Source organism: Enterococcus lactis, from assembly GCF_015751045.1.
GTDB classification, from domain to species: domain Bacteria; phylum Bacillota; class Bacilli; order Lactobacillales; family Enterococcaceae; genus Enterococcus_B; species Enterococcus_B lactis.
In genome coordinates, this window is sequence record NZ_BNJW01000001.1 from 1 (window position 1) to 115,343 (window position 115,343).

Below are 115,343 nucleotides of genomic sequence, written 5' to 3' on the forward strand. Positions count from 1 at the left end.
TTGGGACTGTCATAATATACACATTATTAGGAAGCAACGCTGAGCAATTTGGCACGTATATATTTCTGTTTATGTTGACTGCCGAAGGATCGCTACTGTCTAGTTCTAAATATGTTTCGTGATCTTTGAAACAAGCTAATGGTTTTGTTATTGTTGTTCCATTACTACTAAACTTGCTAAAATCTAGGTTAGGTGCTAAGTTAGCTCTTCCCGAATAATCATAGCCCCCGAAGTCGATGCTGTTACTGTACATCTTTTTCAGCTTGCCGAGATCGCCGATTTTCTGATTGGTTTGATCAATACGATCATTGGCTTTATCAATATTCGTATTGATAGTTGCGACATCTTGATTGGCTTTCGTGATTTTGTCGTTTGTGTCTTTCAGTTTCCCATCAATCTGCGTTTCAGATTCCGCAATTTTTTGTTCAATCTCTTGCTTTCCATCAGCTAGAATTTTTTCGATTTTATCGATTGTCTGGCTAAACCCATTGAAATAATAATCTTCTAGTTCTGGCGTACTATCATCGATTGGACTGCGTTTGATGTCAAAAGTAAAACGACCAGCTGTATCTAACGAGCGGTCGTTTGGAAAATCAATATATACGCTACCTTCTACGGTGCCTACGTATCCCAGTATATTATCCTCTAACACAATAGAAACAATACCATTCACAGGATCTTCTACCGTAGCTAGATAGTCATGTTTACCATAACCACCTTCTGCCGTTGCAGATTTGAACATCAAGCGAATCGGAACAGTTGTCCCTTCTGGCAGACTTTGAGGAATGCCGTTTTTCCGAACTAACTTCATTCGAAGCTTAGCTGTTCCCCGATCATGCGACCAAAAAACAACATTCGTCCTGTTTGGACTAGTGGCTTCTGCTTGAATCACAATAATCGATTCATTAATTTTAAACGCCATCAGGACAACACCGTCCCTTTAGTAATGATTAAGCCAAGATCTTTAACATCTTCATTTATATCAGCAAAACCCACTGGGAATTTCCCACGAATGATTGCATCCTTACTCCTAGCACCTGTTGTGTTTTCTTTGCCGCTTGTTTGTTGTGATATAAGAACTTGTGACATTAAATTGGCATAAACTACAATATTTTGTCTATAAAAATAGCAAGTATTGTAGACGTTAGAAGCAGACAACCCTTCTGTATAAATCGCTGCGCTGATTAAATTTCTGTTATCCTCAGCAAATTTACACTTATCGACAGAAAGATATCCTCCTTGTAGCAACATCAGACTATATATTAATCCACTATTTTTGGGCGCATTTATAGTATCTACAAATTGAAGACCTGTGACCTTGAAAAAACCTTTACATTGATAAAATGTAAGACTGCGAAGTTTTACTGGCATATCTGATTTTGATGGATCAATTACAGATGTATCATTTTTAGGGCCAATATGAATAGTAGTAGCACTAACATTTCTTATGAAAACATCTTCCAAATAAACACCATCATCTACCCAAATGCTAATTCCAGGAATAGAAACTAACGGGATCTGATTTACAGCCATCTGAATTGTCGCAAATGGTTTTTCTTCTGATCCATCTCCAATTTGGTCGCTTCCCAAATCAGCTGAAACATAAAGATTTATCCAGTCAGCACTACCACCAATAATTGTTTCTACACTATTGTTTAATTGAGCGACTTGTGCTTTTATATCAGCTTGATTTTTTTCTAGGGTAGAGACGCTTTCAGAAACTTTTTTTTCGGTGTCTGTCAGTCTTCCTTGTAACGTAGCGAATGTTTCGCCTATGTGATTCACCCGAGCATCCACTACTTCGTTAGGAGAATCACCACCTGAATGAAGCACGAGATTATCAACACGAGTATTTAACTGGTCATCTCTTTCTTTTAAAGTAGTTTCTAGTTTATTTAGATAATCAACATTTTGGTTAAATGTTTCTTTCCACTTCAAAGCAATATTGTTTGATAATAATTTAATTAACCCCATTTACATCAGTCCTTTCTTAGCAAGATTCGCCAGTATTGAAGTGATTGTTTTCTTGGTATTTGATAATACAATCTCTGGCGCTTTATTAGGGATAGCTGGATGATTAGTAATTCCCACAACTTGAATGTAGGTACTTATATTCAAAGGTTCATAAACAAAAAGGACCTTATCCCCTTTGTTAAGAGATACAGCCCATTTTAGTGTTACGGATCCTGAAACATCTGGATAGTCGTGTAACTGCTGTTTTAGATATTCAATCATATTATTTTGAATAGTGTAACGTTCGTCTTCTATTGGGTCTTGTATCCTGATTCCCCATTTCTTTGATTCGGGACTAGTATAAGTAACTGGATTAAAATAATATGAGTCATCTTCTTTTTTCTTACCAAATCCTTTAATTTGTGTTTTCAAAGCATAAGTATCAATATCAAACGACACTTCATCCGTATTATATTTATATCGGATTTGTTGCTCAGTTATATTTCCATATTCTGAAATGGGATAAAATACTAAGTGCTTATTGTTTGGTATCACAACGGCACCGTAATCTTCCAAAATTTCATTAATAAGATTTAAATAATTATCATTTCCAAAGTTCTCCTGTTCCTTTTTTAAAAATACATTGTTGGGATCTACAACTTCCCAACTGAATCCACGATTTCCTGCTTTAAAAATATGAGTCAGAAGATCATTGATTGATTTTGTTCCAGATATGGTGTCATATTGCCATCCATCTTGAATAGTGTAATAGACATGAGTTGCTACTACATCTTTATAGATTTGGCTACCAGAAGCATATGGTCTCATCTGCTTGATTGAATACTGCTGACCATCAAAAACAACATAGTTTTCATAGTCAATTAAATCAAAGGTTATTTGATTCCGTTTTGTTTCTGGTACAGTCACAGATAACTCCCACGTTTCATTTTGTTGCCACGAGACAGAAAAAGAATCCTTATCGTAGTTAATAAGGATTTCCTCTTTCGTTTCTTCATAATTACGTATTAATATGTTTTTCAAAGTATCACCTACTTATACAAAAAACGGAAATCCCAAGAAGATTTCACTCTAGTAATATTTTGAATTTCGATTTCATTGACCCCTTCAGCTAAAGTGATTAGTCCATGGTTTGTATCAATACCACAACTTACACCATTCAATTTTGGGTATACGCCATCCAAAACTAACGTCTGCCCTAAATTAGTTGAGAGAGAAGGATAATAAATGAAACGATCGCCTGTGGTCTTATTGAAAATAGTCACATTTCCTTCTGATTCTCCTTCGAGGGTAATACGTAAATCTGACTCTCTCGGATCAATTTCAAAACTGCCAGCATTAAAAATCTTAAAGAAACTAGTATTGTGTGTATAACTAAAATCTTCAGAAACTAGACCTTGAGAAAACTGCCAATCCTCATCTAAACTGAAATCAGATAAAGTCGTTGCCATCGATTCAGAATATCCTTTATAGGCGGAAAATGATACAACACAATTTCCTTTAAAATATGCCTTTTTGGTTATAGTCATACTCTCAACGATCACTGGAAATCTTTTACCAGGTTCTTTCGTATAGATAAAGTAGTATTCAGCTTCTTTATTAAATAGTTCTCTCAATTCTGTTTCAGTCAAAATAAGATCATTTAGATTGTCTGCAAAATAATCAAATTCAAGAGTAATAGGAAAAGAATCAAATGAGTGTGTCAGCAGCTTTTTTCCTACTGAACCTGCATAAGAAGAAAATTCATTTTTAGGTACTGGCATCCCAATTTTTATATCAATAATTTTTATTCGGTAATTTGCTAGTAAGTCAAATTTACCTGTACTAAATTGGAGAAATACTGATGTTTTATCATCCATTGAAATTCTTTCCTCTCGTATATAGTTTTCTTGCTAATGATGAACCAGTATATTCATCTACACTTTTGCTGACTTTCTTACCGTCTAGAATACTTTCGACACGCACTGGTCTTTCATTTAACGCTTGAACGATTGTTTCAATATCTTTTTTACTCATCGTTTTGTGCTCATTTCCGCCACTTGGATGTTGATTTGAATAAACCACTTGATTTGTTTGTACGGCTGGTTTGTATCTCTCTCTTGCAACAATCGCTTTTTGAATCAGCATATCTGCACTTGGTTTTGCAGGATTGATGTTGATTTCATATGGATAAGCAGGGTCTTCACCAAACATAGCTAACTCTGGTCCAAATACTTCTCCCCCATTTGAGTAACCATGACCATGACCAATGACTGCGAGCATATCAGGACCATATCTTTTCAGTGCATATCTAATACCAGCAAGCATGCTATCAAAACCATTAAAAATATTTCCGTGGCTAGGAAACGCATTTGCTAAAAATGTTCCTTTCTTAGCTTGTATTAGTCCCATTGCTGGACCAGAGCCATCACCATCTGGGTCTATTCCAGGCTGAACAGCACGCTCATTGCCTCCTGATTCAGTTTCGATTTGCCTTAACCAAGCATTGACATACGAAGCAGTGGTTGGTAATCCATTCATTCGCAAGGCTTCTTTTAATTGGCTAGTCCACCTTGCAACGCCAGAACCTGTAGGCGAACCTTTTCCGCCACCTTCGCCTGCTTTATAAATATCACCAGAGCCAAGCTTACCTGTAATATGCAAATGGTCGTAGTGATCGTTATCTGGCCATGTCTCCCAATTTCCTGTAGCAGGTTGCCCTGATTGACCTGTCCTATCTCGAACTTTACCTTGAGTAATAACATAGCCAACCTTATCAGCAAAATGTTCAAACACCCAGTTCGCAGGATCGAAATACTTACTTGAACCATTCATTCCAGCAGGATAAGCAATATCAATCGCTTGGTGTTTTCCGTGGTAATAAGGGTCTCCTGGTCGATAACCCGAAGTGATACCACTCATGCCAAATTTACTTACTGTTTGATTTGCAATATCTACTAAATATTTATAGACATTGTCAGCCATCGCCCCGTCAAAACTTCCGCCAATAGAACCAAAACTTGCTATTTTATCTTTGATCCAATCCATAACGCCATTTGTTACTTTCTTGACACCGCCTGTAGCAATATCAAATACTGGATGAGTAGCATCGAAATTCACATGTTCTGAAATAGCTTTTTTGACAAACTCCACTGGATGTTGAACTGCATCTAAAATATCAGAACCAATGTCTTTTATTCCGTTCCATGCAGACTTGAAGAAATCACCTAGATTGCTTACGTTTCCTTTTGCGTACATTGGAATACCAAAAGCTTCAGCAAACGATTTTGTTTGGCTATGATTCAATACTTGAGTACCAGCTTCCGCATGCATCAAAACATTTTTCCCTTTTGGAATTTCCATTCTTCCATCAGGATGTCGAACCAATTCCTCTCCTTCGCCATCGTTAACAAGCATCAATCCACCTTGGTGAATACCACCTGTAGCAAATTTAGGAACATCCCATTTATCAACTCGAACAGAATCTGGTGCATCAACTTTTTCCAGTACCCAGTTGATACCTTTAATTACGCCATTGACTCCATTACCTAAAATATCAACCATGTATTGCGCTGCAGCTTTAATACCATCGCCGATTGCTTCTTTTCCATCTTTAAAAGCATCACCAATTCGACCAGGAACTTTTTTAACATAATCAACGATTTCATCGAATTTTTCTTTGGTTTTGTCCTTTAGATCATTCCAATATTTTGTTACACCAGAGTAAATCTCTCCAACTTTTTTTACTACCTTTTCATAGGCATCCTCTATCGGTTCAATTGTATAGCGTTTAATTGTATTCCACGCACTCTTAGTTACTGATTGGATACGTTCAAATATTTCCGCTATTTTTTCTTTTAATCTACTGATAGTCTTAGATACGTTTTCTTTAGCATCATCAACCGGTTTCTCCATCGAGGATTTTATTTCTCTCCATTTGTGCTTTGTAATATTGACTAAATCAACAAAGAAATCGACCACTTTATCTACTAAGTTACTAATTGTTTTAACGACTTTTTTTCGAACTGAATCCACAGGCTCAATAACATATTCAGTAAATAATTCCATTGATTTTTTTACTGATTTTGATAAAGAATTAAAGATTTTTTTTATTGTTGAAGAGATTTTATCGACAACCTTCCCAACTGCTTTCCCTGCTTTTTCAAGTTTATCTTCTATCCATTCAGCAACTTCATCGAAACCTTTTTTTATTTTTCTACCTAATAACCGTATTGGCCCATAGATAAGCCAAAAAATTACCTCTGTAGCTTTCCCAAGTTTCTTACCCGCTTTTTCAAGAGCTTTTTCTATTTTGCCCATCCATTTTGAAAAAGTTTTAGCTATTTTATCAATCAAATCTGTAATTGCATCGTATGGTGGATCAAGAACTTTCTTTTTAAAAGCTTTCAATCCATCTTTAATAGTATCAAGTAGATCATCTACCCACTTTTTAAACTTCTTATTGTGTTTGTACAATAGAGCAACTACACCAGCAATTGGATTTAGAATGAATGTTAATACTTCTTTCCAATCCTCTTTAAAAAAATCAATAACGGAGTTAAAAACTTTCTTGATGCTTTTTTTGATACTAGTCACTTTATCCGTAACTGAATCCTTAAATTCAACAAATCCTTCTGTAACATTTTTAAAAAATGATTTGATTTTCTTTAATGATACCTCTACAAAGTTTTTTACTGCATCGACAATCCCATCTATAAACTCACGAAATGGCTTGCTTGTCTTATATGCTTTATAAAACGCAAATCCAATTCCTGCAATTGCTGCAGGTATAAGAAAAATTGGACTAGAAAGTAATGCTTTTCCGCCGAACATATCAAGCAGTTTCCCAAAAGCCGAGACCACACCAACGATTTTTTTAGCAATAAATAAAGTAGCTAATGCTTTACCTAGAAGTGCTATTCCCTTTTCATGTTTTGACAAAGCACTTAAGACATCATCAAATCGTTGTAAGGGGTCTTTCGTTTTGCCAGTTTCTTCTGAAAGTAAACTAAAATTACCAGTGAGTTTTTTAATAATATCAAGAACCGCATCCCATGCAGCACCGAAAAATATTTTAGAAATCTTTTTCAAATTATCAAAGATACTCGATAATTTATCCTGATTATCGTTTAAATAATCTATGCCTTTCAAAATAGAATCAAATAGTTTAGTAGTATTGTCTGATATGAAGCTGATAATATCTGTAAGCTTATCTTTACCGATGTCATCAACGATCTCATTCAATTTATTAACGATATTCGCTTGGAGGTTACCCATTGCGCCCTCAAAAGTCTTAGTAGACTTTGCAGCTTCTTCAGCTACATCAGTCATACCTAAGTCAACAATCGCTTTACTAAATTCTTCAGCTGATATTTGACCTTCTTCCATCGCATCACGAAAGTTTCCAGTGAAAGCACCGTTGTTTTTCATCGCTTCTTGCATTTTACCTGATGCACCGGGAATGGCATCAGCCAATTGATTCCAGTTTTCTGTAGTTAGTTTCCCTGCACCAGCCGTTTGGGTAAGCATCATTGCTACTGATTTAAATGTTTCAGAATTACCACCTGCTACAGCGTTTAAGTTCCCTGCTGCTTCTGTTAACTCTTGATAATTCCCAATACCATTTGCTGCTAGTTGTGCTGTAGTATTCGAGATATCGGACAATTCATATACTGTGTCATCTGCATATTTTTTTACAAATTTAGCAGCTTCTTTTGTTTCTTTTTCTGTAAAGCCAGCAAACTGCATCGTAGATTTGAATTTATCCATTGCGTCAGATGATTGAGTAGTTTCACCGATTAAATCTGAAAAACTACCTGTTAAAATCTGCAGTGCTTGTGAAGAAGCACCAGCAATCGCACCAATAGATAGTTTATCTTTCAAGCTGATAAACTTAGATTTGGTTTTTTCAGCAGTATCACCGAGGTCTTTTGTTTCTGTTTTTGCTTGTGAAGCATCTGCGTTAAGTATTGTTTCTTTCCTGTTAGGTATCTTGCTTATACCCTCTTTTGTAGCTTTTATTTTCAGTGATGCTCCGTCATTATCCGCCTTCAGTTCAGTTATTTTGCTTTTCGGTATGCCTTTTAAAAAAGCCTTTGTCTCTTTGACATCTTTTTCAGCATCCGAATTATCAGCCTTGATTGCGAACTTAACTGGTTTATCAAAAGTTTGATCGACATCTTTTTTTGTTGATTTGGCAATTTTTGTAACTTTTGCTGTCTCGGCTTTAAATGAATCATCAATTTTTGATCCTGTATTCATTCCCAATTTTGTTAATACGTCATCAACAAAACTAACGTCTGTTTTAAATTTAGGTAAATTCGACAGCATCACATCAATATTTATTGTTGCATCTGCGCTCAAATACTCACCTCCTTATGATTTGGCTTGTGCTGCTAACATAGAAAACATATCGCCTAGTTGATCATCGAGACTGTTAACTGTTTTTTCAGAATCAAGAGCATAATAATTTTTCAGTTCTAATAAGCTATTTAGTTCTTCGCCTTCTAAACCAGCTATGCTTCTTGACCGAATCGCTAGTATCCGCTGAAATTGAGTGTCTTCGCTTAAACCAGACATCAACGCTTTGAAAGTTAGATAATGCATTGAACCTTGCTCATTTAACAAATCGATTTTGTAATCTGCCATAAACGAAGAATAAATAGCTCCAGCGTCTTGAGAATACGAATAATTCATATTTGAATCCTGACCAGTCGATTCTCCTTCACTTCCAATGCTTCCATATGGATTCGATTGAATATAGTCAACTATGTCGTTAATAGCTTGTTGCATTTCTTCAAAAGTGAATGTATCTTCTGCTTTTTTTGAATCGATATAAAACAATTTGAACCCAAGAATTATTTTTTCTATAGACTCCAAATTTTTATCGTCAATTAGTTCATAGAATCGAATAACAGTGTCAAAAGACAAATCAATTTGATACTCATTACCTGAAATAATCACTGTTGTTTCTGGTTTTCTCGTTAGATCAAACATCTAATCACTTCTTACGATTATTTTTGTAATGTTTTTTTGCTGTTTTACTACGTTCAGAAACAACTTCCCCCAACTCTTTTTCAAGCAATCCAATAATTGTGAAAAGGGCTTTTGTACTTTTGTTGTAAAAATTATAAACGCGATTACCTTCACCACTCCCAAGAATCACATCTAGAGTAGTTACAGCTTTATCTTTTAATTCATCCATTTCAAATTGAGTAAATTCTTTGAATTCTTTAGCTCCATTATCATCTTCATCCATTTTTTCAAGTTTTGAAGTCATATTTTTTAATTGATCTGGAATATCAATAGTCGTTAAATCGGTTATAGTTTTGTCAATTTCATCTGAAATTTGAACTTCATATACTTTACCTGCAATTTTTACGGATTTAGTTAGTGATAATTTTGCATCTAAGTCAATTACATTATTGATAGCCATTGTTTTTCCTCCAATATTAAAAGAGCAGGTAACCATAATAGCGGGTAACCTGCTCTAATCATTCTAATTTTATGATTAAGTAACTGTTAAAGTACATTTAGCACTCTTATTACCATCTACTGTGTTAACTGTAATTTCCGTGGTTCCGGCTTTTACAGCTACAACTTTACCCGTCGTATTGACGGTCGCAATTGTTGAATCAGCGGATGACCATGTAACGTTTTTATTTGTAGCATTTGCTGGTAAAACGGTAGCTGTAAGAGTTTCATTTGCCCCAACAGCGAGCGATAACGTTGTTTTATTAAGCGTTACGCTTGTGGGGCTAATCACTCCCCCGCTGCTACCGATTTTGGCTTGCCGTTGAATGCCATTGTGAAGCTGAACGTTTGTTTAGCATTAGCTGCACCACCAAATGGCACGATAGATGTCAATGTAACAACAGCTTGAACCTTATTCCCTTTGGCATCAGTCCATTGTGCTAACGTGCGTAATTCATCTCCGATTGACAAGAATTTAGACGCTACATAATCTTGAGCTGGATCTCCAAATACACGGTGTCCCGCAACTTGGAACGTGATATTTTTACCAGTTACAGTGGAATCAGTGAATCCTTCTCCATCGTAGTAAGGGGATGCATCTGTAGTGTCCGCTGCAGCTGGAGTAATAGTTGTGATCCCTGCTGCTAATGGTGCGAATTTAGCCGATGCGATTTGATCTAAATCTGTACTTCCTGAAGTATCGATTTCCAATTTGTTTTTAAAGTTTAGTAAAAATTCTTTACTATTTTCTGCCATTTAAATTTCCTCCTAATTTTTGAATTGATGAATGGTGATTTTGATGCCTAATAGATAAGTTGAGTTCCCTTGAGTGTCCTGTTCGCTTACGAAAGGAGTCTCACTTATTTCGATACCTAAAAAGACGAAGCTCTCATCTTCTGACTTCAGAGTTGAGAGTTCGTCTAAATGATTTGATATGAGCCAAAGAGTTTGATTGGCTTTTTCTTGATCTTTTGTATTAAATCCTACTTCGTAAAGCATTTCACGCTCTTTCGTACCGTCAAAGTATTCTTCTACTGTTCGGCTACCCGGCATAGAATAAACGCAAAGTGTATCTTCACCGTTTAGAAATCCCATCGAGCATGGCATTGGAAGGCCTTGAATAGAATCTATTGAATCAGATAATCGTTCCCATAAATCCATTACAAGTTTCCTCCTTTGATAAACGCTCTACGCCAATCATCCATGTGATTCGCTTTTGCTCTGAGGTCCCAACGTCGGCTTGTCCCTGGCGTTGTATAATTCTTAACTCTACTACCATTGACGATCCCTCTAAATTGAGGGCCAGCATATGGCATTCGATAAGCTATGCGATCGCCATTTGAGGTACCACTCATTCGTAGATGCCCACTTCCAGGCCTCATTGGGACATATTGATTCATATCTGCTAAAGCTTGATTTGTTAATGCAAACTTAGCTCGTTTGATATTTGAAACCGAAACCTTTTTATCAAAGACAGACTTATTAATATTAATTACAAGCATCACAACACCTCCAACTCATACGTGTAGACTTCGTTACTGTATGGATTACGGTTATCTACGATCGTCGTGATAGTGTAAGTCTCACCTTCAAAGTCAATCTTTGACCCAACATGATTTTTATTAATCACTGGCATCGGATCAGATACTCCAGCAAACAAAAAAGCGATAGCGTTGGCTACCACTTGCCGATTATTATTACTACCGCTGTACACTGTTTGAGGTTGAAAGATCATATGATTAATCGTGATTGGTTCAGAAAAGACAGGTTTTTGCCATTTGTCATGACCATCTAGCAGCCTCAAAGTAATTGACTGGTTACAAAGTTCTTTTGGTATTAAAGGAATCATCGATAGTCAACTCCCTTGTAAAGAAGTCCCGTATAGATCAACTCGTTATAAGCCTCTGTTGCAACCATCGTTCTGCCAACTGTTGCTGCATTCGTGCTTCCAGCTTCAATACGCATACGACCAACGCTGACACTTGAAGGGGAAGCATTTAGTAAGTCTGATAACGAAGTAACTCCAACTGACTTCAAATATTCAATTTGGACAGCCATTGCGATTTTGAACTTATCCACTCGATATTTGAACGTGTCATCAGCTAAAGAATGTCTCATGTAAAAATCGCCTGTCACTCGATTAAGCTGACGTGCAGCACATTTTTCTAAGTCATCAAACTCCGAAACTGATACTTTGTTGAATCCTGATTTTAAATATTCATCGTGCGTAAGATAGCTCATAACTGCCTCCTTTCAATTAAAAAGGATAGTTTAGTAGCTATCCTTCGCTTGCTGCGGTTACCGTGACTTCACACGTAGCAGTTTTACCATTTACGGTTGTCGCTGTGACCGTCGTAGCTCCTACTTTAATAGCAGTAACCTTTCCTTGCACTGGCGTTACTGTTGCAATTGTTTCATCGCTAGAGGTAAATTTGACTGATTTATCAGTTGCCGTTTCTGGTGATACAGTAGCAGACAATGTTTCTGTTGATCCCACCGTTAGCGTAGCCGTTGTTTTATTTAGGGTTACGCCGGATGGGTCTACGCTTTTGGGACGTATGAAACGTAAATTGCTTTCTTAGCATTGTCAAATACAATCGCATCGTAGTAGTCCAAACCTTTGATAGTGTCACGGTATCCGTTTCGGTCTTGTGAAGCTGGAACTGTGTCAACAGTACCAAATTTCACGATTGGAGCAATTGCAGTCAACGGAGTAATAATGAAATTGATTGTATCTAGGATACTAATTCCGTTAATGCGGTTTTTGGCAACTTTTAGGATAGGTACTCCACCATCAATTTGAGCAACTGTACGATTGATTCCGTTGACTTGCATTTGGTTAGTAGAGAATGTTTTGCTTACGCCTTTTGCATTTTTCAGCAAGCGATATGTTGCTGCAGAAACAAACATCACATAACCGCCAGGTACTTCATTATCTGTCATATACTCTTCAGCAGCATCGTATGCAGCTAAGATATTGTCTTCTGTTAATGTTTCGCTAACTTTATTACCAGCATTGTCAAACATTGCTTGAACCGCCACTTTATCACGATGAGGAACAGTAATTAAACGTTTATGCTCAGTCACAACGTTGTTAATTGTTAATGCTGCGCTTTCTGATTGATCCAATTGGTCAACATCATATCCAAACCAGTCTTCATGTGTCAGTTTGATAGTTTCTTTAGCAATGCTAATCTGGTTACGAGCATTTTCACCATTACGAATATACTCAGTCGCTTCCATAAACCCGGACATTTTGTTAATACGTACTTCATTTGCTCCCACAAAATCGGCAGCAGTGATACTTTTTGCTCCTTGAGTTAAGACATCCCATACCTGTGAATCTGCGCGAAACTCTTTATCAATTGTTGCTAGATCTTTACTATCTAATACTAAAGCCATATTTATTCACCTAATCTTTCCTGAATTTTTTCTAAAATAGATTTATCCTCCTGACCATTTGGGTTAGGATTGTTTGGATTGACGAACTGAGGAGGTTTTGGCGCTCCTTGAAACAAGTAATCATTTTCTGATCGGACAGTTTCAAGTGCTTTATCCAATCCTTTCACTTCACCATTATCCGTAAGTTCTAAAGAATTTGAATCAAGCAAAGCTTTAACAGCTTTGACATTTCTTGCACCTGATTGCGTAATAGCTAAATCAATTGCTGATTGCTTTTGCAGTTCAGTAATTTTTGCGGCACTCTCAGCTTTCGACGTATCAAAAGCCGCTTGTAACTCAGTTAGTTGCTTAGTTAAATCTTCATTCCCTTGAGCTGACTTTTTTAATGAATCTAATTCTGTTTGGTTGTTTGCCAGTTGTGTTTTAAACTGCTCAACTTCTTGTTGCGCACCAGTAAGTTTGCCGTTTAATTCGTTAACTGTTTGACCATGAAGTGCCATGATCGAGCCAATCTTTTCATCATCGAGTCCTAAAGCTTTCAAATCTTCTCTTTTCATGCTGATTCTCTCCTTCGATTATTTTACGTGGCAACGACCACGAATGAGTTGAGCAGTTTAACGTCATACTTAGGACGATAAAAAAGCCTAACAATAATTGTTAGACCTCAATATATTTTTTCTCGAGCATAATCACGGCCGAGAAAGTTATTGTCATTCACTATTTTCTTTACAGCTGACTGGTATTTTCTAACAGATAATTTATATTTAAGGATTCCCTGTTCGTCATCCAATTCTTTGGCGAGTTCCAATTTTCGTTTTTCTTCACGTACCCGACGTTCCAACGCTCGTTGTTTTTGTTGTATCTTACCGTTAGAAACGGATTCTTGACGATCATATTGCGGTTGGTTATTTGTATTTACCCCTGGAATATACGGCCATTTGATATGAGTGCAGTTTATACCAAACGTTCCACCTGGTGTTCCATATCCATGGTTATACAGGCTTTCAAAATATTCACCAGTTTCTTTATCAGTAAAACTTTTTCTTTGATCAGTGACAAGTTTCCCTTGTATTGAAGCACACGCCTCACGACTTGCCGGATGGCTGCTCATTACAAATGTACGTATGCCGTTGTCATGAGCTGCAGTATCACGTACAGATTGAAAGGCTCTGTTAGATGTCGTGCTTACTACCGTTCGAACATATCCTTCTAATCCCCATTCATTACCACCTTTATCGACAAGCACTGGCTTAATACCTTTATCACGCCATTTGTAAATAGTGTCTGCTAGCGCTCGTTCTGGAGTCTTAGTACCCGCTATAACTGAACCTGTTGTTTCTTTGATGATTTGCTGATACATATCAGTAGTTATCGATTTTTCTCCATAGTTAGTGGAAACAAGCGTTTGATTCACTGTGTTTTTTATATCTAAAAAAGTTTGATCAGCATACCCACTAAGTAATTGATCAATATCAGGATTTATAACCGGATTAGAATTTCCTTTGCTAATATCTGCTATTGATTCATCATAAATCTTCAATCCTTGATCAATAAAAAGCTTATTAATTGCCTCCTCAGCTAATCCAGTAGCCTCAGAAAGTAACTTAATCGTAGCTTCATTAACCAAATGAAGTTCGTTCAACATTTTACTTTGCCAAGTCAATACGTTGTCAGACGTTATGCCTTTCGTATTCAATCGGGTAGCAATCAATTTAAATATTTCCTGTTCCAAACTCATGTAAATATCTTGAACTTGCGAACTAGTTATTGTTAATTGATGCGGGTTAGTCTTTAAATCAACCATCAGACATCATCCTCAGATAATTTGAAGCCATTTCCAGCCTCGCCTAAAATACTTTCAGCTTTCTCAATATCAAACGGATAAGCGGCGACAATCATTTCAATTGCCGACTTTCTAGGAAGTTTTCCAGCCGCCACTTGTTGGACAATAGATACAAGCGATTGAATTTGGGCACCGTTTAGAGATACCTGTTGAACCGTTTGGCCATTGGCATTAACGTCGCCTCCTTTCATTTCACTATTTAGGTTATTCAGAGCTGGTGTAATGTCAACATCTGGAATGTTTTCTTGCGTGGTTGATGTTTCATCGATCACTTCACCATTAATTTCATCGGCAAGCTTTTTAGCTTCTTCCTCTGTCAAACCATCTAGCGCCATTAACGCTTGTACTTTGGTTCCCAACCCAGCAGCAATACGAGTAGCCCAATACGTAAGCAAAGCGCTCTTATCAGTAAAAATGCCATCATCAAAGTCCACTGCAATGTCTTCAATATCAGGAATATTTCCTTTAAAAATGCCATTCAATTTTGCCAATTCACAAATAGAAATTACTAACTCTTGGATAGCACGTTCGATTTGAGCCGTCTGACTATTGCGTGTTTGATAGGTCATGCTATTTTCTGATACGATTTCTGTCGCTGTCTTAATCCCTTGAGCTTCACTAAAGATGAATGTTCCTGCTGAAAAACCTGTTTGCATCTCATATTTTTTAATAAGATTATTTATCGATTTGATATAATCATCAGCACGAATCGGTGTTGTTAAGTCCTGTACTCCTAAACCATCTCCAAAAGTATCAGTAAATTTTAGAAATACATTCTGATCACTATCGAAGAATGGTTTTACTACTCCTGTTGCCGGATCAGGCATTGCTTTCGTAAGAGAACTCGAAACGGCTACACGCCTTTGCCCCATTTTTATTTCCCAGTAAAATTGATCATTAGCATCGTTTATCTGTTTGAGCGTTGAACGAGCATTAGAACCCAATCCTAGGCCAAGAGGAGAGGTAATATCTTTATTATTAAATCCTGCTGGCTTCAAGTAAACGACTTGTGGGCGGCTAAATTCTTGTTGAAAAAACGTAGCAGAGTCAGACATGTTAGCATAAAGCATTTTAAGAGGAACTTTTACACCAACCGTATTCAATTCTTCACTACGATACAATTCATTTGTTACTACATACTCTTTTTCATTCCATTCGTGGAATTCCAACAACGTGTAGTACGCCGTCTTATCGCCCTCTGTACGTCTTGATTTACTTGCAATAGCAAAGTTACTGATATTATTGCTATTTGATTGTAACGGGTAAATAGTCGGCGCTTGTGCCCACGATAGCTTAATCTGTTTGCTAATATCATCGTAGTAAGGACGTATAGCCAAGCCGCCCATTGCAAACATCGATTCGAGATAACTCTCAAAATTTTTCATAAAGTCGTTATTTGCCAATGTCGTTCTGACGAATTCAGCGGTCGTTTCATCATTTACATTAATTTTGCACTGTTCATTAAAAACAATGCTCGCCATTCGTTTAGCGCTGACTTGCAACATGTTTAGCGAAACATACTCACGTTCTTGAATGCGTCCGTCTGAATTTCTATATTTCACTTTCGGAAACTCTCCTGAAAAGTAACGTCTATCTATTCTAATGCGTTCATACTCATCTTCATTCATCGTAATTTTTGGATGATCTATAATTCTAGTTAAACTTTGTACCATACCTACCTTAGCCCCTCCTTTCCTAAATAAGTTCATGATTGTATCGAAAACACTCACAGCGTCACCTCCTACACTAGATACGTTCTAGTAAAGTAATTCACACCATAGCGCAGTTCATCAAGCGCATGGTTATATTTATCAATTGGCAATCCGTTATCGTTTCTGACGTACATGCCGATTTCTTTTATTAAGTTGTAATGATCGTATTTATCCCCGTGGTCCAATAAAAAAAGAGATTGCTTAGATAGAACGTTTTGCACTCGCTCAATCCCAACTTCAATTTTCATTCCGTTACTGTTTACTTTGTCTCGACTGTTGTTATCCGCTTTGTCAGTCATAATACCAACTAAATGCAATTCTTCCCGTAAAGACTTACATGCAGGATCAACAAAGTAGTATTGCGGTCTTGGATAGTTTCTCCACTTATCAAAACACCATTCGACAAATATTTTGATTTCACTTGCGTACACTGACATGGCCTTTGTCGTACCTGTTTCAGTCCCTGAGTGATAATAATTAGCTAAGCGGTAAAGACCATACTTTCCTTTGTTATACGCCACACACCAGAATGCACAAGTAGTAGCATCTCCTTGACCACCATCGGCAGTAAAAAACGTTTCTATTACTCGGCCCTCGACTGTTTTGACTATATGTGTATCTTGGTCAAACATTGAATAGATAATTCCTTCTGGCATAACGCGCTCGCCTAACCAGTCACGTTTAAACAAATAATCTGAATTAGATAACTCTTCTTTTAGCTCTCGTTTACGTTCATCAGATAGAATCGGGTTATCATCGGGCGTCCAATGTCTAAATAAAAAACGTCCCGATTTCTCGAAACGTTCTAGCAGTTCTAGATTGGGATGATTAGGTGCTGGAGGATTTTGTTCACCTAAATGGTAGCGCCACTCTGCAGCAAACGTCCGTCTAAAGCACTCATTGATAAAATCTTTATGCAGTAGGTTAAATTCAAGAAATGTCACTGAACCTAGCGACATACCTGTAATGGCTCCAACACTATTGACCTTCCCTCCACCTTTATAGTAAATCTTCTTTTCACCATTCGGTGCATATAAAAGTAAATGATCTCCATGCTCGTCATGTCGAATATCAGAACATCCATCAAATATATGTGCTAAACCAAGACCGTCACCATCCATAAACATCCGGTAAGCTTGTTCCTGGTTATAAGCTGTTACCATGTGATTTTGGTCAGGAGAACGCAAATAGAAGTCTGCCATTTTAAAAATATCAGCAGTAGTTTTCCCACTCCGAGGTGTGCCTTCATTTAATTCGAAAGTGATATTGCTGACATCTTGTCTAATATTGTTTTGTTGCTTATCGCTAAACAATATACTAGGCACTTCCATCACCTCCAGACTTAACGTCTAGAAGCGATTGTAACAACTCATTAACTTTTCCGCTTTGAGTTAATTTATCAGCTTTATTCTTAGCAAGTGCGGCTTCTGCTGTAGCCTTGTCTGCTTGAGCTTGTAATAATCGTTCTTTACCTTCACGATCAATTGGATAACGTTTAAGTATCTCTTTCAAAGCGGTGGTTCGTTGATTTATGTCCGGCTTTTTATCCTCGATAGTGATTACACCGTCAGAAGTACCTATATACATTGTCTCTTCCATTTCGCCACGAGCAATAGTAGTTAACAGTTCCATAGCTTCAGAAGCCTGCATAATTCGCTTCGATGCCATTTCTTCAAGAACACCGTTAATATAGGATTTAATGGTAGGTTTTCGTAGGTTATCTTTGGCACTTGCCTCAGCATTTTTGTATCCCGCCAATCTGGCAGCATCTGTCGCGTTACCAGATTTAATGTATTCATCCGCAAAACGACGTTGCTTTTCTGTTAGTTTAACCATCCATATTCCACCACCTCACTATCTATGTTTGTTTTGTAATCTACACATACTTTGAAAGATTTTCCTGTATGTGTTTATCTGAATAGAAACCATGACCGCAATAAAGAAGTTTGCATTTATCAATCTCTTTTGGTGTTGCTTCTCTGGTCATTTCAATGATGGAGTACTTCTTTTTTATTTGGACTGATTGGACAACCCTCACTGGATCATCAGTGTTCGGTTGCGGATATCGGTTTGTTAGTGATACATACCAGTAGTTTCTCATGTCGTTACCACTCCATTCCGTTGGCGGATGAGTCTTCTTAACTTATCTAGTAGTTTTCTCATTATGTAGCCTCCTTTAGCAAAATAAAAAGACCACTCAAAGAGTGATCTAATATGTAATGCACAGGCAGGGACGTTTCCGATCCTGTGCTTGAGACATTTGACAATTCATTTGTACCGAATCCCAAATCTCAATCTAACCTAACCAGTTATGTAATAGCAACCTACACCGATTCCATCGATTACTATCGACCTCGCCTTGCTCGTGTACTTTGAGCGCCCATTTCCAACCCTCAGTTGCTGATTGACAGGTGCATCAGTTGAGGTTTCCAGCTCTGACACTAAACCCAACGATAGGACATCTCTGTCAGATATAGTCCGTTTGAGTCGCTTTGCAGTAACAACTTTCCTGTCAATAGTTGTTATGCACCAGATATTGTGGGCGCTTGTGTCCCGATATTTAAACGTTTCTGAATAAATCCATCCACGCCCAACGTTCATGCACGTTGTTTCAAGTCACTGGCAATGAATCGAACATTGCATGGTTGCCGAAGCATTGACCTAGCACGCATGCTTAGCGTCTACCCTTTCCGCCACAGTGACACTATAAAATTATTCTTGGCTGCTACTATTTTTTATTTTGCCCATTTTTAAATCCAATCATATAGACATTAAGACAGAGCGCAAAAATTGAAATTATTAACGCCATCATTTCTCTTCACCCACCTTTTTAATTATTTAGTTAAATTGTATTTTTCTGCAAATTCACTATCAGCTTTTTCCAACGACCTAAATGAAATAAATTTTTTATTTTTTAATTGTTCTATATTCCAGAGAGCGTCTTTTCTAATCTCTTTTATTATTTCTAATAGACCTTCTCGGGATTCATCAGATATAAACAACTGATCATAGTAATTTTTAGTTTTATCTAATTTTGTTTTTTCAGTATCGCTCATTCTCTTTTCTATCTCATTGTTCATCTCTATTACATTATCGATTTCAGTCTTTAATGCATTATGATCATAGAATAAATCGTTACTAAATGATTGGTAAGTTAGGCGTTCTTTACTCGAAATATCAGTCAACTTGATTTCATTTAATTTTTCATAGTTTTTCTCTAGGCTATCTAATATTATATTGAGATTACTTCTGGTAACAGGTTTATTTTTAGATGATTCAATAGTAGCATATAGAACATCTAAGTCTTGTATTGCTAGTCTGTTAGAGTTGACTAGTATTTCATTAACTGATTTACCATAGTTTGTTTTCATATTCCTTAAATCATTCCAATTATACAGAGCTATGAGTACCGAAATAATTGATATACTAACCGTTATTACATCTTTCCACTTTATGTTTTTCAAATTTATCACCCATTGTATATTTTACGATAAATCATGTGAATAAATCAAAAAACAATAAACAGCAACGGATGATAGATAATAAGAACAATTTAGAAGGAGTTGAAATTCACATCCTTATTCTTAATATTTCCGCTGCTATCTATCGAAGCTTAATTAAACGATGAGGGAGATTCCCTCCCTTGCGTTTTATTTTTGAAGAACAATTATTCAGAATAAAAGAATGAATAAACTTGTGAGTGTCTAATCTATTAATTGTCTTCACTTATAGGTGGGAATGGTTTACAAGTTTTAGCAAATTTCAAATAGATTGATTTGATGACCATATTCAAAATAATTGTCGATCTTATTTTTAATTCGCTGTGACATAGATTTAACAGTACCCACAGCTAGATTCATTTGTTCTGCTGCTTCTCCATAAGTACATAAATCTTTATTAATTAAATGAAATAATGTCAGTTCTTTATTAGAAAGCAAAGATTCTATCTCCGTCACTTGGAGCAACATCTCTTTTTTCTTCGGAGAAATCGTCTCTTCTGCTGGCTTTTCTACTTCCTGTAAATAAACTTGATAGCTCATAACATCTATATCTGCCAGTTTAACTGCTCTTCTATGCTTTGGTATCTTCTTGGCTTGCTCATCATCGAAAGGCTTCTCTCTGCCTGTTTCTAGCCAGAATAAAGCGTACTCTGTAGTAGAGATAGCTTCTGCTATTACTTTTTGATCTGCTATATCTTGAGGAGAACGATCATCAATTAATTTATGTATCACTCTCCCATGTTCTTTGACAGGTGTGCGATATCGTTTATTTAAGATTTTTTGATGTTGCTTTTTCAACATTTTCAAGTCATTCTTGTATTCCTGAATTAAATCATTCATATAGATAGCCTCCTCAATAATTTCGCAAACAAAAAAGCGGACACAAATCAACAAGAAAGTTCTTGTCAACTTGTGTCCGCCAGTTTTCTGGTAGGACGATATTCAAAATAATTGTTTCACTTCTTCTTTAACTTGCTTGACTTTATTGCAATGGGATTCTATGACTATTGTTCCAAACGGAGGAAGCTTTACACTTTTCATTTGCCCGTTTGAAATGATGATTGCACAATGATCTCCTTGCATTTTTTCGATGTCACTTAACTCAATTCCTTTTAACTCCATAGCTGCCTCCTGTGATATAATAAACTTGTCGAATTTATTAGAACAGTCGGAGCGATCCGGCTTTTTTATTTGTCATTGATTAGTTCAATATCCACCATTCTCACCACTGCTAAATTCTCTTTGCTTTTCGCTAACCGCTTGTCACATTCCATCGTGTTTTCAATACGAATGATCGCTGAGTAATTATAGACGTGTTCTACATATCCACGAAATGGATAGATGAACTCTTCTGCTTCACAGCGAACCATGTCACCGACTTTGAATTTTGGTTTCTTACGTGTTTTAGGATTCTTTGTCGGCATATCTAGCATTAAACCGCCGATACCATGACTACTAGCGTAAAATCCGTCTTTTAGTTTCATTCTTTTTCCTCCAATTTTATAGATAATGTTTTCGCAGATGGTGATTCTGCTTTTTTTAACTGCACTATATCTTTATTTGCTGATCTTTCATCAAAATACTCCTGAGCTCTCCTTTTGTTTTTTGTAAAAACTGGCTTGCTATCATTCCAGTGATGGAAATAAACTTTCTTAAACGAATCATCTGTGTAATCGAACAGATAAAATGCTATTTTGAACATTCATTCCGCTTCCTCCTCGATCCCAACCAAACGCTCACCGAGTTGTCCGGCAAGTTGTGAGTAAACTTCGCTTGCAGCATCAACTAAATCAATAGCTTTCTCAATATCAGTAGTGAATTTCATATTGACGTTCACTGTTTCTTCGTCATTCTCATCGGCTTGGATCAAGACTTCACTTACATAGTTTTTGACCGTGCCATTTTTTGACAACACATAAACTAATTGTTTCATACTTCCTCCACACTCCCATCGACTAATAGCGCTACTGCTTCGGCTTTTTCTTTTTCAGTAAACGGATAAGCATCTTCTTTATCAGAAGTCCATGATGACTTTGTAATATCGAAAATTTCGTCACCTATGGAGTAGTATCTAAATTCATCAACGAATGGCCGAATATACTTAACTATCCACCGCTTCGGCTTTTCGATTTCGTTTGGCATATCAATCGTTGTAAAATGTGTTTTATATTTTGGGAAATGTTCATCAAGTGGTGTGCCACAATACGGTGGTTCTTCAACCGGAAAATCCCACCAAAGGACGTTTCCTATATCTTCATTCCAATGTTCTGCCAAATGAGCTTCCACCTTCTCGGCTTGCGGTTCGTCTAGTTGTTTTAAATCACGAATGAAGTTAGCAAATAAATCTTGTCTTGAAGCATTCACAGATGGATGTTTCCAATCTTTTGGTTCTTCAGCATATTTTGTTTTATATCTTTCAATCAATTCCTGTTTATTCATCGCTGTTCCTCCAATAACTCGCTATTCTCGTAGATATTTCCGATGACTTCGTATTCATAATCCATCTTTTTGTGTTTGAATACTCTATATTCCATTCCACTAGCTAATGATTTACAAATCAATCCAGAATGAAACCCGGATTCTTGTACAATCGTTTTTTCATTAACTAAATGATCAAAACCATTACTTACATTAACCAGAACTATATCCCCATCAAATATCCCCACACCGTTCTTGTCTTTCAGTCCTGTGGATTGCATAAGCACATATTTATCTGGAGCCATTTCAGCATGAGTGATCAACCTTCCTGCTTGCCCATATTTCATTTCTTGTCCAATTGTTTTACCTTTAAATGGTGTGTACCACGCTCTAAATTGCAATAAACTCATTTTTTTCACCTCTGGCTCTTTTTTTAGCATGATATGAAGAATGTTCTTCAAATGTCATCAATTCAATATTCTCGGGTCGGTTGTCAAACTTATTTTCATTAATGTGATGAGCAACTTCGTTTTGTTTTAAGTATCGTCCTATTTTATTTTCTAAAACTAAACGATGTTCGCCTACATAACCATTTCTTGTTGCATTAGGATGATCAGGAGCGTAAATATGTTTGCTGCTGCTTTCCAATGCCTGCTACTTCGCACTCCTGCTCCTGTTTCAGCCATTTCCAACTTAACTAATTCCGCTCGTTCTTTTGATTTTTTGTCTTTCTGAATCTTCATCATGATTTTCTTGAGGATGATATCACTGTATTGTGTAATGATCTCCCAATGTTTAAATTGACGACCTTTCGAATCAACGTTCTCGCGTTTAGCTCTATCCCAGATAATGTTTTTGCTTAATCCAGTAATTTCAGATAACTGTTCAGCAGTACCTGTTACTAGAATTCGGTCACCATGCCAGATCGCAATTTTTCTCGGCGTTCTCCGTTTGGTTTTTTCAGTCCACATTGATTTGCCGATCCTTTGGACTTCTGCAACTATTTCTTTGTCTTCTTGCCAATTCTCAGAATGTGTCAGTTCGATGATTCGTTTCATTGTCGCTTTCTTATCCACGCTCATTCCTCCAATCTACGAATTTCCCTTCTTAAATTCTCTATGTGCAAATCGATTGCCTTCCTTGCCGTTTCATTGACCATCACTGCCTTTGTCCTCTCCAGATCGTCAATCTCACGCTGAAGGCTTCGAATTCGCATTTGAATCACTTCTTCTGTTGTCATGATGGACCACCTCGCTAAAAACGCTCTTCCTTGAACGTATTCCGATATTTTTTAGCTAATATCAACGGCACTTGATATTGATGACAGAACAACTTTGCCTTGATTTTAAAGTCTTTTGTCTGCATCCCTTTAACATCTACGACTTTGACCAGCTTGCCGCTTTTATAAAATGTGAAGTCGGGAATATACTCGATCTTGCGATACTTCTTTCCGTCTAGTTCAAATTTCGGCATCAGCTCAAATCGTTCCTGAAGTTTTACTTTCCAGCCGTTCGCTTCCGCTTGCCACAAAGCTAGATCGTAGTACTTCGCTTCTGCGATAGAATCGAACTTGATACCTCGATGGATAGTTTTTCGATTACGATATTTATTCATTCTCAAGAAGCGCCTCCTTCTTAGCCTGATAAGCAGCAAAGCGGGCTTCTAATTCTGCTTTTTTATCAGGATCTAGCGTCTTTTCTTCTTGAGGTTTGTTGACCCAATCAGGTAACTTTTCACGCCGTACATTGTTTTGACGTTTAGGAAGATAGTTTTGTTTTTTCTTGTTCTTAAAAGCTTCTTGAGCTTTTTCTGCTGATTCCATTGTCTTAATTCCTTGATTACTCCATGAATTTAATATCGCTTCAACATATTTTTTCAATCCTGGCATCTCAACGTTGTTTTCGAAAGCTAATTTAAAAGCAAAGAGAATCATATCTGCTCCCCAAGTTTTAATCATCGGTCCTAATGCTCCTTGCAAAAGACCTGTCGGTGGTTTCCCCCAGTTTTTTTGGATGAACTCATACACGCCTATATCATCATCTTCTTTATTTGTCTTGTTTTGTTTTGTATTGTTTATATAAGCTGAAGGATTTACTGTAGAATCTACTGAAGGATTTACTTCCCTATTTACTTTCTGATTTACTTTACTATCTACTGGAATATTTCCAGTAGCGGAGTTTTCTACCGTATTATCTACTGTAGTTTTTACTGTAAAATTTCCAGTTAGATCAGAAAGAATATAAACTCCAGCTTTTGTACGACCTCTCTTTTTATATTGAAGGAGTCCGTTTTGGATCAATTGATTACGATTGTTAATCAATGTTTTTTCAGACGTTTTAGTCATTGCTTGTAGCCTTGTATTGGCAATCGATAATTCGCTCTGCCATCCACTTTTGTTTGCTATAGCCATTAACTTATACCAAAGCAGTTGGGGACCAGCGCCAAGCTCGTTATATTCAAGCCAATTGTCAAAAGCATTAAGCTGTCCGATGTAATCCAATTGTGTTCCTCCTTTCGTTTTGATGTTAAGAGGGAGATAACTCCCTCACTATTTATTTAATGGTGGATTTGATGCATCAAATAATCCAGTTTGTACATCTTCATTTTCTTCAGAAATAACCTCTACTTCTTTTCTTTCAGGAATATCTTCTTCAACTTCTGTTTCAGCAATAATGCTGCCATCTTCTTGAACTCTTTGGACTCTCTCATCCGATGTGGTGGCTTCTTGCATTTCGATGGACAAGATCCCCCATTTAGAAAGAAGATTTCTCAGAACAGTTTTTCGTGCCATTGCATTGTAATCAGACGCCCACACACCACTTAACTTTGTTTTGTCGCGATCTTTATTGTTAGCAATTCGATGAGCTTCAATTTCTTGTTTGGTCCAATAGACAGTTTTCTTGAATCCATTCAGTAATTCAAAATAGCCAACATATCCAATGACTTCATCAGATGTTCTACCATTTGGATCAAACTCAAACTCTTCTGTCAGTCGGTTCCAGCTTTTTAGTTCTCCTTCGTAAACTTCAATCACATTTAATGCTTTGTATTTACCTGATCGTTGGGCTAATTGGATATATCCTTTATAGCCAAGCATAAATTGAGCTTTCTTTTCCCATTTTCCTGTTTGCTTGTTTTTACTATTGAATGGAACTAAATATGCATAACCTAAATTCTTATCTAGTCCAAGATTTAATGTTGCAGCAGTTAACGCGCCGCTCATGATAGACATCGGTTCACTATCTGCAAGATAACTGTCATTAGATACAAGAGTCATAACATTCGACATAAAAGCATTAGCATTGTCATGAAGTACTTCTTCAAATTTCTTTCTCATTGTTGGTGTATTCATTAGAGCTTTAAGCCCTAACTGTCCTGGTGCAACTTGTTTCTGTGGCTTTTCTGCCAATTGGTTTTTTAACGATTCATTTGTTGCCATATTATTTGATCTCCTTTTCGGTTAGCCTTCTTGATTCAGTAACGTTATAAATCTCTTCATCACTTGCGATATCTGGATATTTTTCTGTTAGTTTCTTCGTGTTCATGCGTTTAGTACTAACAAGTTTCCATCTGATGATGTTTCTTTGTGTAATGCCGATACTTGCCTCACGTTTTCCTAGCTCGCTGATAATCTCGTTGTCTACTTGACGGATAGCTGACTCAATTTCTTTTTTCGTCCGCTTGAGTTCTCTTTTTTGCTCGATAAGTTCATCAAAACGTGATGGTAGAGCTGTTTGATTTTCTTCTACATCTGCATATTTTTCTTTTAAGAAGTCAGCAGTCGCTTCACTTCCGTCAATTACAGGCTCGATACCTTCAACTACATTTGTTTCCCAAAATTCAACCAAGCGTTCTGTAATTGTATCGATTAATTCTTGATCTCTCGCAATTCGCTTCCAAATGAATCTTTGTCCGCCAATCAACACAGCGATATAACAATAATCTTTGTTCAAAACATTCATATAATGTTGAATCTGACAGAGATAGCTAAGCGGGACTTCTTCTCCTTCCCACTCTTTACCAAGAAATTGGTTAGCTGTTTTGCATTCAAGAATGGCGTTTTCCCCTACTACGTCACGATCAATATTTGCTCTTAAAAATGGATGTAACGGATGTTCAAACACTTGGTTTCTTCTGCGTACTTTTTTGCCTGTTCGTTCTTGAAATTCTTTGGCAACAACTTCTTCTAAGACATTGCCCCAATAAGCTGGTTCATTTTCTGATTCTTCAAGTACGACTTGTCCTGTTTTTTCTAGCCAGAGTTGATAAGGTGATTTCCACTTATTCAATCCTAAAATCGTTCCGACATCAGAACCTCCGATGCCTTTCTTGCGGTCTTCAAGCCATTCTTGACGGCTCATTTCTAAGGTAGATTTACTCATCGTCTTCCTCCTCTTTATGTGGCGTGCCCCATTCAGGAGTCGTTAAATATTGATCCAGTGCTTGTCCAAAATCATTCATTGTTTTAGCCTTCCTTTCATGCTAAAATACAGATAAGTTATTTTGATATGTTGCCGATTAGCGATTGCCGTCGCTGGTCGGTCTTTTTTGTGTTGGCATTTTGAAACTTTCTCTTACAGCAGTAACCGCTACTAAGGTTCCCCAATAAATAAGTGCATATGCCGGATTAATACTTGCCAGTACGATTGCTACTAGGCTCATAAGCAAAGCGCTCTTGACAGTCATTTTAAATACAGTTTTCATTTCTTTCTCTCCTCTCTATATTTAGCAATTTCGCTAGCAAGATCTTCATTCATATGATTCTCTAAAAATCGAGCGACTTCAGTTTTAGGAATTCTAATTTCACCGAGTTTCAAAAAACCGATGTATCCCATCTCAATCAAATCTTTAACATTTTGAGGATTTGTTGTTATAGCTAATGCCGCTTCAGTTACTGAGTATGTTAATTTTTCAATGTTTCTTTTATTGTTGCGCTTCAAGACAACTTTTTTTGGAAAAATATTTTCCAATGTTTCCATTTCCATCATCCTTTCATATATCCTTGTGCTACCCAGTACGACAGCCGTTCCTCACTAAGCTTGCGAATATCGATTCCAAGTATTTCGCATAATGCACTTATTAGTGTTACTTCCACCATGATTTCATCTAAAAATTCATAAGCATATGCAATGATTTGTTGACGATCATCAACAGTTAAGTAATTTACTTGTTTAAGAAGAATTTTCTCTACTTCTTGCTTCTTCTGTTTCCGCTCATCTGATTCAATCATTTGCAACTTGTCTAATGATGAAGGATCTCTCCTATAAACATCACCATCTATTGATTTAAATAAACCAAAGAACTCATGAATCACTTGAAGAGTGAAATCTGAATCTCTAAAATGATCCGTTAACGCCTGAGCATTTTCCAACGTCACGGGCTTCGTATTAAGCAATGTTGTCCAATCGCTTAATGACTGTTGAGAGACGTTGATTTGTCTTGCTATTTCCTTTTTGGTCTCACCACTCTTATTAATTACTTCGACTAACGATTCTCGAATAACACTTGATTTTTTTAACAGTTTAAACACCTCATATTCTTATTCGCCCGTATATCAATACGAGCAATTTTTTTATACTATTAATTTAAAGAATCAAACGAAAGCTGCTTCGTCTAATTCACGTTCAAGCTCTTTTTGGACTTCTTCAACTAGACGATCGAGTTGATCATCATTTGCACATTTGATGATGTGGACTAGTCTAGGTCTAGCATCAAGTACGATGTTTATTTTTTCTTGGCGTGTCATTAAAATCATCTCCTTATTTATTTGATATAATCTCACTATGGAAGGTGGTGAGATTATGGCTTATAAAGAATCTATCGTTAAAAAGATAATCGAAATCGTTGAAATAGCTCCTAAAGGGACAAGTACCCACTATTTAGAAGGTTTCAATCAAAAAGATGTAATCGATACTGTGAACTCTCTTCATTTAAAATATCCCGACAATATTTTAGAAACAGAAAGTTATTATAGTGAGCTTGTTCCAATTGTAATTAATAAATAATTTTTGGTTATTCTCCTTTTGAATTTTTGAAGTATTTACTCAAAGGGAGAATTTCTGGTCCTACCAAAACATCTTTTATATCAACTTCATCTATAAAACATTCGATTTTTAGTTTTGGCTTGCCTGATGCTGGCATAAATAGTTCAATATTTGTTACTCCACGTCCTAATGTCCAATCATTTAATTTAATTTCATAATTTGGTGAAATTGTTGGGTTTTCAACTTTAGGTTGTATTGAGAGTTTTAGCAGATTTTTTATTTTTTCTTGTCGTGTCATTTGGCAATCTCCTGTCTGTTGTTTTTTGGCAATACTTCACTAAAAATAAAAAGCTTATCAAAATCTTTTTCAGATAAATCAAAAGCTTTAAGCAATTTCGGAATTAGTTCACCACCGATTCCGCGATCTCCGTTTAAAATTCTATAAACTGTTGACGGAGCAACATTCATTCTTTTAGCAAGTGAGTATGGATCATCTCCTTTTGATTGCATCAAGGAGTAGAGCTTTTCTTGCTTAAGCAAAGTTTTCATTTAATACACCTCCGTTGCCTTATGACAATACTATAATACTAAATTTGTCTTTTGGCAACACTTTTTATTGCCAAAATGCAATTTTTTTTGATTTTATTGCCTATGGGCTATATCATATATTAAGAAAGGGGTTTTATCGTGGAGTTTGGAGAAAAACTAAAAAAATTGAGAACCTCTAGAGGCTTAGGCGTTAACCAGTTGGCTTTAAAATCTGGAGTGAGTGCTTCTCAAATATCAAGATTTGAAAAAGGCGAACGGAAAGATCCAACGCTTGAAACCTTAAAAAAATTATCTACTGCTCTCGGCGTTTCAATATCATATTTTGAAGAGAATTCACCAGTTAATGTAAATACAATTCCGGAATGGGCAAATGAGGAAGATTTGATTGAACTGGATAAACTACTTGAATCAAATGTAGATATGGCTTATGGCGGTGAAACTTTAACAGATGAAGAGAGACAGCGTGTTAAAGATATTTTAACTGGTTTGTTCTGGGAATTTAGAAAAGAAGATAAAAGCAAAGAGAAGTGATTTTTATGGAGAGAGACGTAATAAATCTAGCTGGTAAATTAAAGCAAAAATATAATTCTGCTAATCCTTTTATCATTTGCGAACAAATGGACATTCAAATTAAGTACGTGCCATTTATGAATAACCCGAAAGGACAATTTCAAGAGTTATTAGGGAGATCCGTCATTCTCTTAAGCCACGAATTGAAAGAATCAGAAGAGCGTTTTTATATTTGCGCCCATGAGCTTGGTCATGCCATTTTCCACAAAGGATTATCAAGTTATTACGTCTCTACAAGAAATTCTAGAAGCAAATCAGAAAGCGAAGCGAATTGCTTTGCTGCTAATCTTATAGCCGACTTATATAAAGAAGACACACAAATGTATCCGAGAAAAATTGAAGATTTATCTCGTTTATATGGTCTTCCAGTTTCGGCTTATAGATTCTTAATTTAGTTAATCATGAATTGTGCTTTTGCTTTGTGGGGAAAGCGTGAACGGTATAGTTCTTTGATTTGGAGGCGACTATCACTGCCTGCCTTAAGTGGGAGTAATAATATTTTTTTGGAGGAGAAATAATGGCAAAGAAAAAGGTTACAGGAGAAGATGGTAAAACATATGTTATGAAAGAGAAAAAACCATTCTATAAGAGAGTTTGGTTTTGGATTCTAGTGGTAATCGTTGTGTTCATCGTTGGTGGTGCGCTAGGCGGTGGCGATGATAAAAAAGAAACTACTTCTGCTAAAACAGAAAAAGTAAGTAGCAACGATTCTGCTGAGAAAGATACACAGAGTTCTAGTGATCCTTTGAATCAGGACTTTGCTGTTGGAGATACTGTGAGCTACGAGGGCTATGAAATTAAAGTTAATAATGTGCAATACAGTAGCGGTAGTGAGTTCGATACTCCTGATGATGGAAAACAATATGTTATCGCAAACATTACAATTACTAATAATTCTGGTAAAAAGCAGTCCTATAACCCTTATGACTTCAAGCTAAATGCAGATGGTAATGCCACTGATATGGATGAAATCACTACATTAGATAATATTAACCAATTAAATAGTGGCGATTTGGATGATGGTGCTTCAGTTACTGGTGATTTGGTTGGCCAAGCTGATACAAATGCCAAGTTAAAGCTTCAATATGCTACATCTATTTGGAATGATGAAACAGTTGATATTTCTTTAAACTAATAGATCAAAAGAACAGCCTTCGGGCTTTTCTTTTTAAGCACCAAAGAACATAAGTTCGTATACTTCTATTAAAAATACGGATTTTACATCTATTTCCTCTCTATATGTACCAAAAGAATTTAACTATCGTACTAATGACATAGCAATATGAAAGGACTGATTTTATGCGTGGCGGTGTGAGAAAACGTGGAAAACGTTGGTATTATTATTTTGAAGATATCAATGATAATGGCTCAAGAAAAAAAGTGGAGAAAGTTGGCGGAGACACCCGACCAGAGGCCGAAGCTGCTTTACGAAAAGTTTTATCAGATATTGACGAAACAGGACAATACTTTTTAGGTACGGATACTCGAGTAAAACAATACCTTGATTTTTGGATGGAGGAATACGTTAAACTAAATCTAAAATACAATACCTATGAAAACTACCGATTTACCATCAAAAATCATATAAACGGTTATTTAGGAAAGAAAAAACTTACGGATCTCTCCCCTGCTCTTTTACAAAATTTCATCAATGCTGAATTTAAAAAGGGTTACTCGAAGAAAACAATGACTATTACTCACTCTGTCCTTAAGAATGCGCTGAATATGGCGGTTTATCCTTGGGGGTTAATCAAGCAAAATCCTATGCTGTATGTAAAGATACCAAAATACGAAGAACGACCAACGACTAAAAAAGATCTAAAAATCATTTCTCTTGAGGACTTTGATCATATGCTAGAAATCACTCCTGAAGGCCATCCTTTCTATATTCCTTTGAATATTGGATTTTATACGGGAATGCGTGTTGGCGAAGTTTGTGGTCTGACGTGGGATAATGTCGATTTTTCAAATGGAACAATTACTGTAGAGAAACAAATGGTAAAGAATGATGGCGCATGGGTATATGGTACACCAAAGACAAGCAGTTCCAATCGAACGATTTTTATTGGACAAACCTTGCTAGCAATTCTGAAAAAACATAAGAAACAACAATTAGAAAATCGAATGAAGTATGGAAAGCTCTACATTGATTCAAATGCAGTATGTACAAAGGAAGACGGTGGGCTAGTTACGCCAAGTGTAGTGAAATGGAATACTAGAAGGATATCGAATACACTCTCCCTCTCTTTTAACTTCCATTCTCTCAGACATACTCATGCTACACTTCTTCTCGAAAATGGCGCAAAAATGAAAGAAATCTCTGAACGATTGGGCCACAGCAGAATTTCAATTACGATGGATACTTACTCGCATGTAACAGATAAGATGAGAAATCAAACGGTCGATATCATGGAAAATCTTAGAAATAATTCTTGATTTTTGCCACCGAAAAAAACCACCGGTGGCAAACCGGTGGCAAATCCATGTAAACATGGTTTATTTTTTACACTATTTTCAAACAAACCTTGCTACTTCTTACTTTCTTCTTCATCCATTTTCAGAACAGCCATGAAGGCTTCTTGCGGAACTTCGACGGAGCCGATTTGTTTCATCCGCTTCTTCCCTTCTTTTTGTTTCTCTAAGAGTTTACGTTTACGAGAAACATCTCCACCATAACATTTAGCCAAGACGTTTTTACGCAAGGCCTTGATGTCTGAACGGGCAACGATTTTTTGTCCAATAGCTGCTTGGATTGGCACCTCAAATTGTTGGCGTGGGATTAGTTTTTTCAGTTTTTCAACGATTGCTTTTCCACGTTCATAGGCAAAGTCTCGGTGAACGATAAAGCTTAATGCATCGACTTTTTCTCCATTCAGCAAGATGTCCATCTTCACTAACTTGCTTTTTTGATAACCAGACATTTCATAATCCAATGAGGCATAGCCTTTTGTACTTGATTTCAATTTGTCAAAAAAGTCAAAGACGATTTCAGAAAGCGGAATATTATAGACGACATTTACTCGGTAATCGTCTAAATAATCCATCGTAATGAATTCACCCCGTTTTCGTTGAGAAAGTTCCATGACTGCACCGACAAAATCATTGGGCACCATAATCTGTGCTTTGACAAATGGTTCTTCTACATCTTGGATCGTTACAGGTTCAGGAAAATCTGCCGGGTTATCAACTGTAGCAGTCGTACCATCTGTTTTATTAACATGGTAAATAACGGATGGTGCAGTCGTAATCAATTCTAGATTGAATTCTCGTTCCAAACGTTCTTGGACGACATCCATATGAAGAAGTCCTAAGAATCCGCAGCGGAACCCAAATCCCAATGCTTGAGAAGTTTCTGGTTCGAATTGTAAAGCAGCATCGTTCAATTGCAGTTTTTCTAAAGCTTCCCGCAAATCGTTGTAACGAGAAGTATCAATTGGATAAAGACCACAATAAACCATCGGATTCATTTTTCGGTAACCTGGTAAAGCTTCAGCGGCAGGATTGTCTGCTAATGTTACTGTATCCCCTACTCGAGTATCTTGGACAGTTTTGATACTTGCTGTGATATAACCAACATCACCGACCATCAAAAAGTCTCTAGCAACTGCTTTTGGCGAGAAGACCCCGACTTCTGTAACATCAAATGTTTTGCCATTACTCATCAGTTTGATTTTATCTCCGGGTTTGACCATACCGTCCGTGATCCGGACATTTAGAACAACACCGCGGTAACTATCATAAATAGAATCAAAGATCAAAGCTTTTAGCGGTGCATCTAAGTCTCCACTTGGTGCTGGAACATATTCCACAATCTGCTCGAGAATATCTTCAATTCCAATCCCTGCTTTTGCACTAGCTAATACAGCTTCACTAGCATCGATTCCGATTACGTCTTCGATTTCTTGACGGACACGTTCGGGATCTGCTGCGGGTAGGTCGATTTTATTGATGACTGGCAGGATCTCCAAATCATTGTCTAACGCTAAATAAACATTGGCCAATGTTTGTGCTTCGATTCCTTGGGCTGCATCAACCACTAAAACGGCGCCTTCACAGGCAGCAAGGCTTCGAGAGACTTCATAGGTGAAGTCGACGTGCCCTGGAGTGTCAATCAAGTGAAAGATATATGTTTCTCCATTTTTCGCTGTGTAATTGAGTTCTACAGCATTTAATTTAATCGTGATTCCACGTTCACGTTCCAAATCCATCGAGTCTAACAGCTGATCTTGCATTTCGCGAGACGTCACAGTGTGCGTCATTTCTAAAATACGATCGGCCAATGTAGATTTTCCATGGTCGATATGAGCAATGATCGAAAAATTACGAATCTGCTCTTGGCGTTCTTTCATTTTCTTTATATCCATAGCGTCTCCTCTTTTCATATAATCAGCACTTTCCATTATACCAACGAAAAGCAGTAATTTAAAGACTTTTTAATTAGTCAGCTTTAGAAGTTTTTTTGGTAGAATTTTGCTATACTGTTATCAAGCTAATAAATGGAGATGAAAAAATGGATCAAAAAGATTTTAGAGAAAATCTTGAATTAAAACCAGTCACTCAAGAACATATCGATCAGTTCAACGAATTACTTTCCTATGTGTTCCAAGTGACTGAAGCAGATATCGAGGAAAGCGGGTTTGAGAATAAACGAGCTTTTATCCGTTCCAAAAGACCGATTTTAGAAGTATCAAAAGTGTTCGGGTGGTTTCATGAAAACAAACTAATCTCTCAAATCGCTATCTATCCTTGTGAAGTCAATATTCACGGTGCACGTTATAAAATGGGAGGCGTGACTGGAGTTGGAACTTATCCAGAATATGCGAACCACGGATTGATGCAAGATTTAATCATCGTTGCATTGGATAATATGCGCAAGAACAAGCAATGGATCTCTTATTTGTATCCTTACAGTATCCCCTATTATCGGCGCAAAGGATGGGAGATTATGTCTGATAAACTTTCCTTTAAAATCAGAGATACACAGCTACCTAAACAAGTCCCAGTAAGTGGGATGGTTGAACGATTACCAGTTGATCATCCAGATGTATTTGCCGTTTATGACAAATTTGCCCAACGAAACCATGGTGCTTTATTCCGCAGTAATTTTCATTGGGAAGAATATTGGCGTTTCGAAAATGAAGATGAGCGCACAGCCGCTGTCTACTACGATAGCAATCATGAACCAAGAGGTGTTCTATTCTACTGGGTAGCTGAAGAAATATTTCACGTAAAAGAAATGTTCTATCTTGATCAAGAAGCTCGAAATGGCTTATGGAACTTTATTTCCGCACATTTTTCCATGATTTACTGGGTACATGGAGATATTTACAAAAATGAACCCTTAGCTTTTTTGATTGAAGACAGTCAGATCAAAGAGCAGATCGAACCATATTTTATGGCTCGGATCGTTGATGTAAAAGAATTCCTACAACATTTTCCGTTTGTTGGAACAGCTGATGCTTTTCATTTCATCATTGAAGATCCTGTCGCTCCTTGGAATAATGGCATCTTCGCCTTAACATGGGATGAACAAGGACAAGTCCGTGTCTTGAATGAACCTATAGGAAAACCTGTTCGATTGAATATCCAAACATTGACATGCTTGATGATGAATTATCGACGTGCTTCTTATTTGGCAAGAATCGAACGGTTAGAAACAGATGAAGAAACACTGAAGTCACTAGAGCGTATTATTCCAAATATGGAAGCTTACTTTAGCGATTATTTTTAATAAAAAGGATGATGTTTAGATGAAAATTTATTTTGCCGCACCAATGTTTGCTAAAAGTGATTTGTTATATAACGAGCAGATAGTTAAAGAAGTCAGAGAGATCTCTTCTAAACTTTCAATTTATCTTCCTCAAGAAAATGAAGCAATCAATGACAAAACTGCTTATGCAGACAGTCGGATGATTGCTCTTGCAGATACAGAAAAAGTGCTGGAAAGCGATTTGATGATCGCTTTATTAGATGGATTGACGATTGATGCTGGCGTAGCATCAGAAATCGGTGTGGCTTATGCGAAAGGTATCCCAGTGATTGGCTTGTATACTGATACCCGGCAGCAAGGCGGAGCCCACCCGAAAAAAATCGCTGCGCTACAGGAAACAGCTGAGAATCAATTTCACTATCTGAACTTATATACAGTAGGACTGATCAAATTGAACGGAAAAGTGGTTTCTTCAGAGACTGAGTTGCTTTCAGAAGTAAAAAGATTTTTAGATGGAGGGACTTTCAGTGATTAAAGAAATCAAAAAGGTTCAAATAGCTTTACTTGCTTTTGGTGTATTCGTTGTCTGTTATAATTTTTATGAATTTATCACCCAAAAGTATTCGACTTCTCAAGGAATCACATTTATCGTGGAATCTTTATTAGGGATTGCATTGATTTTCATGCCACAAGTCATTTTGACAGTTTTCAAACTTAAAATTCCAGCAGCAATCGTTTTGTTTTACTGGTTTTTCTTATTTATCTCTGTCTTTTTAGGTACAGGGATGCATTTGATTAGTATCATCTCTTTTTGGGACAAAATCTTACATGCAGTGAGTCCAATGGTTCTGACAGCTCTTGGCTATGGATTGATTGGTTACTTGATGAAAGATGCGGAGATATCAAAAACCAGTCCTTGGTTGTTCCTCTTATTCGGCTTTGCGTTTGCTGGACTTTGCGGCGTGTTTTGGGAGTTCTGGGAATTCTTATGCGACCAGTTCTTAGGCATGAATCTTCAACGTTTTGCTGCTTCTGATGGCACACTGTTTGTTGGACGAGCAGCATTGATGGATACGATGGGCGACTTGCTGACAAATACGATAGGTGCTGCCTTGATGGGATTGTTTGCTTGGTCTCAAAGTAAAAAAGATGAGCGTTACTTTGAAAGTTATAAATTAGAAAAAGTGAAAAATACTTAATAACAAAGGTCGTGACAGAAGTGGACAGCTCAAAAAATTTCGGCTTATATCCGAAAAAGCTACTTCTGGAACACTGTTTATTTGAAAAAAAGGAGGTCTGACAGTAGTTGTGTCAGACCCCTTTTTCTTTTATAGTCTCAATGGAAGATTAGACGATTTCTTCTAGCTCTTCTGTTTTGAAATGAAGTTGTCCATCAAGTAAAGTAATCGTTACTTTTGATTTAGGCATAACATGCCCTGCAACGATTTCTTTAGCTAATGGTGTTTCTACTTCCTTAGTGATAAATCGTTTCAATGGTCTGGCACCATATGCTGGTTCATAAGCATTTTCAGCGATCCACGTTTTGGCTTCATCACTGATTGTTAGTAGGATTTCTTGATGTTCCAGACGTTGTGCCAATTGCGCCACCATTTTGTCAACGATTCCTTTCACGTTGTCTAGGCTCAATGGTGTAAATAAAATCGTGTCGTCGATTCGGTTCAAGAATTCTGGTTTGAAGTTTCCACGTAATAGCGTGTTGACTTGTTCAGCCACTGCTTCTGGAATCGTTCCATCAGCAGTCACACCTTCCAACAGTAACTGTGAACCGATATTGCTAGTCATGATCAGAACCGTATTTTTGAAATCAACTACTCGCCCTTTTGAATCGGTTAGGCGTCCGTCATCTAGGACTTGTAACAAGATATTGAAGACATCGGGATGCGCTTTTTCGATTTCATCCAACAAGACGATTGTATAAGGATTTCGTCTGACAGCTTCCGTTAATTGTCCACCTTCTTCGTAACCTACATAGCCTGGAGGAGCTCCGACTAGACGAGACACAGCATGTTTTTCCATATATTCACTCATATCGATCCGTACCATATGATCTTCTGAGTCAAACAAGTTCTCAGCTAAAGCTTTCGCTAATTCGGTTTTTCCGACACCAGTTGGTCCTAGGAAAAGGAAAGAACCTAGAGGACGATTTGGGTCTTGCAATCCAGCCCGTGAACGAATCACCGCGTCACTGACCGCATCAACTGCTTCATCTTGACCAATCACTCGTTTGTGAAGCGTTTCATTCAATTTAATCAGTTTTTCTCGTTCGCCTTCTACAAGTTTCGTTACGGGGATACCCGTTAATCTGCCAACGACTTGAGCAATTTCATTTTCGGTAACGGACTCTTGAACCATCTTGATCTCGCTGTCTTTTGCTTTGGTTTCTAGTTCCTTCAATTCTTTTTCTAATTGAGGTATCGTACCATGGCGCAATACAGCAGCGCGTTCCAGATCATAGTTATTTTCTGCATCTTCTAATTCGTGTTTTGCTTTATCGATTTCAGCACGTTTTGCTGAAACAGAATTGACCTCTTCTTTTTCTGTTTCCCACTGCATCTTCATTGCATTTGCTTCTTCACGAAGTTCAGCTAATTCTTCTTGCAAATTTTTCAGTCGTTTTTTACTTGCATCATCTGATTCTTTTTTCAGTGCAGCTTCTTCGATTTCCAACTGCATCAAACGTCTGGTCACTTGATCTAATTCCGTTGGCATAGAGTTCATTTCTACCCGAATCGTTGCACTGGCTTCATCGATCAAATCGATTGCTTTGTCTGGTAAGAATCGATCAGTAATATAACGGTCAGATAAAGTAGCTGCTGCGACCAGTGCGTTGTCATGGATGTTAACACCATGGTGGATCTCAAAACGTTCTTTTAATCCACGCAGAATACTGATCGTATCTTCCACTGTTGGTTCTTTGACTAATACCTTTTGAAAGCGACGTTCCAACGCTTTGTCTTTTTCCATATATTGACGGTATTCATCTAAAGTTGTGGCACCGATCAAATGTAATTCACCGCGAGCAAGCATTGGTTTCAACAGATTTCCGGCATCCATACTTCCTTCTGTTTTTCCTGCTCCTACGATATTGTGAATTTCATCAATGAACAAGAGGATCCGCCCATCACTTTTTTTGACTTCTTTCAAGACCGCTTTTAGTCTTTCTTCAAATTCACCGCGGAATTTTGCTCCAGCGATCAATGCACCCATATCTAATGAAAAAATCGTTTTATCTTTTAAATTTTCAGGCACATCTTTGCGTACGATACGTTGAGCAAGTCCTTCAACGATCGCCGTTTTACCTACACCTGGTTCTCCTATCAGAACAGGATTATTTTTTGTTTTTCGTGAAAGAATACGGATGACATCACGGATTTCTTCATCACGACCGATGATTGGATCCATTTTTCCACTTTTGACTTGCTGTACTAAATCAACGCCGTATTTTTCTAATGCTTTGTATTGTTCTTCTTGGTTTTGCGAGGTCACCCTTTCTCCTCCTCTCATCTCTTCGATGTTTTTACGCAATTCTTTTTCAGATAATCCGTTTTTATTCAAATAAACAGTTAACGGATAATTTTTTAATTTCATCAACGCTAAAATAACGACTTCCGTTGAAAGAAACTCGTCGCCGAAGCTTTCACGTATTTGGTCTGCTTCATTCAATAATCGAAAGAAATTCTGGCTGAGGTTTTGTCCATATTGGACGTTTCCACCAGAAACAACTGGATACTCATCCAGTAGACGATCGATTTCATGTTCAAAAGATTCGACATCCAATCCGGCATCCGTATAGAAATTTCGACCAAAATGATTAGGTTGTAAAAAGATTTTCCATACATGGGCAATGTCGATATCTTGGTGTTTTCGAGTGACCGCAATCTGTTGAGCTTCAGCAATCGCTTCTTGAAGCGTCGTAGTCATTTTCTCAATATTCATACAGGTATACCTCCTAATTAAAGGTAAGATCACTTATTTCTTTGATCTTTACACAAACTATTATATCTCTTTGGTCAATTTTGGTCAAAATATACACATGTTTTTTTGACTTTTTTTCTCGTCTTATATAAATCTTAAAAAAACAAAATTGATTGTATACATACAAAAAAAGAGCAAAACAAACGTAAAATTATCTTACCCATAACGTTTTTCTTTGATTTGATAAAAAGGGTAGATCTTATAAAAGACCTACCCTTGATTTTCTTTATTCTCTTTTTTTACTTCTATTATTTCTTCTTTGATCACTCTTCGCCGTTCAGCAATCACATACACAAATCCATAGAGAAATGGCAAGATAAAGGAACTGAAACGATACAACAAAAGCGAAGAAACTGCGTCAACTGTTCCGACAACTGGTCTAAACAATAACAAGTAGACAAATTCAAAGGAGCCAATACCAGCTGGCGTAGGAATAACCCCTGAAAGCACTACTGCAAAGCTGATAAACGAAATGGTCAGTAGAAAATCTATTTTAGGATGGTTTTCAATCAGAATCAAATAGGGAAGTACATACCAAAATACAAGTTTCAACATATTCCATAGATAAATACGCAATAGCGCAGTCCTGTCTTGGATAATGGTTTGGACCGTTTCCCTTAAAGAGTAGATCTGCTGATTACATGTATCCACCCATTTTCGCAAACGCTCACTCTTAAATAACTTATTCGATAAGCTGACAAAAAATATTTGGACATTCAGACTGATGGACATTACCAATAAAAAGGCAACAATCACGATCGTCAAAAGAATTCCAGCAATAATAAACCAGATCATTGACGGACTATTAGAATAAAAAAGAGAGAATTGGATGAGCAAGCCAGCTAACGCATAGGTAATCACTGCAAGTTTGTACATGATCATATGGAGTGCTGTCACTCCTGCTCCCTGAGACAGTTTCATTCCTTTTTTATTATAAAAATAAATTTCCGAGATCAATGTTCCTGTACCAAACGAAACGATTCGGTAAAACGCAATATAGCTAGAGGTCAAGAACCCATCTTTCGTTGTAAAATTCGGCGCGAAAGGTTCAGCAATTTCTTTGATTGAGCGCCCTTCAGCGATTTGGTAAACTGTCCCTAATATAACAGTGGCTGCCAAAACGACAACACTGGTAGACATTAATTCGGCAAAGATATCTGCAAATGATTGATTGATTAAATAATAAATAATAGCAAAAATCGCAATCAGCAAAAGCAGATTCAGAATGATTTTAATTTTCGTTCCTTTAGATGACATCTCCTGCTCCTTAATGGAAAAAATAAATGAGAATCAAATCAACAAGCACACCCGCAGTGAATCCTACGGTAAACTTTTTTTTCCTTGTTTTATGATGAAAAACTTTCCGAGAAATCAATCCTCCCAAACCACCGCCTAACAGACTGACAAATATCAAGTTATTTTCAGGTACACGCCAGCCGCCATTTCGAGCCTGATGTTTATCATATCCCATCAGACAAAATAAATAAAAATTTACAATGAATAGATAAAACCACAAAGGATTGTGCAACAATACATCCATTATTCTTCTTCCAACTTTCTATTAACTACTATTTCTAAGCTTGTTCTTCTTTTTTTGGTGAATAAACTGCTAATCCTTTTGATACAACAGATAATTCAACTGGAAGATCATCTGTCGTGTCTCCATCTGTCCGAGTGCCAACAGATTTTTCCTTTGCTTTGATTTTCATGCGTTTGGCTGTGAAATAAGTGATGCCAGGTATCGTATAGAATTTTCCTCTCATGATTCTAGGCAAATAAAAAATAAATCGGAAAATATCTAAGGAAGGTACGATCGTTACATGGAATTTTCCATCATCTGGGGTCGCTGAATCGTCGAAATTTGTAAAGCCGCCCACGGAGTTAGACATCGTGACTGTCAATAACTGAGATTTTCCTTTCCAATGCTCCTCGTCTGTTTCTAAATCCAAATGATATTTTTTCTTCTTCAGCAATAACTTAAAGAATTTCTTGATAAAAATCCACGAGCCATAACGCTGTTTTTCTTCTTGACTGATCCAAACTGCTGTATTGGCTAAGATACCGATTGTCAGTGTAGAGATAATGACTGCATCATTGACTTGGCCATAGTCTATTTTTCGGACATTTCCTTCTAGAATCACGTCAGCAGCCTCTTCTTTCTTCAATGGAATCTCAAGGACACGTGCGAGATTATTGACTGTTCCACCTGGAAGTAATCCGATATGATACTGAGATAACGTTTGCTGGAACGCTTGGACGATATGATGGATCGTTCCGTCCCCTCCTATGATCACTAGAGTATCGGCTCCTATAGCTTCTGCTTTCTTGACTAAATCCGCATGGTCAATCGACGGGCCAGTTTCAGCTAAATCTACAAATAATTCTGGTTGCTTTTCTTTTACATAATCTTGAAACCAGCGTGCTAATTTCTCCCCCTCATCTTTCCCTGAACTTTTGTTATAAAAAACTAGCAGCTTTTTCATTCTTTACCTCCTATTTACTCTTCAAAAAAGAGGGCGGGACAATCCATTCCATTGTCCTGCCCTTTAGCCTTAGACAGATGACATTCCATCATCGGACGAACGCCTTGTCATAAGCTGTTCTTTTTCGATTTTAACTCTTTGTGTTCAATTCTGCAATTTTAACAATCACATCTGTTGCTTTTTCCATTACTTGTAAAGAAACAAATTCGAATCGACCGTGCATATTTTCTCCTCCGGCAAATAGATTTGGCGTCGGAATACCCATGTAAGAGATTTTTGAACCATCTGTTCCTCCGCGGACTGGTTCGATCACTGGAGAGATCCCAAGCTCGATCATTGCTTGTTTCGCTAATTCCACGATGCTCATATCTTTTTCGATGATTTCTTTCATGTTGTAATATTGATCATACATATCTACTTTGATTCGTTCTTGATCAAATCGTTGATTCAATTCTTCTTGGATATGTGTGATTTGTGCTTTGCGTGCTTCGAATTTTTCACGATCATGATCGCGAATGATATAACTCATAGAAGCTTCTTCAGGATTCCCATTCAATGCCATCAAATGGAAGAAACCTTCGTATCCTTCTGTTTTTTCTGGAACTTCATCGGCTGGAAGCTGATTATGAAAATCAATGGCCAGCTGTAAAGCATTGATCATCGTATCTTTTGCCGTCCCTGGATGTACATTTTTCCCTTGGATCGTGATATTTGCTTGAGCAGCGCTGAATGTTTCATACTGCAATTCACCTAAAGGACCGCCGTCGACTGTATAAGCAAAATCCACATTGAATTGCTCAACATCGAATTTATCCGCTCCGACACCGATTTCTTCATCAGGTCCAAAAGCTACTTTGATGGTACCATGAGGGATAGAAGGATTATTGATCAAGATCTCCATTGCAGTCATGATTTCCGCAATCCCTGATTTGTCATCTGCTCCCAGTAAAGTACTGCCATCTGTAGTGATCAACGTGTGGCCTTCATAATTTTTCAAATTTGGGAAATCTTTTGTATTCAACGTGTAACGTTCTTCCGCATCTAGTACGATCGTAGACTCTCCATCATAGTTTTCAATGATTTGTGGATTGACTCCTACTGCATTAAAGTCTGCTGTATCCATGTGGGAAATAAATCCAATGGAACGCACTTCATGATCGACATTGCTTGGTAATGTTCCCATAACGAATCCATTGTCTTCATTATAGAAAACATCTGATAAACCTAACTCTTCTAATTCTTTTTTCAATTCTTGTGCAAAAGCAACTTGTGTCTGAGTCGATGGGGTCGTTTTGCTTGTTGCATCGGAGCGTGTTTCTGTTTTGACATACCGTAAAAAACGTGGCAAAAGATTTTCGTACATAGTATTCTCTCCTTTAATTAAATTGAAATGGGTTTGTATTCGTTTCAGAAACGAAAAAGTCAATATCCCAATTTTCTTCTTGTTTCCAAGTCTCAAATTTCTCGATGAACCGTTCCTTACATAACGATTCAATATAATGTCCGGGATCAATTGCAATCAACCCGGCGCTTTGCATATCATGAGCCGTATGATAATAGATGTCTCCGGTGATATAGACGTCTGCTCTTTGAGCGATTGCTTGCGGATAAAATTTTTCGCCGCTTCCACCGCAAATCGCAATACGCTTGATGGATGATTTTGTTTTTTGAGGCTGAACGATTCTCAGTCCTTCTAATTGGAAAACTTTTTTTACTTGTTCCACAAATGTTTCTAAGGGGATTTCTTGCGGTAATTCACCTATTCGACCTAGCCCAAACTTTTCGACTGGTTCATCAATTGCGAAAAGATCGTACGCAGGTTCTTCATAAGGATGAACCGATTGCATGGCATCAATCACTTGTTTTTCGATTGTTTCGGGCAAAATAACCTCGACTTTTGCTTCTTGGACTTGTTCTGCCTTCCCTACTTTCCCAATCGCTGGTTGTGCACCAACATTCGGAGTAAATCGACCGTGTCCAATCGAGGTAAAACTTGTACCGGTATAATCGCCTTGCGTACCAGCACCAGCTGCAGCTAATGCTTCCCGCATTTTCTGTGCATGATCCACAGGTACATAAACCGCCAGTTTTTTATAATGGATTTCATGAGTCTTCACTAAATAACTCTCCACTTCAATACCAAGCAGTTCGCAAAACCAGTCATTCAGTCCGTCCCAAATAATATCCATATTCGTGTGTGCCGCATAAACGGCAATATCATGTTTCAACAGATCTGCATACATTTTTTCTTGCGGCTGATCAGTAGTCAGCCGTTTTACAGGGCGAAAGATTGGGGGATGTTTAGCAATCAGCAGATCGATTTTTTTCTCGATTGCTTCTTCGACCACTTCTGGGCGAACATCTAATGTCATCATTACCCGTTGAATCGGTTTATCTAATGTTCCAATATGCAGTCCGACTGGGTCTCCTTCTTCAGCTAGCCATTGAGGACAATAGCTCTCAAACTTTTGGATGAAGGTACGTCCGCTTATTGTCATATCTCTAAAACCTCCTCAATCATTTGGATTTCCTGTTCGATTTGTTTTTGACGTGCCTCTTGATTAGCTGCTTGTTTGAGCTGTTCACGGATAGCTTTTCTTTGTTGAAGCTCTCTTGTCCATTTTGATTTGAAGATCTCACTTTTCTCTTCGAGCAGAAATGGTCCGAACATCAGCTCCATTTCGTTGTAAGTAACTGGTTTTTGTTCTTTTTCGGCTACAATAATTTCATATATTTTTTTGTTTTCTTCAAGTATTTTTTCTGATTGGATTTTGTATTGATTTTCTTGCAGCCATGATCGTAACGTACGCTCTCCGATATTTGGCTGAAGGATCAAACGTTCTTGTCCACTTAGGCGTTGATGCAACTTGCCAGCTTCTAGGATCTCTCGGATCAGCGAACCTCCCATACCCGCGATCGTGACAGCCGTTATAGCATCTTGCGGTTGGATCGCATCTAGACCATTTGCAAGACGTACAGTGATACGGTCTTCCAATCCATCTTTTTGGACTTGCTTACGTGCTGATTCATAAGGACCTTGAACGACTTCACCTGCAACTGCATATTTGATTTTTCCTTTTAGCATCAATGCAACAGGTAAGTATGCGTGATCTGATCCAATGTCTGCTAAACGAGCAGATTCAGGAACAAATTCACCAACTGCCGCTAAGCGCTGAGATAAATCTAAATGGTTCATAGCTTCACTCCTTCTAGGTAATTATAGCATTTTCCATATAAAATAAGGAGACTAGGAATAAAAAAATTCCCAGATCTCCTTAAAAATTATACCTTTTTGTTCTATAAAACAACATTTTCTTATTTTTGAAAAATGTTGTTAATTATTTGTTCAATGAAATATCAATGATCGAATCTCCAGGCACTTGTGGTGGGATAGACATCGTCATGATCGGCATCTCAACTAATGTAAATTGGACTTTGTCACCGATTTTCAGTTCATCTATGTCCACGCTTATTTTTTCAGCAGTAGCATTCAAAATCACTCCGTCATTGCTGAATGATGTCCCCATATTCGCTGGATCTTCTTTGGCCATGACATCGACGAGTTTCAGTTGAATCGTTTCTTCTTCCGCTTCTACTTGAGTGATGCTTTCAATCGTTCCTACAAATATGCTTTGTCCCTCCGTTTTCGTACTGCTTGTTTTTATTGTTTGACCCGCATCAATCGAATCAAGAGAACCTGTGTTGCTGTCTGCACTACCGCATCCTGCTAAAATAAAAAATAGACCAACTACATATATACTAGAAAAAATAGCCCTCATAAAAAATCCTCCGTTTAAGTTTTTGCACTACTTGTTGCGGTGATTGTCTCCGGTCATTTCTGTCCATGTAAAGATTCGCTGACCTGCTTTTACTCCTTGGTCAAATATCAGTTGGACTTATCAACTGTTCAACCATTGCGGCGGTTGCGACCAGTCATTTCGATTTCTTTTGTCAAATAACGTATGCGTTCCATTATGCGTTTTGCTTTCAGCGGCTCTTCATCTCCACGTTGAGTGACGGACAAATGCTGTTCCAATTCATCCATTGTGAAATTTGATGAGAAGAAGGTCGGTAGCTGTTCCTGCATCCGATATTGAAGGATGACGCCAAATACTTCATCCCGTATCCAACTGCTCATCGCGTCTGCACCAATATCGTCAATCATTAAAATGGGGGAACGCTTCACTGCATCTAGCTTTTCTGCCACTTGATCTTTTCCGATTGCCTGTTTCATCTCAACGGCAAACGTCGGAAAGTGGACTAATGTCGTGGTGAATCCAGCAATCGCTAGTTCTCTCGCTGTTGCTCCTAATAAGTATGTTTTTCCAATACCAAAACTCCCCACCAAATAAAGACCTTTATGATACCCTTTTGGATCTGCAGTATATTTCTCTACGAAATCTAGGGCTTCCAAGCTTGCATATCCTCGTCCATCTGTACGCTCAAAGTTTTCAAAAGATGCTGATTGAATATCTTTTGGCATATCCATTGCTTTTACTCGGCTTCTAATTTCTTCTTGTCTTTGCCGAGCTAACAATGCTTCTGTTGGTACATAAGTGACATCCACATAATGAAAATTCAACGTCAACTTCGGCTCGTATCCTGGAGCGATCATCGTTGGATCGTTTTTTTGATATTTACGCTTTTCTTGCACGAACTCATACAATTTGGCGTAGCTTTTTTCAATATCCGCTTGTGTCAGTTCTTCTTGGTGTGCACTTAGAAAAGCTTGAACATCCGTATCATTTAGGACGTCAGCAATCATTTCAGCATATTTTTCTTGATAATTACGTTTGCTGATGATCCTCTTCAATTCTTTGCCTACGTCTTCCATTAGATGTCACCCTCCTTTTTCGCCAGGTATTCTTTAAAACGGCGGTCAATCTCTGCTTTTTTCTCACTACTGATCTGTTTTTCATCTTTTGGCTGGTTGACCCAATCAGGAAGCTTTTCCCGCCGAACATTTCGCTTGCCGTTTGGATAATTTGTTTGCTTTTTTTGTTTTGATTGTTTTGCTTGATTGCTTATTTGCCGAATATGCTGAATCGCTTCTTCTGCTGTGGCGATTTTCTTTTGTGCCCATTCATTTGCCACTGTATTCACATAACTAGCATTTAAGCTAGCATTATTTTTGATCACCAATACATAATTCAGCAAAACATTGATCACACTGCTGGAAAGACCTGATTGAGAAACAAGGTCTTGCAGTAACCAAGTTTCTTGTTTAGAAACATATCCGCCTTTTTCTGACTTGATTGCTTCCAGATATTTCATCGGCGGAATGCTCTGTGCTTCTTTTATCAACTGAAGCGCTGCATTTGTCAAATGTTCGTTCGTCGGAGATTCATTGCTATTTTCAGCAACAGCTACTGTTTCCTTTATTTGCTTCACTGGTCGTCTCTGCATTGCCAAAACAGCTTTTTGCAGCTCCTTCATGGATACCTTTTGTTCACTAAAATCATAAGATTGACTGATGAGTTCACCAAGAGTTAGTTCATCGAATCCATAAAGGTGATGATACATGTCGACTTGTTTGATGATTGAATCATCAAGAACAGTCATATGTTTTTTTGCCAGCCAATCATTCAAAAATTGCCAATCGAATGTCGAATCTGTTTCAAGTAATGCTACTGGCTCAGATTCTTCAAAAGATTTATTCAGTGATTCGATGTTTTCTTGATTAGCAGCGTATACTGCTTCATTGAAGCGATAAACATCTAAAAATTTTTTCGTGATTTTTTGATATCCCTCTGTTGTATGCCTTTTAGGTTCAAACAACTGAGTAAGCTTCTGGAATCGTCGTTCACCAACTTTTTCCAAAAGAAGAAATGCCAGAACAGAATCTTTGAAAAATGCTTTAGGAATGAGTGGCTCTAACAACTCATAAATAAAACGAGGCCCCAGATCGCTATCTTCTTTAAAATAAACATCCAGTAAGCCGATTCCTTCCAGCTTTTTTCTTGCATCATAAAATTGAGGGATCCCGTAGCCTAGACTACTGAGTAAATCTGCATGCATCCCTTCAGGACCTTCACCAGATTCTTGCGAGATCTCTGATAACAGAGTGAAATAGATACTCAAGGCTTCTCCGCCGATCAGTGGCTGATAAAGATACAGCAACGCGTTCTTGCTGTCTTCCCTCAGCGGAGCTTCTTTTCTTCCTTGGTAAATATTTTTTGGTTGAAGCTCTTTCCAAGCATTTTCCAAGGAAATGCCTCCTTTTTGTTTCTTAATTGTTTTCTTTATTATTCTCTTTATTATTCTCTTTATTATTCTCTTTATTATTTTCTTTTGCTTTATCCACGATATCTTGCAGCTCTTTTAAGAAAACAGACATATCTTTGAACTGGCGATAAACACTGGCAAAACGGATATACGCGATTTCATCTAAATCGACTAAATCCTCCATCACATATTCACCAATCAGATTCGTTGATACTTCGTTTTCCCCAAGACTGCGTACGCGGTTTTCGACATGGTTGACGATTTGTTCCATTTGCTCCATAGCTACAGGTCTTTTTTCTGCTGAGCGGATGAGTCCTCTTAAAATTTTATCGCGATTGAATTCTTCGCGTTCCCCGTTTTTCTTGATGACTAATAACGGAGCAGCTTCAATTCGTTCAAAAGTAGTGAAGCGGAACGAACAATTCTCACATTCGCGACGGCGACGGATCGCACGTCCATCATCTGCTTGACGGCTGTCGATTACTCGTGAATTATTATGTTGACATCTGGGACATCTCATTTTGTCTCACCTCTTGCATCGCATTTTTATATAAAGGATGTGTCTTTCTTTACAACTAGTTGTATTATAACACGAAACAAATCACAAACGCGACTGTCCTACCCAAAAAAACACGGATATAAGAACAATTTTTTCTGTTTTCATGCGTAATTATGTCCCCTTTCCTAATTCAATTTCAATTTTCCAGTACTGATGACCTTGATTGCTGAGAAATGACTCGCCCAAAAGCTGATTTAGTCGGCTAGCACAAAAAACTTGAAGCAGATGAACATCTTATCATCTGCTTCAAGTCACATCTCTATTTCTTATTGTTTTATAACTTCTCTTCGATTCCTGTATAGTGTTTCATTCGTTGTTCCTCGATTTTTTGTTCATCAGGAATGTGTTCACTTTCTGGGAGCGGTGTCTTACTACGATCAGGTACCGGATTTTTTCGTTCTTGAGTCAAATCTTGCTGTTTCGCTTCTTTTTCTGCCTGCTGGTCTTCTATTTCATCGATTCTTGCTTGGTACTGCTTTTCTTTCTCTTCTGCTGTTTCTGATTGCGTACGACCTTCATCGATTAGATTTTCTTTATTGAGTATTTCGCCGATTTTTTCTTTTGCGTTACCTACGACTTTATCCTTTTGGTTTTTAAATGATCCCATCGCTATCCCTCGCTTTCTATATACTCAGGATAGCAAACTTGACACAGATACTCAAAGAAAGCGATTAGCTGAAAGCCAATTTTCGATTTGTTCCACAAGTTCCTCTTTTGTTCCGTTGTTGTCAAACAAAATATCCGCACGCTGCTTTTTTTCTTCGATTGGAAGTTGACTGCTAATTCTCTGCTGTGCTTGTTCTAGTGTTAGTTGATTACGTTTCATCAAGCGTCTGAGTTGAATATCTGGCGTGGTATAAACGACAGCTACTGCATCCATATAGTGGTCATAATGACCTTCATAGAGCAATGGGATATCTACAATTACTAAAGGATGATGGGAACTTAGATAGGCGATTTGATCTTTTATCGCTTTTCGGATAAACGGATCTAATAGCTGATCAAGTTTTTGTCGTTTCTCCTTTGATGGAAAAACAATCATCCCAAGTTTTCCTCGATCTAGCTGACCATCAGACTGCAATATCTCTTGGCCAAACACGGACACAACCTTCCTCAGAGCAAGCGTTCCAGGCTCAACAGTTTCTCTAGCAATCACGTCACCATCGATCAAAGGAAATCCATGAGACTGAAAGACTTTGGCTGCCGTACTTTTGCCAGTAGCTATTCCGCCCGTCAAACCTAAAACAAAGCCTACTTTTCGATTTTCAGCCTTTGACAATTCGGACAATAGTGAGTCCCCCTTTGTGCCACTTTTATTTTCACGATCGGTGTCCCACAACGTATACATGGTTTGCCAGTTTGCTGATAGACATGCAGTGCGACTTGGAATCCGCCTGATTCTCCTAATGCATTCAAATAGCTGCGAATCGTGGTACCTCCGGCTTCTATTGCACGATTCAAAACATCAATGATCGATAGACGTAATTGTTCTATCTCTTTTGGACATAATGTATTCGCCGGTTGTTCTGGATGAATCTTCGCTTCCCATAATGCTTCGTCTACATAAATATTACCTAGTCCCGTTACTAGACGTTGATCTAGCAGTAAAGGCTTGATTGCTTTGTGCGATTTTTTCAGTCCAGCTGCAAAATCTGCTAATAAAAAGCTGTCAGGCAATGGCTCAGGTCCTAATTTCATGATTCCTCGGTAAGTTGCACTTGCTCCTTTTTCGACAATTGTCATACGACCAAATTTTCGTACATCGTTGTAGCGAAGTTGGCTCCCGTCCTCAAAAAAGAAAAGTACATGCGTATGTTTATCGATTGGTGTATTTTCTTTCGTGAATTGATATTTTCCTTCCATTCGCAAATGTGAGATCAGTTCATAATGATCGAGATGAAAAATCAAAAACTTCCCTCTACGTCCAATGGATTGGATGGTTTCGCCAACAAGAGAAGCCTCAAAGAGGGGCGTCTCTGGTTGCTCAATGATCTTGGGCCACAAGACCTGCACTTTCTGAATCGTTTTTCCTACTACTAACCGTTCCAATCCTTTACGAACGGTTTCTACTTCTGGTAATTCTGGCATTTTTTCTTTTCACCTTCATTATATTGCTCTGTCTTAAACAATGTTTATTTTGCTTCGTACCACGTTTTTCCCCAACTGCTGTCAGTGATCAGTGGTACATGGAGAGAAACAGCTTGTTCCATAACTTTCTTCACCAATTTATCTAATGATTCAAGTTCTTTTTCAGGTACCTCGAAGACAAGTTCATCATGAACTTGTAACAGCATCGTAGCTTGAAGACCTGTTTCTTTTAATCGTTTATCCAATTCAATCATCGCGATTTTCAAAATATCAGCAGCACTTCCTTGAATTGGTGTATTGATAGCTGTTCGTTCCGCAAAAGAACGGATATTGTAATTTCTTGAATTGATGTCTGGCAAATATCGTCGGCGGTGATACAGCGTTTCGACGTAGCCTTGATCTTTTGCTTCGCGTACGATTCTTTCCATATATTCTTTGACACCTGGGTATTTTTCAAAGTACGTATCGATGTATTGCTGTGCTGCTTTTCGGCTGATGCCTAAATTTTGTGAAAGTCCGTAATCAGAGATGCCATACACGATACCAAAATTCACTGCTTTTGCCTGCCGACGCATATTTGGTGTGACATCCTCTGCCTTTTCGATTCCAAATACGCGCATCGCTGTGCTGGCATGGATATCTTGACCTTCTAGGAAGGCAGCTTTCAAATGTTCATCATTTGAGATATGCGCAAGTACGCGTAACTCGATTTGTGAATAGTCAGAAGAATAAATCAACCAGTCTTTTTCTCTCGGAACAAATGCCTGACGTATCTTTCTCCCTTCATCTAATCGAATCGGGATGTTCTGCAAATTAGGATCAACAGAGCTTAATCGTCCTGTTTGGGTCAATGTCTGGACATAACGGGTATGCACTTTTCCATCTGATTGGATCACTTTCAGCAGTCCCTCGACATAGGTAGATTGAATTTTTGCGATTTGACGATAGGTTAGGATATCCTCTACGATTGGTGCTTGTTCACGAAGCTGTTCCAGTACATCTACGGCTGTGGAGTACCCAGTTTTTGTTTTTTTGATAACGGGTAATCCCATTTTTTCAAATAAGATCACTCCTAATTGCTTTGGTGAATTCAAATTGAATTCTTCGCCGGCTTCTTCGTAGATTTTTTGTTCGATCTCTCTTAAGCGAGCAGAAAACTCGCCCTTCATTTCTTGTAAGCGAGTCGCATCTACTTTGATCCCGCTTATTTCCATCTCTGCCAAAATGATAGACAATGGCAGTTCCATTTTCCGGAAAAGATCTTCTTGGTTTTTATCTGCCAGTTCTTGGCTCAATTTTGGTGTTAACGCATTAATTGCAGCTACTTTTCGCGCTAAATGAGCAAAAAAGAGTTCCTCTTCTTCTGGTAAACCTTTTTTCGCCCCTTTGCCGTATACAGTTTCATCTGATTGGATATCGTTGTATCCGTAATGTGCAGCTATTCCTTCGATATCTGTGCTTTTTTCATTCGTATCGAGAAGGTATGCACCTAGCAAGACATCAAAATCGATTCCTTTCGTTTTTCCAGTATAGCGATTTAAAGCAACATAAGTTCGTTTCGCATCATATACTTTTTTCAATCGGGTCGGATCAGTGATCCAAGAATGGAACGCTTGGTTTTCGAATACAGACAGATCATTCGTGACATAGATTTTCTTTTCTGTCCCCCACGCTACTCCGACGATTTCCTCTGTATGGTAATTGTCGCCCATCATTTCCACGTACAGTGCCATATCCGTAGTAAACATTTCCTCTTTAAATTCATGCACGACTTCAAATAAAATATCATCCATTTTTACTTCTTCTTCAACGATATTCAGTTTAGAAAGGAACTGATTGAAATCCATTTCTTTATAAAATGGAACGAGTTTATCGAGATTTTTCCCTTCATACTTCAATGAGTCGATAGAGACCTCCACAGGGGCTGAAGTATTGATGGTCGCCAATTTCTTCGATAAGAACGCTTGCTCTTTGTCATTTATCAGATTTTCTTTCATTTTGCTTTGCTTCATTTCATCAATATGCTCATAGATTCCTTCGACTGAGCCATATTGTTTCAATAGCTTGATAGCTGTTTTTTCACCAATTTTAGTCACACCTGGGATATTGTCAGAGGCATCTCCGGCTAGTCCCTTCATGTCAATAATCTGTTTTGGTATCAATCCATCATATTTTTCCGCCACATGTTCTGGTGTATAACTTTCGATATCGCTGACACCTTTTACAGTGATATCCACTTTTACTTCTTTACTAGCTAATTGAGTCAAATCCCGATCACCGGAAAGTACGACGACATCAAATTGATTTTTATCTACTTTTTCTGCCAAAGTACCGATAATATCATCCGCTTCATAATTGGGCAATTCGTAATACTGTACACCTAATCCCGTCAACAAATCACGGATATATGGCATTTGTTCTTTGAATTCGCCTGGTGTTTTAGATCTTCCTCCTTTGTACTCCGCATACATTTCTGTCCGAAAGGTCGTTTTTCCTGCATCGAACGCAACCAGAACATGCGTCGGTTGCTCTTTTTGCATAACATTTTCAAACATCGTATTGAATGCATAGATTGCATTTGTATGAAGACCGTTTCTGTTTTTGAAACGTTCAAGGGAATTGTGCAGCGCAAAGAATGCGCGAAAAGCCACACTGTTCCCATCAACGAGTAATAATTTATTTTTTGTCATTTTCTTAACTCCTTACTGTAAAGTTCTTATTCATTCTAACAAAGAATCATGCGGAATGCGAAAAGAAAAAGCGGGACCATACCAAATATTTTGGTATAGCCCCAACTGATCAATTTTTTCCTTTTTTAGTTGTTCCGTCCAAAGATTCTTAAAAACGCCAAGAACAAATTGATAAAGTCTAAATACAGCTTCAATGCCATAAATACAGCAATGCCACTATGTGCTGTTCCATTTGTCTGGACATAGATATTACGAATGCTTTGGTTATCATAAGCTGTGATCCCTGCAAAGATGACGACTAAAAGCAGTGAGATGAACAGCTCAACTGCGCTACTTCTCAAAATGAAGATGTTCAAGACTAGTGCAATGATCACTCCGATCAAAGCAGCCTGTCCTGCTCTTCCGACCCCGCTAAGATCTCGTTTTGTTGTCACTCCGACAACAGACATCCCCATGAACATCAAGGTAGCTGTCAAGAAAGCTTGTGTTACTGTTCCAATATCGTAGAATGCAAGAGTAACTGCTAATGTTACGCCATTCAAAAGAGAGTAGGCAATGAATCCACCGATCGCTAAGCTCGGATTCTTTTGTGCTTTTACGCCTAGAACCATTACCAAAATCAGTTCAACGATCCACAGACCCATAAAGCCTAATGGAAAGTTATTGATAAAAGTTGCTAGTTGTAAAGGAAATACCCAAAGAGCCAAGTAAGAAGTGACTGCACTAAGGGCAAGCCCCATACCTAAAAAACCATAAACTTTTGCATAAAAACGATTGATGCCTGACATTGATGTACTTGGATTATTCATTTAATTCACCTTCACTTTCGATTGCTATTTCCAATTCAGGAACTTGTGGCGGTTGGACCATAACAACAGCATCCAACACACGATCTTCGTTCGTGTTTTCCGCTTCTACAGAAATCGTCACCACGTCCTTCATCTTATCTACTTTTATGACCTCAAACTGAAAAGTCAGTGTTTCATAATGGAAAACCGGTTCAATAAAATTGACAGAAAAATTGACAACATGTGATCCTGGTCCAGGAAGATGCTTTGAAATTGCACTTGTGATGATCCCCATCAGCATCACTGATGGAACGATTGGCTGATGATATTCTGTTTTTTGTGCAAAGTCATGTTGGATATACAAAGGATTTGCATCATTCGTCAATCCCAAATACAGCAAAAGCTGGTTATCTTCAATAGATTCTGTTAAAGATAACGAGTCGCCTTCCTCGATTTCATTTATTGTTTTTCCTAGTTTTCTCGGCTTACCTATGTTCAAGATAGAAACCCTCCAGTTTATTTTTAATCATACATTATTGTACCAAAAGCAGCGCAAAAGGCAAGTTTTGCTCCTTTGATTTAACAGATTCCTATAGTTTAAAGAGGTCGTGAAAAAGCTGTCCTGCATCAAGTAATAAGAACAGCCAAGAAAAACAGCTTCTCATGTTTTTGATTTGGCTGGGCTTATTACCGCAGATGCAAGCTTTTGAACGCCGTTTATCTGAGGTCGTGAAAAAGCTGTCCTGCATCAAGTAATAAGAATAGTCAAGAAAAAACAGCTTCTCATGTTTTTGATTTGGCTAGGCTTATTACCGCAGATGCAAGCTTTTGAACGCCGTTTATCAAAAGTTGTAAAAAAGGGAGCATGACAAGAATTTTGCCACTCTCCCTCTTTCTTATTTTATAAGGACACTGCAGTAATTGTATTACAGTACATTTTTCGTCGTGCTGCTTAAAAGTTTTTCATACGCTTGTTCAAATTTTTGAACATCTCCAGCACCCATGAAGATTACTACTGCATCATGATAATCTAATAATGGAGATACATTATTTTCTTTGATGACTTCTCCACCTTTTTTGATTTTCGCTCCAAGGTCTTCGATCTTAACGTTTCCTTGTTCTTCCCGAGCCGAACCAAAAATATCGCATAAGTAAACTTTATCAGCTAAATCAAGGGCTTCTGCAAATTCATCCATCAATGCAATCGTACGCGTAAACGTATGAGGTTGGAAAACTGCAATTATTTCTTTATCTGGATATTTTTGGCGTGCGCCATCAATGGTTGCTTTGATTTCTGCAGGGTGATGCGCATAATCATCGACTACGGTCATGTCTGCTACGATTTTTTCACTGAATCGACGTTTTACTCCTGGGAAAGTCAGCATTTCTTCCGCAACTTCTTTCAGATCCAGTTTTTCGAAATACGCGACTGCAATAACACCTAAAGCATTTAAAATATTGTGTTTGCCGAATGCCGGTACAGTGAAATGTCCAACAAATTCATCCCCATGATAGACATCAAAAGCAGAACCGGATGTTGTACGTTCGATGTTTCGTGCTTGGATATCATCATTTTCTGTGACACCATAATAATAAATCGGCACATCTGCTTCTAATTTGCGTAAATAAGCGTCGTCACCGTACGCAAAAATAGCTTTTTTCACTTGTCCAGCCATTGTTTGGAAAGCTGTAAATACATCGTCGATACTTGTATAATAATCCGGATGATCAAAATCGATGTTTGTCATGATCGCATAGTCTGGTGAATAGGCAAGGAAATGACGGCGATATTCACAGGCTTCAAATGAAAAGAATTCCGCTTGCGGATCACCATGCCCTGTTCCGTCTCCAATTAGATAACTTGTTGGACGAACACCACTCAATACATGAGAGAGCAGACCAGTCGTACTTGTTTTTCCGTGAGAACCGGTTACAGCGATACTCGTATAGTTTTGGATAAAATGACCAATAAAGTCGTGATAGCGAATCACTTCCAAACCTAATTCTTTTGCTCGCTGGATTTCTTCATGTGAATCAGGAAATGCATTTCCTGCAATAATCGTCATACCTGGTTTTACATTGTCTGCGTTAAATGGCAGAATCGTGATATTTGCTTTTTCTAAATCTCTTTGTGTAAAGAAATATTTTTCAATGTCTGATCCTTGGACATTTAAACCTTGTTCATGTAAAACAAGAGCCAAGGAGCTCATTCCTGAACCTTTGATACCAACAAAATGATACAATTTATTTTGATTTTCCATTTGAATCCTCTTCTCTTATCTAGCGTCCATTCTTTTAGCTATTACATTCAACACGCTCCTCATTATCTTATAAACGATTGAAAATTTCAACCAAATTTATTTAGAAAGGAGGATTCGCCTGCTAAAAAGGTCATGTACGGGAAAAATCCGTTTTTATTGACTGTTTGATTCTTGTATAAGAAGACCAAACTTCTTCTGATATATCAATATGAGGAATAAAATCTTTTCCTTTCGGACCATAGCCATTCTCATCGTCGCGGAGTCGCTCCATTTCTCCTAACACCAGTGCATAGAAATATTCCTTCGGCCATTGATGGTTCAGTTCTTTTACTGTAAAGATGATCTCCTCAGAAAAGTGAAGGATTTCCGGTACAAATGGCACAGCATTTGCGAAAACAGTTTGTTCATTTTGCCATACTTTCTCAAAAGTTGCTCGAGTCCTGCGTTGCAGTGTCGGATCATTCATCAATAGGACTTTTTCTGGTACAGCATCTAAGGAATGAAGAATCTCCAGTGAAAAAGTGGCGTTCTCTCCAGAATTTGTAGACTTCGATTCTATCAGGAAAGCCTTATCGGGCAAATCATAGACTTCTTTTAGATACTGACGACAGATTTCACTTTCACTCATGCCTTCTTCAAAATGAAATCCTTGCTTTTCAAAATTCTCATAAAGGATCCTAGTCGCATGACCCACCCCGCCGACCAAAAACAAACGTTCTACTTGACCATTTACATACATTTGTGCTGCTTTATCAGCTAAGATAGGAAGACCGTTTCCAGCTAAAATAAGTATAGGTGCCGACAATTTCTCAAAATCTTTCTCATCAGGTGCGGCTAAAAAGGCTAATAACTGATTCCAGTCTTTTAGATTTCTCTGCTCGTTTTTTTCCAAAAACTCTTCATCCTTTCATTTGATTTTTTATACTTCATTGAGGCTTTCTCTCTTTGTCTCAATCCATTTGATTTCCCCATGACATCTTCCACAACGATATTTGTGTACATCGATTCTTCTTTTGCGGCAGATCGTGGCAGAACAATCTTGGCATTGATAATATTCGATCTTTATCTGTTTCTTCGTCAAGGCTGGCGCATAGCGCAATCCTCCTGTTTTTTTCAAAAGATACTTGAAATCCATATCTTTATGACGATATCCTCTTCCAGTTAGATGCAGATGATAATGGCAAAGTTCATGTTTGATGATTCCTGCAATTGTTTCTTTGTCTGACTCTTCAAACAGCTTTACATTAAAATCTAAATGATGATCGTTTAAATGATAGCGCCCGCCAGTTGTACGCAAGCGTGGATTGAACATTGCTTGGTGCTTGAAAGGACGCTGGAAGCTTTTTAATGATATCTCTTCTACTAACTGCTGCAGTTCTTCTTGTGTCAATTTTTGTTACTCCTCATTGTTACTCTTCATAAGGGGAAAGCATCGTCAAACTGATTCTGCCTTTTTTCGTATCAACTTGCTCTATCCAAACCGTCACGATATCTCCGACTGACACGACGTCTGTTGGATGCTTGACAAATTTTTTGCTAAGTTTTGAGATATGGACAAGTCCGTCTTGTTTCACACCGATATCGACAAATGCGCCGAAGTCGATGACGTTACGGACCGTTCCAGTCAATTCCATACCTGGTTTCAAATCTTCCATACTCAACACATCTGTACGCAATAGGGGCGCTGGCATCTCATCACGCATATCTCGTCCAGGTTTTGTCAGCCCAGCTAAAATATCGGCTAACGTTTCTTCTCCGACTGATAAGCTTTCAGCCAGTTTCTCCGCGGATAACCGTGTCAATTTTTCTACTGCTTCTTCTGTCCCAAGCTCTTTTTCTGAAAGATGGACGGTCATTAATATGTCTTTCGCAATAGAATAACTTTCGGGATGGATACCGGTGTTGTCCAAAATGTTTTTCCCGCCAGGAACTCGCAAGAAGCCGATTGCTTGTTCATATGCTTTTGGTCCTAAACGTGGCACTTTTTTCAGCTGAGTTCGTGCAGTAAATTCTCCATTTTCTTCACGATAACTGACAATGTTTTGGGCAGTCGTTTTATTCAATCCTGATATATGCTGCAAGAGCTGTGGACTAGCCGTGTTCACATCCACGCCTACTTGGTTGACCGCTGTTTCCACGACAAAATCCAATTGTTCAGCCAAACGTTTTTGAGAAACATCATGTTGGTACTGTCCTACACCGACAGCTTTAGGATCGATCTTGACTAATTCAGCTAAAGGATCTTGCAGACGACGGGCAATAGAAACAGCACTTCTTTCTTCTACTTGTAGATGCGGGAATTCTTTTCGTGCAATTTCGCTAGCAGAGTAAACAGAAGCGCCAGCTTCATTGACAATGGCATAATAGGCTTTATGGTCGGCTGATTTCAATTGTTCAGCCACAAAAAGTTCTGATTCCCGACTGGCTGTTCCATTCCCGATAGCTACCATATCTACTTGATATTGATTGATCAATTGGATAAAAGCTGGACCAGCAGCTTCCCTTTTCGCTTGTGCTGCAGGTTTATGCGGATAAATGACTTCGATTGCCAAAACTTTTCCTGTCGCATCTACGACTGCTAGTTTACATCCAGTACGATAGGCCGGATCAAATCCCAGTACGACTTTACCTTTTAGCGGCGGTTGCAACAAAAGATTGCGAAGATTTTCTCCAAAAATAGCGATGGCTTGCTCATCCGCCTTTTCAGTCAATTCATTACGCAGTTCTCGCTCGATTGCCGGCTGTATAAAGCGTTTATAACTATCTTGATAGGCTTCTCTTACAAAGGAAGAAGAAGGTGAGGCAGGATTTTTCACTAATTGGCGATCCAAGTATGCTAAAACTGCTGCTTCGTCTACTTGAAGGAATACTTTGAGAACCTCTTCTTTTTCTCCTCGATTAGTGGCCAATATCCGATGAGAAACCATTTTATGGACAGGTTCTGCAAAGTCATAATACATTTCATATACGCCTTTTTCATCTGCTTGCTCATCCTTGACTTGGCTGACATACATGCCTTTGTTATACGTATAAGACCGAATCCAAGTCCGAAACTTTGCATTATCGCTGACTTGTTCAGCAATGATCTCATGCGCACCTTGCAACGCTTCTTCAGCAGAAGAGACTTCTTTTTCTTTAGCGATATATTTTTCTGCTTCCGATTGCACCTCTCCATCTGTAAGCTGCATCAGCCACAGCGCGAGTGGTTCAAGTCCTTTTTCTTTAGCAATCGTTGCTTTTGTCCGCCGTTTCTGTTTGTATGGCCGATATAAATCTTCCACTTGTTGCATTTTTACGGATTGCGTGATTTCTGTTTCTAACTCAGGGGTCAGTTTCCCTTGTTCATCGATCAGCCGAATCACTTCGTTTTTTCGTTTTTCTAAGTTTTCAAGATATGCATACCGCTCTTCGATTTCACGAATCTGGACTTCATCAAGACTTCCCGTCATTTCTTTTCGATAACGCGCGATAAAAGGAACGGTGTTTCCTTCATTTAACAAATTAAGTACAGTCGTCAACTGCTTGGGACGATAGTCTGAAAGCTCTTTTTGTACAAGCTGAATGATTGTCTGGTTCAAATTTTCCGTCATTAAAATGCCTCTTTTCTGCTAAAAATTGCTTCTTTATTCTATCATACTTTTTATCATGGGTTAAACTGCTGAAAGAAACAATATTATCTATACAAATAAAAAGAGCCGCAACAAAGTCGCAGCTCCTTCATTCTTTCCATTTGTCAGATTCCTTGCCAAGATCCTTCATTGTTCTGATATTCAATGTCTTGAAGGATGCCTTCCTTGTCAAAAACAACCCCATGCAATGACCCTCCGAATACAGCCCCACCGTCCATTCCGATTTTATGATCCTGAATCCAGAGATCTGTTGTCTGCATATCTCCATGGAGCATTGGTGTAATCGTATGTCCAAATACAATTGTCTTACCTGTATTGTTTTTCCCTTCATGAAATGGTTCCCGTATCCAAATAAAATCGCTTGGACTTGTCTTACGCCAGTCTTTCTTTGTCAAATCCACTCCAGCATGGACAAACAGATAATTTTCCCATTCATAATACAAGGGGCGCTGGACTAAAAATTCAATCAGTTCTGGGTATCTCGATCGGATCATCATTGAGATTTCAGTCGGGGAGTATTCCTCCGACGCACCTGGGTGAAGTAGGCTTTCAAATGTTTCTTTTCCACCATTTCTGATATAAGGCGCATACCAGTCCTCCGGTGCTTGCAGAAATTGCAAAAAATATTCTTCGTGGTTGCCCCGGAGATAAATGGCTCCTGTTTCTTCGACTAATTGTTTTCCTAATAGAAAACATTCCTTTGTACGAGGTCCTCGATCATTGAGATCTCCTAATAAAACAAGCTGATGGATCGTCGGATCATAATAGTGAATAAGTTTTTCAAAAAGATCATATTTACCATGGACATCGCCAATAGCATAAATCAATGATTTCATGTGGATCACCATCCTCAACGATAGTATAGCGCATATTGGAAATGGTCGACAATCAAAACTATTGTTTTCTATTTATTTAAAGCTACAAACCGCAGTTCTGCTTCTTCCGGAGAGATTCCATGGTCTTGAACATAGCGGTTGCGTGGATGTTTCGCACACTCTACGCTACATGCTCCTAAATGTTTTTCTTCATTTTCAATAGAAGCAAGAATCTGACGATTGCACTCAGGATTGCTACAATTGATATATCGTTCACATGGTGTTCCGTCAAACCAGTCGCGACCGACGATTTGTTTATCTACTTGGTTGATATCGACAGCGATTCGTTCATCAAACACATACATCTTGCCGTCCCATAATTCTCCTTGGACTTCAGGATCCTTACCATAAGTAGCAATACCGCCATGCAGCTGTCCGACATCTTTGAATCCTTCACGGACAAGCCAACCAGAAAACTTCTCGCAACGAATACCACCAGTACAGTAGGTCACTACCCGTTTTTCCATAAATTCTTCTTTGTGCTCGCGAATCCAGTCTGGAAGCTCTCGAAAACTGCGTATATCTGGGCGTACGGCCCCTCGAAAATGCCCCAAGTCATATTCATAATCATTCCGTGCATCAATCACCACTGTCTGTTCGTCTAAAATAGCTTCTTTAAATTCTTGCGGTGAAAGATAAGCACCTGTCACTTGGTTTGGATCAATGTCCTCTTCTAGCTTTAAACTTACAAGCTCTGGACGGTATCTTACAAACATCTTCTTAAAGGCATGTCCTTCGCTTGGATCAATCTTGAACATCGTATCAGCAAATCGAGGATCAGCTTTCATTGCTTCCATATAGGCAGTCGTGTTTTCAACGGTTCCAGACACAGTACCATTTATTCCTTCTTCAGCTACTAGAATACGACCTTTAAGATCCAAAGATTTGCAAAAGGCTAAATGATTTTTGGCAAATCCCTCTGGTTCTTCTATTTTTGTATAATTGTAATAAAGCAGTACTTGATAATCCATGTATTTCTTCCTTCCTTCTTTTCGTTCCTAAACAGTATAAAGAAGGCGTTCGCATTTGACGATTTATTTGCTTGTGTATAATTACGCATGCGTTTTTTTGTTTACATAATATTATTATTTGAATTAAAAAAACTTCGCTTTCCTGTTTTGCACAGAAAAACAAAGTCTTTGTTTCTATTATTTACCTGTAACCGCAAAGTAATTGCCATCAGGATCAGCAAAGTTGAAGACATATTCTTCTCCAAGCTGTACCATATCACCTAATGTGACTGATTGCGTCTGCATTTTTTTATATAATCCAAAGATATCTTTGCTGTAAAACATCAAAGATGGGGCACTAGTAGCTGTACCAGGTGAATGGGACTCAACAAACGCTCGATCATATAACACGAATGAGGTTTGACTGTCCTCAATCCCTACTTCAATTACAAGCGCCCCATCCATTTCTTGACGATCTTTTTCCGCAAAGCCAATTGCTCTCCAAAACGCTGCATTTTTTTCTACATCGTCCACATACAGCATGATTTTTATTTCATTTGTAAACATCTGTTTCCTCCTAAACGATCTGTTCTAACATCCCCAACTTTGTCAGTTTACCATAGGAAAATGGGAAAATCTACGAAAGCTCTCAACAGATTCATCCTACTTAAATACGCTTCTCTTTAATAATAAATTAAGTTGGTTGTTTTTGTTATTCCGACTTTCACTTTTCGGAATAAATATTTTGTACTTATATGGAATGAATAAAAAAACATACTAAGAGAGGAGAACCTCATTTATCAATGATGTTCCCCTCTAATCTTAGTATGTTTTTAACTATGCATTCACATCGATCACTTTTGAATCATCATTGATGACATCGCGATCTAAATCTTTGATGCGTGCACTTGTCACGATACCAGCTACCATGCTACCGCTGACGTTTACTGCTGTGCGTGCCATATCGATTAATGGTTCAACAGAGATAACTAACCCAACGATTGCTACTGGCAAGTTCATTGCCCCTAAAACGATCAGTGAAGCAAATGTTGCACCACCGCCGACTCCGGCTACACCAAAAGAGCTGATTGTTACAATCGCCACAAGCATCAAAATAAATTCCAAACTAAAGACATTCACTCCAGCCGCTGGTGCGACGATCGTTGCCAACATAGCTGGATAAACACCAGCACAGCCGTTTTGTCCAATAGATAAACCAAAACTTGCTGAGAAGTTAGCTGTTGCATCGTCTACTCCTAAAGCTTTTGTCTGAGTCTCGATGTTCAATGGCAAGGCTCCGGCACTTGAACGTGAAGTAAACGCAAAGCTCAATACTGGAAAAGCTTTTTTGAAATAGTTGATTGGATTGACTTTGGCACCAATCAAAATCAGTGAGTGGACAATTAAAACAGCCAGCAATGCTACGTAAGATGCAACGACAAATTTACCTAAATTGAAGATAGCTGCAAAATCACTTGTTGCCAAAACGTTTGTCATCAAAGCAAATACCCCATATGGTGTCAAACGCAGAACAAGCGTCACGATCCGCATAATGATTTTATACAGACTGTCGACTAGATCTGAAAAGAATGCTGCTTCTTTTGGCGCTTTTCTTTTCACCCCTAGATAAGCGATACCGACAAAGGCTGCAAAAATAACGACTCCAATCGTACTAGTTGCACGGCTACCTGCTAAATCAGCAAATACGTTTTTAGGGATAAAGGATAAAATCTGCTGCGGAATCGATAAGTTTTCAACCGTTTCCTGACGTGTCGCCAATTCAGAGATCCGTGCTGTTTCTGCTGCTCCTTGTGTGAATTTAGCTCCTTGAAGACCGAACAGCATCGTTGAACCGATTCCGATCAATGCTGCAATAGCTGTTGTACCAAGTAAAGAAGTCAGTACAGTTGCACTGATTTTCCCCAGCTTTTCAGAAACTTTCATTTTTGTGAATGCACCAATGATCGAAATGAACACTAGAGGCATAACTAGCATTTGCAAGAATGATACATACCCTTGTCCTACGATCCCGATCCATTCCATTGATTGAGTAACGACTTTGTCTTCTACCCCAAAGATCAATTGAAGCAGACCGCCAAAGACGATACCAACTACTAATGCTGTAAAGACGCGTGTTGAAAATTTTGTATGGCGCTTTTGCATACGATAGAACACATATAATAATGCCGCAAAAACTAGAACCACTAAAACTGTGATGAGTGTTGTCATTTTTCTCCTCCTCATATTATTAATGACAAGTCCATCGAAGGAAGTAAAGGTTCCCGAGAATGATTCTTCAACCATCCTCCTGAAAAATTTTTTTCAGTGACTTTTATATTTTAGACGATTTTTATCGAAATGACATTCTTTTTGCTTACAATTAGTAATAAAAAAAAATGCCTGTGATAGATTAAAACTATCGCAGGCATGTTTTTACTGTCTATTCTTGTTTTTCTGATTGAAAATTCAATTTTACCCCAGGCTGATCCAAGGCGATCTCTGTCACCTCATAAGACATCCGGCGTACGATATCGAATAAAGGTGCTACTAGTTCGTCCACTTCTTCTTGTGTGACATCATTTTGACCTTCAATTTTCCGATTGAGGATATGATTGATCTGACTCACACTTCCAGATAAAACATATGTATCAAACACTAAACGGAACTCTAAGCGTGCTCCTACGATGCTATGTTCTTTCGGATAGTTTTCGATCGTTTCTTTCAAAGGCGAGAAGCCCACTTTCAAATCTGTTTCTACTTCTTGGTTCGGTAATCTCATATCATAATGAAATGCTTCTACTACTTCTTTTTGTCTTCTGATTTCCATATAATTTTATCACTCCTTTATAAAAATTATAACATATCTCCTTTGTAAGGGGATACTATTTTTTTACGTTACTCTGCAAGGATAGGATTTCATTCAAATTTCCTACCACATAATCTGCAGGAATCTCTCCCAGAAAATGATCGATATCGTAAAGACAAGTAACGACTCCTGCGTTTTTCCCTGCTTCAATATCTAAACGGCGATCGCCGATCATCATCGTGTCTGTTCTTTCTAAATGAAAAGTCTCAATCAAATACTTTAAAGATGCTGGATCCGGTTTACGAGGAAAATCCTGATCAATCCCTACTACTTCCTCAATCAGATGGGCTAATTGATACTCTTTCAGCAGTTCCCATGTCGATTCTGTCAAACGGTGGGTCAAGATGAAGTGACGTCCTCCATTGATTTTTAGCCTTTCAAGTACTTGTTTCGTTTCTGGAAATGGACGGGAAGCTTCCTTGCTTTTTTTCTCATACCGATGAAACCATTCATTAAACTCATTGGCGTCCAAATTTGATTCATTGATCAAATAACTGGTGGAATATTTTTTCATTTTGAAGTAGATCTCTTTTTTGTCCATATTGATACCAAAATCTTTTAGAGCTTGCTGAGCACCATCTACCATTGCGGGATACGTATCAAACAATGTCCCATCAAAGTCCCATATATAATTTCTCACGTTTTTTGTTCCATTCCTTTGCTTCTTTTTTCTATCTTTCATTATAGATAAATACGTTGATTAAAGTATTGTTTTCTCTAGAATCGTCAAATCGTCTGTTAATGTATATTGGATTGGTTGTGCGTTCGGGATATCAATTGTATCCATTTGATCCTCAGGAACATTTTCTAAATATTTTGTCAGTGCTCGGATGCTATTCCCATGACCCACAACTAGTAAATCTTTCCGATCTTTCAGTTTTGGTGCTAGTTGATCTTGCCACAAAGGAATGATCCGATTCACTGTCATTTCTAGACTTTCTCCGTACGGAATCAAATGTGGATCCAAATGATCATATCTGCGGTCAAATCGGTTTTCTGCGGTTAGCGGCGGAACTTCTGTATATCCTCTGCGCCATTTCTTTACTTGATCTTTTCCGTATATTTCTTTCATCTGATCCTTGTTTTTACCAACAAGATCCCCATAGTGCCGTTCATTCAGACGCCATGTTTTTACTATAGGAAGCCACAACTGCCCCATTTCTTCTAGTGCGACTTGACCGGTAAGAATCGCGCGTTTTAAAACAGAGGTGTAAACCGCATCGAATTGAAGACCGGCTTCATACATTTTTTGACCGGCTACTGCTGCTTGTTCTTTTCCTTTTTCTGTTAAGGCGACATCTAGCCACCCTGTCCAGTAATTTTCAAAATTTGCTTCGCTTTCGCCATGACGCAATAATACTAATTTCATTTTTTTCTCCCTTAAACATTCGTTTCGAATTTTATGCCACATGTTTTGCATGTCACGCGTATTCGTCCTTTTCCTCTAGGCGCACGCTGCTTTTGATGACAATTCGGGCACTCAAAAAAAGTATAGCTTTTTCGTTCCGTTTTAGCTTGCTTTTTGTTTCTCATCTGATGATATTTTTCTTTGACTTTATCAAAATATTCCAAATAACGTTGATTTTCATTTAGTCTAGGATAGATTTTTTTTGATAGAAAACGAAATAGCATCCATCCGAAAAAGACGATGAACAACAATTGCCCGATTCTAAATGGCAACCACCGACTTAGTAAACTAAAAAAAAGTGCGATAATCAATAGAACCCGATTCAATTGATCAAATTTTGCATATCTTCCCTGCATAAGTTTTTGATAGTTCTGCTGAAACCGTATCAGTCTTTCTAACCATGTTTGCATCCTATTATCTCCTCCATCATCTATCATTCATTATGACAAAAAAAACAAAAAAGAAAAAGCCTTAATTGGCCTTTTCCATTGCGACTTGATGAAGGACATTCCGATTTCTGGTAAAGTCGATCACAATCACTTTCTTTTTATCTTCTCTGTTGACTACACGGAATGTGTCCGTCAATGGCAAAAACAGCTTCTTAGATGGTAGCTGTTGCATACGTATAAATCGATGGATCATCGTAATCAATTGAGGGAATTGAATGGACGTATGAAGCAGATTTGGATATTTTTTCAACAGTTGAGTCGTTTTGATCAAATTCCGTTTTTTACTGATTACTTTTAAAAAGCTTTTTAGAATCTTTTGCTGACGTCTAAAAATAGAAAAAGAATTTTCATCATCTATTTGATAACGCATTTGTTTCTGTAGTTCTGCTGCAGTCAAATGAATCTTCCCATCATTCGTATCGATCATCAAACCTTCTGGGAATAGCTCAACGACTGCTCGATCCCAGGATTCAAGAGAAAGCTCGATATAATCTTTTACCGGTAATTCCAATTCTACCTCAAAAAAGTGCAAAACAGCCGATAGTCCTTCTGCTTGATAAATTTCTCCTAATGTTAGTCCCTCTAGATGGAACTCTGGTGAAAAATGCAGCAATGTTTTATTTTCCTGCAATTGAACATATAGAAATGTAGACCGCTCAATCAGAGTATCTTTTAAAACAACTAAAAAATTCATTTTTCTCCCCCTTTTTTCATCATTTTTAAAATAGCATATTTTGAAAAGAATGTCTGATGCTTAGAGAAGAATTTCATAAAAATTTACTATTTCATAAGTATTCACGAAAAAACCTAAACAAAAAAGCGGAAATAACGTTCATCCGCCTTCTTATTTAGGTTTATTTTTTCTTCAAATGCTTGTCTATGATTCAGGATTTTCTCTATCGTTAGTTTCATCCAAAAGTTCCTGCATCCCGATAATTTCCCGATACTGATGAATCTTAGTGATACCAATTACTTTATCTACATCAATACTAAAACAAATCCCGTTACCTGGAACATCGATGTTGATGCCTTGACCAATCGCATCCATCACTTGATTCGTCAAACTATCTGGTACTAATGTCAAAACAACATCTTTTTCTGGCGAGATGTCCAAACCTAAAAATTTCCCTGAATCATGTACACCAGAACCACGACCATGCAAGATTGTACCGCCAGCTGCACCTGCTTCTTTTGAAAAGTCGATGACATCTTCACCTGTTCCTCCGTCCACGATCGTCACAATCATGTGAAGATTCAATGCTACAAGATCTTTCATTTGCTTCCCCCCAATTTTTGCAATCTTTCTTTTTCGATTCTGTCTTTTTCATCTTTTCGTTTATAAATATATCCTAGTACTAAAGTGGATAATATTGGTGTCAATGCAATCATTGCAACCACACCAAACCCATCAATGATCGGATCTCTTCCCTCAATTTGTGCAGCGATCGCCACGCTCATTGATAAAATAAATGTCGAACACATCGGACCCGTTGCTACTCCACCGTTGTCAAAAGCCATTGCTAAAAAGATCTTGTCCACTTTTCGTCCTAAAATAAATGCTAGCCCATATCCTGGGATCAAGAAATAATAAAGAGAGAATCCGACGAGCAAACGCCACATAGACAATCCTACTGCTGCGCCAATCCCAATCGAAATCACCATCAGCATGACTTTCGACCGGATCCTCCCTTCACTCAATTCTTCAACCTGTTTGACCATTACATGAATCGCCGGCTCAGCAAACCCTACTAGGAACCCCATCAAAAAGCCAAGTGGAACCAATATATAATTATAGGGCAATCCAGCGATCGTACTACCTAAATGCTGTCCTACCGGAACGTAAGCCATATTGACTCCTTGCAGGAAAAGGATCAACCCAATAGTCGTTATCAAGAAGCCTTTCATAATGTCAAAGAAACGCTTCTTGCGCATACGAAAACTAATGATATTCATCAAAACAAATAGAATCACGATAGGGGCCACTGCTAAAATAACTTCCATAGTAACGATCTCGATACCATCTATCACTTGCTGCCAGAAATTCATTGGAAGATCACCCCCAAAATCATTACGGCAAGAATTGGTCCTAATGAAGCAATACCAACCATCCCAAAGCTGTCATTTTCATTTTTCTTTTGTTTGATCATACTAGTCATCCCTCCGGCAAGGGCCAAGATAAATGGAACAGTTACTGGACCAGTAGTCACTCCCCCCGAATCAAAAGCAATCGGCATGAATTCGGAACTGGTGAAGAACGAGGCGATCAAAACGCCTATGTAGCCTATAGCCATCAATTGATAATAGGATAGCTTGAATACGACCCGAAGCAGCGCAAAGGCTAGAAATACTCCAGTGCCGACGCTGACGATCCCAATCAGCAACACTCTGCCAATCTCTCCGTCAGATATATCATATACTTGTTGTCCCAAAACTTGCACGGAAGGTTCGGCAATCGTGATCACGATCCCGATAGCAAACCCCAAACTGACCAAAACAGCCAAACTTTTCTTTTTGATCATATATTTCCCTACTAGATCTCCGACTTCCATCATGGAATAGTCTGCCCCAAACAAAAAGAGCGTCATTCCGATCATCATGATAGCCGCACCTACCAAGAATGAAGCGAGGTCTTCTCCTTCTAACGGCGCAAAAACAAACGTTAAAATGACAATCAGGACGGTCATCGGCAATATGGCAGCAATCACTTCTTTAAAATTTTTTAGCATGTATCCTCCTCCTTTACTCTTTAAGTTTACCTTAAAATGAAAGAGTTTTCGAGTATAAACTTAAAACGTTATCTTTTAATTTTTCTCAACATAAAATAACACACGTCCCAAAAGTATCTTTTTACTTGGAAAAGATGACTTTGTAGGGACGCACTTGCTGTTGTTTTTTATTTTACAGAGCCGATCATTCCTTGAACGAATTGCTTTTGCAAAACAAAAAATACGATGGCAGTTGGTAAAGTAGCAATGACTAATCCAGCCATGATCATTCCATAATCTGGCGTATAGGAAGCACCCATAGCAGATAAAACAAGCGGAACCGTCCGTTTATCAGGAGATTGCAAAGCCACTAAGGGCCATAAATAATTGTTCCAACTGCTCATGAATGTGATGATTGCTGCCGCTGCATAGGTATTTTTAGCCGTCGGCATATATACTCTAAAAAAAATACTTAGTTCTTTTAGACCGTCTAATCGAGCGGCTTCTACTAGATCTTTTGGAAAGGATTTAACATTTTGTCGGAAGAAGAAGATCAAAAAAGCAGTGCTGACAGATGGTAAGATTACAACTAAGAAACTATTGATTCCCAAAATCGTTCCGTTCAATTGTGAAAACATTCGATACAAAGGAATCATCAACGCCGCAAAAGGAACCATCATCGATAGCAGTAGAATATTGAAAATCAAGTCTTTTCGCTTGCTTTGATAAATCTCAAACCCATATCCTGCCATTGAGGAAATCAGCAATGCAAACACAGTGGTCACTAAAGCGATCATTGCTGAATTCCAAAGGGAACGAGTAAAATTCAGTTCATTGGAAAACAAATTTTGAAAATTGATGATCAAGTTACTGCCAATCTTTATTTTTCCCGATGTGATATCCACGGGTGCATTCGTCATTCCCAGAATCATCCAGACAAAAGGGAAAATGGAAATAAATGATAGGATGCTTAATGCTGTATACTTTAATGCTGACCCAATTGCCGAACGAAGTCCTAAGGCTTGTTTTTTGACGTTGGGATGTTCGATCGTTTCTTTTTCTACCATGCTTTTCATCGACTCTCTCCTCCTACTTTCGTTTGGATTATCGACAATATCACAATAAAGGCAACAATAACAAAGGAAACTGCTGCCGCATATCCAAAATTAGGCGTGAATTTATAACTCAAATTATAGATGTATTGAGACAAGGTGGTCGTTGCATTTGCTGGACCCCCGCCAGTAATATTTTGTACTTCATCAAAAAGCTGCAATGTCCGGATCGTCGAAGTAATGGAAGTAAACAAAATGATCGGTTTTAAATTCGGGATCGTCACTTTGATAAACTGCTGCCATTTAGAAGCACCGTCAATAGATGCTGCTTCATAAATCTCCGAATCAATATTTTGCATGCCTGAAAGGAAAAAAATCATATTGTATCCAGTCCAACGCCAAGTGATCGAAAGAATGATCAGAACTTTCGCCCAAATTGGATGAGTCAGCCAGCCAATCGGTGTATCAATCATACCAATGCCCAACAACAAGTTGTTTACAAGGCCAGATTGAGAAAATAGACTTTTCATGATCAGAGAATAACTGACCATCGAAGTGATACACGGAAGAAAAATAGCTGTTCGAAACAACCCTTTATATTTCAGCTTTTTATCATTTAAGAGGTTGGAAATAAAAAGCGCTAGAAACAGCATGATTGGTACTTGAACTAGTAAATATAGGAACGTATTGAAAAAAGCTTTTTTAAAAGTAGCATCTGTCAGCATCCGCTGATAATTACCTAATCCGTTAAATCTCATATTGACAGGGGGACCACTTTGAAAAGACGTGATCAAAGCCAAAACCATCGGAATAAAAACCATGATCGATATCAAAATGACTGGCAAGATTAAAAAAGCATGCCCGTTTTTGAATAAATCTTTCTGCTTCATTCTTTTCCCTCCAATTCTATCATTGATTATTTAATTGAAAAGACAAGAAAGACAACGTCTGTAAGGCAGCCGCCATCTTTTTTGTCTTTTCGGTTGTCTGATGAAAAAGCAAAGAAATTTGCTTTTTTATCACCAATCAATTAGCCAACTGTGCTTCTACTTGTTTTTGTGTATCTGCTAGTACCTTGTCTGTCTCTTCTCCATTGATGATTCGATGAAGAGCTTCGGCTACGACTGCTTCAATTGCATAGGTCTCATGTCCGTAATTCACTTCTGGAATTTCTGATGTCCATTTGGAAAAATCATCAAAGACCTTTTGGCCACTGTAAAATTCTGAAGCTTCTTGATAAGCTTCTTGTTCATTTGCACTAAGCATCGTAGACACCAGTCCGATTTCTTTCGCAAGAGTGCCCATCAGTTCTTCATTCGATGCAAACGTTGCTTCGAGGAAATCTTTCGCTGATTCTTCTCCAGCTACTCCTTTGAGCACATACCAGCCAGCGCCGCCAAGGTTAGAAGCTTGCGCTTTTTGTAAACTTTCTGGCAGTGCAGGTATTGGCGCAATCTTCCATTTTCCAGATTGGTCTTCTGCTCCTTGGATCGTTGAAGAATACCAAGCGCCAGTTGGGCTAGAAGCTACTGCTCCTGATTGTATCGCAGTTACTCCAGCATTCCAGTCAGAGGTTTGTTCGACTAGGTCTTCTTTCAAAAGAGTAGCAAATAATTCAAGACCATACTTTAAAGATGCATTGTCTTGGATCGTGACCGTCTCCCCATCTTTGGACGTATACCATTCTCCCGCTTGTTGCATCATCATTCTTACTCGACCAAGATCAGAAGGATTGACTTCAGCGATTTTCTTTCCCGTCTTTTCTTTGACATCTCGCGCCACTTGAATATACTCGTCCCACCTCAGATTCTCCATGTCCTCTTCTGTATATCCTGCTTCAGCCATCAGATCCGTACGATAGAAGTTTGCTGTTACGCCCGAATCGAAAGGAACACCGTATATTTTTTCTCCTACTTTGTTTACCGCAAATTTATACGGTGCAAAATGATCTTCCTTTACAATAGCAGACAAATCAGCGAATGCATCTGGATAAGAAGTCAAATAGCCTTGTATCCTATAATCTTCAATCAAGACGATATTGGGCAATCCTTCTGTATTCCCGCTTGCTAAAGCGGTGTTCAGTTTCTGAACGATATCATCCTGAGACATCGTAACAACTTCTATCTCTGTTTCTTCGTTCTCATAAATTTTTTTTGCTTCATTCACTGCTTTGATATTGAATGTCTCATCCCACGCCCAAACAGTGACTTTTTCTTCGTTGTCTGCTGTGCTACTAGCACTTCCGCATCCTGTTAAGAAACCTGATGCTGCCGCTAAACAAACGACTCCAGCAATTAACTTTCTGATGTTCATTTTTATCCGCTCCTTTTCCATCCATTAGTTGTTTACGTTTGCTACATTCATCATACCAAAATTCGAAAACGGTTTCTTTATTATTCAGATACTTCAAAAATTTCTCCTAAAATAATAAAAAAATACAAATCAACTATGACAAAAGGAATAATCTTAGCATCTAGACCAAAGATCGAAAGGGTGGAGGTTTCTTTAAAATAAAAATATCCTTGCATTTTCTCCTAGAAATAAGTATTTTTAAATTACAAGACTATTCTTAAGGCGGGTAAAAAAATGCCAATACGCGTAATTCTTATCGATGATGAACAGACGATTTTAGACGGAATGAAACAGTTGATCAATTGGTCTGAGCACGGGTTTCAATTAATAGGAACTTTTTCCAGCCCGTTGAAAGCGTTTGACTTTTCTTTGGCACATGCAATCGATATCGTGGTCACAGATGTAATGATGCCTGAACTAAATGGGATCGAATTATCGCGGCTATTAAAACAGCAACAACCTGAAACACAGATTCTTATCCTCTCTAGCTATGATGAATTTGATATGGTTAAAGATTCTTTCAAATATGGCGTCGCTGATTATCTTTTAAAGCCTCGATTGAGTCCTGATTTTTTTCTAAATTCCTTAATTGCCGTTTCACAAAAAATCAAAAAAAAGCCCAACAAAAGCCCAATCACCGATCGTTATGAGCAGATCTGCGAGAATCTTTCACAGCAGATTGCTGGACAAACTCGTCCATTGCTTAACCCTCTTCTTTTTGAACACACCTTGTTTTTTCTGGTATATACCGAAAAACGGCCATTCAGTTCAAAACAAGGCTCTAAACAAAAACAGTCGATCATCCATTCGTTGATGGATAGCGACGATTCATTTACTATCTATCCCTTTTCTACCTTTTCGGAAGAATCCGGCTATGTGATCAATACTGATTCCAAAGATACGCTTAGGAAGTTTGTTCAAAAGTTTCGTCAAGAAATTTTTCCAGGTGATTTTTTTGTTGTTTCTGACTCTTTTGCAATCCAAGATATCAATGAAATATTCCAAGAAATCAGAAATTGTACCAAAGGACAACGTTTCTATCATAAGGGAAAGAACCTTGCTTATCAGCATGAACTTCTTCCGTTATCAACCAACCACGAGCAGCAAGCAAGTAGCTATTTAACAAAAATCGTTCATAAAGACTACGCTTTAGCTGTCAAAGAACTTGAGGTTTTCTTCACGACAATATTGGAACAGCCTATTGATCCAGCTTATTTGAAACATGAGGCAATCAATCGTTTCTATGCATTACTCAACGCTTTGGCTGACGAATATGTTGGGAATGAAGAACTTTCTTTGCTCAAGATCGCCCTTCCTTCTTTATTAGCCGATGCTGAGTACTTGGAAGATTTTTCTATTCTTGTCAAAGAAACACTTGAGAAACTCACCCACTTTTCTGCAAATGCAATAAAAGACAATTTCGATATCTTGACTTTGATCTACGAGTTCGTCCAGGAAAATTATGAGAAAGAAATCAATTTACAACTTCTATCCGAAAAATATCATTTTTCATATAGCTATCTTTCAGCTATCTTTACTGAAAAATTTGGCATCAACTTTTCAAAATATCTAAAAAAAGTCCGTATTAGTAAAGCCAAGCTCTTTTTAACGGAAACACGGCTTACTTTGACGGAAATCTGTGAGAAAGTCGGCTATACCGAACTGGGTTATTTCTCCAGAGTTTTTAAAGAAGAGACAGGAATGACACCTTCTCAATACCGTAAAGGAACTTTTGTAAAATGAGAAAAAAATCAAAGAGCATGAACTCTTTACCAAACTTCTGTTCATTTTGTTCATCGGTCTTTTTCTGCAGGCCATCGTCATCTCTTTGTTTATTTATCATCGATCAAGGGATGCCTATATCCAGCTGTTCAATCAATCGAATGATGTGGTACTAAAAAAGATCCAATCTGAATTTGAAGGCTTGAATGATGCAATCGAGAATACATTAGCCGCTTTTGATTCCAACCCAGCTGTCGAAAGCTATTTTTCCAATGGTCCAGTCCAACATATGGAACAGCTTCAGCAGCTAAGAACGATCCAAAAAATGAATGACTCTCTTTCAAAAATCCATCCAATGATCGATTACGATGTGTTGATCTTTGGAGAAAACGGAAGAACTTTTGTCGGAAACGACATGCTCACTGCCGTATCTGCCGATTCTTTTTTTCAATCTGCGATTGCCCAGAGAGTGAATGAACGTGCTGCTGATACACAAATGCTTTTTGCACAATACGGATTGACTCTTCGCGATAAGAAAGCACCCAGCGTCTTCTTTGTCAAAAAACTGAAAAACACATTGAATCACATTTACGGATATGCTGTTTTATCGATCTCATCTCAGCAACTAGCGAATCTTTTTCAATCTGTAGTAAATCCTGAGATATCGAAGATCTCCTTCATGAACGAAGAACAGACGATCATCGCATCAAATGAAGAAAATAGAATTGGGAGCCGATCAATGATTTTCAAAAAACTAACAGTAGGTGAAACAACGATTTCAAATGGACAGCAGTTGACCCGTCTTCCCCTGTACCGCCAGGATTGTACATTACTCAGTCAAGTCGATCTTCATTCTTTGTCTAACCAAATGGGCGTGATTTTCCCCATTATTTTGTATAATATCGTGACACTTGCTTTTGCTGGCTCATTGGCATTTATGTATTTGGATCGACACACAAAATCGATCTACCGCTTGATTGATTCGCTAAACTGGCTAGAGGAAGATGGCTTAAAAGCTACTGTTCCTGTACAAGGAAGCCATGAAGTCCAATTGCTAGGGAATACGATCAATCAATTGCTAAGTAATGCGCAGCATCATTATGAACAGACCATCCAAGACGAAAAGAAGAAACGTTCGCTTGAAATCCAAACTATGCAAGCACAGATACAGCCCCATTTCATTTATAATACGCTGACTAGCTTGAAATTTTTGATTTGGCAGAAAAAAACTGATGAAGCAGTTCAGGGAATCGACAGTTTCATTACTTTACTAAGAAGTACGATTGGAAAAAAAGAAGAAGTGATTCCAGTCAAGGAAGAAATCAAAAGCGTACAAAGTTACATTGATCTTTTGAGTATGCGATATGGCGAAAGAATCTCGGCTAAAATAATGATTCCTGATGAACTGCAGACATTGTCTATGCCGAATATGATCCTTCAACCAATTATCGAAAACGCCTATCTTCATGCTTTTCACAATAAAACGCAAGGATTCATCACGGTGTACGGCAAAACAAAAAATCAGCTTCTTTTATTCGAAGTGATTGATAACGGCGATGGCTTCGATACTGAAAATACCAAACAAAAAAATGATCATTTCTCAGGAATCGGCATCAGTCATGTAGATGAGCGGATACGCCTAATGTATGGAGATGCATATGGCATAACGATCCAATCAGTGATTGGGACAGGAACGACTGTAACGATTTGTCTCCCGCTTCTTTCTAAAAATCAATCAGAATATTAAAAATAAAGAATAGCCAAGCGCTGATTGATTTATTTTAAGTTAAATAAATCAATCAGTATTCTTGACTTTCATCTACGCGTCTATTCTACTGTCAATACTGGATAACAGCCCAATATTTGACTTTTTCCTCCGAGCATCTTGATTTCTTGGAGCGCATTCTCTACTAATGCCATTGGGCGGTCCAATAACAAATCGATTACGAAAAAATATTCTCCCAAGCTAGTTTTCAATGGTCGGGATTCAATCTTACTTAAGTTGATCTCCCGCCAGCCAAAAGCTGCCAGCATTTTATGAAGCATCCCTGGCCGATTAGCAGGCAGTGTCAAGATGACACTCATCTTTACTGGAGCTGGCTGCTGGCTGGTCATCTTTCGGTCACCGACGATCCAAAAACGTGTCTGGTTCAACTCATTATCTTGGATATTCTCAGCTAAGATCTCCAATCCAACATGCTGTGCTGTTTCTAATGAAGCAATCGCTGCTGCGTCTTCTTTCGGATGTTCTGCTACATACATTGCTGCAGCAGTTGTTGATTCTGTTGCTACTAAAGGAACATTAGGATAATGCGTTTCTAAAAACTGTTGTGATTGTGCTAGTGCTTGGGGATGAGAAAGGATTTTTGTAATCTTTGTTGCTGCATTGCCTAAAAGCTGCTGCTTGATAGGAAGAACGATTTCACTTTTAACTTCGACTTCTGGATGTTTGGAAAGAAGATCGATTGTGTGATGAACAGATCCTTCCAATGAATTCTCTACAGGAACGACAGCCAGATCCACCTGTTTGCGAAACAAAGCGCGCAAACAAGCAGGAATCGAAGCATACGCAGTCAATTGTTCTGTAGGAAATAGCTGGCAAGCCGCCTGATAAGTGAACGAACTTTCTGGCCCTAGATAGCTGACATTCATATGCTTTTGATCCTCTCTATAATGGTATCGATGATCTTTTCTGGTGTTTCATTGGTCGTGTTGATTCGAAGTGTCGCGCTCTCTTCATACCAGGAAAGTCGTTGTGCCAATAAGGCTTTTATTTCTTCTCTTGTTTTTCCAAGAGCTAACGGTCGAATAGACGTTTTATCTTGTTGGATACGATCGATTAGACAATCTGCTTCTGCCTCTAAGTAAAGAACAATTGGCTGTGTTTGTAAAAATTGCCGATTGGCAGCACATTGGACGATTCCTCCACCAGTCGTGATAATTTTATCTTCATTTGACAGCTTTCTTAAAACCTTTGACTCCACTTTTCGAAAGCTGTTTTCACCGTAATAGTGAAAATATTCGGCAATCGACAATTGGATATGTTCCTCAATCTTTGTATCTAAATCTACATACTCTTTTTGTAAACGTTGAGCTAACCCTTTACCGATCGTTGTTTTTCCAGCGCCCATGAAACCAATCAGCAAAATGCTAGCCATGAGCTTCTCCTCCTGACACAAGTTCTGCTAAATCATCGAAAAATGCCGGATAAGAGATTGAAACGGCTTCGGCTCCTTCTAGTTCGCAAGGTCCATCGGCTATCAAAGCAGCTACTTGCAGCATCATCCCGATTCGATGATCGCCTCTGCTAGAAACTTTTGCGCCATGCAGAGGTGTTGGTCCATGGATGATCAAACCATCTGCTGTTGCTTTTATCTTTGCTCCCATTTTTTGCAATTCTTCTGCCACCGCATCAATTCTGTTGGTTTCTTTTACTTTTAATTCTTCTGCGTCTTTAATGATCGTGATTCCTTCTGCTTGAGTAGCCACTAAAGCTAGAATTGGCAGTTCATCAATCAGACGCGGAATGATTTCTCCACCAATCGTCGCTTTCTTCAAATGACTCGTCTTGACACTTAAATCAGCCGATTGGTTCTGTTTATTGTGATTCGTCTGGGTAATCGCTGCGCCCATCTCCTCCAACACATCTAAGATACCTGTCCTTGTTGGATTGACCCCGACATTTTTTAACAACAGCTGGCTTTCCGGAACAAGAAGTCCTGCTGCTAGAAAGAAAGCAGCTGATGAAATATCACCTGGAACAGTGATCTGCTGACCGGTTAATTTTTGCGGTCCTGTCACCATGATTGTTTTATCTTCCACTGTGATCCTTCCACCAAATTGACGAATCATTTCTTCCGTATGGTTACGGGAACGTTCTTTCTCAACGATTACGGATGTACCTTCTGCTTGTAGTGCCGCAAACAGCAAAGCAGATTTGACCTGTGCACTAGCTACAGGCATATTGTATCGGATAGGTGATAAAGAGCGGGTTCCTGTCACAGTGATTGGTAAACACTGGTCATTTTCATTTCCTTGCAAGTCAGCACCCATCTCGCGTAAAGGCTCCATTACTCGCCCCATTGGACGTTTAGACAACGAAGCGTCACCGAACAGAGTCGTTGTAAAAGGCTGACCAGCCAAAATACCCATCAATAAACGACTCGTCGTACCGGAGTTTCCCATGTCGATGGGTTCAGTTGGTGGGACAAAGGAGTGGCTACCGCGACCATGAATATTGATCACCTCTTCCTCTTCTTCGATTTCGACGCCTAATTGTTGGAAGGCATGTAAAGTACTCAGACAATCTTCTGCGCGCAAAAAATTTTGTATAGTCGTCGTTCCCTCAGCAATTGCTCCAAACATGATGCTGCGATGAGAAATCGATTTATCTGCTGGTATCCTAACAGTCCCTCTTAATCCATGTATTTGTTGTAATAATCGCATTTATCCAGCCTCCTATTTGATCCAGCAATGATAACTGGTATTAGACATAATGGTTCTTTTTGCTTGTAACAAATCCTGTTGATTTTTGAAACTGATTTGCAGTATCCCTAAAATATCTTCTCGCGTCTCTTGGATCTTCAAATTAATCAAAGAAACTCCCGCTTTTCCGATCAGTCCAGTTACTTCTGCAATAACGCCAGGCTCATCTGGCACATCGATAAATAAATCAAAAAAGGCAGGGATTGCGCCTTGCTTATGGATAGGCAACTGGTCTCGACTTTCTTTTGCCCGATTGAAAAAAGAAAAGATTTCCGATTGGTTCTCAGTCATGATCCATTCTGCTATTTGTGTCATTTCTTGCTGCCAATCTGCCAATCGTTCCAATAATATCTGCTTATTGCTCAACAAAATATCTGTCCACATGACAGGATCCGAGGAAGCGATCCTAGTGATATCTCGAAAGCCTCCTGCTGCTAGTTGTTTGGCTCGCGGATATTCTTGATTGAATTGTTCTGCCTGATTGACTAAACCAGCTGCCAGAATATGTGGAAAATGACTTAGCATTCCTGTTATACGGTCATGTTCTCCTGCTGTAAGAGTCACATATTTTGCTTTGGTTCCGCAAAATAGTTCTTGCAGTTTTTCAACATCTTTTTTCGTCTTTTCCAAAGGTGTAAAGATGTAATAGGCATTTTCAAATAGTTTAGCATCTGCTGCCTGTATACCTGATTTGTGAGAACCAGCCATTGGATGTCCACCGACAAACCGAAGATTTTTCTGCTCAGCGGATGTCACGACTTGCTGCTTCGTACTGCTGACATCCGTAATGATGACGTGATCAGACAAGTTGATTCTTTCAAGGACATCAAGATAAGCTAAGGTTGTACGGACGGGAACGGCTAATAAGATAACGTCTGCTTGTTCTGCACCTGTTTCAAAATCATTTGCAACGTAATCAACGATCTGCTGTTCTACTGCTTGCTCACGGGTTTTTGACTGACTATCCCAACCAACTACTATCAGTTCTGGATTGGTCTGACGAATACAAAGTGCCATAGAAGCACCAATCAGTCCAAGCCCCACGATAAAAACATGTTGTGCCATCTTATTTGCCCCCTTTTTAGTAATGTTTCAAGTAGTCACGGTACTCCTTCACTGCAGCTTTCAACTCAACAAGCGAATCACTTGGGAATTTTGACAATATCTCTGTCGCTACCACAGTGGCTACAACATTTTCCGCAACGACACTAGCTGCAGGAACTGCTGTACTATCCGAACGTTCTACACTTGCTTTGTAAGGTTCTTTTGTATCGATATCAACGCTTTGAAGTGGCTTGTACAATGTAGGGATGGGTTTCATGACCCCGCGGATAATAAGTGGTTCGCCATTGGTCATTCCGCCTTCGAAGCCGCCTAGATTATTGCTACGTCGGAAGTAGCCTCGTTCTTCTTCCCATAAGATCTCATCCATCACTTCTGATCCTGGTAATGATCCAGCAGTGAATCCGACCCCAAATTCTACTCCTTTAAAGGCATTGATACTAACCACAGCTTGCGCGATTTTGGCATCTAGCTTCGTTTCCCATTGTACATAGCTTCCTAATCCAGCTGGAACGCCTCCAACGAGCACTTCTACAATTCCTCCGATCGTGTCTCCATTTTTCTTTGTCTGATCGATCAGTTCTTTTATTCTTTGCTCGACTGCTGAATCAACAACCCGTACTTCTGATGCTTCAGAAATTTCTTTGATTTCTTGAATGGAGATATTTCCAGGTATTTCTGCTTGGATTCCACCAAGACAAATCACGTGTCCGGCTACGATGATGTCAAGTTCTTCCAGAATTTTCTTGGCAATTGCGCCGATTGCTACACGCATGGTCGTCTCTCTTGCAGAGGACCGTTCAAGCACATTCCGAAGATCTCGATGATGGTATTTCATACCGCCTACCAAATCCGCGTGTCCTGGACGCGGACGTGCAACTCGCCGCAGTGATCGGTCTTTTTCAGGTACTTCTGCTACAGACATGACAGTTGTCCAATTTTTCCAATCTTTATTTTCTACCACTAAAGTGACAGGTGAACCAATTGTTTTGCCGTGACGGATGCCAGACGTGATCCGAACACGGTCTTTTTCGATCTTCATCCTTCCTCCTCTGCCGTAACCAGTTTGTCTGCGAGCGAGTTCGTAATTGATTTCTTCTTCTGATAGAGGTAACCCTGCTGGTAGTCCTTCAATAATCGCTGTTAATTCTGGTCCATGGGATTCTCCCGCAGTCATATAACGCATCTTACAGTCCTCCTAAGTAATCTTTGAATGTCTCTGTAGGAACAGGTACGATTTTTGCTTGCCCAATCTTTTCTAGCAAGATGATATTCAATTGGCTTCCTCTTGCTTTCTTATCATGGGTTATCGCGTGGAATAATTCCTCTGAATGACTTAGATCGTAAGTAATCGGCAGGTGGAATTTTTGGAGTATCCTTTCTAATGCAGCTGTCGATCCAGTTGGAGACAAGCCGATTTTTTCTGCATGAGAAGTGATGGCTACCATTCCAATAGCTACTCCTTCTCCATGACTGACTACCCCATATCCTGCTGTATTTTCAATTGCATGGCCAATTGTATGGCCAAAATTTAAAATAAGTCGATTTCCTTGGTCAAAGACATCTTCTTCCACTACTTTTCGCTTGATTTTCAACGTAGCAGTGATGATTGGAACAGCATGCTCTAAAAGATCTTTTTCGTCTTTCAGCTCATTCAGCTGTTGCCAAAGCATTGCATCTGCTATAGCTGCTGATTTGATGATTTCAGCGATCCCTTCTCGTAAACGACGTACCGGCAAAGTCTTTAGAACCTCAGGATCAATCAATACGCCAGCTGGCTGGCTAAATGTTCCGACAAGGTTCTTCGCTTTGTTTGTATTGACTGCTGTCTTCCCACCGATACTAGAATCTACTTGTGCAAGTAGCGTAGTCGGAAGTTGAACGAAATGGATCCCACGCATGAACGTTGAGGCCACGAATGCGGCTAGATCACCCACCATTCCTCCACCAAGTGCAAGTATTCCATCGCTGCGGGTAAAATCATTATCTGCCAAAAAATCGTATAACTCAGCTGCTTGTTCCAAAGATTTACTGGTCTCACCCGCCGGTACGATTGAAAGGACTGGTTCAAAATCAGCTTGTCTCAATTGGAACATGATTTTTTCCGCATACAGTGGAGCAACGTTGGTATCAGTGATTACAGCTACTTTTTGAGGCTTCCAAATCGTTTGAAGCCATGATCCAGCCTGTTCTAGTGCACCTTCTTCAATATGAATATCGTATTTCTGGTTATCAACATGTATAGTAAGCATTCGTTTCACTTCTTTCTTTTAAAAAGCTGGCATTAATCGAGTGTTTGGATCTTTTCCATTGCTTCTTTCATGATCGCCACTTCTTTCATCATGCGTGAGTAAGTCTTTTCATTCAACGATTGGGGACCGTCTGACCAAGCATTTGCAGGATCAGGATGAATCTCTACGATCATGCCATCTGCTCCGCTTGCCACACCCGCACGGGCCATTGGTGGTACAAGATCCCAAATACCTGTACCATGACTTGGATCAACGATCACAGGGAAATGAGTTAATTTTTTCATCAATGGGACAGCACTTAAATCAAACGTATTACGTGTAGCTGTCTCGTAAGTCCGAATCCCACGTTCGATAAAAATGACAGGAGATTTGTCTTCGACTGCAATGTATTCTGCAGCATTAAGCCATTCATTGATCGTACCAGAAATCCCACGTTTCAATCCAACAGGTTTACCTGTTTTGCCGACAGCAGATAGCAGTTTGAAATTTTGCATATTACGTGCGCCAATCTGTAGGATATCGCTGTACTCAGCCACCATGTCGATATGTCCTTCATCCATCACTTCAGTAATCACTTTCATTCCAAATTCATCAGCCGCTTGACGGATGTATTTCAATCCTTCTTCTTCTAAACCTTGGAAAGCATATGGAGAAGTACGTGGTTTGAAGGCACCACCTCGCAGAATTTTTGCGCCCCCGGCTTTAGCCATCCGCGCACATTCTCTGATTTGGTCTAATCCTTCGATAGAACAAGGACCAGCCATCGTCACAAAACTGCCGTCACCGATTTTTACTCCGTCTACATCCACGACTGTATTGCCAGGATGGAATTCTCGAGAAGTCAATTTGTATGTGTTCAAAATACGCACAGCATTTTCTACTCCTTCGTAGCGTGTAAATGCTCCTTCTTGTAAACTTCGCGTATCACCTTTTAGTCCAATCACTACTCGTTCTGTTCCTTGATCGATTGAGACTTTGAATCCTTCTTTTTCGATATGATCGACGACTTTTTTTACTTGTTCTTCCGTTGCTTCTTTTTTCATAATTACTATCATTGTTTTTCCCGCTTTCTTTTGTTTACTTATCTATCTTGGCTGATTTTCTCTACTTTTTCAAGTTGGTTTTACATAAATTCCTACTAAACGACCGTGTCCTATTGTTCTCATTTTCGCTCCTTCTTTCCTACTTATGAACCGGATAATCAACAAAAAAAGATGTCCCTGTAGGAAATTGCCTCTACAGTGAACATCTTCAACGAGCCTTAAAAAGCGCTGCAAAAATATAAAATAGCCACTATAGATGAATTTCTCTACGTGGCTGTAAGTCGTGTTTAAAAATCTTTAGCCATCATAGATACAAACTTGGTTTGTTTGTACCCACGAAGTCATGAATACAAACCTATCTAAAATAGCTAAAGTAATACGTATTCAGTTTTGTAAGTTTTCTAGATTTCATAAAAAATCGCTCCAAACTGATGTAAGAATTGTACCTAGTATAGACATAAAAAAATCGACTGTCAATCATTTTTGTGAAACTTTTTTTAATTTTCTGATATTTAACTTTATTTTTCAGAAAAACAACAATTGGTTTCATTGAAGAAAATAGTCATGAACAAAAGATTCTGAGAACTTTTTTGCTCGCTTGTTCATGACGTATCTTGTTCATGACGTATAGAATAAAGCAGCTTTGTCTTGTAAACTCTGTTTTTCAAATAATAATCTAAAGATCGCTACTGGATAATAAAGCTGATTTCATGGTCCTCTTCGCCGCTGATGCGATAAGGTGACTCAACATCCGCTCCCCAGCTATTGATACCCCCGACTCCTCTTACTTTTGCAAAAATCGTAAGAACCGTTCGTCTTTCTGGCGGTAGTTCTTCTATATGTGTCGCCTGTTCCAGTTCTTCTGCTTTGAATGGTAAAGCGGAAAAAGCAAATGGCGTATCCTGCTGTTCAAATCGCAACGAAAAGTCTTCTTGATCTTTGTCCGTATTATCCAATGTTTGATTTCTTGTCAGTTCTAGCCATTTCGTTTCCATATGCATACCGCATTCTTGGGGAACAAGATATGGAGGGATAGGGAGTCCTTCCACTTTATAAATACCTTCGATACCACCAGCCAGCCGATCCGGATATGTTTCCCCTGATAAACCCTCATACTCAAAGAATTTTGCTTTTGTTGGTATAATGAACCTTATACCCAATGCTGGTAATTCCGGCAACCCTTTTTGTCCAACATAATGCATTTTAACAAGCATTTTACCCTCTCCAGCGATTTGGTAGGAAATTGTCACTTGTGTTTTTGGTACTGTGTTGATTTCCAGTGTAAAAATGATTTCAACTGTTCCAGCGTATTCATTACTTGAATATTGATTATTTACTGGGGCAATCGGCAAATCGATCTTTTTATTGTCCACCAGTACTTCTATTTCTTTGACTTTTGGATACAATCCGGCTCCTAACCACATACCAGATTTAAATCCAAATCCGCTACCTCTGTCATTATCGGTCGTTGCCCGCCAAAAAACTGGAAGTGTTTCCCGGTATAGCCATTCTTTTCCGTTTTTATTGAGCGATTCCAGTCCGCCTCTTGTATAAGAAAAAATATAATGCGTATTCCCCGATTTGACACCTAATGTACAGTCGCCGAAGACGATTGCAACTTTTTCTGTCTCCATATGACTTTTATTTACTGTATTTTTCATAATAATATCTTACCTCCTGCATGGCGGGTTTTTCTTGTCCATCTGCAAAAACGATTCCATTCCCTGAGAATTCATAGTCACTTGGTTTATCGTCAAAGTCACCGCCATAGCGCATCACTTCTCTACCAGTGATTGGATCAGTCACTTGGATCGCCTGATCTTTAAAATCCCATATATAGCCTCCTTGGTACATTTCATAACGATCAAGCAACGTCATGTAAGAATCCATTCCACCTAACGAATTCCCCATGTCATGCATGTATTCACATAAGATGAACGGTTTTTCCGCTTTATTTTCAAGGTAGTCAACGATCTCTTCTGGTGGCGCATACATGCAGCTTTTTACATCTGAAATCGAATCTTCGAATGCTGGATTTGGAAAATTCCCTTCATAATGAACAAGTCGATCCGGGTCTACTTTTTTGAAGTAATCGTTCATTTGTCGAATGTTTTCTTCCGCATAGGATTCATTTCCAAGAGACCAAAAAAGAATGCTTGGATGGTTTTTTAATGTTTCGAAATTCGTTTTTGCCCGATCAAGAACAGCAGATTGCCACTGAGGTACTGCACCTGGCACGTTGTAAGAAGGCTCAAATGCACCCATTTTTTGCCATGAGCCATGGGATTCGAGGTTCGTTTCCGCCATCACGTGGATACCTGCTTGGTCGCATAAATAATACCAAGTGATCTGGTTGGGGTAATGAGATGTCCGTACGCCGTTGATCTTTGCATTTTTTATGATAGCCAAATCTTTTTCCATATCTTCTATAGTGATGGCGCGTCCTTTTTTTGGATGCCACTCATGTCGATTTACCCCGTTGATGATCATCCGTTTTCCATTGAAGTATATGATTTTATCTTTGATTTCGATTTTACGAAAACCGAAGGAATAGTTAATATACTCCGTTACTCTTTTTTCTTCGTCTATCGTCTCCAATTCAAGCTTATATAAATTGGGCTGAAAATGCCCCCACAATGCCACGTTTTCAAATCCATCGATCCGAATCGTCATTTGTTCTTTTAACGGATATTGCTGTTGATAGATTTCCTTCCCCTCAGGATCTAGTATCGCTACATTCAGCTGACTGTTTTTGGCTACTTGCTCAAAAGACAAATCTACTTCAAGTTTACCATTTTGACATTTGTCATCTAAGCGAGGTTTGATCCAAAGATCTTCTAAATGGTTTTGTCCTCGAGCAACTAAGAAGACCTCTCTGAAGATCCCAAAAAATCGGAAAAAGTCCTGATCTTCCAAGAATGCAGCTGTACTTCTTTTGTAAACCTCCACAGCTAGAATATTTTCTTCTTCCAAATAAGGTGTTAAATCAAATTCAGACGGAGTGAACGAATCTTCGGCATAGCCGATAAAATGACCATTCAACCAAAGGAACATTGCTTGTTCTACACCAGCAAAATGTATCGAGATTTGTTTTCCCTTTAGACCTTCTTCTAATCGAAAAGTCGTCAAATAGGACCCCACCGGATTGTCTTTAGCAGCTGAAAATATCCCTTCAGCCTCTTTCTCAGGGCTTGTCGTGAAAGGGGGACGGCGAAATACATGTCCCTCCCACGGATACATCGTATTGATGTAATGGATCTTGTCATAATTTGCTAATTCAATATGACTAGGAACAGTGATTTCATCAAAAGAACAGGCATCAAAATCTTTTTTATAAAATGTTTTTGGACGTACCGAAGGATTTGGCGAATAACAAAAACGCCATGTTCCATTTAAAGACTGTTTAAGGGATGATGTGGTTTCTACTTCTTCCCTTGTTGCATAGCAAACATGATCACTATGCGCATTTGATTGGTTCACTCTAAAAACTTGTGGATCATCTAACCATTTTATATTTGCTTTCATACTTTTTTCCTTCTCTCTCATAACTTTTTGAAATGAAGCAGCTCTGTTTGGAAATCACCTTGAAAATCAGGGAAGTAAAGTCCGACTGTCATCAATTCGGCCCCCGAAAATAGCCGCTTCGAGGTCTGTTCCTGATAAAGTGCCTCATCATCTAACCCCAACAGATATACTTCATGGAACGCTGGTTGAGCTGAAGCTAGTATCCTCCCTAAAAACACAATAGCTTCATCTTGTTTAGGAGACACAAACATCCATGCGACAATATTTTCTTCAAAAGGACTCGCCAAACGATAATAATGGCCGTACTGGATCACGGGACGAATCGTTTGATAGGATATAATTTGTTCTTTGACTTGCTTTTTTTCTTCAGGAGACAGCTTTGTCAAATCCAGTTCATAACCAAAAACAGCGCTCATAGCTGTTTCTCCTCTTGTTTTCAACGAAGTAGATCTGCCAGTCTGATGATTTGGTACAGCTGATACATGAGCCGTGATGGACGAAATCGGATAAGCAAGACTTGTTCCATATTGGATTTTCATACGCTCCACTGCATCCGTGTTATCACTTGTCCATGACTGCGGCATATAATAAATAAAACCAGCATCAAACCGCCCACCTCCACCAGAACAGCCTTCCCATAAGATTTCCGGATAATCAGCTGTCAAATGTTCGAGTAGTTCATAAAGCCCAAGCATATAACGATGCGCTACTTCTCCTTGTCTAAGTGGGTCAAGGGTAATCGAATAGATATCTGAAAGCGAACGATTCATATCCCATTTGATGTAGTCAAGAGGAATCGTGTCTAAAATCTTTCTCATTTGTTTCTCAATCGTCTGCCGAACATCTAACCTTGTAAAATCCAGTACATGTTGTGATCTGGAAGCAGAAGGCATTCTACCTGGCACCTGCATAAGAAAATCAGGATGTGTTCGATACAGTTCAGAATCAATGGAGATCATTTCTGGTTCAAACCATAAACCAAATTTCAATCCTTTGCTATGAGCATAATCTGCTATTTCACGTAATCCATTTGTCAACTTGCCTTTATACTCGAACCAGTCTCCTAATGAAGAATTGTCCGCATCTCTTTTTCCAAACCAGCCATCATCTAATACGAACATTTCGATGCCTAGCTCCTTTGCTTCATCAATGATCGCTTTGATTTTTTCACTATTGAAGTCAAAGTAAGTGGCTTCCCAGTTATTGACAAGAATCGGCCGTTCAGCAAATTGATGACGACCTCTTGCGATTCTTTCACGTAGCAACTCATGGTGGATCTGACTCATTTTGTTCAATCCCTGACTTGAGTAAGAAAGGATCATTTCAGGTGTTTGAAAAGACTGATTTGCATTCAATTCCCACGAAAAACAATGGCTGTTGATCCCACCGACGACTCTCAATTGATTGATCTGATCTTTTTCAAGTTCGAAAGAATGGTTGCCGGAATAAACAAATTGAAGTCCAATCGCTTCTCCAGTATTTTCTGTCGTATGATGATGAACTAAAGCAATAAAGTTATTCATATGGTGACTGCTCGTTCCTCGACGGCTTTCAAATACTTTTGTTCCAGATAAAAGAGATTGCCGTGAGATCTGTCTTTCATTGACATGTGCTCCTGGCAAAGCAATGACTTCATCAAATCGCCTAGTATGGGCAAAATCTAACTGGAAACTAGCTGCTTTTTCTAGTTTGATTGTTTCTCTAGTTTCATTTCTTATCTTTACAGATCGTGTGATCACTGCTCTATCACTAAATATGGTATAGAACAAATCGAAATAAATCGCTGTTTCTCTATCCTTAAGTGAAATCACCAACGTTTGTGCCTCTGACTTGTCTAGCACATAAGTTTGAGGCAAGCCTTCGATGTCTGGCTTCCCATCTGTAATATAATTACTATCATATCTCAGATCCAGTAAGTCTGACCCATTCTTGCGCTGAATGATCGATGCGGGCGTTCGAAAGTCCATGCTGCCATGAGAAGAGTATTCTTGTGGTAGTGTATCTTTCGACAGAGACCGGTCAGGATTTAAGGGAATATTTCCTGAAAATCCACGATCTCTTCGGGGATAATTTTTATTGTCTTTGTACTGCTTGACTGGTTTGCCAAAATAAATATGCGCCAATACATTGCTCTCTTCTATCTTTATCAGATAAGAAAGAAATGTATTTCGTAAATGGAATACTCGGCTCTTTTCATCAAATAAGATGAAATTTTTTTCTGTTTTTTTATGCGTAATATCCATCATTTCACTCCCACCAAAACGGAAACCGTTTACTTTTTTTATAATTCCTGTATACTGTTTACTAAACAATTTTGTCAATAGAAATTTTTTGTTTTTTTGAGGAGTGTGTAAAAATGGTTGGAATTAGAGATGTCGCACGAAAGGCAAATGTCTCTCCTGCTACAGTTTCCCGCGTGTTGAATAACGATCAGACGATCCATGTGGCTCAGGCTACTCGGCAACGAATAGTAGAGGCAGCAGCTGCGTTGGATTATGATATCAGTACTCGAAAATATATCAAAAAGAGAATGCCTTCGATTGGTGTGATCTCTACGATCGGCAAAGCGAGCGAAGAACATGATATCTATTACAAACATTTGCGAGTAGGGATGGAAGAAGAAGCTCGACGTCTGCATTTAGGGATGAATCGAATCTATAATCTATCTGATAATCCTAAACAATGGGAAGATCTAGATCAGTTAGGTGCGGTGATCGTTGTTGGGACCGTTACGAAAGAATCGATTACCGCCTTATTAAAACAAAACATGCAAATAGTCGTCGTGGATAACCCTGACATCCAGCAAGAGGTCGATATGGTTTATGCAGATCTTGAACGGATGACTAAAACCGTACTGGAATTGTTCTTAGAAAATGGCCATAAAAGAATAGCCTATATTGGGGGGTATAAAGTCGATATGGATGAACTGGGTGGGAAGCAGATTTCTATAAACGAAAAGAGAATGCGTGCCTATCAGCATTTTATGATCGATCATCACTTAGAAAAATATATGTCTTATCGTCTAGGTGGCTGGACAGAAAAACAAGGTGAGGGACTTGCGACTGATCTATTAGAAAATGAATCCCCTCTTCCTACTGCCATTCTTGTCGGGAGCGATCCAATGGCAATCGGTGTCTATCGGGCATTGAAACAAAAAAATATCCAAATTGGAGAAGAGATTGTTGTAGCAAGCTTTGATAATATCGAGACAATCGCAAACCTCTCCCCTGGCTTGACCAGTGTCCAAATCAATGCGAAATCAATTGGGCAAGCAGCTGTTCGAATGGCATTGGAGCGAATTGACGGAATACGGGACGAACCAATCATTTTGACTTATCCTGCACGATTGATTGTTCGGGAAAGTTTTATCCCAAGAACAAAAAGGTATTAAAAGAGAGGTTGTAAAAAGCCGCTTCGTTTCTTCATACTCAAAACTAAACGGCTTTTTCACAACCTCTTACTTATACTTATTCACAAAATCCAATGTCTGCTGGTAACAATTTTGCGATTCTTTTAGCGTGTAATCAAATTGGTATTCATGGGTAATCTCTTTTTTTGTATCTGTATAAAACAAGGATTGCACGGGTACCTTTAATTCTGTCAACCGATTTTCTAATGCTTGACCTTGCTCTTGGAAGGAGTAAGCATTTCCGTCAGTTATATACGTTGGCGGAAATTCCTTAGAAACATGGTCAGCCACACTAGCTTCTTTCAGTTGCTCGCTCGTTTTCCAATCTTTTGTTCCAATCAACGACCATGCAACGGTTTTGACGAAGAACTTCATAAATCGATCATCCGAATGTTGCTGTGCTGTTAGCTTTAAATCAACGGGTCCACAATAAGAAATGGTTCCTTTCAAACTATCTTTTGGAAGTACCTGTTTGATTTTCATCTGTTTGGCATACGCTTCATTTGTTTGTAGAGCTGCATATTGCAAAGCGATTTGTGCACCTGCACTATCGCCGCCAAAAAATAGTTGTTCCATGTCTAGCAGTTTGTCGTCGCCTTCAGCTAATAAATCTTTGACCAGCTCATTCACTTGAAGAACTTGATTAGGGTATTCTGAATCAGGCGCTAATTCATAATTCATCGCAACCACTGCGATGTTGGCATCTGATACTAATTTTGTCGCAAATTCCTTGACACCTGATTTATCTCCGCCGACGAACCCTCCACCATGTACCCAAAACAGAACAGGAACAGGTCCCTTGCTGTTTTTTGGATAGTAGATATCATACGTATTCTCTTTATAGTTGGACTCGTACGTCAAATCTGTTTTTTTCGCCACGTTTTTTTCTGCTTGATTGAACGTTTTCTGATCGGTGATTTGAACAGTATTTGAAAACATATGGTTGATCAAGAATGCTCCGGGTCTGGGGGAAAGCTGGAAGGCAAGAAAGATTGCAAACGCGATCCCAAGAATGATTCCGAAGAACCATCCGATAAATTTAAGAATTTTCTTTTTCATAAGTCTCCCTCAGAAATTAGTATTAAGCATTCTGATTATACCATAGTGTTCTTTCCTAGCAAGCTCTCCTGCATGATTTAATTGTTCCCCCAAACTTCTTCTGCAATGCTTTTGACAAAAGCAATCTTTTCCCATTGTTCTTCTTCAGACAAAATATTTCCTTCTTCTGTTGAAGCAAATCCGCATTGAGGACTTAAGCACAAACGATCCAAAGGCAGATATCGTGTCGCTTCGTAGATCCGGTCAATCACTTGCTGGCGCTCTTCCAGTTCACCACTTTTCGTTGTGATCAAGCCTAATACAACTAATTTATCTTCGGAAACTTTCGCTAAAGGTGCAAAACTCCCAGCACGTTCACTATCGTATTCTAAATAATAGGCACGGACATTTTCTTGAGTAAATAATGGATCTGCTACGTCGTCATAGCCCCCCGATGCTGCCCAAGTAGAATGATAATTCCCGCGACAGACATGTGTATTGAGTGTTAAATCATCCGGCTGGTCAGCTAAGACTGCATTGTTGATCGTTAAATAAAGATTTGCTAGTTCCCGACGAACTTCTTTTTCATCTTTTCCCTCATCCATCGCAAACCCTTTAGGAAGTGGTGCAACTAATACTCCCCATGTACAATCATCTAGCTGGATCGTCCGCGCACCTGCTTCATATAAGTCGTCGATCACTTGACGATAAGCTGCGATGATATCTTTGATCAATGTTTGATTGTCTTCATAGACTTTTCGAACATGGGGTAATATATCCGGACGAAGTAGTTCCACTAAAATTTGAGCTGGAGCAGGAATTGTCTGTTTCACTTCGATGCCTTGACTTGTATGTGCCTGAGTGAATTTAAAATGTTCGACGAAAGGGTGGTTCGTACCAGAAATTTTCCCCGTCACAATCACTGTACCAGGACGTGTCTCTTCTCCATGAAAGAAATAGCCATGTTCAGGCACATAAAATTCCACGCCATTCAACCCATAAAAGAAGTCCAAGTGCCACCAGCTGCGACGGAACTCTCCATCAGTAACAGCTTTCAAACCAGCTCCTTCTTGTTTTTTTATCAATTCGATGATCGTTTCATCTTCAACTTTTCGAAGTTCCTCTTGTGTGATTTCCCCATCGGTAAAACGAGTCCTTGCCTCTTTCAGCTTTTCAGGACGTAAAAAGCTCCCGACGATGTCATAGCGAAATGGTGATGTTGTTCGAATTGTCATAAAAAATCTCCTCCAATAATCATGTTTTAACAAAGCGTATGAAGCTTTTCAAAAAAAGAAAAAAGTACCCGCCTCTTTTGCCGTTGAACGACAAAAGGGACGAATACTTCGTGTTACCACCCTTATTTGCATTATTTTCACAAATAATGCCTCATCGGTACAGATTGTATACCCGGCGAGTTATCGGTCGCTTTACCGTTTAGATTGCGTGAACAATCCAAAAAACTCAGAGCTCATCTTCACTGACCAAACAATCCTTGCTCTCACCTACCAAGGTCTCTGTACTTATTTCCGATCAGCTACTCTTCTCTTCAACGCTTCATTATTTGCTAATTAATATCCCACTTTCGTTTCATTTTGTCAATCTTTTTTTAATAAAAAAATCGAGCAGTTTCTCTCTTATTTCATTTTCATCCATTCAATCCACTTATCCTAAATATTTCTTTCCTATTTTTTCATTTCCATCCATGCATGATAATATTCAATTCTGATATTGTTTTCGTCCGTATTTGTCAATAGATATTGTCCGATCACTTCTCCTGTTTCCCACCCTTTTTCATGCATTGTTTCTCTGACTTCTAAGATATTATTACGTTCCGCATGGTTCATCTCAGATTTCAATAAAAACCGGCGATAAATAGTCGTATCTTTTTTCTTCCAAATCACATCTTGGGAAAATAAATGTATCTCACTAGGGTCGATAAAAAAGCCGTACATCGTTTGCGAACTGGAAGCTGGCATACTCATCATTCCAAAACTCGAATAGTTCGGTAGAAATTGTTTTATTTCCACAATATCCTCAAATTCCGTTGAGATCATACAGTCAAAAGGGATCTCTTCTATAGGAAATTCTTCCTCGTTTGTATCGATCATCAATTTCAACTGTTTTTTTCGCGCCCTTATCTCTTTCTGTTTTTGTTTCATTATCAATAGTTCTTTATGGATTCTTTTTTCTGTTTCATCAAGTGTCTCATATAACTCCGTCAGCGTTTTACCATATAAATTCTTCATCTGCTTGATCGGTATATCTAATTTTCTATAAAAAACAATATCATAAAGCATAAAAATATCGTCGATATCAAACAAGCGGTAATCATTCTCTTCCTGTCTGCTTGACCGGATCAGACCCTGTTCATCCCAATAGCGAATCGTTGATTTTGGCAAATCGAACAGTTCTGATACTTGGCCGATCGTGTACATTTTTTTCATTTTTTCTCACCTCTTTTCTAGTTTATTCTTTTTTCTATTGACCTTCAAGCTACTTGAAGGTATAGAATCGAAAAGTATCAGGAAAAAGGAGGAATAATATGACTATCTTAAAAAAATTCTTACAGCAAAACAAAGGACTCGCTCTCCTTACCTTTGTGATGATCTGTTTACAAATCGCCGGTACATTAGGTGTACCAAAATTAGTAGCCAAACTGATCGACACAGGTATAGCAAGTGGCGAAGCCTCTGTTATCAAGAAAATCGGCGTTGAAATGCTACTTGTAGCATTTCTAGGAACGATCGCTGCAGTTGCCTCTAGTTACTTTTCAGCGTTGGCATCCGCTCGGTTTGGATTCCAGACACGGGAGAAATATTTCCGTAAATTCCAACAACTGTCAATGAAGGATATCAGCCGTTTCAGTTCTGGATCTCTTTTGACAAGAATGACGAATGATGTCGATAATGTCCAGCAAATGATTGTTTTATTTTGCCAAATGATTTTACCAGCACCAGTTATTTGCTTTTTCACCATCCTCATGATGTTTCGTTATTCTCTATTGCTTACATGGGTTACATTACTCTCTGTTGTTTTTTACGTATGGATCGTTTACCGACTGATGAAACGAGGAACGCCTTTATCTTTGAGTATCCAACCAAAAATGGATCGGATCACCATCACATTGAGAGAATTCTTTACGGGGATCAATATGATCCGTGCCTTTGATAATCAATCATATGAAGAAAAGCGAACGAATCAGACCTTTGCAGATTATGCTAGTCAAATGATCAAAGTGAACCGAATCTTTGCTTGGGTCACTCCAATTGCTTTTTTACTCATGGGAATCGTTTATGCTTCTATTTTGTGGTTTGGCGGAAATCTTGTGGCAGACGGGACGTTACAGATCGGGGTCGTGACCGCGGTAGTGGAATACTCTATGCTGACACTTGCTTATTTGATGATTGCAGCCATGGTACTGGTCATTATCCCTAAATCATTCGCCTCTTTACGACGAATAGAAGAAATACTCGAAGCAGAGATCGAAATTAAAGAAGAGACGATCCAAACAGTTGCTAAACCATCCTTTGCTCAGACAAATGCAGCAGCTTTTGAACATGTCACATTCAAATATACTGAAACTTCTGATCCAGTTCTAGAAGATATTGATTTTACAATACCTAAAGGAAAAACAACGGCGATCGTTGGCGGGACCGGATCTGGAAAAAGCAGTTTAGCAAAACTTCTCTTGAGACTAAGTGATCCTACTGTAGGAAAAGTGACCCTTGGTGGTATCCCTCTTACTCAAATGACACAGGAACAGATCCGCTCACACATCAGTTATGTCCCTCAAAAAGCTTTCTTATTCAGCGGTACGATCTTAAGCAACTTGCAGATGGGAAATGAACATGCCTTACCAGAAGAATTGGCTAAAGCGATCAAGATCGCCCAATTAGAAGAACTAGTGGACACTCTTCCGGATGGATTAGATAGCTTTGTTGCTCAAGGTGGTTCTAATTATTCTGGCGGACAGAAACAGCGGATATGCATTGCTCGAGCATTGATCAAACCAGCAGAAATCTATGTATTCGATGATAGTTTTTCCGCTTTAGATTATAAAACAGACGCAGCATTAAGGGCAGCACTCCATAAACACATGTCGGAGAAAACTCTCGTGATTGTTGCTCAACGTCTCAGTACGATCCAACAAGCAGATAACATCATTGTTTTAGATGAAGGAAAAATCGTAGGACAAGGTACTCATGAAGAACTATTGTCTAATTGTCAAACATATCAGGAATTTGCCAAATCACAAGGAATATAGAAAGAAGGGTTCGATGGAAAAGAAAAAAACGTTAAACACACGCGCTTTGATACGTTTTTGGAAAATGATCAAACCTGAACATAAATATTTTTACGGATTGTTTCTATGCAGTTTATTGGGCAACCTATTAGTTGTAGCCATGCCCCTGATCATGGGAATCGGGATTGATGATTTGTTGTCGCAAATAAGAAAAACAGGTATTGGACAGCTTACTTTCAGTGATATCAAACAGGCATTGCTGTTCCCTGTCTTATTGCTGATCGGCTGTTCAGTCCTAAGCAGTGTTGCTTCATTTATCCAAGAACGTACAATGGCAGCATTAAGCGAAAAGATCACATTGAGAGTGCGAAAAGAAATCACAAAAAAATTCAAAACGTTACCGATGTCGTTTTTTGATAATCATCAAGTCGGCGACATCATCAGTCGAACGACTACCGGACTCAATCAGCTTTCTCAAGTGTTATTGACAGGTATCAATCAATTTTTCACTTCTGTCGTAACAATAGCTGCTGCTGGTCTAATGCTGTTTTATATCGAAAGCAAGCTTACTTTGCTCGTCTTATTGCTGATCGTCGGAAGTTCAATTGTTACAACTAAAATTGCGAATAAAAACAAACAGATTTCTGAACAAAACCAATATGAACTAGGTGTCTTGAATAATCGGATGGAAGAAATATTAGCTGGTAATCTAGTGGTCAAAACATTCAATCAGCAAGCTCATGCAGAAGCTTCTATACATGAAGTAAACAAAAAACAATACAATGCTTTTAAACGTGCTCAATTTATGAACTTTGCCATCTATCCGGCAATCCGTTTCATCAATCAACTCGCCTTCATCATAAGTGCGGTATTCGGTGCTATACTCGTTCTTTCTGGCGGTGTAACGATTGGCTTCTTACAAGCTTACCTTCAGTACATCAATCAGATCTCTGAACCAATTTCCACTGCTTCTTATGTGATCAACTCGATCCAATCCGCAATGGCTGCAATCGAAAGGATCTTTGAGATATTAGATGAAACAGATGAAATTCCGGACTTACCAGAAGCAAAACTTTTGGAAGAACCGAAAGGAAAAATAGCTTTCAAAAATGTACAATTTGGTTACACATCGGATAAAATATTGATGAATCAAGTTGATTTTTCAGTAAAACCAAAACAAACTGTGGCGATCGTTGGACCAACTGGTGCAGGAAAAACGACTTTAGTTAATCTGCTGATGCGTTTTTATGAACTGAATAAAGGAAAGATCGAATTTGACGGCCGCGATATTACTAAGCTTTCGCGTGGAGAACTACGCCGTTCTTTTGGGATGGTCTTACAAAATACCTGGCTGTTTGAAGGAACAGTGGCCGATAATATTGCCTATGGGAAAATGGATGCCACGAGAGAACAAATTATCGAAGCGGCTGAAATCGCGCAATGTGATCACTTTATTCGAACACTGCCAGAGGGATATGATACAATCATCTCTAGCGAAAATGGTACGTTATCTCAAGGGCAGCAACAATTATTAACAATTGCACGGGTCATTCTGGCAAATCCCCCTGTCGTTATTTTAGATGAAGCAACTTCTAGTGTAGATACACGAACAGAAGCATTGATCCAGCAAGCAATGGAGGCTGTGACAAAAGACAGGACAAGTTTTGTCATCGCGCACCGTTTGTCAACGATTGAAAATGCAGATATGATCCTTGTAATGAAAAACGGCGATATCGTCGAAAAAGGAACGCATTCTGAATTACTCCAAGCACCAACGCTTTATGCTAGCCTTTATAATAGTCAATTTCAGGTAGCATAGCCAAAAGAGCGTGGGACAAAAGTAAAGAACACTTTTGTCCCACGCTCTAAACACGTATAAACGGCGGAAGCAGAAGCAACTCCTTCGGAAATAAGCTGAAATTAACAAAAATTTGAAAAAGCAATTTTCGTGAATTCCTTCTTATTTCTTGGAGTTAAACGCTTCTGTCCCAGCCTCTTTGTCTCATTACTGGTTGAACACAAAAAATGTTAAAATATCTGAATGCAATCAGCTAAATATTTTGGAATGGCCTCGTATGTAGCTTTCCAGTCAGCAGGAGCAATTCTGATGGCTTTCATGAGTTTTTCTAAGCTTTTCTAAATGCAGCTAAATTTCTTGTTTCTTTTGTCATCATGACTTTTTTAACCCCTCATTTTCAACGACTTTTTCACGAACAGCCGATTGAATTACCAAAAATGTGGAGTATAGCGGCATTTATTCACTCTTTTTTTATCTTTTTTAGGTTATATCATTTTCAAGAATATAAAACAAAGTGTATGAGGATTTAAATAGCGAAAGGATGGGGAACGATCATCAAGATCATCGTTCCCCATCCATTTTTAACCATATTACTTATTAAAGATCTTAGGGCCTTTTCTCATGTTTTTACGATCATTCTTAGGTGTTTCCATTTGTTTGGATCGGCCTCCACCTTGTTTCTTTTTGATCAATTCTTTCATTTTTTCTTTTTGGTCCATTTTTATTCTCCTTTAACGAATGAAGCGACTAATTCGATATGATGGGTTTGCGGGAAAAGATCTACAGGCTGAACTTTCTTCACGGCATAACCTGCTTCTGCAAATAACTTAGCATCTCTTGCAAAAGTTGCCGGATTACACGAGATATAGACGATTCGTTCTGGTGACATTTCGATTGCTGATTCAATAAAATGATGATCTAATCCTTTTCGTGGAGGGTCAACTACGATCACAGATGGTTTAATCCCTTTTTCTTGCCATTTTTTCATGACTTTCTCTGCTTTTCCGACTTCATAATGAACATTTTCGATTTTATTATTTAAAGCATTGAACTGTGCATCTTCAATTGCTTCTGGAATAACTTCCATCCCATACACCTTATCCACTCTGTCTGCTAAAGACAAGCCAATCGTACCTATTCCTGAATAAGCGTCGATCACAATGTCTTTTTTATCTAACTCAGCAAACTCGATGGCTGTTTGGTACAGATACTCTGCTTGTTGAGTATTTACTTGATAAAATGACTTTGCTGAGATTCGATAGGTTTTTCCTAATAGCTGATCTTCGATATAGTCTCTGCCATATAAAACTTTTTCTTTGTCTCCTAAAATCACATTTGTTTTTTCTTCATTGATATTTTGGATGACCGAAACCACTTCTGGCAATTCTTCATGAATGGCTTCAGCAATTTCCTTGGATTTAAAGAATTTTTCTTTACGAGTAACTAAAATGACCATCATTTCATGGGAATAATGACCACGACGGATAATGATGTGACGAAGCTGTCCTTCATTTTTTTCTTCATTATATCCTCGTACTTGGAACCGTTGCAAGATATCTCTGACTACTTTGATTGCTTGATCGATGACAGGATCTTGGATATAAAAATCTTCGATAGGGACTAGATCATGGCTATTCTTTTTGTAAAAACCGGTGGCTAACTGTCCATCGATACGGCGAACAGGGATCTGTGCTTTATTACGGTAGCCGAATGGTTCTGCCATTCCGACAGTTGGAAGTACAGGAACTTCTGGCATCTTAGCAATCTTCGCCATTACATGCTCTACTTGTTTTTGTTTGAAGACAAGCTGTTGTTCATACTTCAAATGAGCTAAAGGTGCGATACCTGTGCGAAGTAATGCATTGTTTTCTACAGGCTGGCGATCAGGAGATTGTGTAATAAATGTTTCGACTTTCCCATACCCAAACTTATTGCCTGCTTTCACTACTAGTATTTCTACTTCTTCTCCAGGGAGTGCATTTTCGATAAACAATGGATAACCATCGATTTTTGCTACCCCCATTCCTTCATAACTCAAGTCGACGATTTCGACTGTATATCGTTCGTTTTTCTTTACTATTTGCTGTTCTGTCATATTTTGCTCCTTTAAGCCTATTTTTCAATCCTACTGAACTCTACTATAAATCAGCTAATTACACAACTAAAACCGGCACTGACCTTACTACGTTCAGCACCGGCTTTTGATTAATTCTTTTGATTAGGTGTTTCGTCTGCTATTTTTCCGTCACCGTCGATATCTTCATCCGTTAAACGTTCGACTTCTTTTACGAATTCTTTGCTGACAACCTCTAATTCTTCTTCATCTGTGCCTGTGATTGCTTCATCAGGAATCTGATCGGTATTGGCAAAGAACTCAATGTGTTGATGAAGATTTTGGAAATGCATCGGTGCTTCCCCGCCATATTCACCATCTAAGTTGATCATTACTGGTCGATTGATATCATCTTCTGTTTCGACGAACAAACTGCTTGTTTTGGTATAGATTACTCTTGGATCATCGACATGTCGACCGCCATTCAGCATGAGTGCCGCAATATGCAAGATCTCAAAGATATTTGCTGTCTTCACAATGATCAAAGAAAACTTGCCATCATCCAATTTGGCATCTGGCGCGATCTGTTCGAATCCTCCAACAGAGTTCGTCAGCCCTAGGAAAAACATCGAAGCATTTCCGATATATTCCCCTTCATCATACTTCAAGCGCATTTTGATTGGCTTTACTCGAGGTAGCATCTCTGCTCCTTTCGCAAGGTAGGCAAGATAACCAAAAATACTCTTTAGTTCTGATGGAACTTCATAAGTCAATTCTGTCAAATAGCCGCCTGCAGCGATATTGATGAAGTAACTGCTATCAGAAAGACCGATGTCCATTTTTACTGTTTGGTGTTTTTTTATTACTTCTGCTGCTGCTTTAATATTATCTCTAGGAATTTTTAATGCTCGAGCATAGTCGTTCGTCGTACCGGCTGGGATAATGGCCATTTTAGGACGGTGTTCAAGCGGAGCGATCCCATTGACCACTTCGTTGATCGTTCCGTCGCCCCCAGCTGCCACTACTAGATCAAAACCTAGTTCTGCAACTCTGCGTGCTTCATTCTTGGCTGAATCAGGTTCTGGTGTAGTGGCATAGGCGCTGGCTTCAAATCCTGCTTCTTCTAATGCCTGCAGGATATCCGCCAAATTTTTTTTTAATAATTCTTTTCCCGAGGTAGGGTTATAAATTACGCGTGCTTTTTTCATTTTCAGCCTCTAGCGTTTCGCTAATTCATCTTTAAGCAGCTTGTTCACGACACCAGGATTTGCTTGCCCTTTAGTTGCTTTCATGATTTGACCGACTAGGAAGCCAACCGCACGATCTTTTCCATTTTTGAAATCATCGACAGATTGTTGATTGTTATCCAAGATTTCATTAATGATTGGAAGAAGTTTGCTAGGATCAGATAATTGTACCCAACCATTTTTCTCAACAACTTCTTGCGCTTCTCCGCCATTTGTGATCAATTCACGGAAGACTTTTTTGGCGATTTTTGAGCTGATCGTTCCATCGGCGATCAAACGAATCATTCCTGCTAAGTTCTCAGGTGTCAATTTTGTCTCAGCTAATTCCAGTTTCTCACTGTTCAAGTAAGCAGAAACTTCACCCATCAACCAGTTAGATGCTTGCTTGGCATCTGCACCATTTTCCAAAACAGCTTCAAAGAAATCAGACATTTCTTTTGTAAGTGTCAATACCATTGCGTCATACTCTGGAAGACCAAATTCACGGATATAGCGTTCGCGACGAGAAGCTGGCATCTCAGGTAAACTAGCTTTTACTTTTTGAATCCATTCGTCATCGATCACGAATTTCGGAATATCAGGCTCTGGGAAATAACGATAATCACTAGAACCCTCTTTCACACGCATCAAAACTGTTTTATTCGTTGTTTCGTCAAAACGGCGTGTTTCTTGTTGGATTTCTCCTCCTGAAAGAAGAACTTTTGCTTGACGTTTTTCTTCAAAAGCTAAACCTTTTTTCACGAAAGATAAAGAGTTCAAGTTTTTCAATTCTGCTTTCGTACCGAATTCTTCTTGTCCATAAGGGCGGAGAGAAATATTCGCATCACAACGCATAGAACCTTCTTCCATTTTCACATCGCTGACTTCTGTAAATTGGATGATTGAACGTAATGCTTCTAGATAAGCGTATGCTTCTTCTGGTGAACGCATATCAGCTTCAGAAACGATTTCGATCAAAGGCGTGCCTTGTCGGTTCAAATCAACGTAAGAATAGCCGCCGATACCATGCATGTTTTTCCCAGCATCTTCTTCTAAATGGACCCGTTCGATCCGGATTTTTTTCTTCTTGCCTTCTACTTCGATTTCGATCCATCCGTCATGACCGATTGGTTGATCAAATTGGGAAATTTGATATGCTTTCGGATTATCTGGGTAAAAGTAATTTTTCCGGTCAAAATGAGTATCTTTAGAGATTTCGCAGTTTAATGCCAAAGCTGCTTTCATCCCGAATTCCAGCGCAGCTTTGTTCATTACTGGCAGCACGCCTGGATAACCCCAGTCGATCACGTTTGTATTGCTGTTTGGTTCTGCACCAAAATGAGCTGGCGCTGGAGAGAAAATTTTTGAGTTGGTTTTCAACTCGACGTGGACTTCTAGTCCAATGACTGTTTCAAAATTCATTCGTCTTTCCCTCCTAAAATAGCTGGTTGTTGTGTGTGGAATTCTGTTGCTTGTTCAAACGCATATGCCGCTTGATACATCGTTTTTTCATCAAAATAATTACCGATGATCTGCAATCCAACTGGTAATCCTTCTGACAATCCTGCCGGTACAGACATACCTGGAAGTCCAGCCAAGTTGACAGGGATCGTTAAGATGTCACTCATGTACATCGTGATTGGATCGTTGATGTTCTCACCGATTCCGAATGCCACTGTTGGTGAAGATGGTCCGATGATCAAGTCATAATCTGCAAAGACTTTTTCAAAATCTCGTTTGATCAATGTACGGACTTGTCCTGCTTTTTTGAAGTAAGCGTCATAATAACCCGCACTTAATGAGAATGTACCTAACATGATACGGCGTTTTACTTCTTCACCGAATCCTTCTGAACGTGAGTTGACATATACATCATCCAATGATTTCACGTTTTCAGAGCGATAACCATAGCGGATACCATCGAAACGTTGCAAGTTGGAACTTGCTTCTGATGAGGCAATGATATAATAAACAGCCACACCGTATTTTGAATGAGGTAAGCTGACTTCTTCCACAACAGCACCTAATGAACGGAATGTTTCTGCTGCTTTCAATACAGCTTCTTTTACGCCAGGGGCCACACCTTCGCCTAAGTATTCTTTAGGTAAAGCAATCTTCATTCCTTTGATGTCACCGGTCAGTCCCTCTGCAAAGTCAGGAACTGAAACGCCTGAAGAAGTACCGTCTTTTTCGTCATAACCACTGATAGCTGTTAATGCTAATGCGTTATCTTTCACCGTACGGGTCATTGGTCCGATTTGGTCAAGAGATGAAGCAAAGGCAATCAAACCAAAACGTGAGACACGGCCATAAGTAGGTTTCATTCCTACAATGCCGTTGAAAGCTGCTGGCTGGCGGATACTTCCCCCCGTATCACTACCTAAAGAAACTGGGATTTGTCCAGCTGCTACTGCTGCTGCAGAACCACCGGAAGAGCCCCCAGGTACTTTTGTTTGGTCCCAAGCATTTTTTGTTTTCTTGAAATAAGAAGTTTCTGTACTTCCGCCCATAGCAAATTCATCCATGTTTAGTTTACCAACAGGGATCATATCTGCTTGATAGATTTTATCCATGACCGTTGCATCATAAATTGGTTCAAAATTGTAAAGAATCTTAGATGCAGCGGTTGTCAAGATATCTTTTGTTACGATATTATCCTTGATCCCAATCGGAATTCCAGCAAGGATGTTGCTTTCATCAATCCCTTTTTCATCTAAAGCTTTTGCCTGTTCCAATGCTTTTTCTTCATTCAATGTGATGAATGCTTCGATCTCAGGCTCTGTTTCTTTGATTCGTTCAAATGTTGCTTTTGTCAAATCTTGTACAGTGATTTCTTTTGATACAAGCATATGATGTAGTTCCTCTAGAGAACGATTGTGTAATTTTGTCATTATGCGCCAGCCTCCCCATTATCGATGATTGCGGGTACTTTGATAAAGCCGTCTTCTGTTTCCGGCACATTTTTCAATAATTCATCACGGTTCCATCCAGCTTGCGCCCGATCTTGTCGCATCACGTTTACTGTTTCGACAACATTCGACGTAAATGGAACACCTTCCGTATCTACTTCTTCCAGCATTTCCACCATATCGATGATTTTACCTAATTGGTCGGTAAAACTTGCAAGTTCTTCATCTGCGAACGCAAGTTTTGCTAATTTGGCAACGTGTTTCACTTGTTCTTCACTAATCGCCATACTACCCCTTCTTTCTAAACGAGTTAAAAACTTTGCTCTCTATTTTAACATAAGAGTGCTCTGTCTGAAATTATTTATTGAAATTTGTCTGAAAAAACTCAATATTTATTCTTTTGCTGAGTGGCTTTTAGCCAATGCTTCTGCCATTTGATCTTCTGTCCAAACTTCGATTCCTAATTCTTGTGCTTTGGTTAGCTTGCTGCCAGCATCTTCTCCTGCTACCACGATATCCGTTTTTTTCGATACGCTACCAGTCACTTTCCCGCCAAGATTTTCGATCGTCTCTTTTGCTTCTTCACGAGTCAATCGTGTTAGTTTACCAGTAAGGACTACTGTTTTTTCTTTAAAAGGCGACTCGACTTCTTGCAATTGGGTACTTCGAAGCCCTTTGTATTCGAAATTGACGCCTGCTTGTTTTAATTCATTCATCAATTCATGGACTTCTTCGTTACTAAAATAAGTGACTACACTGTCGGCAATGATATCACCGATCGTATCAAGCGCAATAATCGACTCATAGTCGCTTCTACTCAATGTCTCTAGATCACCAAAATGTTCTGCTAAAATTTTTGCTGCTTTCGCTCCGACATGTCGGATTCCTAATCCGAAAATCAACCGCTCGACCGAATTATCTTTGCTGTTGTCAATTGCTGTCAAAATATTATTTGCTGATTTTTCTTTTATTTTGTCCAACGTCAATAACTCTTCTTCTGTCAATTTATAAAGATCAGCAACATCTGCGACTAGTTTTTTGTCATACATCTGTTCAAGCACACGTGGGCCCAACCCGTCGATATTCATCGCATTTCTTGAGACAAAGTGATTCAAGCCTTCTTTCATTTGAGCAGGGCATTTAGGATTGATGCACCGTAGCGCTACTTCTTCATCCAAATGGACAAGTTCACTTCCACAAACTGGGCAATGTGTAGGTAATTGGTATTCTTCGCTGTCTTTAGGTCGTTTATCCAACACGACTTGCGAAACTTCTGGAATGATATCTCCCGCTTTATAAATCAGAACTGTATCTTTCAAGCGGATATCCTTCAACTTGATATAATCCCCATTATGCAGACTGGCACGGCTTACTGTCGTTCCTGCTACTCGGACCGGCGTCATGATAGCCGTTGGCGTCACTACCCCCGTTCGTCCGACTGTCCATTCGATGTTTTCGATCAGTGTTTCAACTTCTTCTGGGGGAAACTTATAAGCTGTTGCCCATCGTGGTGCTTTGACAGTAAAGCCAAGTTGATCTTGCAGCGAGAACTCATTCACTTTGATGACGATCCCATCAATCTCATAGGGCAAATCTACACGTTTATCATGATATTCCTCAATGTATGCCCATACTTCGTCAATCGAATGACATAGACGTTTTTCCCGATTCGTGTGGAATCCTATTTTTTCTAGCTCTTCTAGTGCATCATACTGTGTTTTTGCTTCCATAGGACCGAAATCAGCTACTGTGTATAAGAAAGTATCCAGGTTTCTTTTCGCTGTGATTTTAGAATCTAACTGACGCAAGGAACCGGCTGCGGCATTCCGAGGATTCGCAAAGATATCTTTTCCCTCTGCTTCTCTGTCTTGATTCAATTGAACAAATGAACGTTTTGGCATGAAACATTCGCCTCTTACTTCGATGTTCATCGGTTCTTTTAATTTGATTGGGACTGATCGGACAGTCTTTAGGTTTTCAGTGATGTTTTCTCCTACAGTCCCATCCCCACGAGTCGCTCCTCTAACGAAATTCCCATCTTCATAACGCAAAGAGACGGAAAGACCATCTATTTTTAGTTCGCAGCAATAATCGACTACACGTCCCACTGCTTTTTGTACACGTTGATCAAAAGCTATCAGCTCTTCTTTGCTGAAAACGTCGTTCAAACTGTAAAGCGGAATATCATGAGTGACTTTTTCAAACCCTTCTAATACTTTTCCGCCTACTCGTTGAGTGGGAGAATCCGACGTGATCAAATCAGGATATTGTTCTTCGATTGCTACTAATTCTGCGTATTCTTTATCATAAACATAGTCTTCCACTGTTGGTTTATCTTCTACGTAGTATTCGCGAGACCATTGGTTCAATCTTGTACGAAGTTCTTCTGCTCGTTTAGCAGCTTCGTCAATCGTCATTTCATGTTCCATCATTTACCCTCCACTACTAAGCTTTTTCAATTGGCGCAAAGGCAGCCAAAAGACGTTTTACTCCTTGACTTGGGAAAGCCACATCTAGTTCTAGATCCTTCGACGTCCCACTTACTCGGACGACTGTTCCTAGTCCCCATTTTTTATGTTTGACTTTATCTCCAGGTTTCCAGCTGTTCTTTTCCCCTCCAGTGGCACTTTTAGAGGAAACAACCGCTGTCTCTGGCTGTTTATAGCTATATGCTGCTGTTTTTTTAGCGAATACAGGTGTTTTTTTAGGCGTAGGACGCATGCCCTCGATTTCTAGCAATTCTTGATCGATTTCTTCTACAAAACGAGAAGGTCGGTTATATTGCGTCCGTCCATATAATGTTCTGGAGAAAGCATTGGTTAAATACAACGCTTCTTCTGCTCGCGTGATTCCCACATAAGCGAGACGACGTTCTTCTTCCAGTTCGCTTTCTTCCATCAATGCTCGAGATAAAGGAAAAACACCTTCTTCTAGACCAATCAGGAATACAACTGGAAATTCTAATCCTTTGGCTGCATGCAATGTCATCAATGTCACTTGCGAAGCGTCTTCTTCTAAATTGTCAATGTCAGAAACAAGTGCCAGATCGTTCAAGAAGACCGTTAGTTTTTCTTCTGGTGCATCAGCATCTTCTTCATTTTGCTGTTCGAACTGCTTATCGAATTCTTGTGTGACCGTTAAAAATTCCTCCAAGTTTTCGATGCGCGCTTGTGCTTCTAATGTATTTTGGATTTTTAAATCTTCCAGGTAACCGCTACGATCCAAAACCTCTTTCGTCAATTCTGTCACTGTCAAGTATGGGATCATCTGCGTGACTTCTTGAATCATCTCTCCAAATGCACCTAATTGCTGGCCTGCTTTTCCACCGATATTTGCCAGATCCACATTTTGGGCTGCTTCAAGCAGCGGCCATTCATGGAGAGAAGCAAAACTGCGTAGTTTTTCGATAGATCCTGGTCCGATGCCTCGTTTGGGCGAATTAACGATACGCTCAAAACTGATTGAGTCTTGAGGATTTGCCAGCACATTTAAATACGCTAAAATATCTTTGATTTCTTTACGATCGTAGAATTTGTGCCCTCCAACCATTTTATAAGGAATATTTGCTTTCAACAGGGTTTCTTCCATTACACGAGATTGTGCGTTCGTCCGGTACAAAATGGCAAAGTCGCCGTAATTTCGATGATTGCTTCGAATCTCTTCTTGCATCCGGTCTACGATAAAACGAGTTTCGTCTCGTTCATTATCTGCACGATAGTAAGTGATCTTGTTTCCTTCTTTGTTTTCTGTCCACAAGTTTTTTGGTTTTCGATTGCTATTGTTTTCAATGACTTGGTTTGCCGCGCTAAGAATGTTTTTCGTGGAGCGATAGTTTTGTTCCAGCAAAATCACTGCAGCATCTGGATAATCTTTTTCGAAATCCAAGATGTTCTGCATATCTGCACCGCGCCAGCCGTAGATACTTTGATCTGCATCTCCCACTACGCATAGATTTCTAAATCTACCTGCCAATAAATTGACCAACGTATACTGTGCATGGTTTGTATCTTGATACTCATCTACATGAATATAATGGAATTTGTTTTGGTAATATGTGAGTGAATCAGGATGTTCTTCAAATAACCGGATCGTATTCATGATCAGGTCGTCAAAGTCCATACATTGATTGTATTGAAGCTCTTTTTGATAAGCAGCGTAACATTTTGCCGCAATCTCTTCGTAATAACTGCCTTGCATTTTTGCAAAATCCTGAGGGGTCTGCAAGCTATTTTTTGCTTGGGAGATTGTTCCTAATATGCTGCGAGGATCATATTTTTTCGGGTCAATGTTCAGTTCTTTCAGTATCCGTTTCATCAAGGTCAGCTGTTCAGAAGAGTCGATGATCGTAAAGTTCCGGTTATACCCGATAAAATCAACATCTCTTCTTAAAATACGCACACACATTGAGTGAAAAGTCGATACCCAGACATCTTCGCCTCCAGATGCGAGAATCGCATTGACACGTTCTTTCATTTCTTTTGCAGCTTTATTGGTAAAAGTAATCGCTAGGATGTTCCAAGGATTGACTTCTTTTTCCTCAATCAAATAGGCAATGCGATGCGTCAACACTCTCGTCTTTCCACTTCCCGCACCTGCCATCAGCAATAATGGTCCGTCAGTGTGAAGAACAGCTTCTTTCTGACGGGGGTTCATCCCGTTTAATAATTCAGCTTTGGATGACATTAACAACATCCTTTCTTTTATCAATCTTGTTAATTATAGCATTTTCTTGGCTTTCATTAAACTAGCTAATTCAAAATCATTTGTTTCTTTTTATGGATTTCTCCTTGTCAATTCGTTGATTTCGCGCTAAATTAAAAGAAAGCGAGGCGTTTGAATGAAAAAAAAAGGAAAAATCAAGAAATTAGATAAAACTCAGATATATTTTATTCTAAAAGGAATATTCGTTGGACTACTGACAGGAATCGTGGTTAGCCTGTTTCGTTTATCGATCGAAAAGTTAGGCGATTTTGTTCGAAGCATCTATGAAATAAGTCGGGAACAGCCGATTTACTTAGTTGGTATGGCTATTTGCTGCATCCTTGCAGCATTTTTTGTGGGTTATCTGGTCAAAAATGAACCGGATATCAAAGGAAGCGGGATTCCACAAGTAGAAGGACAGCTTCGAGGGGAATTATCAATGAACTGGTTCTCTGTTTTATGGAAAAAGTTCATTGGTGGTGTACTTTCAGTTGGCGCAGGACTTTTTCTAGGTCGAGAAGGTCCTTCTATACAGCTTGGCGCAGCTATCGGACAAGGAGCTGGACAATTGTTTCGGAGTCCATCTTCAGAAGAAAAGATTTTGATTTCTAGCGGAGCAAGTAGCGGACTTGCAGCAGCATTCAATGCTCCTATCGCAGGATTACTCTTTGTTTTAGAAGAAATCCATCACTCCTTCTCTCCTCTTGTTTGGCTGACATCTTTTGCTGCGGCCATCACGGCTAACTTTGTCTCTCTTTATTTTTTTGGCTTAAGACCAGTTTTATATCTAGGGGATCTTCCTTCTTTGCCGTTGAAATATTATGGTTCTTTGGTGGTATTAGGCGTACTTCTAGGCGTCTTAGGTTTTATTTATCAAAAGGTCCTGCTGGCATTGCCAAAATTTTACAACCGATTGCCTTTACCAGCTTATTTTCATGGATTCGTTCCTTTCTTGCTGATTTTGCCGATTGGTTATTTATGGCCTAGTACGCTAGGCGGAGGCAATCAAATCGTTTTAGCTTTTGGACATGCTTCATTGCCAATCATTATGATTATCGGTTTGTTTGTTCTTCGATTCGTTTTTTCCATGATTTCTTATGGTGGTGGTCTTCCAGGAGGGATTTTCCTTCCGATATTGACATTGGGTGCTTTAATCGGTAGCTTTTATGGAAACATCATGGTTGATTTCGGGATGGATCCAATCTACATCAAGGATTTCGTCGTGATTGCCATGGCTGGTTATTTCACAGCAATTGGGAAAGCACCGCTGACAGCAATTATTTTAGTGACAGAAATGGTTGGCTCTCTCAATCATCTGATGCCTTTAGGGTTGGCTGCTCTTGTTGCTTATATCGTCAATGATCTTCTCGGAGGGAATCCGATCTACGAATCATTGTTGGAACGTTTACTTGGAAATAATCAGACCGCCGCTCTTAAAGGTGCAAGGACAACTTTTGATTTTCCAGTAACGGCAGAGAGTTCTTTAGACGGATTAATGGTGCGGGACTTCAATTGGCCTAAAAATATGCTGCTAATCTCTATACGCAGAGGAAATCAGGAAATCTTGACTCACGGTGATACGATCATGAATGTAGGAGATATTTTGGTAATCTTGACTGATGAAGCAAACTTACCAAGAATCAAGCAAGAAATCGAGGCTAAATCTTCGATCACAAATTTGAAGCAATCATTTTAACGAACCGAGAAGAACTATTTTATGGCACAACAACTATTCATCTATACTACTTTGACTCTACAAAAAAAGAAGAGGCTGGATTTCCCCAGTCTCTTCTTTTTATTTCTATGCTTCTGCTACTGCAGGAGCTTTTCTCAACAAACCATAAATCACACCAGAGACGACTGCTCCGATAGCAATAAACACCAAATACATGATTGGGTGACTCAGTAAGAATACAACAAAAATTCCGCCATGAGGAGCCAGTAATTTGATTCCGAAAGCACCGACTAATCCGCCAGTTAAAGCAGAACCAATAATAAAACTTGGAATGGCACGAATCGGGTCAGCTGCTGCAAATGGAATCGATCCTTCCGTGACAAACGAAAGTCCCATCACGATGTTCGTCAAACCAGCATCTTGATCTGTTTTGCTGAATTTATTTTTGAACAAACGTGTAGCAACGAAAATCGCCAATGGAGGGACCATTCCTCCAGCCATAACAGAAGCCATCACAACACTTCCGCCAGTGGCAACAGTCGTAGCTAAAGTTGCTGTACCAAATACATAAGCGGCTTTGTTGATTGGACCGCCTAAATCTGCCGCCATCATTCCAGCTAATAATGCACCAAGTAAAGCAGCATTCGAACCACTCATACTTGTCAAGAAACCATTCAATGCATCATTGATTGCTTTCATAGGGACATTGACCAGCAACATCAGGAAACCAGTAATCAGTAAGCCAAACACTGGATAAAAGAGGATCGTTTTGATTCCATCCAATGATTTTGGTAAGTTCTTGAATAATTTACGTAAAAATACGATGACATAACCAGCCAAGAATCCACCAATCAGTGCGCCTAAGAATCCTGCGCCACCTGTATTAGCTAATGCACCAGCAGCAAATCCAACAATCAAACCAGGGCGGTCGCCGATACTTGAAGCAATAAATCCAGCTAATACCGGTAACATGAACCCAAATGCAGCTTGTCCGATTTGGTTGAACCAGCTAGCAGCTTGATTGTAGTTCCCCAGATTCGATAACTGGTCATGCGGCACGCCAATAAATTGGTCAATCATGAAAGAAAGAGCAATAGCGATTCCTCCACCAATAACGAATGGTAACATGTGTGATACGCCATTCATCAAATCTTTATAGATTCTTTGTCCGACAGTACCATCCGCGTTTCCTTCTTCTGAACTATTTTCTTTTCCGTCGCCATGGAATACTGGTGCAGTACCACTAAGGGCTAGATTGATCAACTCTTCTGGTTTACGGATACCATCACTGACTGGACGATTGATCAATTCTTTTCCGTCAAAACGGTTCATCTCTACTTTTTTGTCTGCTGCAACGATCACGCCTTCTGCACGAGCGATGTCTTCAGCAGTCAATCGGTTTTTGATTCCTTCTGAACCGTTCGTTTCGACTTTGATCTCCACTCCCATTTCTTTCGCTTTTTTCTTCAAAGCATCTTCTGCCATGTAAGTATGAGCGATTCCTGTTGGGCAAGCTGTAACGGCAACAACGAATTTTCTTTCTGGATGAGCAGAAGCTTCTGCAGCTTGTGTTTCTTGTTCTGCTTTTTCTTCTGCTTCTTTTTGCTCTTCAGCTGTTTGGAACAAGTCTTGGACTTCTTCTGGTGTACTTGCTTCTTTTAATTTCGCTACAAAATCTGCATCAATCAGCAATCGAGATAGTGCTGCTAATGCTTGCAAGTGTGTGTCGTTCGCGCCCTCTGGAGCTGCGATCATGAAAAACAGATAAGTCGGCTGTCCGTCTAATGCTTCATAATCTACACCTTTTTGGCTTTTTGCAAATAAAACTGTTGCTTCTTTGACTGCACTATTTTTCGCGTGAGGCATGGCGATTCCGTCACCAAGACCTGTAGAGGTTTGTGCTTCACGAGCTAGAATTCCTTCTTTATATGTGTCGATATCGGAAATCCGGCCGGCATCAAACATTTTTTGAACCATTTCATCGATCGCGCCTTTTTTATCAGTCGCTTGCAAATCCATGATCATTGCTTCTTTGACCATTAAATCCTTGATATTCATGATTATCCTCCTTGAAACTAATCAATTTTTGTGATTTCAACTTCTGGCAATAACTCATCAATCAGTTCGCGAGCTGCCAAGTCATCAGAAAAAGCCGTTGCGCTTCCACAAGCAACTCCCCATTTAAAGGCTTCGATCGGATCTTTCGTCCGGCTGTAAGCACCAATAAAACCGGCAATCATTGAATCCCCTGCACCTACTGAATTTTTCAATGGGCGAACCAATACATTCGTTTTATAAGTTCCTTGTTCTGTAAAGAGCAAAGCGCCGTCTCCAGCCATTGAGATCAGCACATTCTGTGCCCCTTCAGCTAGTAATTTTTTTCCATACGGAATGATTTCTTCTACAGATTGGAAGGTTGTATTGTAAAGCTCAGCTAATTCGTGATTGTTTGGTTTAATCAACAACGGTTTCTTAACAAGTGCATTTTTTAGATCATCACCTGTTGTATCGATTACGAAATCTGCACCTTTTTCTCGAATGATATCAATCAGTTCTTGATAAAATCCTTTTCGTAGGCTGGCTGGCGCGCTTCCTGACAATACGACGATATCTCCTTGTTCTACTGTCCCTAGTGCTTGCTTCAATTCATTGATTTCTTCGTCTGAAATAGCTGGACCTAAACCGTTAATTTCAGTTTCAGTATCTGATTTTAGTTTGATATTGATTCTTGTATCTTCTTGCACGTGTGTGAACAAAGATTTGATTTGTTCTTTTTCAAGCCACTTCGAAATAAATTCGCCAGTGAATCCTCCTAAAAACCCTAGTGCTGTAGATTGAGAATCAATCCGTTTCAAAATACGGGAAACATTGATCCCTTTTCCTCCAGGCAATTTGAAGTCTTCTTTCATCCGGTTCAAATCACCTATTTTTAACCCATCTACGCGTACAATATAATCAATTGATGGATTAAGTGTTACTGTGTAAATCATTGTATTGCCTCCTTAATTGTTGTCTTTTCACGGAATTCATTGATGAATTCTAATGGACAACGCTCGGTTATGATCGTGGCTGCTTCCAAAGGTGCAACAGAGGTGAAAGACAACTGGCTGAATTTAGTATGATCAATCAATACAAAGGTCTCTTCAGAATTTTTCATGGCTAAACGTTTAACAGCTGCTTCTTCTGGATCCGGTGTCGTGAATCCTTGCTCGATATGCGCACCGTTCATTCCCATAAACGCTTTATTGAAATGAAAATGTTTTAGTTGTTCTATCGCATTAGATCCTAAAACAGCATTGGTTGACAGCTTGATCGTTCCACCTAAAATGATCGTAGCAAGCTCCAAATCAACTAAATTTGCCGCATGTTGAACGGAATTTGTCACCACTGTGATTTGTTTTCCTTGTAAAAAAGGGATCATTTCTAAAGTAGTAGAGCCAGCGTCTAAATAGATGACATCTTCGTCATTAATGGTTTCAGCTGCCAATTTGGCAATCTGCTGTTTTTCATGAACGTTTTTGAGTGATTTTTCACTCATATTCTGCTCAAAATTCAATAATTGCTCTTTCTTAGCGCCGCCATGGACTCTTTCTAGAAAACCACCATTCTCCAACTCTTGCAAATCACGCCTTATCGTTGATTCTGAAGCATTCAAAAGGTTTACAAGGTCTTGTGATTTCACGATTTTCTGCTGTTCAAGCAAGTCTAGTATTTTTTGTCTGCGTTCCTCTGTAAGCATTTTCACGATCACCTCAATACAAATAATAGCATATTTTTTTTAGACTCGCAATACAAATCAGTCAAAATCGTTCACAAAAATTATAAATCGGTCAAAAAAATAAAAAACCAGTCTTTTTTTGACTGGTTTCCTACTTTATTTGACTATTATCAAACTGTTTTATCGTTTGTTATTTTCGCTTCTTGTTTTTTTCATATAAACAGAAGCAGGTTTTCTTTCCTTATGAAGAAGGTAATAATAAAGTCCCATCCCACCAAACATGACCAAGAAACCGATGACTGATCGAATAGGAAAATTAGGAACAAAAAAGAGACAGACGGATAATAATGATGCTGGAACCATTATTCGATAATAAAGTTGTTTATCCATTTTCTTCACCTCATATTTTTTGTAAAGTAATCAATTGTTCTAATTCGCGATAATCTAAAAACTGCACACGCAGATGCTTCTCGCCTTTCTTGACATCAAATTGGACACTTCGCCGTTTTTTCTTTATTCGTTTGAAGGCAATATCAGTGAGTCTGTGTTTGATTTCCTTTAACGGTAAATCCGGCAGTGCTTCAGAAGGAACATAGATTCTTAATGATAAAAGATAATCTTGATATTTCTCATCTGTTACCTCTATTTCTAGATATTCCCTGATGTAATAACAATACGCTTCGATTCCATTGTCCAAAGCAACAGTCGGATCGATGATCTTATAGCACATCATTCGCGCGCGATTCTCGTCAACCCAAGGAAAATACGCCTGGGCATTCAGTGTTCCGCGAACACGTCTTTCTTTATAATTTCCTCCTTGAATATCATAACTTTTCGTTACAAAGAACGAGGCATTTTTTTTGGGAACAGGTTGCATCTGCGCATTTTGATACTGGACAGATTGAATCGTATGATCAGTATAAATGTATTCAACAAATGGTGGTTTCAGCAATCCCACGCCGTTATCCCAAGCAAGGTGGTCAAACCCAAGCTGGTCTCTAAAATAGGATTGGAATAGCTGATTGTTTGTTTTTTGCCAATTGAATGGGTCTCGATAAAGCTGGATATATATGACTTCGTTATCTAATTCTTTCACTTTTTCTACTTGTTGTGTATCGAGAAAAATCGGTTTGGGGATGATCTGATGGTAATAGTGACTGTAATACATTTCCCAACATGAGGTAAAACATAAGCCTTGATAAAAAAGATCGTAGCCTGGAAATTGATTGCAATCCACTACTACGTCGCCATTTTTCTGTTTCATTTTAGGTAAACGCTCGATTTCATCCATCGTCTCAAACAGCAGCCGCTGGGGAATCTGTTTTGTATTGTGATAGATAAACTCGCTATAAGCTCTCATATAAGCAAACACACCATGGGCAATCATTTTTTTCTGAATGAAATCTCGAATCAAAAACTGGTTTTCTTTGAAAACAGGGATAGCCAATACATTTTTTATCAACAATTGATTGCCTTCCAAACGAAAACTACACTCGTTCTCGTCATTCCCTACAACTAACCAGCTTTCGTCTCTTACCGATGCGAGCATTATTTTTTCTTGCAGTTTCCTAAGATCATACGGCTCCGCTTGTTGAGCGAAAGAGCGGATAAATGTTGGCTGGATCAACAGACGTGTCAAAACAGCCCAATCGCTTATTTCCTGTTTTTTTTCTTCCTCATTTAAGTCTGTGAGCTGGATAGTCATTAATAATTTATCTTCACCAATCATTTTCTCACCTCTTTCAAATCTTTTTATAATTCAATTATAACGAATGATAAAGAAAAACTAAAACTTTTTGTCTTAGAAACCAATTTTAGGTATTACATGGTAAACTAAGTAAAAAAGGAACAAAGAGGTGTTCGCGATGGGATTGAAATTTGAACGTACAGACAATTTAGATAAACTTTTCGAATCATTTGCTGTCGATCCGGAAAAAACAGTTGCGCCAAAAGAAGAAATCGATCGGTTTCTAAAACCGCAGCCACAAAACGAAAAG

At 38.8% G+C, this 115,343-nt stretch carries 119 protein-coding genes, 3 pseudogenes and 1 other annotated feature (1 of these 123 running past the window's edge); of the genes and pseudogenes, 16 read left to right on the forward strand and 106 right to left on the reverse strand.

Features of this window, described 5'->3' with window-relative positions:
- From KFO35_RS00005 to KFO35_RS00205, 41 genes and pseudogenes are all read right to left on the reverse strand, one after another.
- A partial coding sequence (locus KFO35_RS00005; RefSeq protein WP_211140333.1) for a BppU family phage baseplate upper protein occupies positions 1–922 on the reverse strand: 922 nt, incomplete at its 3' end.
- Entirely contained in the window at positions 922–1,974 is a 1,053-nt protein-coding gene (locus KFO35_RS00010; RefSeq protein ID WP_156271748.1) for a hypothetical protein, read from the reverse strand. The genes KFO35_RS00010 and KFO35_RS00005, both read right to left, overlap by 1 nt.
- Entirely contained in the window at positions 1,975–2,994 is a 1,020-nt protein-coding gene (locus KFO35_RS00015; RefSeq protein ID WP_156271750.1) for a phage tail protein, read from the reverse strand.
- 8 nt (positions 2,995–3,002) lie between these two features.
- Positions 3,003–3,830, reverse strand: coding sequence for a phage tail domain-containing protein (locus tag KFO35_RS00020; RefSeq protein ID WP_098189017.1), 828 nt, complete (start codon positions 3,828–3,830; stop codon positions 3,003–3,005).
- Positions 3,823–8,313: a tape measure protein gene (locus KFO35_RS00025; protein WP_156271752.1), complete on the reverse strand. Its 4,491-nt coding sequence runs from the start codon at positions 8,311–8,313 to the stop codon at positions 3,823–3,825. The genes KFO35_RS00020 and KFO35_RS00025 overlap by 8 nt, the downstream gene beginning before the upstream one ends.
- A 12-nt stretch (positions 8,314–8,325) precedes the next feature.
- Complete coding sequence (locus tag KFO35_RS00030; protein WP_002318698.1) at positions 8,326–8,946, reverse strand: Gp15 family bacteriophage protein; 621 nt, start codon at positions 8,944–8,946, stop codon at positions 8,326–8,328.
- A 4-nt stretch (positions 8,947–8,950) separates the two neighbouring features.
- A complete protein-coding gene (locus tag KFO35_RS00035) occupies positions 8,951–9,385 on the reverse strand; it encodes a hypothetical protein (RefSeq protein WP_156271754.1) in 435 nt (144 codons plus the stop codon).
- A 75-nt stretch (positions 9,386–9,460) separates the two neighbouring features.
- Positions 9,461–9,715: an Ig-like domain-containing protein gene (locus KFO35_RS00040; protein WP_167513732.1), complete on the reverse strand. Its 255-nt coding sequence runs from the start codon at positions 9,713–9,715 to the stop codon at positions 9,461–9,463.
- Positions 9,712–10,179, reverse strand: coding sequence for a phage tail tube protein (locus KFO35_RS00045; protein WP_002334700.1), 468 nt, complete (start codon positions 10,177–10,179; stop codon positions 9,712–9,714). The genes KFO35_RS00040 and KFO35_RS00045 overlap by 4 nt, the downstream gene beginning before the upstream one ends.
- A gap of 12 nt (positions 10,180–10,191) precedes the next feature.
- Positions 10,192–10,584, reverse strand: coding sequence for a phage tail terminator protein (locus tag KFO35_RS00050; protein WP_002314915.1), 393 nt, complete (start codon positions 10,582–10,584; stop codon positions 10,192–10,194).
- Positions 10,584–10,925 (reverse strand): minor capsid protein, encoded by a 342-nt coding sequence (locus KFO35_RS00055; RefSeq protein WP_156271756.1) that lies wholly within the window; start codon positions 10,923–10,925, stop codon positions 10,584–10,586. Before KFO35_RS00055 ends, KFO35_RS00050 begins: the two co-directional genes overlap by 1 nt.
- Positions 10,925–11,272: a putative minor capsid protein gene (locus KFO35_RS00060; protein WP_156271758.1), complete on the reverse strand. Its 348-nt coding sequence runs from the start codon at positions 11,270–11,272 to the stop codon at positions 10,925–10,927. The genes KFO35_RS00055 and KFO35_RS00060 overlap by 1 nt, the downstream gene beginning before the upstream one ends.
- Complete coding sequence (locus KFO35_RS00065; protein WP_156271760.1) at positions 11,269–11,664, reverse strand: hypothetical protein; 396 nt, start codon at positions 11,662–11,664, stop codon at positions 11,269–11,271. Before KFO35_RS00065 ends, KFO35_RS00060 begins: the two co-directional genes overlap by 4 nt.
- Before the next feature lie 37 nt (positions 11,665–11,701).
- Complete coding sequence (locus KFO35_RS00070; protein WP_231401906.1) at positions 11,702–11,920, reverse strand: Ig-like domain-containing protein; 219 nt, start codon at positions 11,918–11,920, stop codon at positions 11,702–11,704.
- A gap of 44 nt (positions 11,921–11,964) precedes the next feature.
- On the reverse strand, positions 11,965–12,825 hold the full coding sequence (locus KFO35_RS00075) for a capsid protein (protein WP_156271762.1): 861 nt from the start codon (positions 12,823–12,825) through the stop codon (positions 11,965–11,967).
- Positions 12,826–12,827: 2 nt separating this feature from the next.
- Complete coding sequence (locus KFO35_RS00080; RefSeq protein WP_156271764.1) at positions 12,828–13,382, reverse strand: phage scaffolding protein; 555 nt, start codon at positions 13,380–13,382, stop codon at positions 12,828–12,830.
- A gap of 107 nt (positions 13,383–13,489) precedes the next feature.
- Complete coding sequence (locus tag KFO35_RS00085; RefSeq protein WP_156271766.1) at positions 13,490–14,629, reverse strand: phage minor capsid protein; 1,140 nt, start codon at positions 14,627–14,629, stop codon at positions 13,490–13,492.
- Positions 14,629–16,398 (reverse strand): phage portal protein, encoded by a 1,770-nt coding sequence (locus KFO35_RS00090; protein ID WP_156271768.1) that lies wholly within the window; start codon positions 16,396–16,398, stop codon positions 14,629–14,631. Before KFO35_RS00090 ends, KFO35_RS00085 begins: the two co-directional genes overlap by 1 nt.
- A gap of 11 nt (positions 16,399–16,409) precedes the next feature.
- A complete protein-coding gene (locus KFO35_RS00095) occupies positions 16,410–17,711 on the reverse strand; it encodes a PBSX family phage terminase large subunit (protein ID WP_156271770.1) in 1,302 nt (433 codons plus the stop codon).
- Positions 17,698–18,216 (reverse strand): terminase small subunit, encoded by a 519-nt coding sequence (locus KFO35_RS00100; protein WP_156271772.1) that lies wholly within the window; start codon positions 18,214–18,216, stop codon positions 17,698–17,700. The genes KFO35_RS00095 and KFO35_RS00100 overlap by 14 nt, the downstream gene beginning before the upstream one ends.
- 40 nt (positions 18,217–18,256) lie before the next feature.
- On the reverse strand, positions 18,257–18,481 hold the full coding sequence (locus KFO35_RS00105; RefSeq protein ID WP_104871020.1) for a hypothetical protein: 225 nt from the start codon (positions 18,479–18,481) through the stop codon (positions 18,257–18,259).
- 733 nt (positions 18,482–19,214) lie between these two features.
- Positions 19,215–19,751, reverse strand: coding sequence for a hypothetical protein (locus KFO35_RS00110; protein WP_231401905.1), 537 nt, complete (start codon positions 19,749–19,751; stop codon positions 19,215–19,217).
- A gap of 381 nt (positions 19,752–20,132) precedes the next feature.
- The gene (locus KFO35_RS00115; protein WP_002309105.1) at positions 20,133–20,720 is read right to left on the reverse strand and encodes a hypothetical protein; all 588 of its coding nucleotides are present in this window, start codon (positions 20,718–20,720) and stop codon (positions 20,133–20,135) included.
- A 102-nt stretch (positions 20,721–20,822) separates the two neighbouring features.
- Positions 20,823–21,002 (reverse strand): XtrA/YqaO family protein, encoded by a 180-nt coding sequence (locus tag KFO35_RS00120; RefSeq protein ID WP_002318683.1) that lies wholly within the window; start codon positions 21,000–21,002, stop codon positions 20,823–20,825.
- Between the two features lie 65 nt (positions 21,003–21,067).
- Positions 21,068–21,364, reverse strand: a complete 297-nt coding sequence (locus KFO35_RS00125; RefSeq protein ID WP_156271776.1) for a hypothetical protein — start codon at positions 21,362–21,364, stop codon at positions 21,068–21,070.
- Positions 21,361–21,582 (reverse strand): hypothetical protein, encoded by a 222-nt coding sequence (locus tag KFO35_RS00130; protein WP_073466487.1) that lies wholly within the window; start codon positions 21,580–21,582, stop codon positions 21,361–21,363. The genes KFO35_RS00125 and KFO35_RS00130 overlap by 4 nt, the downstream gene beginning before the upstream one ends.
- Positions 21,583–21,813 (reverse strand): hypothetical protein, encoded by a 231-nt coding sequence (locus KFO35_RS00135; RefSeq protein ID WP_156271778.1) that lies wholly within the window; start codon positions 21,811–21,813, stop codon positions 21,583–21,585.
- Positions 21,810–22,319 (reverse strand): hypothetical protein, encoded by a 510-nt coding sequence (locus KFO35_RS00140; protein WP_156271780.1) that lies wholly within the window; start codon positions 22,317–22,319, stop codon positions 21,810–21,812. The genes KFO35_RS00135 and KFO35_RS00140 overlap by 4 nt, the downstream gene beginning before the upstream one ends.
- Positions 22,316–22,708, reverse strand: coding sequence for a YopX family phage-derived protein (locus tag KFO35_RS00145; RefSeq protein WP_156271782.1), 393 nt, complete (start codon positions 22,706–22,708; stop codon positions 22,316–22,318). Before KFO35_RS00145 ends, KFO35_RS00140 begins: the two co-directional genes overlap by 4 nt.
- A complete protein-coding gene (locus KFO35_RS00150) occupies positions 22,689–22,946 on the reverse strand; it encodes an HNH endonuclease (RefSeq protein WP_231401904.1) in 258 nt (85 codons plus the stop codon). Before KFO35_RS00150 ends, KFO35_RS00145 begins: the two co-directional genes overlap by 20 nt.
- Positions 22,925–23,044, reverse strand: a pseudogene (locus tag KFO35_RS14505) (DUF1140 family protein); the annotation flags it as partial. The pseudogene KFO35_RS14505 and the gene KFO35_RS00150, both read right to left, overlap by 22 nt.
- A gap of 39 nt (positions 23,045–23,083) precedes the next feature.
- Positions 23,084–23,380 (reverse strand): annotated as a pseudogene (locus KFO35_RS00160) (hypothetical protein); the annotation flags it as partial.
- Positions 23,377–23,538, reverse strand: a complete 162-nt coding sequence (locus tag KFO35_RS00165; protein ID WP_002319167.1) for a hypothetical protein — start codon at positions 23,536–23,538, stop codon at positions 23,377–23,379. The pseudogene KFO35_RS00160 and the gene KFO35_RS00165, both read right to left, overlap by 4 nt.
- 14 nt (positions 23,539–23,552) lie before the next feature.
- Entirely contained in the window at positions 23,553–23,912 is a 360-nt protein-coding gene (locus tag KFO35_RS00170; RefSeq protein WP_156271786.1) for a DUF1064 domain-containing protein, read from the reverse strand.
- A complete protein-coding gene (locus KFO35_RS00175) occupies positions 23,905–24,798 on the reverse strand; it encodes a DnaD domain-containing protein (RefSeq protein WP_156271788.1) in 894 nt (297 codons plus the stop codon). The genes KFO35_RS00170 and KFO35_RS00175 overlap by 8 nt, the downstream gene beginning before the upstream one ends.
- 48 nt (positions 24,799–24,846) lie before the next feature.
- Positions 24,847–25,737 (reverse strand): recombinase RecT, encoded by an 891-nt coding sequence (locus tag KFO35_RS00180; protein ID WP_010728698.1) that lies wholly within the window; start codon positions 25,735–25,737, stop codon positions 24,847–24,849.
- 1 nt (position 25,738) lies between these two features.
- A complete protein-coding gene (locus KFO35_RS00185) occupies positions 25,739–26,680 on the reverse strand; it encodes a YqaJ viral recombinase family nuclease (RefSeq protein WP_156271790.1) in 942 nt (313 codons plus the stop codon).
- Positions 26,681–26,816: 136 nt separating this feature from the next.
- Complete coding sequence (locus KFO35_RS00190) at positions 26,817–27,002, reverse strand: hypothetical protein (RefSeq protein ID WP_002309084.1); 186 nt, start codon at positions 27,000–27,002, stop codon at positions 26,817–26,819.
- The gene (locus KFO35_RS00195) at positions 26,999–27,286 is read right to left on the reverse strand and encodes a helix-turn-helix domain-containing protein (RefSeq protein ID WP_002309082.1); all 288 of its coding nucleotides are present in this window, start codon (positions 27,284–27,286) and stop codon (positions 26,999–27,001) included. Before KFO35_RS00195 ends, KFO35_RS00190 begins: the two co-directional genes overlap by 4 nt.
- Positions 27,283–27,828, reverse strand: coding sequence for a hypothetical protein (locus tag KFO35_RS00200; protein ID WP_002309080.1), 546 nt, complete (start codon positions 27,826–27,828; stop codon positions 27,283–27,285). The genes KFO35_RS00195 and KFO35_RS00200 overlap by 4 nt, the downstream gene beginning before the upstream one ends.
- 63 nt (positions 27,829–27,891) lie before the next feature.
- Positions 27,892–28,044 carry a hypothetical protein gene (locus KFO35_RS00205; protein WP_002301569.1) on the reverse strand — a complete coding sequence of 51 codons (153 nt, stop codon included), beginning with the start codon at positions 28,042–28,044 and terminating at the stop codon, positions 27,892–27,894.
- 55 nt (positions 28,045–28,099) lie between these two features.
- On the opposite strand from KFO35_RS00205, the gene KFO35_RS00210 reads away from it, so the two are divergent.
- Positions 28,100–28,303, forward strand: coding sequence for a hypothetical protein (locus KFO35_RS00210; RefSeq protein WP_002301568.1), 204 nt, complete (start codon positions 28,100–28,102; stop codon positions 28,301–28,303).
- A gap of 7 nt (positions 28,304–28,310) precedes the next feature.
- On the opposite strand, the gene KFO35_RS00215 is transcribed toward KFO35_RS00210, so the two are convergent.
- Both KFO35_RS00215 and KFO35_RS00220 read right to left on the reverse strand, forming a co-directional pair.
- Complete coding sequence (locus KFO35_RS00215; RefSeq protein WP_002301567.1) at positions 28,311–28,580, reverse strand: hypothetical protein; 270 nt, start codon at positions 28,578–28,580, stop codon at positions 28,311–28,313.
- A complete protein-coding gene (locus KFO35_RS00220; RefSeq protein ID WP_002309076.1) occupies positions 28,577–28,831 on the reverse strand; it encodes a helix-turn-helix domain-containing protein in 255 nt (84 codons plus the stop codon). The genes KFO35_RS00215 and KFO35_RS00220 overlap by 4 nt, the downstream gene beginning before the upstream one ends.
- 138 nt (positions 28,832–28,969) lie before the next feature.
- On the opposite strand from KFO35_RS00220, the gene KFO35_RS00225 reads away from it, so the two are divergent.
- The 4 genes from KFO35_RS00225 (at position 28,970) to KFO35_RS00240 (ending at position 31,837) form a co-directional block, all read left to right on the forward strand.
- A complete protein-coding gene (locus KFO35_RS00225; protein WP_010738791.1) occupies positions 28,970–29,362 on the forward strand; it encodes a helix-turn-helix domain-containing protein in 393 nt (130 codons plus the stop codon).
- 5 nt (positions 29,363–29,367) lie between these two features.
- Positions 29,368–29,796, forward strand: coding sequence for an ImmA/IrrE family metallo-endopeptidase (locus KFO35_RS00230; RefSeq protein ID WP_156271792.1), 429 nt, complete (start codon positions 29,368–29,370; stop codon positions 29,794–29,796).
- A 122-nt stretch (positions 29,797–29,918) separates the two neighbouring features.
- The gene (locus KFO35_RS00235) at positions 29,919–30,536 is read left to right on the forward strand and encodes a DUF4352 domain-containing protein (RefSeq protein WP_002319155.1); all 618 of its coding nucleotides are present in this window, start codon (positions 29,919–29,921) and stop codon (positions 30,534–30,536) included.
- Between the two features lie 164 nt (positions 30,537–30,700).
- Positions 30,701–31,837, forward strand: a complete 1,137-nt coding sequence (locus tag KFO35_RS00240; RefSeq protein WP_156271794.1) for a site-specific integrase — start codon at positions 30,701–30,703, stop codon at positions 31,835–31,837.
- Positions 31,838–31,929: 92 nt separating this feature from the next.
- Here KFO35_RS00240 and lepA read toward each other — a convergent pair whose 3' ends face one another.
- Positions 31,930–33,765: a translation elongation factor 4 gene (gene lepA, locus KFO35_RS00245; RefSeq protein WP_002291945.1), complete on the reverse strand. Its 1,836-nt coding sequence runs from the start codon at positions 33,763–33,765 to the stop codon at positions 31,930–31,932.
- Positions 33,766–33,911: 146 nt separating this feature from the next.
- Here lepA and KFO35_RS00250 point away from each other — a divergent pair, with 146 nt between their 5' ends.
- From KFO35_RS00250 to KFO35_RS00260, 3 genes are read left to right on the forward strand one after another with little or no spacing between them, the layout of a single operon-like run.
- Positions 33,912–35,132: a GNAT family N-acetyltransferase gene (locus tag KFO35_RS00250; protein WP_002291948.1), complete on the forward strand. Its 1,221-nt coding sequence runs from the start codon at positions 33,912–33,914 to the stop codon at positions 35,130–35,132.
- 19 nt (positions 35,133–35,151) lie between these two features.
- Positions 35,152–35,646 (forward strand): nucleoside 2-deoxyribosyltransferase, encoded by a 495-nt coding sequence (locus KFO35_RS00255; RefSeq protein WP_002314885.1) that lies wholly within the window; start codon positions 35,152–35,154, stop codon positions 35,644–35,646.
- Positions 35,624–36,310, forward strand: a complete 687-nt coding sequence (locus tag KFO35_RS00260) for a DUF2238 domain-containing protein (RefSeq protein ID WP_002316308.1) — start codon at positions 35,624–35,626, stop codon at positions 36,308–36,310. Before KFO35_RS00255 ends, KFO35_RS00260 begins: the two co-directional genes overlap by 23 nt.
- 148 nt (positions 36,311–36,458) lie before the next feature.
- On the opposite strand, the gene clpB is transcribed toward KFO35_RS00260, so the two are convergent.
- The 36 genes from clpB to KFO35_RS00440 form a co-directional block, all read right to left on the reverse strand.
- Complete coding sequence (gene clpB, locus KFO35_RS00265; RefSeq protein WP_002291951.1) at positions 36,459–39,068, reverse strand: ATP-dependent chaperone ClpB; 2,610 nt, start codon at positions 39,066–39,068, stop codon at positions 36,459–36,461.
- Positions 39,069–39,317: 249 nt separating this feature from the next.
- Positions 39,318–40,364, reverse strand: coding sequence for a lysylphosphatidylglycerol synthase transmembrane domain-containing protein (locus tag KFO35_RS00270; RefSeq protein WP_002306568.1), 1,047 nt, complete (start codon positions 40,362–40,364; stop codon positions 39,318–39,320).
- A 10-nt stretch (positions 40,365–40,374) separates the two neighbouring features.
- Positions 40,375–40,647 (reverse strand): DUF1294 domain-containing protein, encoded by a 273-nt coding sequence (locus tag KFO35_RS00275; protein ID WP_002306567.1) that lies wholly within the window; start codon positions 40,645–40,647, stop codon positions 40,375–40,377.
- Positions 40,648–40,681: 34 nt separating this feature from the next.
- Positions 40,682–41,590 carry a diacylglycerol/lipid kinase family protein gene (locus KFO35_RS00280; protein ID WP_070703591.1) on the reverse strand — a complete coding sequence of 303 codons (909 nt, stop codon included), beginning with the start codon at positions 41,588–41,590 and terminating at the stop codon, positions 40,682–40,684.
- A 130-nt stretch (positions 41,591–41,720) separates the two neighbouring features.
- Positions 41,721–42,953 carry a peptidase T gene (gene pepT, locus KFO35_RS00285; protein ID WP_002291957.1) on the reverse strand — a complete coding sequence of 411 codons (1,233 nt, stop codon included), beginning with the start codon at positions 42,951–42,953 and terminating at the stop codon, positions 41,721–41,723.
- A gap of 13 nt (positions 42,954–42,966) precedes the next feature.
- A complete protein-coding gene (locus KFO35_RS00290) occupies positions 42,967–44,088 on the reverse strand; it encodes a Nif3-like dinuclear metal center hexameric protein (RefSeq protein ID WP_002313706.1) in 1,122 nt (373 codons plus the stop codon).
- Positions 44,085–44,786, reverse strand: coding sequence for a tRNA (adenine(22)-N(1))-methyltransferase (locus KFO35_RS00295; RefSeq protein ID WP_002309061.1), 702 nt, complete (start codon positions 44,784–44,786; stop codon positions 44,085–44,087). The genes KFO35_RS00290 and KFO35_RS00295 overlap by 4 nt, the downstream gene beginning before the upstream one ends.
- Before the next feature lie 142 nt (positions 44,787–44,928).
- The gene (locus tag KFO35_RS00300) at positions 44,929–45,369 is read right to left on the reverse strand and encodes a hypothetical protein (RefSeq protein WP_002291962.1); all 441 of its coding nucleotides are present in this window, start codon (positions 45,367–45,369) and stop codon (positions 44,929–44,931) included.
- A 128-nt stretch (positions 45,370–45,497) separates the two neighbouring features.
- On the reverse strand, positions 45,498–46,424 hold the full coding sequence (gene dnaI, locus KFO35_RS00305; protein WP_002306563.1) for a primosomal protein DnaI: 927 nt from the start codon (positions 46,422–46,424) through the stop codon (positions 45,498–45,500).
- Positions 46,424–47,797 carry a replication initiation and membrane attachment family protein gene (locus KFO35_RS00310; RefSeq protein ID WP_002314882.1) on the reverse strand — a complete coding sequence of 458 codons (1,374 nt, stop codon included), beginning with the start codon at positions 47,795–47,797 and terminating at the stop codon, positions 46,424–46,426. The genes dnaI and KFO35_RS00310 overlap by 1 nt, the downstream gene beginning before the upstream one ends.
- 22 nt (positions 47,798–47,819) lie before the next feature.
- Positions 47,820–48,335, reverse strand: a complete 516-nt coding sequence (nrdR, locus tag KFO35_RS00315) for a transcriptional regulator NrdR (RefSeq protein WP_002324940.1) — start codon at positions 48,333–48,335, stop codon at positions 47,820–47,822.
- A gap of 313 nt (positions 48,336–48,648) precedes the next feature.
- On the reverse strand, positions 48,649–48,981 hold the full coding sequence (locus KFO35_RS00320; RefSeq protein WP_002291968.1) for a hypothetical protein: 333 nt from the start codon (positions 48,979–48,981) through the stop codon (positions 48,649–48,651).
- A gap of 51 nt (positions 48,982–49,032) precedes the next feature.
- The gene (gene coaE / locus KFO35_RS00325) at positions 49,033–49,662 is read right to left on the reverse strand and encodes a dephospho-CoA kinase (RefSeq protein WP_002291970.1); all 630 of its coding nucleotides are present in this window, start codon (positions 49,660–49,662) and stop codon (positions 49,033–49,035) included.
- Positions 49,626–50,462, reverse strand: coding sequence for a DNA-formamidopyrimidine glycosylase (mutM, locus tag KFO35_RS00330; RefSeq protein ID WP_002314881.1), 837 nt, complete (start codon positions 50,460–50,462; stop codon positions 49,626–49,628). The genes coaE and mutM overlap by 37 nt, the downstream gene beginning before the upstream one ends.
- 44 nt (positions 50,463–50,506) lie before the next feature.
- A complete protein-coding gene (polA, locus tag KFO35_RS00335; RefSeq protein ID WP_002314880.1) occupies positions 50,507–53,152 on the reverse strand; it encodes a DNA polymerase I in 2,646 nt (881 codons plus the stop codon).
- Positions 53,153–53,277: 125 nt separating this feature from the next.
- The gene (locus KFO35_RS00340) at positions 53,278–53,961 is read right to left on the reverse strand and encodes a Bax inhibitor-1/YccA family protein (RefSeq protein WP_002306560.1); all 684 of its coding nucleotides are present in this window, start codon (positions 53,959–53,961) and stop codon (positions 53,278–53,280) included.
- The gene (locus tag KFO35_RS00345; protein ID WP_002291977.1) at positions 53,954–54,439 is read right to left on the reverse strand and encodes a MaoC/PaaZ C-terminal domain-containing protein; all 486 of its coding nucleotides are present in this window, start codon (positions 54,437–54,439) and stop codon (positions 53,954–53,956) included. The genes KFO35_RS00340 and KFO35_RS00345 overlap by 8 nt, the downstream gene beginning before the upstream one ends.
- A gap of 427 nt (positions 54,440–54,866) precedes the next feature.
- Positions 54,867–56,201 (reverse strand): UDP-N-acetylmuramate--L-alanine ligase, encoded by a 1,335-nt coding sequence (gene murC, locus KFO35_RS00350; RefSeq protein ID WP_002291978.1) that lies wholly within the window; start codon positions 56,199–56,201, stop codon positions 54,867–54,869.
- 130 nt (positions 56,202–56,331) lie between these two features.
- Positions 56,332–57,093, reverse strand: coding sequence for a YdcF family protein (locus KFO35_RS00355; RefSeq protein WP_002314879.1), 762 nt, complete (start codon positions 57,091–57,093; stop codon positions 56,332–56,334).
- A 27-nt stretch (positions 57,094–57,120) separates the two neighbouring features.
- Positions 57,121–57,591 (reverse strand): SprT family protein, encoded by a 471-nt coding sequence (locus KFO35_RS00360; RefSeq protein ID WP_002306555.1) that lies wholly within the window; start codon positions 57,589–57,591, stop codon positions 57,121–57,123.
- A 19-nt stretch (positions 57,592–57,610) separates the two neighbouring features.
- The gene (locus KFO35_RS00365; RefSeq protein ID WP_070703695.1) at positions 57,611–59,791 is read right to left on the reverse strand and encodes a Tex family protein; all 2,181 of its coding nucleotides are present in this window, start codon (positions 59,789–59,791) and stop codon (positions 57,611–57,613) included.
- Positions 59,792–59,934: 143 nt separating this feature from the next.
- A complete protein-coding gene (locus tag KFO35_RS00370; protein ID WP_002291986.1) occupies positions 59,935–60,666 on the reverse strand; it encodes a metallophosphoesterase family protein in 732 nt (243 codons plus the stop codon).
- Between the two features lie 68 nt (positions 60,667–60,734).
- Entirely contained in the window at positions 60,735–61,676 is a 942-nt protein-coding gene (trhO, locus tag KFO35_RS00375) for an oxygen-dependent tRNA uridine(34) hydroxylase TrhO (RefSeq protein ID WP_002314877.1), read from the reverse strand.
- A gap of 177 nt (positions 61,677–61,853) precedes the next feature.
- Positions 61,854–62,222 (reverse strand): VOC family protein, encoded by a 369-nt coding sequence (locus KFO35_RS00380; RefSeq protein ID WP_002314876.1) that lies wholly within the window; start codon positions 62,220–62,222, stop codon positions 61,854–61,856.
- A gap of 270 nt (positions 62,223–62,492) precedes the next feature.
- Positions 62,493–63,884: an L-cystine transporter gene (locus KFO35_RS00385; RefSeq protein ID WP_156271796.1), complete on the reverse strand. Its 1,392-nt coding sequence runs from the start codon at positions 63,882–63,884 to the stop codon at positions 62,493–62,495.
- Between the two features lie 211 nt (positions 63,885–64,095).
- The gene (locus KFO35_RS00390) at positions 64,096–64,482 is read right to left on the reverse strand and encodes a DUF1149 family protein (protein ID WP_002291995.1); all 387 of its coding nucleotides are present in this window, start codon (positions 64,480–64,482) and stop codon (positions 64,096–64,098) included.
- Between the two features lie 55 nt (positions 64,483–64,537).
- On the reverse strand, positions 64,538–65,161 hold the full coding sequence (locus KFO35_RS00395; protein ID WP_002306550.1) for an HAD-IA family hydrolase: 624 nt from the start codon (positions 65,159–65,161) through the stop codon (positions 64,538–64,540).
- Positions 65,162–65,221: 60 nt separating this feature from the next.
- On the reverse strand, positions 65,222–65,890 hold the full coding sequence (locus tag KFO35_RS00400) for a 2,3-bisphosphoglycerate-dependent phosphoglycerate mutase (protein WP_002309053.1): 669 nt from the start codon (positions 65,888–65,890) through the stop codon (positions 65,222–65,224).
- Between the two features lie 11 nt (positions 65,891–65,901).
- Positions 65,902–66,339, reverse strand: a complete 438-nt coding sequence (locus KFO35_RS00405) for a hypothetical protein (protein WP_002292001.1) — start codon at positions 66,337–66,339, stop codon at positions 65,902–65,904.
- A 61-nt stretch (positions 66,340–66,400) separates the two neighbouring features.
- Positions 66,401–67,072: an LCP family glycopolymer transferase gene (locus KFO35_RS00410; protein ID WP_002314874.1), complete on the reverse strand. Its 672-nt coding sequence runs from the start codon at positions 67,070–67,072 to the stop codon at positions 66,401–66,403.
- Between the two features lie 183 nt (positions 67,073–67,255).
- The gene (locus KFO35_RS00415) at positions 67,256–67,654 is read right to left on the reverse strand and encodes a P-II family nitrogen regulator (RefSeq protein ID WP_002292005.1); all 399 of its coding nucleotides are present in this window, start codon (positions 67,652–67,654) and stop codon (positions 67,256–67,258) included.
- Complete coding sequence (locus tag KFO35_RS00420) at positions 67,651–68,424, reverse strand: DUF1538 domain-containing protein (protein ID WP_128492195.1); 774 nt, start codon at positions 68,422–68,424, stop codon at positions 67,651–67,653. The genes KFO35_RS00415 and KFO35_RS00420 overlap by 4 nt, the downstream gene beginning before the upstream one ends.
- Positions 68,421–69,104 carry a DUF1538 domain-containing protein gene (locus KFO35_RS00425; RefSeq protein WP_002292009.1) on the reverse strand — a complete coding sequence of 228 codons (684 nt, stop codon included), beginning with the start codon at positions 69,102–69,104 and terminating at the stop codon, positions 68,421–68,423. The genes KFO35_RS00420 and KFO35_RS00425 overlap by 4 nt, the downstream gene beginning before the upstream one ends.
- Before the next feature lie 167 nt (positions 69,105–69,271).
- Positions 69,272–70,159, reverse strand: a complete 888-nt coding sequence (locus KFO35_RS00430) for a carbohydrate ABC transporter permease (protein WP_156271798.1) — start codon at positions 70,157–70,159, stop codon at positions 69,272–69,274.
- Positions 70,156–71,025, reverse strand: a complete 870-nt coding sequence (locus KFO35_RS00435) for a carbohydrate ABC transporter permease (RefSeq protein ID WP_070705047.1) — start codon at positions 71,023–71,025, stop codon at positions 70,156–70,158. The genes KFO35_RS00430 and KFO35_RS00435 overlap by 4 nt, the downstream gene beginning before the upstream one ends.
- Positions 71,026–71,161: 136 nt before the next feature.
- A complete protein-coding gene (locus tag KFO35_RS00440; protein ID WP_002306538.1) occupies positions 71,162–72,448 on the reverse strand; it encodes an ABC transporter substrate-binding protein in 1,287 nt (428 codons plus the stop codon).
- A 324-nt stretch (positions 72,449–72,772) separates the two neighbouring features.
- Between KFO35_RS00440 and KFO35_RS14070 the strand changes: the two are divergent.
- From KFO35_RS14070 to KFO35_RS00450, 3 genes and pseudogenes are all read left to right on the forward strand, one after another.
- Positions 72,773–72,982: pseudogene (locus tag KFO35_RS14070) on the forward strand (response regulator); the annotation flags it as partial.
- A gap of 318 nt (positions 72,983–73,300) precedes the next feature.
- On the forward strand, positions 73,301–74,230 hold the full coding sequence (locus tag KFO35_RS14075) for a helix-turn-helix domain-containing protein (protein ID WP_025476745.1): 930 nt from the start codon (positions 73,301–73,303) through the stop codon (positions 74,228–74,230).
- A 46-nt stretch (positions 74,231–74,276) separates the two neighbouring features.
- Positions 74,277–75,956, forward strand: coding sequence for a cache domain-containing sensor histidine kinase (locus KFO35_RS00450; protein ID WP_070705044.1), 1,680 nt, complete (start codon positions 74,277–74,279; stop codon positions 75,954–75,956).
- Between the two features lie 80 nt (positions 75,957–76,036).
- Here KFO35_RS00450 and pheA read toward each other — a convergent pair whose 3' ends face one another.
- The 10 genes from pheA to KFO35_RS00500 form a co-directional block, all read right to left on the reverse strand.
- Positions 76,037–76,861: a prephenate dehydratase gene (pheA, locus tag KFO35_RS00455; RefSeq protein WP_002309043.1), complete on the reverse strand. Its 825-nt coding sequence runs from the start codon at positions 76,859–76,861 to the stop codon at positions 76,037–76,039.
- A complete protein-coding gene (locus tag KFO35_RS00460; RefSeq protein ID WP_156271800.1) occupies positions 76,858–77,367 on the reverse strand; it encodes a shikimate kinase in 510 nt (169 codons plus the stop codon). Before KFO35_RS00460 ends, pheA begins: the two co-directional genes overlap by 4 nt.
- The gene (aroA, locus tag KFO35_RS00465) at positions 77,360–78,655 is read right to left on the reverse strand and encodes a 3-phosphoshikimate 1-carboxyvinyltransferase (RefSeq protein ID WP_002314867.1); all 1,296 of its coding nucleotides are present in this window, start codon (positions 78,653–78,655) and stop codon (positions 77,360–77,362) included. Before aroA ends, KFO35_RS00460 begins: the two co-directional genes overlap by 8 nt.
- 12 nt (positions 78,656–78,667) lie before the next feature.
- Entirely contained in the window at positions 78,668–79,759 is a 1,092-nt protein-coding gene (locus KFO35_RS00470; protein WP_002292024.1) for a prephenate dehydrogenase, read from the reverse strand.
- A gap of 16 nt (positions 79,760–79,775) precedes the next feature.
- Positions 79,776–80,942 (reverse strand): chorismate synthase, encoded by a 1,167-nt coding sequence (gene aroC, locus KFO35_RS00475; protein WP_002314866.1) that lies wholly within the window; start codon positions 80,940–80,942, stop codon positions 79,776–79,778.
- A 1-nt stretch (position 80,943) separates the two neighbouring features.
- Entirely contained in the window at positions 80,944–82,008 is a 1,065-nt protein-coding gene (gene aroB, locus KFO35_RS00480) for a 3-dehydroquinate synthase (protein WP_025477235.1), read from the reverse strand.
- A gap of 32 nt (positions 82,009–82,040) precedes the next feature.
- Complete coding sequence (gene aroF / locus KFO35_RS00485) at positions 82,041–83,063, reverse strand: 3-deoxy-7-phosphoheptulonate synthase (protein WP_002292027.1); 1,023 nt, start codon at positions 83,061–83,063, stop codon at positions 82,041–82,043.
- Between the two features lie 674 nt (positions 83,064–83,737).
- A complete protein-coding gene (locus KFO35_RS00490) occupies positions 83,738–84,712 on the reverse strand; it encodes a beta-galactosidase small subunit (RefSeq protein WP_002314864.1) in 975 nt (324 codons plus the stop codon).
- Positions 84,693–86,576, reverse strand: a complete 1,884-nt coding sequence (locus KFO35_RS00495; protein ID WP_025477234.1) for a glycoside hydrolase family 2 TIM barrel-domain containing protein — start codon at positions 86,574–86,576, stop codon at positions 84,693–84,695. Before KFO35_RS00495 ends, KFO35_RS00490 begins: the two co-directional genes overlap by 20 nt.
- A gap of 17 nt (positions 86,577–86,593) precedes the next feature.
- On the reverse strand, positions 86,594–88,819 hold the full coding sequence (locus KFO35_RS00500; RefSeq protein ID WP_002314862.1) for an alpha-galactosidase: 2,226 nt from the start codon (positions 88,817–88,819) through the stop codon (positions 86,594–86,596).
- 113 nt (positions 88,820–88,932) lie between these two features.
- Here KFO35_RS00500 and KFO35_RS00505 point away from each other — a divergent pair, with 113 nt between their 5' ends.
- On the forward strand, positions 88,933–89,967 hold the full coding sequence (locus KFO35_RS00505; RefSeq protein WP_002314861.1) for a LacI family DNA-binding transcriptional regulator: 1,035 nt from the start codon (positions 88,933–88,935) through the stop codon (positions 89,965–89,967).
- A gap of 66 nt (positions 89,968–90,033) precedes the next feature.
- Here the strand turns inward: KFO35_RS00505 and KFO35_RS00510 are convergent, their stop codons facing one another.
- From KFO35_RS00510 to KFO35_RS00520, 3 genes are all read right to left on the reverse strand, one after another.
- Positions 90,034–91,044 (reverse strand): alpha/beta hydrolase, encoded by a 1,011-nt coding sequence (locus KFO35_RS00510; protein ID WP_002345957.1) that lies wholly within the window; start codon positions 91,042–91,044, stop codon positions 90,034–90,036.
- Positions 91,045–91,121: 77 nt separating this feature from the next.
- Positions 91,122–92,258: a 5-methyltetrahydropteroyltriglutamate--homocysteine S-methyltransferase gene (locus KFO35_RS00515; RefSeq protein WP_002292037.1), complete on the reverse strand. Its 1,137-nt coding sequence runs from the start codon at positions 92,256–92,258 to the stop codon at positions 91,122–91,124.
- 92 nt (positions 92,259–92,350) lie between these two features.
- Positions 92,351–92,582: a binding site (T-box leader), on the reverse strand.
- Between the two features lie 123 nt (positions 92,583–92,705).
- Positions 92,706–93,467 carry a MerR family transcriptional regulator gene (locus KFO35_RS00520; RefSeq protein ID WP_002314859.1) on the reverse strand — a complete coding sequence of 254 codons (762 nt, stop codon included), beginning with the start codon at positions 93,465–93,467 and terminating at the stop codon, positions 92,706–92,708.
- Positions 93,468–93,565: 98 nt separating this feature from the next.
- Here KFO35_RS00520 and KFO35_RS00525 point away from each other — a divergent pair, with 98 nt between their 5' ends.
- Both KFO35_RS00525 and KFO35_RS00530 read left to right on the forward strand, forming a co-directional pair.
- Positions 93,566–95,287: an ABC transporter ATP-binding protein gene (locus tag KFO35_RS00525; RefSeq protein WP_086285961.1), complete on the forward strand. Its 1,722-nt coding sequence runs from the start codon at positions 93,566–93,568 to the stop codon at positions 95,285–95,287.
- A gap of 13 nt (positions 95,288–95,300) precedes the next feature.
- A complete protein-coding gene (locus KFO35_RS00530; RefSeq protein WP_002314857.1) occupies positions 95,301–97,085 on the forward strand; it encodes an ABC transporter ATP-binding protein in 1,785 nt (594 codons plus the stop codon).
- Positions 97,086–97,654: 569 nt separating this feature from the next.
- On the opposite strand, the gene KFO35_RS00535 is transcribed toward KFO35_RS00530, so the two are convergent.
- The 8 genes from KFO35_RS00535 to pcrA form a co-directional block, all read right to left on the reverse strand.
- Entirely contained in the window at positions 97,655–97,783 is a 129-nt protein-coding gene (locus tag KFO35_RS00535) for a 30S ribosomal protein S9 (protein WP_002295229.1), read from the reverse strand.
- 2 nt (positions 97,784–97,785) lie between these two features.
- Positions 97,786–99,159, reverse strand: a complete 1,374-nt coding sequence (gene rlmD / locus KFO35_RS00540; protein ID WP_156271802.1) for a 23S rRNA (uracil(1939)-C(5))-methyltransferase RlmD — start codon at positions 99,157–99,159, stop codon at positions 97,786–97,788.
- Between the two features lie 110 nt (positions 99,160–99,269).
- Positions 99,270–100,325: a diacylglycerol kinase gene (locus KFO35_RS00545; RefSeq protein WP_002292050.1), complete on the reverse strand. Its 1,056-nt coding sequence runs from the start codon at positions 100,323–100,325 to the stop codon at positions 99,270–99,272.
- A 9-nt stretch (positions 100,326–100,334) separates the two neighbouring features.
- Positions 100,335–101,765, reverse strand: a complete 1,431-nt coding sequence (gatB, locus tag KFO35_RS00550) for an Asp-tRNA(Asn)/Glu-tRNA(Gln) amidotransferase subunit GatB (RefSeq protein WP_002297526.1) — start codon at positions 101,763–101,765, stop codon at positions 100,335–100,337.
- Complete coding sequence (gene gatA, locus KFO35_RS00555) at positions 101,762–103,234, reverse strand: Asp-tRNA(Asn)/Glu-tRNA(Gln) amidotransferase subunit GatA (protein ID WP_002297528.1); 1,473 nt, start codon at positions 103,232–103,234, stop codon at positions 101,762–101,764. The genes gatB and gatA overlap by 4 nt, the downstream gene beginning before the upstream one ends.
- Entirely contained in the window at positions 103,234–103,539 is a 306-nt protein-coding gene (gene gatC, locus KFO35_RS00560; protein ID WP_002288477.1) for an Asp-tRNA(Asn)/Glu-tRNA(Gln) amidotransferase subunit GatC, read from the reverse strand. The genes gatA and gatC overlap by 1 nt, the downstream gene beginning before the upstream one ends.
- A 105-nt stretch (positions 103,540–103,644) precedes the next feature.
- On the reverse strand, positions 103,645–105,681 hold the full coding sequence (ligA, locus tag KFO35_RS00565) for an NAD-dependent DNA ligase LigA (protein ID WP_002306506.1): 2,037 nt from the start codon (positions 105,679–105,681) through the stop codon (positions 103,645–103,647).
- Positions 105,682–105,697: 16 nt separating this feature from the next.
- Positions 105,698–107,935, reverse strand: coding sequence for a DNA helicase PcrA (gene pcrA, locus KFO35_RS00570; RefSeq protein ID WP_002335752.1), 2,238 nt, complete (start codon positions 107,933–107,935; stop codon positions 105,698–105,700).
- Between the two features lie 154 nt (positions 107,936–108,089).
- Here pcrA and KFO35_RS00575 point away from each other — a divergent pair, with 154 nt between their 5' ends.
- Positions 108,090–109,649 carry a ClC family H(+)/Cl(-) exchange transporter gene (locus KFO35_RS00575; RefSeq protein ID WP_002314853.1) on the forward strand — a complete coding sequence of 520 codons (1,560 nt, stop codon included), beginning with the start codon at positions 108,090–108,092 and terminating at the stop codon, positions 109,647–109,649.
- A gap of 105 nt (positions 109,650–109,754) precedes the next feature.
- Here the strand turns inward: KFO35_RS00575 and KFO35_RS00580 are convergent, their stop codons facing one another.
- From KFO35_RS00580 to KFO35_RS00600, 5 genes are all read right to left on the reverse strand, one after another.
- Positions 109,755–111,686 (reverse strand): PTS fructose transporter subunit IIABC, encoded by a 1,932-nt coding sequence (locus KFO35_RS00580; protein WP_002306502.1) that lies wholly within the window; start codon positions 111,684–111,686, stop codon positions 109,755–109,757.
- A 17-nt stretch (positions 111,687–111,703) separates the two neighbouring features.
- Positions 111,704–112,618: a 1-phosphofructokinase gene (gene pfkB, locus KFO35_RS00585; RefSeq protein ID WP_002314852.1), complete on the reverse strand. Its 915-nt coding sequence runs from the start codon at positions 112,616–112,618 to the stop codon at positions 111,704–111,706.
- Positions 112,615–113,367: a DeoR/GlpR family DNA-binding transcription regulator gene (locus KFO35_RS00590; protein WP_002297539.1), complete on the reverse strand. Its 753-nt coding sequence runs from the start codon at positions 113,365–113,367 to the stop codon at positions 112,615–112,617. Before KFO35_RS00590 ends, pfkB begins: the two co-directional genes overlap by 4 nt.
- 159 nt (positions 113,368–113,526) lie before the next feature.
- The gene (locus KFO35_RS00595; protein WP_002314851.1) at positions 113,527–113,736 is read right to left on the reverse strand and encodes a hypothetical protein; all 210 of its coding nucleotides are present in this window, start codon (positions 113,734–113,736) and stop codon (positions 113,527–113,529) included.
- A gap of 10 nt (positions 113,737–113,746) precedes the next feature.
- Entirely contained in the window at positions 113,747–115,075 is a 1,329-nt protein-coding gene (locus KFO35_RS00600; protein WP_002314850.1) for a hypothetical protein, read from the reverse strand.
- 136 nt (positions 115,076–115,211) lie between these two features.
- Between KFO35_RS00600 and KFO35_RS00605 the strand changes: the two genes are divergently transcribed.
- A protein-coding gene (locus KFO35_RS00605; protein WP_002288488.1) for an SPJ_0845 family protein crosses the window boundary here: on the forward strand, positions 115,212–115,343 show its 5' portion. It continues 24 nt past the right edge of the window; the window shows 132 of its 156 coding nt (coding positions 1–132); it begins with the start codon at positions 115,212–115,214; its stop codon lies beyond the right edge, outside the window.

What these genes read in the sequence shown, in the direction of transcription:
- KFO35_RS00010 (WP_156271748.1), bottom strand. Translation starts at nt 1,974, where the DNA reads ATGGGGTTAATTAAATTATTATCAAACAATATTGCTTTGAAGTGGAAA.
- KFO35_RS00020 (WP_098189017.1), bottom strand. Translation starts at nt 3,830, where the DNA reads ATGGATGATAAAACATCAGTATTTCTCCAATTTAGTACAGGTAAATTT.
- KFO35_RS00030 (WP_002318698.1), bottom strand. Translation starts at nt 8,946, where the DNA reads ATGTTTGATCTAACGAGAAAACCAGAAACAACAGTGATTATTTCAGGT.
- KFO35_RS00035 (WP_156271754.1), bottom strand. Translation starts at nt 9,385, where the DNA reads ATGGCTATCAATAATGTAATTGACTTAGATGCAAAATTATCACTAACT.
- KFO35_RS00045 (WP_002334700.1), bottom strand. Translation starts at nt 10,179, where the DNA reads ATGGCAGAAAATAGTAAAGAATTTTTACTAAACTTTAAAAACAAATTG.
- KFO35_RS00050 (WP_002314915.1), bottom strand. Translation starts at nt 10,584, where the DNA reads ATGGATTTATGGGAACGATTATCTGATTCAATAGATTCTATTCAAGGC.
- KFO35_RS00055 (WP_156271756.1), bottom strand. Translation starts at nt 10,925, where the DNA reads ATGCTTGTAATTAATATTAATAAGTCTGTCTTTGATAAAAAGGTTTCG.
- KFO35_RS00060 (WP_156271758.1), bottom strand. Translation starts at nt 11,272, where the DNA reads ATGATTCCTTTAATACCAAAAGAACTTTGTAACCAGTCAATTACTTTG.
- KFO35_RS00065 (WP_156271760.1), bottom strand. Translation starts at nt 11,664, where the DNA reads ATGAGCTATCTTACGCACGATGAATATTTAAAATCAGGATTCAACAAA.
- KFO35_RS00075 (WP_156271762.1), bottom strand. Translation starts at nt 12,825, where the DNA reads ATGGCTTTAGTATTAGATAGTAAAGATCTAGCAACAATTGATAAAGAG.
- KFO35_RS00080 (WP_156271764.1), bottom strand. Translation starts at nt 13,382, where the DNA reads ATGAAAAGAGAAGATTTGAAAGCTTTAGGACTCGATGATGAAAAGATT.
- KFO35_RS00085 (WP_156271766.1), bottom strand. Translation starts at nt 14,629, where the DNA reads ATGGTTGATTTAAAGACTAACCCGCATCAATTAACAATAACTAGTTCG.
- KFO35_RS00095 (WP_156271770.1), bottom strand. Translation starts at nt 17,711, where the DNA reads ATGGAAGTGCCTAGTATATTGTTTAGCGATAAGCAACAAAACAATATT.
- KFO35_RS00100 (WP_156271772.1), bottom strand. Translation starts at nt 18,216, where the DNA reads ATGGTTAAACTAACAGAAAAGCAACGTCGTTTTGCGGATGAATACATT.
- KFO35_RS00105 (WP_104871020.1), bottom strand. Translation starts at nt 18,481, where the DNA reads ATGAGAAACTACTGGTATGTATCACTAACAAACCGATATCCGCAACCG.
- KFO35_RS00110 (WP_231401905.1), bottom strand. Translation starts at nt 19,751, where the DNA reads ATGAAAACAAACTATGGTAAATCAGTTAATGAAATACTAGTCAACTCT.
- KFO35_RS00115 (WP_002309105.1), bottom strand. Translation starts at nt 20,720, where the DNA reads ATGAATGATTTAATTCAGGAATACAAGAATGACTTGAAAATGTTGAAA.
- KFO35_RS00120 (WP_002318683.1), bottom strand. Translation starts at nt 21,002, where the DNA reads ATGGAGTTAAAAGGAATTGAGTTAAGTGACATCGAAAAAATGCAAGGA.
- KFO35_RS00125 (WP_156271776.1), bottom strand. Translation starts at nt 21,364, where the DNA reads ATGAAACTAAAAGACGGATTTTACGCTAGTAGTCATGGTATCGGCGGT.
- KFO35_RS00130 (WP_073466487.1), bottom strand. Translation starts at nt 21,582, where the DNA reads ATGTTCAAAATAGCATTTTATCTGTTCGATTACACAGATGATTCGTTT.
- KFO35_RS00135 (WP_156271778.1), bottom strand. Translation starts at nt 21,813, where the DNA reads ATGAAACAATTAGTTTATGTGTTGTCAAAAAATGGCACGGTCAAAAAC.
- KFO35_RS00140 (WP_156271780.1), bottom strand. Translation starts at nt 22,319, where the DNA reads ATGAATAAACAGGAATTGATTGAAAGATATAAAACAAAATATGCTGAA.
- KFO35_RS00145 (WP_156271782.1), bottom strand. Translation starts at nt 22,708, where the DNA reads ATGAGTTTATTGCAATTTAGAGCGTGGTACACACCATTTAAAGGTAAA.
- KFO35_RS00165 (WP_002319167.1), bottom strand. Translation starts at nt 23,538, where the DNA reads ATGACAACAGAAGAAGTGATTCAAATGCGAATTCGAAGCCTTCAGCGT.
- KFO35_RS00170 (WP_156271786.1), bottom strand. Translation starts at nt 23,912, where the DNA reads ATGAATAAATATCGTAATCGAAAAACTATCCATCGAGGTATCAAGTTC.
- KFO35_RS00180 (WP_010728698.1), bottom strand. Translation starts at nt 25,737, where the DNA reads ATGGCAACAAATGAATCGTTAAAAAACCAATTGGCAGAAAAGCCACAG.
- KFO35_RS00185 (WP_156271790.1), bottom strand. Translation starts at nt 26,680, where the DNA reads ATGAGTAAATCTACCTTAGAAATGAGCCGTCAAGAATGGCTTGAAGAC.
- KFO35_RS00190 (WP_002309084.1), bottom strand. Translation starts at nt 27,002, where the DNA reads ATGAAAACTGTATTTAAAATGACTGTCAAGAGCGCTTTGCTTATGAGC.
- KFO35_RS00195 (WP_002309082.1), bottom strand. Translation starts at nt 27,286, where the DNA reads ATGATGGAAATGGAAACATTGGAAAATATTTTTCCAAAAAAAGTTGTC.
- KFO35_RS00205 (WP_002301569.1), bottom strand. Translation starts at nt 28,044, where the DNA reads ATGACACGCCAAGAAAAAATAAACATCGTACTTGATGCTAGACCTAGA.
- KFO35_RS00210 (WP_002301568.1), top strand. Translation starts at nt 28,100, where the DNA reads ATGGCTTATAAAGAATCTATCGTTAAAAAGATAATCGAAATCGTTGAA.
- KFO35_RS00215 (WP_002301567.1), bottom strand. Translation starts at nt 28,580, where the DNA reads ATGACACGACAAGAAAAAATAAAAAATCTGCTAAAACTCTCAATACAA.
- KFO35_RS00220 (WP_002309076.1), bottom strand. Translation starts at nt 28,831, where the DNA reads ATGAAAACTTTGCTTAAGCAAGAAAAGCTCTACTCCTTGATGCAATCA.
- KFO35_RS00230 (WP_156271792.1), top strand. Translation starts at nt 29,368, where the DNA reads ATGGAGAGAGACGTAATAAATCTAGCTGGTAAATTAAAGCAAAAATAT.
- KFO35_RS00235 (WP_002319155.1), top strand. Translation starts at nt 29,919, where the DNA reads ATGGCAAAGAAAAAGGTTACAGGAGAAGATGGTAAAACATATGTTATG.
- KFO35_RS00240 (WP_156271794.1), top strand. Translation starts at nt 30,701, where the DNA reads ATGCGTGGCGGTGTGAGAAAACGTGGAAAACGTTGGTATTATTATTTT.
- lepA (WP_002291945.1), bottom strand. Translation starts at nt 33,765, where the DNA reads ATGGATATAAAGAAAATGAAAGAACGCCAAGAGCAGATTCGTAATTTT.
- KFO35_RS00250 (WP_002291948.1), top strand. Translation starts at nt 33,912, where the DNA reads ATGGATCAAAAAGATTTTAGAGAAAATCTTGAATTAAAACCAGTCACT.
- KFO35_RS00255 (WP_002314885.1), top strand. Translation starts at nt 35,152, where the DNA reads ATGAAAATTTATTTTGCCGCACCAATGTTTGCTAAAAGTGATTTGTTA.
- KFO35_RS00260 (WP_002316308.1), top strand. Translation starts at nt 35,624, where the DNA reads ATGGAGGGACTTTCAGTGATTAAAGAAATCAAAAAGGTTCAAATAGCT.
- clpB (WP_002291951.1), bottom strand. Translation starts at nt 39,068, where the DNA reads ATGAATATTGAGAAAATGACTACGACGCTTCAAGAAGCGATTGCTGAA.
- KFO35_RS00270 (WP_002306568.1), bottom strand. Translation starts at nt 40,364, where the DNA reads ATGTCATCTAAAGGAACGAAAATTAAAATCATTCTGAATCTGCTTTTG.
- KFO35_RS00275 (WP_002306567.1), bottom strand. Translation starts at nt 40,647, where the DNA reads ATGGATGTATTGTTGCACAATCCTTTGTGGTTTTATCTATTCATTGTA.
- KFO35_RS00280 (WP_070703591.1), bottom strand. Translation starts at nt 41,590, where the DNA reads ATGAAAAAGCTGCTAGTTTTTTATAACAAAAGTTCAGGGAAAGATGAG.
- pepT (WP_002291957.1), bottom strand. Translation starts at nt 42,953, where the DNA reads ATGTACGAAAATCTTTTGCCACGTTTTTTACGGTATGTCAAAACAGAA.
- KFO35_RS00290 (WP_002313706.1), bottom strand. Translation starts at nt 44,088, where the DNA reads ATGACAATAAGCGGACGTACCTTCATCCAAAAGTTTGAGAGCTATTGT.
- KFO35_RS00295 (WP_002309061.1), bottom strand. Translation starts at nt 44,786, where the DNA reads ATGAACCATTTAGATTTATCTCAGCGCTTAGCGGCAGTTGGTGAATTT.
- KFO35_RS00300 (WP_002291962.1), bottom strand. Translation starts at nt 45,369, where the DNA reads ATGAGGGCTATTTTTTCTAGTATATATGTAGTTGGTCTATTTTTTATT.
- dnaI (WP_002306563.1), bottom strand. Translation starts at nt 46,424, where the DNA reads ATGGAAGACGTAGGCAAAGAATTGAAGAGGATCATCAGCAAACGTAAT.
- nrdR (WP_002324940.1), bottom strand. Translation starts at nt 48,335, where the DNA reads ATGAGATGTCCCAGATGTCAACATAATAATTCACGAGTAATCGACAGC.
- KFO35_RS00320 (WP_002291968.1), bottom strand. Translation starts at nt 48,981, where the DNA reads ATGGGATCATTTAAAAACCAAAAGGATAAAGTCGTAGGTAACGCAAAA.
- mutM (WP_002314881.1), bottom strand. Translation starts at nt 50,462, where the DNA reads ATGCCAGAATTACCAGAAGTAGAAACCGTTCGTAAAGGATTGGAACGG.
- polA (WP_002314880.1), bottom strand. Translation starts at nt 53,152, where the DNA reads ATGACAAAAAATAAATTATTACTCGTTGATGGGAACAGTGTGGCTTTT.
- KFO35_RS00340 (WP_002306560.1), bottom strand. Translation starts at nt 53,961, where the DNA reads ATGAATAATCCAAGTACATCAATGTCAGGCATCAATCGTTTTTATGCA.
- murC (WP_002291978.1), bottom strand. Translation starts at nt 56,201, where the DNA reads ATGGAAAATCAAAATAAATTGTATCATTTTGTTGGTATCAAAGGTTCA.
- KFO35_RS00365 (WP_070703695.1), bottom strand. Translation starts at nt 59,791, where the DNA reads ATGACGGAAAATTTGAACCAGACAATCATTCAGCTTGTACAAAAAGAG.
- KFO35_RS00370 (WP_002291986.1), bottom strand. Translation starts at nt 60,666, where the DNA reads ATGAAATCATTGATTTATGCTATTGGCGATGTCCATGGTAAATATGAT.
- trhO (WP_002314877.1), bottom strand. Translation starts at nt 61,676, where the DNA reads ATGGATTATCAAGTACTGCTTTATTACAATTATACAAAAATAGAAGAA.
- KFO35_RS00380 (WP_002314876.1), bottom strand. Translation starts at nt 62,222, where the DNA reads ATGTTTACAAATGAAATAAAAATCATGCTGTATGTGGACGATGTAGAA.
- KFO35_RS00385 (WP_156271796.1), bottom strand. Translation starts at nt 63,884, where the DNA reads ATGACAACACTCATCACAGTTTTAGTGGTTCTAGTTTTTGCGGCATTA.
- KFO35_RS00390 (WP_002291995.1), bottom strand. Translation starts at nt 64,482, where the DNA reads ATGGAAATCAGAAGACAAAAAGAAGTAGTAGAAGCATTTCATTATGAT.
- KFO35_RS00400 (WP_002309053.1), bottom strand. Translation starts at nt 65,890, where the DNA reads ATGAAATTAGTATTATTGCGTCATGGCGAAAGCGAAGCAAATTTTGAA.
- KFO35_RS00405 (WP_002292001.1), bottom strand. Translation starts at nt 66,339, where the DNA reads ATGCAAACATGGTTAGAAAGACTGATACGGTTTCAGCAGAACTATCAA.
- KFO35_RS00410 (WP_002314874.1), bottom strand. Translation starts at nt 67,072, where the DNA reads ATGAATTTTTTAGTTGTTTTAAAAGATACTCTGATTGAGCGGTCTACA.
- KFO35_RS00415 (WP_002292005.1), bottom strand. Translation starts at nt 67,654, where the DNA reads ATGAAAGATCTTGTAGCATTGAATCTTCACATGATTGTGACGATCGTG.
- KFO35_RS00420 (WP_128492195.1), bottom strand. Translation starts at nt 68,424, where the DNA reads ATGAATTTCTGGCAGCAAGTGATAGATGGTATCGAGATCGTTACTATG.
- KFO35_RS00425 (WP_002292009.1), bottom strand. Translation starts at nt 69,104, where the DNA reads ATGCTAAAAAATTTTAAAGAAGTGATTGCTGCCATATTGCCGATGACC.
- KFO35_RS00430 (WP_156271798.1), bottom strand. Translation starts at nt 70,159, where the DNA reads ATGAAAAGCATGGTAGAAAAAGAAACGATCGAACATCCCAACGTCAAA.
- KFO35_RS00435 (WP_070705047.1), bottom strand. Translation starts at nt 71,025, where the DNA reads ATGAAGCAGAAAGATTTATTCAAAAACGGGCATGCTTTTTTAATCTTG.
- KFO35_RS00440 (WP_002306538.1), bottom strand. Translation starts at nt 72,448, where the DNA reads ATGAACATCAGAAAGTTAATTGCTGGAGTCGTTTGTTTAGCGGCAGCA.
- KFO35_RS14075 (WP_025476745.1), top strand. Translation starts at nt 73,301, where the DNA reads ATGGATAGCGACGATTCATTTACTATCTATCCCTTTTCTACCTTTTCG.
- pheA (WP_002309043.1), bottom strand. Translation starts at nt 76,861, where the DNA reads ATGAATGTCAGCTATCTAGGGCCAGAAAGTTCGTTCACTTATCAGGCG.
- KFO35_RS00460 (WP_156271800.1), bottom strand. Translation starts at nt 77,367, where the DNA reads ATGGCTAGCATTTTGCTGATTGGTTTCATGGGCGCTGGAAAAACAACG.
- aroA (WP_002314867.1), bottom strand. Translation starts at nt 78,655, where the DNA reads ATGCGATTATTACAACAAATACATGGATTAAGAGGGACTGTTAGGATA.
- KFO35_RS00470 (WP_002292024.1), bottom strand. Translation starts at nt 79,759, where the DNA reads ATGGCACAACATGTTTTTATCGTGGGGCTTGGACTGATTGGTGCTTCT.
- aroC (WP_002314866.1), bottom strand. Translation starts at nt 80,942, where the DNA reads ATGCGTTATATGACTGCGGGAGAATCCCATGGACCAGAATTAACAGCG.
- aroB (WP_025477235.1), bottom strand. Translation starts at nt 82,008, where the DNA reads ATGCTTACTATACATGTTGATAACCAGAAATACGATATTCATATTGAA.
- aroF (WP_002292027.1), bottom strand. Translation starts at nt 83,063, where the DNA reads ATGATAGTAATTATGAAAAAAGAAGCAACGGAAGAACAAGTAAAAAAA.
- KFO35_RS00490 (WP_002314864.1), bottom strand. Translation starts at nt 84,712, where the DNA reads ATGAAAAATACAGTAAATAAAAGTCATATGGAGACAGAAAAAGTTGCA.
- KFO35_RS00495 (WP_025477234.1), bottom strand. Translation starts at nt 86,576, where the DNA reads ATGAAAGCAAATATAAAATGGTTAGATGATCCACAAGTTTTTAGAGTG.
- KFO35_RS00500 (WP_002314862.1), bottom strand. Translation starts at nt 88,819, where the DNA reads ATGGATATTACGCATAAAAAAACAGAAAAAAATTTCATCTTATTTGAT.
- KFO35_RS00505 (WP_002314861.1), top strand. Translation starts at nt 88,933, where the DNA reads ATGGTTGGAATTAGAGATGTCGCACGAAAGGCAAATGTCTCTCCTGCT.
- KFO35_RS00510 (WP_002345957.1), bottom strand. Translation starts at nt 91,044, where the DNA reads ATGAAAAAGAAAATTCTTAAATTTATCGGATGGTTCTTCGGAATCATT.
- KFO35_RS00515 (WP_002292037.1), bottom strand. Translation starts at nt 92,258, where the DNA reads ATGACAATTCGAACAACATCACCATTTCGCTATGACATCGTCGGGAGC.
- KFO35_RS00520 (WP_002314859.1), bottom strand. Translation starts at nt 93,467, where the DNA reads ATGAAAAAAATGTACACGATCGGCCAAGTATCAGAACTGTTCGATTTG.
- KFO35_RS00525 (WP_086285961.1), top strand. Translation starts at nt 93,566, where the DNA reads ATGACTATCTTAAAAAAATTCTTACAGCAAAACAAAGGACTCGCTCTC.
- KFO35_RS00530 (WP_002314857.1), top strand. Translation starts at nt 95,301, where the DNA reads ATGGAAAAGAAAAAAACGTTAAACACACGCGCTTTGATACGTTTTTGG.
- KFO35_RS00535 (WP_002295229.1), bottom strand. Translation starts at nt 97,783, where the DNA reads ATGGACCAAAAAGAAAAAATGAAAGAATTGATCAAAAAGAAACAAGGT.
- rlmD (WP_156271802.1), bottom strand. Translation starts at nt 99,159, where the DNA reads ATGACAGAACAGCAAATAGTAAAGAAAAACGAACGATATACAGTCGAA.
- KFO35_RS00545 (WP_002292050.1), bottom strand. Translation starts at nt 100,325, where the DNA reads ATGAAAAAAGCACGCGTAATTTATAACCCTACCTCGGGAAAAGAATTA.
- gatB (WP_002297526.1), bottom strand. Translation starts at nt 101,765, where the DNA reads ATGAATTTTGAAACAGTCATTGGACTAGAAGTCCACGTCGAGTTGAAA.
- gatA (WP_002297528.1), bottom strand. Translation starts at nt 103,234, where the DNA reads ATGACAAAATTACACAATCGTTCTCTAGAGGAACTACATCATATGCTT.
- gatC (WP_002288477.1), bottom strand. Translation starts at nt 103,539, where the DNA reads ATGGCGATTAGTGAAGAACAAGTGAAACACGTTGCCAAATTAGCAAAA.
- ligA (WP_002306506.1), bottom strand. Translation starts at nt 105,681, where the DNA reads ATGGAACATGAAATGACGATTGACGAAGCTGCTAAACGAGCAGAAGAA.
- pcrA (WP_002335752.1), bottom strand. Translation starts at nt 107,935, where the DNA reads ATGTCATCCAAAGCTGAATTATTAAACGGGATGAACCCCCGTCAGAAA.
- KFO35_RS00575 (WP_002314853.1), top strand. Translation starts at nt 108,090, where the DNA reads ATGAAAAAAAAAGGAAAAATCAAGAAATTAGATAAAACTCAGATATAT.
- KFO35_RS00580 (WP_002306502.1), bottom strand. Translation starts at nt 111,686, where the DNA reads ATGAATATCAAGGATTTAATGGTCAAAGAAGCAATGATCATGGATTTG.
- pfkB (WP_002314852.1), bottom strand. Translation starts at nt 112,618, where the DNA reads ATGATTTACACAGTAACACTTAATCCATCAATTGATTATATTGTACGC.
- KFO35_RS00590 (WP_002297539.1), bottom strand. Translation starts at nt 113,367, where the DNA reads ATGCTTACAGAGGAACGCAGACAAAAAATACTAGACTTGCTTGAACAG.
- KFO35_RS00595 (WP_002314851.1), bottom strand. Translation starts at nt 113,736, where the DNA reads ATGGATAAACAACTTTATTATCGAATAATGGTTCCAGCATCATTATTA.
- KFO35_RS00600 (WP_002314850.1), bottom strand. Translation starts at nt 115,075, where the DNA reads ATGATTGGTGAAGATAAATTATTAATGACTATCCAGCTCACAGACTTA.